Origin of the sequence: Polaribacter marinaquae (assembly GCF_038019025.1) — a bacterium.
Lineage (GTDB): Bacteria > Bacteroidota > Bacteroidia > Flavobacteriales > Flavobacteriaceae > Polaribacter > Polaribacter marinaquae.
Window position 1 is genome coordinate 142843 of record NZ_CP150496.1, and the last position, 115343, is coordinate 258185.

General features: G+C 29.6%; 108 protein-coding genes and 1 riboswitch (1 of these 109 running past the window's edge). Of the genes, 57 read left to right on the top strand and 51 right to left on the bottom strand.

Annotated elements, in window-relative coordinates; all coding sequences use genetic code 11:
* On the bottom strand, nucleotides 1-270 hold the 5' portion of the coding sequence (locus WG950_RS00630; RefSeq protein ID WP_077809591.1) for a DUF4268 domain-containing protein. It extends 162 nt beyond the left edge of the window; the window shows 270 of its 432 coding nt (coding positions 1-270); the start codon lies at nucleotides 268-270; the stop codon falls past the left edge of the window.
* 16 nt (nucleotides 271-286) lie between these two features.
* On the bottom strand, nucleotides 287-868 hold the full coding sequence (locus WG950_RS00635; protein ID WP_077809590.1) for a tRNA-(ms[2]io[6]A)-hydroxylase: 582 nt from the start codon (nucleotides 866-868) through the stop codon (nucleotides 287-289).
* A gap of 600 nt (nucleotides 869-1468) precedes the next feature.
* Between WG950_RS00635 and WG950_RS00640 the strand changes: the two genes are divergently transcribed.
* Entirely contained in the window at nucleotides 1469-3313 is a 1845-nt protein-coding gene (locus WG950_RS00640) for a sodium:proton antiporter (RefSeq protein WP_340933419.1), read from the top strand.
* Here the strand turns inward: WG950_RS00640 and dnaX are convergent.
* A complete protein-coding gene (gene dnaX / locus WG950_RS00645; RefSeq protein ID WP_340933420.1) occupies nucleotides 3289-5004 on the bottom strand; it encodes a DNA polymerase III subunit gamma/tau in 1716 nt (571 codons plus the stop codon). The two genes, WG950_RS00640 and dnaX, sit on opposite strands and share 25 nt — an antisense overlap.
* Nucleotides 5005-5284: 280 nt before the next feature.
* Between dnaX and msrA the strand changes: the two genes are divergently transcribed.
* Nucleotides 5285-5938, top strand: coding sequence for a peptide-methionine (S)-S-oxide reductase MsrA (gene msrA, locus WG950_RS00650; RefSeq protein WP_340933421.1), 654 nt, complete (start codon nucleotides 5285-5287; stop codon nucleotides 5936-5938).
* Between the two features lie 75 nt (nucleotides 5939-6013).
* Here the strand turns inward: msrA and WG950_RS00655 are convergent, their stop codons facing one another.
* The 4 genes from WG950_RS00655 to WG950_RS00670 all read right to left on the bottom strand — a co-directional run bounded on the left by WG950_RS00655 (nucleotide 6014) and on the right by WG950_RS00670 (nucleotide 9559).
* Nucleotides 6014-7063 carry a M28 family metallopeptidase gene (locus tag WG950_RS00655; RefSeq protein WP_299059612.1) on the bottom strand — a complete coding sequence of 350 codons (1050 nt, stop codon included), beginning with the start codon at nucleotides 7061-7063 and terminating at the stop codon, nucleotides 6014-6016.
* Between the two features lie 68 nt (nucleotides 7064-7131).
* Nucleotides 7132-7929 (bottom strand): ABC transporter ATP-binding protein, encoded by a 798-nt coding sequence (locus WG950_RS00660; protein WP_340933422.1) that lies wholly within the window; start codon nucleotides 7927-7929, stop codon nucleotides 7132-7134.
* Nucleotides 7930-8958 (bottom strand): iron ABC transporter permease, encoded by a 1029-nt coding sequence (locus WG950_RS00665; RefSeq protein ID WP_340933424.1) that lies wholly within the window; start codon nucleotides 8956-8958, stop codon nucleotides 7930-7932.
* A 19-nt stretch (nucleotides 8959-8977) separates the two neighbouring features.
* On the bottom strand, nucleotides 8978-9559 hold the full coding sequence (locus tag WG950_RS00670; RefSeq protein ID WP_340933425.1) for a non-canonical purine NTP diphosphatase: 582 nt from the start codon (nucleotides 9557-9559) through the stop codon (nucleotides 8978-8980).
* A 269-nt stretch (nucleotides 9560-9828) separates the two neighbouring features.
* Between WG950_RS00670 and WG950_RS00675 the strand changes: the two genes are divergently transcribed.
* The gene (locus WG950_RS00675; protein WP_340933426.1) at nucleotides 9829-10623 is read left to right on the top strand and encodes a helix-turn-helix transcriptional regulator; all 795 of its coding nucleotides are present in this window, start codon (nucleotides 9829-9831) and stop codon (nucleotides 10621-10623) included.
* On the opposite strand, the gene rlmH is transcribed toward WG950_RS00675, so the two are convergent.
* Nucleotides 10624-11097, bottom strand: coding sequence for a 23S rRNA (pseudouridine(1915)-N(3))-methyltransferase RlmH (gene rlmH, locus WG950_RS00680; RefSeq protein WP_077809581.1), 474 nt, complete (start codon nucleotides 11095-11097; stop codon nucleotides 10624-10626). It abuts the gene before it with no gap.
* 87 nt (nucleotides 11098-11184) lie between these two features.
* Between rlmH and nadC the strand changes: the two genes are divergently transcribed.
* The 5 genes from nadC to folE all read left to right on the top strand — a co-directional run bounded on the left by nadC (nucleotide 11185) and on the right by folE (nucleotide 15835).
* Complete coding sequence (gene nadC / locus WG950_RS00685) at nucleotides 11185-12045, top strand: carboxylating nicotinate-nucleotide diphosphorylase (protein WP_079736828.1); 861 nt, start codon at nucleotides 11185-11187, stop codon at nucleotides 12043-12045.
* 1 nt (nucleotide 12046) lies between these two features.
* Complete coding sequence (locus tag WG950_RS00690) at nucleotides 12047-12619, top strand: pentapeptide repeat-containing protein (protein WP_340933430.1); 573 nt, start codon at nucleotides 12047-12049, stop codon at nucleotides 12617-12619.
* Nucleotides 12620-12645: 26 nt separating this feature from the next.
* Nucleotides 12646-13590: a YihY/virulence factor BrkB family protein gene (locus tag WG950_RS00695; protein ID WP_340933432.1), complete on the top strand. Its 945-nt coding sequence runs from the start codon at nucleotides 12646-12648 to the stop codon at nucleotides 13588-13590.
* A 103-nt stretch (nucleotides 13591-13693) separates the two neighbouring features.
* Nucleotides 13694-15061 carry a histidine--tRNA ligase gene (gene hisS / locus WG950_RS00700; RefSeq protein ID WP_340933435.1) on the top strand — a complete coding sequence of 456 codons (1368 nt, stop codon included), beginning with the start codon at nucleotides 13694-13696 and terminating at the stop codon, nucleotides 15059-15061.
* Nucleotides 15062-15169: 108 nt separating this feature from the next.
* Entirely contained in the window at nucleotides 15170-15835 is a 666-nt protein-coding gene (gene folE / locus WG950_RS00705; protein ID WP_231963621.1) for a GTP cyclohydrolase I FolE, read from the top strand.
* Nucleotides 15836-15914: 79 nt separating this feature from the next.
* Here folE and secA read toward each other — a convergent pair whose 3' ends face one another.
* The 4 genes from secA to WG950_RS00725 all read right to left on the bottom strand — a co-directional run bounded on the left by secA (nucleotide 15915) and on the right by WG950_RS00725 (nucleotide 21193).
* The gene (secA, locus tag WG950_RS00710) at nucleotides 15915-19256 is read right to left on the bottom strand and encodes a preprotein translocase subunit SecA (protein WP_340933437.1); all 3342 of its coding nucleotides are present in this window, start codon (nucleotides 19254-19256) and stop codon (nucleotides 15915-15917) included.
* Between the two features lie 148 nt (nucleotides 19257-19404).
* A complete protein-coding gene (locus WG950_RS00715; RefSeq protein ID WP_077809574.1) occupies nucleotides 19405-19626 on the bottom strand; it encodes a DUF2795 domain-containing protein in 222 nt (73 codons plus the stop codon).
* A 159-nt stretch (nucleotides 19627-19785) separates the two neighbouring features.
* The gene (locus WG950_RS00720; RefSeq protein ID WP_340933438.1) at nucleotides 19786-20358 is read right to left on the bottom strand and encodes a cob(I)yrinic acid a,c-diamide adenosyltransferase; all 573 of its coding nucleotides are present in this window, start codon (nucleotides 20356-20358) and stop codon (nucleotides 19786-19788) included.
* A gap of 58 nt (nucleotides 20359-20416) precedes the next feature.
* The gene (locus tag WG950_RS00725; RefSeq protein WP_340933440.1) at nucleotides 20417-21193 is read right to left on the bottom strand and encodes a class I SAM-dependent methyltransferase; all 777 of its coding nucleotides are present in this window, start codon (nucleotides 21191-21193) and stop codon (nucleotides 20417-20419) included.
* A 90-nt stretch (nucleotides 21194-21283) separates the two neighbouring features.
* On the opposite strand from WG950_RS00725, the gene WG950_RS00730 reads away from it, so the two are divergent.
* The 3 genes from WG950_RS00730 to WG950_RS00740 are packed head-to-tail and all read left to right on the top strand — an operon-like array spanning nucleotide 21284 to nucleotide 25074.
* Nucleotides 21284-22081: a polysaccharide biosynthesis/export family protein gene (locus WG950_RS00730; RefSeq protein WP_340933441.1), complete on the top strand. Its 798-nt coding sequence runs from the start codon at nucleotides 21284-21286 to the stop codon at nucleotides 22079-22081.
* Between the two features lie 6 nt (nucleotides 22082-22087).
* On the top strand, nucleotides 22088-24556 hold the full coding sequence (locus WG950_RS00735) for an exopolysaccharide transport family protein (RefSeq protein WP_340933443.1): 2469 nt from the start codon (nucleotides 22088-22090) through the stop codon (nucleotides 24554-24556).
* 8 nt (nucleotides 24557-24564) lie between these two features.
* The gene (locus WG950_RS00740) at nucleotides 24565-25074 is read left to right on the top strand and encodes a DinB family protein (RefSeq protein WP_340933446.1); all 510 of its coding nucleotides are present in this window, start codon (nucleotides 24565-24567) and stop codon (nucleotides 25072-25074) included.
* Between the two features lie 35 nt (nucleotides 25075-25109).
* Here the strand turns inward: WG950_RS00740 and WG950_RS00745 are convergent, their stop codons facing one another.
* Both WG950_RS00745 and fumC read right to left on the bottom strand, forming a co-directional pair.
* A complete protein-coding gene (locus WG950_RS00745) occupies nucleotides 25110-25583 on the bottom strand; it encodes a nucleoside deaminase (RefSeq protein WP_079736815.1) in 474 nt (157 codons plus the stop codon).
* Nucleotides 25584-25671: 88 nt separating this feature from the next.
* Nucleotides 25672-27072 (bottom strand): class II fumarate hydratase, encoded by a 1401-nt coding sequence (fumC, locus tag WG950_RS00750; RefSeq protein WP_340933447.1) that lies wholly within the window; start codon nucleotides 27070-27072, stop codon nucleotides 25672-25674.
* A gap of 152 nt (nucleotides 27073-27224) precedes the next feature.
* On the opposite strand from fumC, the gene WG950_RS00755 reads away from it, so the two are divergent.
* Nucleotides 27225-27398: a hypothetical protein gene (locus tag WG950_RS00755; protein WP_172830837.1), complete on the top strand. Its 174-nt coding sequence runs from the start codon at nucleotides 27225-27227 to the stop codon at nucleotides 27396-27398.
* 142 nt (nucleotides 27399-27540) lie between these two features.
* Here the strand turns inward: WG950_RS00755 and WG950_RS00760 are convergent, their stop codons facing one another.
* The 3 genes from WG950_RS00760 to prfB all read right to left on the bottom strand — a co-directional run bounded on the left by WG950_RS00760 (nucleotide 27541) and on the right by prfB (nucleotide 31556).
* Nucleotides 27541-30006, bottom strand: a complete 2466-nt coding sequence (locus tag WG950_RS00760; RefSeq protein ID WP_340933451.1) for a TonB-dependent receptor domain-containing protein — start codon at nucleotides 30004-30006, stop codon at nucleotides 27541-27543.
* A gap of 96 nt (nucleotides 30007-30102) precedes the next feature.
* Nucleotides 30103-30444: an arsenate reductase (glutaredoxin) gene (gene arsC / locus WG950_RS00765; protein WP_340933453.1), complete on the bottom strand. Its 342-nt coding sequence runs from the start codon at nucleotides 30442-30444 to the stop codon at nucleotides 30103-30105.
* Between the two features lie 14 nt (nucleotides 30445-30458).
* Complete coding sequence (prfB, locus tag WG950_RS00770) at nucleotides 30459-31556, bottom strand: peptide chain release factor 2 (protein WP_340933455.1); 1098 nt, start codon at nucleotides 31554-31556, stop codon at nucleotides 30459-30461.
* An 87-nt stretch (nucleotides 31557-31643) separates the two neighbouring features.
* On the opposite strand from prfB, the gene WG950_RS00775 reads away from it, so the two are divergent.
* Entirely contained in the window at nucleotides 31644-34058 is a 2415-nt protein-coding gene (locus WG950_RS00775; protein WP_340933456.1) for a zinc-dependent metalloprotease, read from the top strand.
* Nucleotides 34059-34078: 20 nt separating this feature from the next.
* Complete coding sequence (locus tag WG950_RS00780; RefSeq protein WP_340933458.1) at nucleotides 34079-35098, top strand: GntG family PLP-dependent aldolase; 1020 nt, start codon at nucleotides 34079-34081, stop codon at nucleotides 35096-35098.
* Here the strand turns inward: WG950_RS00780 and WG950_RS00785 are convergent.
* Genes WG950_RS00785 through WG950_RS00795 form a run of 3 tightly spaced genes read right to left on the bottom strand, consistent with a single transcriptional unit; the run spans nucleotide 35095 to nucleotide 36698 of the window.
* Nucleotides 35095-35574, bottom strand: a complete 480-nt coding sequence (locus tag WG950_RS00785) for a hypothetical protein (protein ID WP_154066912.1) — start codon at nucleotides 35572-35574, stop codon at nucleotides 35095-35097. The genes WG950_RS00780 and WG950_RS00785 overlap by 4 nt on opposite strands.
* An 11-nt stretch (nucleotides 35575-35585) precedes the next feature.
* On the bottom strand, nucleotides 35586-36200 hold the full coding sequence (locus WG950_RS00790) for a hypothetical protein (protein WP_079736807.1): 615 nt from the start codon (nucleotides 36198-36200) through the stop codon (nucleotides 35586-35588).
* A gap of 3 nt (nucleotides 36201-36203) precedes the next feature.
* Nucleotides 36204-36698, bottom strand: a complete 495-nt coding sequence (locus WG950_RS00795; protein WP_077809560.1) for an RNA polymerase sigma factor — start codon at nucleotides 36696-36698, stop codon at nucleotides 36204-36206.
* Nucleotides 36699-36817: 119 nt separating this feature from the next.
* Here WG950_RS00795 and WG950_RS00800 point away from each other — a divergent pair, with 119 nt between their 5' ends.
* From WG950_RS00800 to WG950_RS00815, 4 genes are all read left to right on the top strand, one after another.
* Entirely contained in the window at nucleotides 36818-37711 is an 894-nt protein-coding gene (locus WG950_RS00800; RefSeq protein ID WP_340933462.1) for a MerR family transcriptional regulator, read from the top strand.
* 61 nt (nucleotides 37712-37772) lie between these two features.
* Nucleotides 37773-39236, top strand: coding sequence for a phytoene desaturase family protein (locus WG950_RS00805; RefSeq protein WP_340933464.1), 1464 nt, complete (start codon nucleotides 37773-37775; stop codon nucleotides 39234-39236).
* Nucleotides 39237-39240: 4 nt separating this feature from the next.
* Nucleotides 39241-40083 (top strand): phytoene/squalene synthase family protein, encoded by an 843-nt coding sequence (locus WG950_RS00810; RefSeq protein WP_340933466.1) that lies wholly within the window; start codon nucleotides 39241-39243, stop codon nucleotides 40081-40083.
* Nucleotides 40083-40529, top strand: coding sequence for a sterol desaturase family protein (locus WG950_RS00815; protein WP_079736803.1), 447 nt, complete (start codon nucleotides 40083-40085; stop codon nucleotides 40527-40529). Before WG950_RS00810 ends, WG950_RS00815 begins: the two co-directional genes overlap by 1 nt.
* Nucleotides 40530-40573: 44 nt before the next feature.
* Here the strand turns inward: WG950_RS00815 and WG950_RS00820 are convergent, their stop codons facing one another.
* Nucleotides 40574-41389, bottom strand: a complete 816-nt coding sequence (locus WG950_RS00820) for a DUF1853 family protein (RefSeq protein ID WP_340933468.1) — start codon at nucleotides 41387-41389, stop codon at nucleotides 40574-40576.
* 57 nt (nucleotides 41390-41446) lie between these two features.
* On the opposite strand from WG950_RS00820, the gene WG950_RS00825 reads away from it, so the two are divergent.
* On the top strand, nucleotides 41447-42121 hold the full coding sequence (locus WG950_RS00825) for a DUF2461 domain-containing protein (RefSeq protein ID WP_340933470.1): 675 nt from the start codon (nucleotides 41447-41449) through the stop codon (nucleotides 42119-42121).
* Here WG950_RS00825 and WG950_RS00830 read toward each other — a convergent pair.
* Complete coding sequence (locus WG950_RS00830) at nucleotides 42113-43450, bottom strand: MATE family efflux transporter (RefSeq protein ID WP_340933472.1); 1338 nt, start codon at nucleotides 43448-43450, stop codon at nucleotides 42113-42115. The genes WG950_RS00825 and WG950_RS00830 overlap by 9 nt on opposite strands.
* Nucleotides 43451-43545: 95 nt before the next feature.
* Between WG950_RS00830 and WG950_RS00835 the strand changes: the two genes are divergently transcribed.
* From WG950_RS00835 to WG950_RS00845, 3 genes are read left to right on the top strand one after another with little or no spacing between them, the layout of a single operon-like run.
* Nucleotides 43546-43941, top strand: coding sequence for a thioesterase family protein (locus WG950_RS00835; protein WP_340933473.1), 396 nt, complete (start codon nucleotides 43546-43548; stop codon nucleotides 43939-43941).
* A gap of 30 nt (nucleotides 43942-43971) precedes the next feature.
* Nucleotides 43972-45093, top strand: coding sequence for a DEAD/DEAH box helicase (locus WG950_RS00840; protein WP_340933474.1), 1122 nt, complete (start codon nucleotides 43972-43974; stop codon nucleotides 45091-45093).
* 1 nt (nucleotide 45094) lies between these two features.
* The gene (locus WG950_RS00845) at nucleotides 45095-45724 is read left to right on the top strand and encodes a trimeric intracellular cation channel family protein (RefSeq protein WP_340933476.1); all 630 of its coding nucleotides are present in this window, start codon (nucleotides 45095-45097) and stop codon (nucleotides 45722-45724) included.
* Between the two features lie 36 nt (nucleotides 45725-45760).
* On the opposite strand, the gene WG950_RS00850 is transcribed toward WG950_RS00845, so the two are convergent.
* On the bottom strand, nucleotides 45761-48994 hold the full coding sequence (locus WG950_RS00850; RefSeq protein WP_340933478.1) for a S41 family peptidase: 3234 nt from the start codon (nucleotides 48992-48994) through the stop codon (nucleotides 45761-45763).
* Nucleotides 48995-49093: 99 nt separating this feature from the next.
* Here WG950_RS00850 and WG950_RS00855 point away from each other — a divergent pair, with 99 nt between their 5' ends.
* A complete protein-coding gene (locus tag WG950_RS00855) occupies nucleotides 49094-49558 on the top strand; it encodes a MaoC family dehydratase (RefSeq protein WP_340933481.1) in 465 nt (154 codons plus the stop codon).
* 12 nt (nucleotides 49559-49570) lie between these two features.
* On the opposite strand, the gene WG950_RS00860 is transcribed toward WG950_RS00855, so the two are convergent.
* Nucleotides 49571-49990: a hypothetical protein gene (locus tag WG950_RS00860; RefSeq protein WP_340933484.1), complete on the bottom strand. Its 420-nt coding sequence runs from the start codon at nucleotides 49988-49990 to the stop codon at nucleotides 49571-49573.
* 170 nt (nucleotides 49991-50160) lie between these two features.
* Here WG950_RS00860 and WG950_RS00865 point away from each other — a divergent pair, with 170 nt between their 5' ends.
* Both WG950_RS00865 and WG950_RS00870 read left to right on the top strand, forming a co-directional pair.
* Nucleotides 50161-50556 carry a hypothetical protein gene (locus WG950_RS00865; RefSeq protein WP_340933486.1) on the top strand — a complete coding sequence of 132 codons (396 nt, stop codon included), beginning with the start codon at nucleotides 50161-50163 and terminating at the stop codon, nucleotides 50554-50556.
* Nucleotide 50557: 1 nt separating this feature from the next.
* The gene (locus tag WG950_RS00870; RefSeq protein WP_340933489.1) at nucleotides 50558-50758 is read left to right on the top strand and encodes a helix-turn-helix transcriptional regulator; all 201 of its coding nucleotides are present in this window, start codon (nucleotides 50558-50560) and stop codon (nucleotides 50756-50758) included.
* On the opposite strand, the gene WG950_RS00875 is transcribed toward WG950_RS00870, so the two are convergent.
* The 5 genes from WG950_RS00875 to WG950_RS00895 form a co-directional block, all read right to left on the bottom strand.
* Entirely contained in the window at nucleotides 50755-52158 is a 1404-nt protein-coding gene (locus WG950_RS00875) for a TolC family protein (RefSeq protein WP_340933492.1), read from the bottom strand. The two genes, WG950_RS00870 and WG950_RS00875, sit on opposite strands and share 4 nt — an antisense overlap.
* A 4-nt stretch (nucleotides 52159-52162) precedes the next feature.
* Nucleotides 52163-53518, bottom strand: coding sequence for an HlyD family secretion protein (locus WG950_RS00880; protein ID WP_340933493.1), 1356 nt, complete (start codon nucleotides 53516-53518; stop codon nucleotides 52163-52165).
* 5 nt (nucleotides 53519-53523) lie between these two features.
* Nucleotides 53524-55191 (bottom strand): peptidase domain-containing ABC transporter, encoded by a 1668-nt coding sequence (locus tag WG950_RS00885; protein WP_340933495.1) that lies wholly within the window; start codon nucleotides 55189-55191, stop codon nucleotides 53524-53526.
* A gap of 1 nt (nucleotide 55192) precedes the next feature.
* Nucleotides 55193-55864, bottom strand: coding sequence for a TetR/AcrR family transcriptional regulator (locus tag WG950_RS00890; protein WP_077809542.1), 672 nt, complete (start codon nucleotides 55862-55864; stop codon nucleotides 55193-55195).
* 173 nt (nucleotides 55865-56037) lie between these two features.
* Entirely contained in the window at nucleotides 56038-57066 is a 1029-nt protein-coding gene (locus tag WG950_RS00895; protein WP_340933498.1) for a hypothetical protein, read from the bottom strand.
* Nucleotides 57067-57334: 268 nt separating this feature from the next.
* On the opposite strand from WG950_RS00895, the gene WG950_RS00900 reads away from it, so the two are divergent.
* Nucleotides 57335-57787: a cold-shock protein gene (locus tag WG950_RS00900; RefSeq protein ID WP_077809540.1), complete on the top strand. Its 453-nt coding sequence runs from the start codon at nucleotides 57335-57337 to the stop codon at nucleotides 57785-57787.
* Nucleotides 57788-57859: 72 nt separating this feature from the next.
* Here the strand turns inward: WG950_RS00900 and aroB are convergent, their stop codons facing one another.
* Nucleotides 57860-58918, bottom strand: a complete 1059-nt coding sequence (gene aroB / locus WG950_RS00905) for a 3-dehydroquinate synthase (RefSeq protein ID WP_340935219.1) — start codon at nucleotides 58916-58918, stop codon at nucleotides 57860-57862.
* Between the two features lie 89 nt (nucleotides 58919-59007).
* Here aroB and WG950_RS00910 point away from each other — a divergent pair, with 89 nt between their 5' ends.
* The 12 genes from WG950_RS00910 (at nucleotide 59008) to WG950_RS00965 (ending at nucleotide 70164) form a co-directional block, all read left to right on the top strand.
* Nucleotides 59008-60168, top strand: coding sequence for a proline dehydrogenase family protein (locus WG950_RS00910; RefSeq protein ID WP_340933501.1), 1161 nt, complete (start codon nucleotides 59008-59010; stop codon nucleotides 60166-60168).
* Nucleotides 60168-60452 (top strand): LETM1 domain-containing protein, encoded by a 285-nt coding sequence (locus WG950_RS00915; RefSeq protein WP_340933502.1) that lies wholly within the window; start codon nucleotides 60168-60170, stop codon nucleotides 60450-60452. Before WG950_RS00910 ends, WG950_RS00915 begins: the two co-directional genes overlap by 1 nt.
* Nucleotides 60453-60497: 45 nt before the next feature.
* A riboswitch (TPP riboswitch) is annotated at nucleotides 60498-60592 on the top strand.
* 44 nt (nucleotides 60593-60636) lie between these two features.
* On the top strand, nucleotides 60637-60840 hold the full coding sequence (gene thiS, locus WG950_RS00920) for a sulfur carrier protein ThiS (protein WP_077809536.1): 204 nt from the start codon (nucleotides 60637-60639) through the stop codon (nucleotides 60838-60840).
* An 18-nt stretch (nucleotides 60841-60858) separates the two neighbouring features.
* A complete protein-coding gene (gene thiC / locus WG950_RS00925; protein ID WP_340933504.1) occupies nucleotides 60859-62715 on the top strand; it encodes a phosphomethylpyrimidine synthase ThiC in 1857 nt (618 codons plus the stop codon).
* Between the two features lie 120 nt (nucleotides 62716-62835).
* Nucleotides 62836-63435, top strand: coding sequence for a thiamine phosphate synthase (locus WG950_RS00930; protein ID WP_340933506.1), 600 nt, complete (start codon nucleotides 62836-62838; stop codon nucleotides 63433-63435).
* A 5-nt stretch (nucleotides 63436-63440) separates the two neighbouring features.
* Complete coding sequence (locus WG950_RS00935) at nucleotides 63441-64208, top strand: hydroxymethylpyrimidine/phosphomethylpyrimidine kinase (RefSeq protein WP_340933507.1); 768 nt, start codon at nucleotides 63441-63443, stop codon at nucleotides 64206-64208.
* Nucleotides 64198-64845 carry a thiamine phosphate synthase gene (thiE, locus tag WG950_RS00940; RefSeq protein ID WP_340933508.1) on the top strand — a complete coding sequence of 216 codons (648 nt, stop codon included), beginning with the start codon at nucleotides 64198-64200 and terminating at the stop codon, nucleotides 64843-64845. The genes WG950_RS00935 and thiE overlap by 11 nt, the downstream gene beginning before the upstream one ends.
* Nucleotides 64846-64850: 5 nt before the next feature.
* Nucleotides 64851-65618 carry a thiazole synthase gene (locus tag WG950_RS00945; protein WP_340933509.1) on the top strand — a complete coding sequence of 256 codons (768 nt, stop codon included), beginning with the start codon at nucleotides 64851-64853 and terminating at the stop codon, nucleotides 65616-65618.
* 3 nt (nucleotides 65619-65621) lie between these two features.
* Nucleotides 65622-66737 carry a 2-iminoacetate synthase ThiH gene (thiH, locus tag WG950_RS00950; protein ID WP_340933510.1) on the top strand — a complete coding sequence of 372 codons (1116 nt, stop codon included), beginning with the start codon at nucleotides 65622-65624 and terminating at the stop codon, nucleotides 66735-66737.
* A 5-nt stretch (nucleotides 66738-66742) separates the two neighbouring features.
* Nucleotides 66743-67804 carry a HesA/MoeB/ThiF family protein gene (locus tag WG950_RS00955; RefSeq protein WP_340933513.1) on the top strand — a complete coding sequence of 354 codons (1062 nt, stop codon included), beginning with the start codon at nucleotides 66743-66745 and terminating at the stop codon, nucleotides 67802-67804.
* 117 nt (nucleotides 67805-67921) lie between these two features.
* Nucleotides 67922-69694: a translational GTPase TypA gene (typA, locus tag WG950_RS00960; protein ID WP_077809528.1), complete on the top strand. Its 1773-nt coding sequence runs from the start codon at nucleotides 67922-67924 to the stop codon at nucleotides 69692-69694.
* A gap of 92 nt (nucleotides 69695-69786) precedes the next feature.
* Nucleotides 69787-70164 carry a hypothetical protein gene (locus tag WG950_RS00965; protein WP_340933516.1) on the top strand — a complete coding sequence of 126 codons (378 nt, stop codon included), beginning with the start codon at nucleotides 69787-69789 and terminating at the stop codon, nucleotides 70162-70164.
* A gap of 8 nt (nucleotides 70165-70172) precedes the next feature.
* On the opposite strand, the gene WG950_RS00970 is transcribed toward WG950_RS00965, so the two are convergent.
* Nucleotides 70173-71351 carry an MFS transporter gene (locus WG950_RS00970; RefSeq protein WP_340933518.1) on the bottom strand — a complete coding sequence of 393 codons (1179 nt, stop codon included), beginning with the start codon at nucleotides 71349-71351 and terminating at the stop codon, nucleotides 70173-70175.
* An 84-nt stretch (nucleotides 71352-71435) separates the two neighbouring features.
* Here WG950_RS00970 and WG950_RS00975 point away from each other — a divergent pair, with 84 nt between their 5' ends.
* The 8 genes from WG950_RS00975 (at nucleotide 71436) to guaB (ending at nucleotide 84210) form a co-directional block, all read left to right on the top strand.
* Complete coding sequence (locus WG950_RS00975) at nucleotides 71436-72293, top strand: hydroxymethylglutaryl-CoA lyase (RefSeq protein ID WP_340933520.1); 858 nt, start codon at nucleotides 71436-71438, stop codon at nucleotides 72291-72293.
* 150 nt (nucleotides 72294-72443) lie between these two features.
* Nucleotides 72444-74750, top strand: a complete 2307-nt coding sequence (locus WG950_RS00980; protein WP_340933522.1) for a CHRD domain-containing protein — start codon at nucleotides 72444-72446, stop codon at nucleotides 74748-74750.
* 91 nt (nucleotides 74751-74841) lie between these two features.
* On the top strand, nucleotides 74842-76344 hold the full coding sequence (locus WG950_RS00985) for a bifunctional metallophosphatase/5'-nucleotidase (protein WP_340933523.1): 1503 nt from the start codon (nucleotides 74842-74844) through the stop codon (nucleotides 76342-76344).
* 98 nt (nucleotides 76345-76442) lie between these two features.
* Nucleotides 76443-77633: a DUF4856 domain-containing protein gene (locus WG950_RS00990; RefSeq protein WP_340933524.1), complete on the top strand. Its 1191-nt coding sequence runs from the start codon at nucleotides 76443-76445 to the stop codon at nucleotides 77631-77633.
* 89 nt (nucleotides 77634-77722) lie between these two features.
* Entirely contained in the window at nucleotides 77723-78823 is a 1101-nt protein-coding gene (locus tag WG950_RS00995; protein ID WP_340933525.1) for an imelysin family protein, read from the top strand.
* A gap of 70 nt (nucleotides 78824-78893) precedes the next feature.
* Nucleotides 78894-80264 carry an HTTM domain-containing protein gene (locus tag WG950_RS01000; RefSeq protein ID WP_340933526.1) on the top strand — a complete coding sequence of 457 codons (1371 nt, stop codon included), beginning with the start codon at nucleotides 78894-78896 and terminating at the stop codon, nucleotides 80262-80264.
* A 3-nt stretch (nucleotides 80265-80267) separates the two neighbouring features.
* The gene (locus tag WG950_RS01005) at nucleotides 80268-82667 is read left to right on the top strand and encodes a TonB-dependent receptor family protein (protein WP_340933528.1); all 2400 of its coding nucleotides are present in this window, start codon (nucleotides 80268-80270) and stop codon (nucleotides 82665-82667) included.
* Between the two features lie 67 nt (nucleotides 82668-82734).
* On the top strand, nucleotides 82735-84210 hold the full coding sequence (gene guaB, locus WG950_RS01010; RefSeq protein WP_340933529.1) for an IMP dehydrogenase: 1476 nt from the start codon (nucleotides 82735-82737) through the stop codon (nucleotides 84208-84210).
* Nucleotides 84211-84270: 60 nt separating this feature from the next.
* Here the strand turns inward: guaB and WG950_RS01015 are convergent, their stop codons facing one another.
* The gene (locus WG950_RS01015) at nucleotides 84271-84783 is read right to left on the bottom strand and encodes a lactoylglutathione lyase family protein (protein WP_340933531.1); all 513 of its coding nucleotides are present in this window, start codon (nucleotides 84781-84783) and stop codon (nucleotides 84271-84273) included.
* A gap of 119 nt (nucleotides 84784-84902) precedes the next feature.
* On the opposite strand from WG950_RS01015, the gene WG950_RS01020 reads away from it, so the two are divergent.
* Nucleotides 84903-85214: a winged helix-turn-helix transcriptional regulator gene (locus WG950_RS01020; RefSeq protein ID WP_340933533.1), complete on the top strand. Its 312-nt coding sequence runs from the start codon at nucleotides 84903-84905 to the stop codon at nucleotides 85212-85214.
* A gap of 52 nt (nucleotides 85215-85266) precedes the next feature.
* Here WG950_RS01020 and WG950_RS01025 read toward each other — a convergent pair whose 3' ends face one another.
* A complete protein-coding gene (locus tag WG950_RS01025; RefSeq protein ID WP_340933535.1) occupies nucleotides 85267-87111 on the bottom strand; it encodes a cystathionine beta-synthase in 1845 nt (614 codons plus the stop codon).
* A gap of 198 nt (nucleotides 87112-87309) precedes the next feature.
* Between WG950_RS01025 and WG950_RS01030 the strand changes: the two genes are divergently transcribed.
* Together WG950_RS01030 and WG950_RS01035 are read left to right on the top strand one after the other, a co-directional pair.
* Complete coding sequence (locus WG950_RS01030; protein WP_340933537.1) at nucleotides 87310-89808, top strand: M14 family metallopeptidase; 2499 nt, start codon at nucleotides 87310-87312, stop codon at nucleotides 89806-89808.
* A 121-nt stretch (nucleotides 89809-89929) separates the two neighbouring features.
* The gene (locus WG950_RS01035) at nucleotides 89930-90088 is read left to right on the top strand and encodes a YqaE/Pmp3 family membrane protein (protein ID WP_077809516.1); all 159 of its coding nucleotides are present in this window, start codon (nucleotides 89930-89932) and stop codon (nucleotides 90086-90088) included.
* A gap of 8 nt (nucleotides 90089-90096) precedes the next feature.
* Here the strand turns inward: WG950_RS01035 and WG950_RS01040 are convergent, their stop codons facing one another.
* The 4 genes from WG950_RS01040 to WG950_RS01055 form a co-directional block, all read right to left on the bottom strand.
* Nucleotides 90097-90438, bottom strand: coding sequence for a tRNA-binding protein (locus tag WG950_RS01040; protein WP_340933540.1), 342 nt, complete (start codon nucleotides 90436-90438; stop codon nucleotides 90097-90099).
* A gap of 4 nt (nucleotides 90439-90442) precedes the next feature.
* Nucleotides 90443-90904 (bottom strand): DUF962 domain-containing protein, encoded by a 462-nt coding sequence (locus tag WG950_RS01045; protein WP_077809514.1) that lies wholly within the window; start codon nucleotides 90902-90904, stop codon nucleotides 90443-90445.
* Nucleotides 90905-90969: 65 nt separating this feature from the next.
* Nucleotides 90970-91506: a YfiT family bacillithiol transferase gene (locus WG950_RS01050; protein WP_340933542.1), complete on the bottom strand. Its 537-nt coding sequence runs from the start codon at nucleotides 91504-91506 to the stop codon at nucleotides 90970-90972.
* A 3-nt stretch (nucleotides 91507-91509) separates the two neighbouring features.
* A complete protein-coding gene (locus WG950_RS01055; RefSeq protein ID WP_340933543.1) occupies nucleotides 91510-92187 on the bottom strand; it encodes a hypothetical protein in 678 nt (225 codons plus the stop codon).
* 396 nt (nucleotides 92188-92583) lie between these two features.
* Here WG950_RS01055 and leuC point away from each other — a divergent pair, with 396 nt between their 5' ends.
* The 4 genes from leuC to leuB all read left to right on the top strand — a co-directional run bounded on the left by leuC (nucleotide 92584) and on the right by leuB (nucleotide 97347).
* Nucleotides 92584-93984, top strand: a complete 1401-nt coding sequence (gene leuC, locus WG950_RS01060) for a 3-isopropylmalate dehydratase large subunit (RefSeq protein WP_340933546.1) — start codon at nucleotides 92584-92586, stop codon at nucleotides 93982-93984.
* Between the two features lie 88 nt (nucleotides 93985-94072).
* Complete coding sequence (gene leuD, locus WG950_RS01065) at nucleotides 94073-94672, top strand: 3-isopropylmalate dehydratase small subunit (protein WP_079736764.1); 600 nt, start codon at nucleotides 94073-94075, stop codon at nucleotides 94670-94672.
* Nucleotides 94673-94699: 27 nt separating this feature from the next.
* Nucleotides 94700-96220: an alpha-isopropylmalate synthase regulatory domain-containing protein gene (locus tag WG950_RS01070; protein WP_340933550.1), complete on the top strand. Its 1521-nt coding sequence runs from the start codon at nucleotides 94700-94702 to the stop codon at nucleotides 96218-96220.
* A gap of 71 nt (nucleotides 96221-96291) precedes the next feature.
* Entirely contained in the window at nucleotides 96292-97347 is a 1056-nt protein-coding gene (gene leuB / locus WG950_RS01075) for a 3-isopropylmalate dehydrogenase (protein WP_340933552.1), read from the top strand.
* A gap of 52 nt (nucleotides 97348-97399) precedes the next feature.
* Here leuB and WG950_RS01080 read toward each other — a convergent pair whose 3' ends face one another.
* The 5 genes from WG950_RS01080 to WG950_RS01100 all read right to left on the bottom strand — a co-directional run bounded on the left by WG950_RS01080 (nucleotide 97400) and on the right by WG950_RS01100 (nucleotide 103183).
* Nucleotides 97400-98134, bottom strand: coding sequence for a flavodoxin family protein (locus tag WG950_RS01080; protein WP_340933554.1), 735 nt, complete (start codon nucleotides 98132-98134; stop codon nucleotides 97400-97402).
* 150 nt (nucleotides 98135-98284) lie between these two features.
* A complete protein-coding gene (locus WG950_RS01085; RefSeq protein ID WP_340933556.1) occupies nucleotides 98285-99217 on the bottom strand; it encodes a peptidylprolyl isomerase in 933 nt (310 codons plus the stop codon).
* Nucleotides 99218-99269: 52 nt separating this feature from the next.
* Nucleotides 99270-100853 carry a hypothetical protein gene (locus WG950_RS01090; RefSeq protein WP_340933558.1) on the bottom strand — a complete coding sequence of 528 codons (1584 nt, stop codon included), beginning with the start codon at nucleotides 100851-100853 and terminating at the stop codon, nucleotides 99270-99272.
* Nucleotides 100854-100856: 3 nt separating this feature from the next.
* On the bottom strand, nucleotides 100857-102449 hold the full coding sequence (locus WG950_RS01095) for a peptide chain release factor 3 (RefSeq protein WP_079736758.1): 1593 nt from the start codon (nucleotides 102447-102449) through the stop codon (nucleotides 100857-100859).
* Nucleotides 102450-102493: 44 nt separating this feature from the next.
* The gene (locus WG950_RS01100; RefSeq protein ID WP_340933560.1) at nucleotides 102494-103183 is read right to left on the bottom strand and encodes a peptidylprolyl isomerase; all 690 of its coding nucleotides are present in this window, start codon (nucleotides 103181-103183) and stop codon (nucleotides 102494-102496) included.
* A 121-nt stretch (nucleotides 103184-103304) separates the two neighbouring features.
* Here WG950_RS01100 and idi point away from each other — a divergent pair, with 121 nt between their 5' ends.
* The 4 genes from idi (at nucleotide 103305) to WG950_RS01120 (ending at nucleotide 105729) form a co-directional block, all read left to right on the top strand.
* Complete coding sequence (gene idi / locus WG950_RS01105; RefSeq protein WP_079736756.1) at nucleotides 103305-103823, top strand: isopentenyl-diphosphate Delta-isomerase; 519 nt, start codon at nucleotides 103305-103307, stop codon at nucleotides 103821-103823.
* Complete coding sequence (locus WG950_RS01110) at nucleotides 103816-104229, top strand: 6-pyruvoyl trahydropterin synthase family protein (RefSeq protein WP_077809499.1); 414 nt, start codon at nucleotides 103816-103818, stop codon at nucleotides 104227-104229. Before idi ends, WG950_RS01110 begins: the two co-directional genes overlap by 8 nt.
* 107 nt (nucleotides 104230-104336) lie before the next feature.
* Nucleotides 104337-105131, top strand: coding sequence for a metallophosphoesterase family protein (locus WG950_RS01115; RefSeq protein WP_340933562.1), 795 nt, complete (start codon nucleotides 104337-104339; stop codon nucleotides 105129-105131).
* Nucleotide 105132: 1 nt separating this feature from the next.
* The gene (locus WG950_RS01120) at nucleotides 105133-105729 is read left to right on the top strand and encodes a hypothetical protein (protein WP_079736754.1); all 597 of its coding nucleotides are present in this window, start codon (nucleotides 105133-105135) and stop codon (nucleotides 105727-105729) included.
* 59 nt (nucleotides 105730-105788) lie between these two features.
* On the opposite strand, the gene argH is transcribed toward WG950_RS01120, so the two are convergent.
* From argH to WG950_RS01165, 9 genes are all read right to left on the bottom strand, one after another.
* Nucleotides 105789-107066, bottom strand: coding sequence for an argininosuccinate lyase (argH, locus tag WG950_RS01125; RefSeq protein ID WP_340933565.1), 1278 nt, complete (start codon nucleotides 107064-107066; stop codon nucleotides 105789-105791).
* A 101-nt stretch (nucleotides 107067-107167) separates the two neighbouring features.
* Nucleotides 107168-108238, bottom strand: a complete 1071-nt coding sequence (locus WG950_RS01130) for a M20 family metallo-hydrolase (protein ID WP_340933567.1) — start codon at nucleotides 108236-108238, stop codon at nucleotides 107168-107170.
* A complete protein-coding gene (argB, locus tag WG950_RS01135) occupies nucleotides 108238-109020 on the bottom strand; it encodes an acetylglutamate kinase (RefSeq protein ID WP_340933569.1) in 783 nt (260 codons plus the stop codon). Before argB ends, WG950_RS01130 begins: the two co-directional genes overlap by 1 nt.
* Entirely contained in the window at nucleotides 109013-109951 is a 939-nt protein-coding gene (locus WG950_RS01140) for an acetylornithine carbamoyltransferase (RefSeq protein ID WP_340933571.1), read from the bottom strand. Before WG950_RS01140 ends, argB begins: the two co-directional genes overlap by 8 nt.
* Complete coding sequence (locus WG950_RS01145; RefSeq protein ID WP_340933574.1) at nucleotides 109945-111075, bottom strand: aspartate aminotransferase family protein; 1131 nt, start codon at nucleotides 111073-111075, stop codon at nucleotides 109945-109947. Before WG950_RS01145 ends, WG950_RS01140 begins: the two co-directional genes overlap by 7 nt.
* On the bottom strand, nucleotides 111072-111872 hold the full coding sequence (gene proC / locus WG950_RS01150; RefSeq protein ID WP_079736749.1) for a pyrroline-5-carboxylate reductase: 801 nt from the start codon (nucleotides 111870-111872) through the stop codon (nucleotides 111072-111074). The genes WG950_RS01145 and proC overlap by 4 nt, the downstream gene beginning before the upstream one ends.
* A gap of 114 nt (nucleotides 111873-111986) precedes the next feature.
* Nucleotides 111987-112964 carry an N-acetyl-gamma-glutamyl-phosphate reductase gene (gene argC / locus WG950_RS01155; RefSeq protein WP_340933578.1) on the bottom strand — a complete coding sequence of 326 codons (978 nt, stop codon included), beginning with the start codon at nucleotides 112962-112964 and terminating at the stop codon, nucleotides 111987-111989.
* Nucleotides 112965-112966: 2 nt separating this feature from the next.
* Nucleotides 112967-114142, bottom strand: coding sequence for an argininosuccinate synthase (locus WG950_RS01160; RefSeq protein ID WP_340933580.1), 1176 nt, complete (start codon nucleotides 114140-114142; stop codon nucleotides 112967-112969).
* A complete protein-coding gene (locus tag WG950_RS01165; protein ID WP_077809488.1) occupies nucleotides 114139-114756 on the bottom strand; it encodes a GNAT family N-acetyltransferase in 618 nt (205 codons plus the stop codon). The genes WG950_RS01160 and WG950_RS01165 overlap by 4 nt, the downstream gene beginning before the upstream one ends.
* Between the last annotated feature and the right edge of the window lie 587 nt (nucleotides 114757-115343).

A 115343-nucleotide genomic window follows, 5' to 3' on the forward strand; every position in this document is an offset into this window, starting at 1 on the left:
TAACAAGAAATCATCATCAAAAATTACTTCTGGTATTTCTGATTCTAATAGAACTTTTAAAGAAAGCATTTGATCGTAGTAGAGTAGGTTTACCAATTCATCCGGATTTTCGATATCTAGACAAACAGCAGCTTTTTTTCTATCTGCAACAAATTTAAAAGACAAGCCTTTTACTTTAGTGTTGTATAGTAACCATTTTTTTGGAAAAGATTTGCCAAAACTAGTCCAAAATTCTTTACGTATTAATTCTGCTTCTGCTTTAGAAAACATGTGCTATAAAGTGTTATTATCCGTGAATCTTTGCACTATTGCCTCGCTCTCTCATCATTTCTGCTTCAAAAGCAAGCAAAGCATTCCATTTTTCATCTACAATTTCTCTATCTTGATATTTTCTAGCAAAAGACAAGAAAGTTGTATAATGGTTTGCTTCAGAAATCATTAAATTTTTATAGAATTTAGAAAGTTCTTCATCTTCCATGTTTTCAGAAAAAACTTTAAAACGCTCACAACTTCTGGCTTCTATTAACGCGGCAATTAGTAGGCGTTGTACCAAGGCATTTGTTCTGTCTTTTGTTTTGTTAAAGAACTTTTGTAGTCTTACTGCGTAATCATTTTTTTGTTCTCTTCCTAAAACCATTCCTCTTTTAACCATCAATAAATGCACCATTTTAAAGTGTTGCATTTCTTCTATGGCAATATTACTCATTTCTTTTACAAGCTCTGTTTCTTCAGAATAATTAATAATAATAGAAACTGCGTTAGAAGCAGCTTTTTGTTCTAGAAAAGCATGATCTGTTAATATTTGTTCTAAATTTACTTTGGCAATTTCTGCCCAAGAAGTAGCTGTTTCAAATTGTAATCCTAACATCTTTTATAACTAGTAGATTTTATTTTTATTAAGGTAATTAAGATATTAAAAATTTCACTTTTAACAAATTAATTAAACGACAAAATTAGTTTATTCTCTTGCAATGATGGTAATTATTTTATAATTTTTTACTCAAATAAATACGCCTGCCAGTTTGTTGATATTTGTTCTTTTTTAAGTTTTCTTTGAATATTAAATAGCTTTTTATTGTGTTTTTAATTTAATTTTAAATATCTGTTTTTCAGTATCTTAATTATATTTATATAAAGTGTTTGTTTTATTTTTATTTAGAATAGATTTTGATAATTCAAAGTAATTAGGTCTGTTTTGGGTATTTATTTGTTTGTAAAAGTTGTTTTTGATTGATTTATTGCTTTTTTAAATTTTTTAAAACGTTTTGAATTTATTTTATTTAATTTAAAATGGGTATCTTATGTTATTTTATCTAAAGTTTTTGTTTATAACTTGTTTTTGAAGAGGTTTTTGTTGGTAATTCTATCTTTGTTTAAGTTTTATGTATTATAAAAAATAAAGTGCATTTATATTTTTAGGCTGATGAAACATTCTTAAATTTACCTATTAATAAATTTACAAAGAAGTATGTTAGAGTTAGCCGGAATTATCATATTAGGAATATTAGCCCAATGGTTTGCTTGGAAATTTAAAATACCTGCAATTTTACCATTAATTTTAATAGGATTATTAGTAGGTCCAATTGCTGCAACATATTTAAGTGAAGACGGGTCTAAGTGGATTGAACCAATATGGAATGGCGAAAAAGGATTGTTTCCTGGAGAAAGTTTGTATTACTTTGTTTCTTTGGCAATAAGTATCATTCTTTTTGAAGGTGGTTTAACACTTAAAAGAAGTGAAATAAAAAACGTTGGTCCTGTAATTACAAAGTTAATTACGTTGGGTTCTGCCATTACTTTTTTTGGAGCAGGAATTGTAGCTAGATATTTTTTTGATTTAGGTTGGGATTTATCTTTTCTATTTGCAGGATTAATTATTGTTACCGGTCCTACAGTAATTACACCAATCTTAAGAAATATTCCACTTAAAAAAGACATCTCTACAGTATTAAAATGGGAAGGTATTTTAATTGACCCAATTGGTGCCTTGGTTGCCGTTTTAGTTTTTGAATTTATTAGTGTTGGTGGTGGAAGTGGATTTACAAAAACTGCATTAATGGAGTTTGGTAAAATATTATTATTTGGTGCTACTTTCGGGTTTACATTTGCGCATGCTTTGGCTTATGCTGTTAACAAAAAATTAATTCCGCATTACTTATTAAATGTTGTTTCTCTATCAACGGTATTATTGGTTTTTGTTTTATCAGATATGTTTGCGCACGAGTCTGGTTTACTGGCTGTAGTTGTAATGGGAATGGTTTTAGGAAACGGAAAATTAAAAAACTTAAAAGAACTATTATATTTTAAAGAATCTTTAAGTGTATTGCTGATTTCAATTCTATTTATTTTACTAGCAGCAAATATTAAAATGGAAGATTTATTATTATTATATACTTGGAAAACTGCTGCTTTATTTGCCTTGGTTGTTTTTATTATAAGACCATTAGCCGTTTTTGCTAGTACTTTTAATTCTAAATTAAAATTAAACGAAAAGATTTTTATAAGTTGGGTAGGACCACGTGGTATCGTTGCTGCTGGTATTGCTTCTTTATTTGGGAGTAAACTTTTAAAACAAGGAGTCGAAGGAGCAGAATATATTACGCCATTGGTTTTTATGATTGTATTAGGTACAGTTTTATTAAACGCTACTACAGCAAGAATGTTTGCAAAAATGATTGGTGTTTTTCTTAAAAAATCTGACGCTATTTTATTTGTAGGTGCTTCTAATCCTTCTAGATTAATAGCAAATTATTTAAAAGACAAAGGTAAAAGAGTCATTTTAATAGATTCTAATAAAAACTTTATAGAACAGGCTTCAAAAGACGGTTTAGAGGCTTTAAATGTTGATATTTATGACGGAGATTTAACAGATAATATAGAGTTAAACGATGTTGGCTATTTAATAGCTTTAACAGGTAGTGATATGGTTAATAAATATGCTTTAAATAGTTTTTCTGATGTATTTGGAGAACACGGAGCTTATAAGTTAGCATCATCTAAAGAAATTAAAGAAGCAACAGCTAACGAGCGTAAAAACTTTTTTACACCAAATGATGATTATATTAATTTAAGTGAGGCTTATAGAGAAAACCCTGCAATAATTGAGGTAGAAATAGATAATGAAACCGAGTATAATGCTATTTTAGATGTTTTGTCTAAAGAAGAAAAATCGATTCCGTTATTTGTAGAAAAAGGGCAAGGTATATTTTTAGTGCCAGAGTTTGATAAAACAGAAGAAACTAAAGAGAATTTAATATTATCTTACTTAGGTAAAAATATTGGTGATGTTTATAAGTCTAGTTCAAAAGTCTGACGTAATTTATCTAATAGCGGATTTTTTTCTTTTAGCTTGATATATTTTTCTTGCGGAGTGTAAGCAAATTTCTTTTCTGTAGTTTCATTTAAAATTACATTAATGTCAATGCCATAATTATTTAAACTTTCTCTTAAGAAATTTAATAATTTTGGTCTTCCTTTTAAAAATTGATCTTTCATCAATTTATTAGGTACAGAAAATGAAATTTTATAACCTTTTTCTAATTTAGGAATATCTGTACCTACAATAGAAGCCATGCTTCGTTCTCCTTTTTTATGTAGATTTTGTGCGTATTCCTTCCAAGTTTCTTGTAGCTTTTGTTCGGTAAAGAAATCTTTAGGATGATTGTCAAAATTTTCTTCAACAACAACTTTTTTAACTTTAGTTTGTTGATTAAAACCTTTTAAAGAATATTTACTAGGTTGTTTATTTAAACGACCAAAGTTTTTTAAGACAGGTTTTGGCTTAGCAACCTCTGTAACTTCTTTTTTATCTGTTGTAGTTTGTTTAGAAGTTAATTCTGATGCAACATTTTTTATAATAGCTGCTGGTTTTTTCTTTTTTGCGGGTGATAAAGATTGAAAAAACGTTGCTGGAATTATGTAATTAGCTGGCTTTTTTTTTTCTCCATCGAAAGTGATAGAGGCAATTTGCATTAAAGTTAATTCAACTAATAATCGTTGATTTTTAGAAGCTCTGTAATTCAAGTCACAGTCATTGGCTTTTTTAATAGATTGCATTAAAAACGGAATGCTAGCTTTTGTTGCTTGAGCTAAATATTTTTTCTTGGCATTGTCTCCAACTTCTAGTAAGTCTAAAGTAACTTTATCTTTAGCAACTAATAAATCTCTAAAATGACTTGCCAAACCATTAATAAAATGATGGCCTTCAAAACCTTTACTTAATACCGTGTTAAATGCATTTAAAACGTCTGGTATTTTATTATCTATTAACAAATCTGTCATTTCAAAATAAGTATCGTAATCTAGTACGTTTAAATTTTCTGTAACAGCTTCTCTTGTTAAATTTTTACCAGAGAAACTTACAACTCTATCAAAAATAGATAATGCATCACGCATTGCACCATCTGCTTTTTGAGCAATTATATGCAATGCATCGTCTTCTGCAGTAATATTTTCTTTTTCGCTAATCGTTTTTAAATAGTTTTTAGCGTCTAAAACACCAATTCTTTTAAAGTCGAAAATTTGACAACGAGAAAGAATCGTTGGTATAATTTTATGTTTTTCTGTAGTTGCTAATATAAAAATAGCATGCGCTGGCGGTTCTTCTAACGTTTTTAAAAAAGCGTTAAAAGCTGCCTGAGATAGCATATGTACCTCATCAATAATATAAACTTTGTATTTACCTGTTTGTGGCGGAATTCTAACTTGATCTGTTAGATTTCTAATATCATCTACAGAGTTGTTAGACGCTGCATCTAATTCGAAAATATTAAAAGCAAAATCTTCGCTCTCTGAAGTCTCTGAATCTTGCTGATTAATTTTTTTAGCTAAAATTCTAGCGCATGATGTTTTACCAACTCCTCTCGGACCTGTAAAAAGTAGTGCTTGTGCTAAATGATTGTTTTTTATAGCATTTTCTAACGTATTTGTAATGGCTTGTTGCCCTACAACATCCTCAAAATTATTAGGACGGTATTTACGCGCTGATACTATAAAATGCTCCATTAATTATATTTTCTATTGATGTAAGCAAAGCTAAAAATAACAATTGCTTATTTTGTTATAAATCTTTAACAAAAATAATCATCTAAGGGGTTTTACACAAACAGCTTTCTTAACAAAATGCTAAAGTTGTAAACAACTGTAAAAAGATGCGTAATTTTGCGACTAAATAAATAATTCAGGATTTATATATTTTGAGTTAGAAGTTCAGAAAATTGTGCCAAATATTCGCTTTTTATATTTGGTGCAATTTTTATTTTATCAATTATTAAAAATAAAGAATATGAAAATAATTAAATCTATTGTTGTAGCTAGTTTTGCGCTATTATTAGTTTCTTGTTTTGGTTTTACAAACAAAGAAGATACCCAAAAAGAAGCAACGTATGTTCCGCAAGAACACACAGAAGTTGCCTATTTTGCAAGTGGATGTTTTTGGTGTGTAGAAGCAATTTTTGAAAGTGTAGTAGGGGTAGAAGAGGCAGTTTCTGGTTATGCTGGTGGTAATACTTTAAATCCTACGTACGAGAAAATAGGAACTGGTAAAACAGGTCACGCAGAAACAGTTGCGGTTTATTATAATCCTAAGGAAGTTAGTTTTGAAACGTTAGTTACAGTTTTCTTTGGTTCTCATAACCCAACAACAAAAAATGGGCAACATCCAGATTACGGTACACAATATAGATCGATTGCTTTTTACAAAACAGAAAATGAAAAAAAGATAATTGAAGATGCTATTAAGCAATTAAATGCCGAAGTTTATAAGCGTAAGATTGCTACAGAAGTTACTAAGTTCACAAAATTTTATAAGGCTGAAGAGTATCATCAAGATTTTGAAAGAAGAAATCCAAACCAAAGTTATGTAAAGGCGGTTTCTGTGCCAAGGTTAAACAAGTTTAAGAAAAAATATCCGCAGTTATTAAAGAAAAGTGCGCATTAAACTTTAAGTTATGAATAAAAAAAAGCAACTAATTATGAGTTGCTTTTTTTATTCAATTTTAATTTTAAAAAACTATTATTTAGTTTCTTTCTTAGCTTCTGCTTTATCAGCAATAATTCTTTTATCCATATTGGCAACTTCCCAAGCAGTATGAAATACCAAGCGAGTTCTATTTTCTAATAACTCGTAGTTAATTTTGTCTGGTGTATCAGATGGTCTGTGGTAATCTGCATGTGTACCATTAAAGTAAAAAATAATTGGCACATTATTTTTTGCAAAATTATAATGGTCTGATCTGTAATAGAATCTATTAGGATCGTTCTCATCATTATATTTGTAATCTAAGTTAATGTTTGTATACTTTTTGTTAACAGTTTCAGATAAGTTATGTAATTCTGTACTTAATTTATCAGAACCAATTAAATAAACGTAATTTGGGTCTTCTTTATGTCTGTCATCAATTCTACCAACCATATCGATATTTAAATCGCAAACAGTATTTGCTAATGGAAATAATGGATCTACATCTGCGTAGTATTTAGAACCTAACAAACCTTTTTCTTCTCCGGTAACGTGTAAAAATAAAATAGAACGTTTTGGACCTTTACCTGCTTTAGCAGCCATTTGAAAAGCTTGTGCAATTTCTAAAATAGCAACAGTTCCAGAACCGTCATCATCCGCTCCATTATAAATTTCTCCGTTTTTTACACCTTCATGATCTAAGTGAGCAGAAATTATTACAATTTCGTCTGGTTTCTCTGTACCTTTAATAAAAGCAACTACGTTTTCAGAATCTTTAAATTTTCCTCTACGTACATTTTTGTTTATCCATTCTGCTGGTACTTCTTGAAAATAATCATCTCCACCTAATGGCGAAACAATTCCTTCAGAAACATAAAAGTTTTTTAAATATTCAACAGCTTTTTTCTGTCCTGGTTCACCAGTATTTCTTCCTTCAAACTCATCAGAAGCATAAGTAAATAGGTGATTACCTAAATCTTTGGCTGTAATTGTTGCTGCATATTTAGCAGCATGATCTACGTTTGCATCTTCATTAGAAGCATTTTTACTAGAACCACAAGCCATAAAAGCTACAGCACTAGCAAGATAAAGTATTTTTTTCATCGATGTAAAAAGTATTTGTTTTTGTAATTAGTATTCAAATGTAACAAAATGTTACACTATCATCAAAATTAGCTTTTGTTTATTACAAATTGTTGTAAGGTTTTGTTAAATATTAACAAATTATTGGGAAATAAATTATCGAAGGCATTGCTTTTAATAAGCTTTTCGGTAGTGCCAAATTGTACTTCATTTTCTTTTAAAAGTATAATTTTATCAGTCATTTTTAAAGCAAGATTTATTTCATGTGAAGAAATAATAATTGTTTTTTTAGTTTCTAATACCAATTTTTTTAAAAGTGCAAAAATGTTTAAAGTTTGATGCATATCTAAATGTGCAGTTGGCTCGTCTAATATAATTACTTCTGTATCTTGTGCCAATGCTCTAGCTATTAAAACCCGTTGTAATTGACCGTCGCTTAATTCGTAAAACCTTTTATCTTTTAAGTGTGAAATCTCTGTTTGAGAAATCGCTAAATTAATCTTTTTGGTATCATTACTTGTAAGTGTATCTAGCCAATTAGTGTGTGGTTGTCTGCCTAAAGCAATTAATTCGTAAACGGTTAATTGACTTTCTGGCAAACGTTCTGTTAAAACCAAACTTAGTTTTTTAGAAAGTTCGTATTCTTTGTAAGTACTTAATCTTTTTCCTTCTAAATTAATATGGCCAGAAATTGGTTTTTGCACTTTAGAAAGTGTTCTTAATAAAGTAGACTTTCCGATTCCGTTTTTACCCAAAACGCAGACCAATTCACCTTTTTCTAAGGATAAATTAATATCAGATAAAACAATTTTATCTAGTTTTTTATGCCGATAACCAATATTTAGGTTTTCAGTAGAAATTACAATATGTTTTTTTTCTTCGTTCATTTAAACAAATAATTTCTTTTTTCGAATAAGTAGCCAAATTACAATTGGAGCTCCAAATAAAGAGGTAATTGCATTTATAGGTAAAGTAAATTCGCTTGTTGGTAATTGGGCAATAGTATCGCAAATAAGCATAACAATTGCACCGATTATTAAAACTGCCGGAATTAAAATTTTATGATTAGAAGTTGTAAATAACATTCTAGCAACATGTGGTACAGCTAAACCAACAAATGCAATTGGCCCCGCAAAAGCAGTAATTACACCGGTTAATAAACTTGTAATTAATAAAATGATATTTCTATTTCTTTTAATATTGATACCTAAACTTTTTGCATAATTTTCTCCTAATAAAAAACTGTTTAAAGGTTTTACTATTGCAATTGTAGCAATAATACCAATAATGTAAATGATAAAAAATATAGAAAGTTCTGGCCATGATAAGTTACCAAGACTACCAAAACTCCAGAATATAAATTGTTGAATTTGGGCTGCTTCACTAAAATAAGATAAAACACTAATAATTGCTGAAGTTAAACTACCAAACATTAAACCAATTATAAGAATAGACATCGTATTTCTAATTTTATTGGCAGCGATTATTACGGCAAATAAAACGAGAAAAGCTCCTAAACTAGAAGCGATTGGTAAAGACCAATTAGAAAACGAATTAGTTAAAAAATAACCGCCAAATAAAGAGCTTCCTAAAATTAATAAAGCAACACCCAAACTTGCTCCTGAAGAAATACCTAAAACAAAAGGACCTGCTAAAGGATTTCTAAACAATGTTTGCATTAGTAAACCAGCAACAGATAAACCAGAGCCAACCAAAATAGCGGTAATTGCTTTGGGCAATCTAAAATTTATAATTATTATTTGCCAACTTTCTTTGCTTGTATTATTTGCAAAAAGAATGTTTAAAATGTCTTTTATTGGTATAGAAACAGAACCTGAACTAATGTTTAAAATAAACAAGAGAAGAAGTACTATAGCTAATAAAATAAAATGTCTTTTATAGTTCTTTTGAAGCATTAATTTGTTTTACAAAATTTTAAGAATGATTTTTATTTAAGAAATTAACCAACTTCTGTATCGCTAAACCTCTATGCGAAATCTTATTTTTTTCTTCGGATGGCATTTCTGCAAAAGATTCAGAAAAACCTGCAGGTTTAAATATAGGATCGTAACCAAAACCTTTTTCACCTTGTTTCTCTTTTAAGATTTCTCCTTCACAAATTCCTTCAAAGATATATTGTTCGTTATTTAAATTTAAGCAAACTGCGGTTCTAAATTGCGCTTTTCTATTTTCTTTGTCTTTTAATTCTAAAAGTAATTTTTGCATGTTGTTTTCAGAATTTGAAGGCTCACCAGCATATCGAGCAGAAAAAACTCCGGGTTTATTATCTAAACTTTCTACTTCTAAACCAGTATCATCTGCAAAACAATTAAAGCCATACTTTTTTGTAATATGATTTGCTTTTAATTTAGCATTGCCTTCTAACGTTAATTCAGTTTCATCAACTTCATCAAAACAGTTTATATCTTTTAAACTTAAAATTTCTATAGAATCAGAAAGTATTTCTTGTACTTCTTTTAGTTTATTTAAGTTATTTGTAGCGAAGACTAATTTCATTTTTAAAACGTAGTTTTTTACAAAAGTAATCAAACAAAAGTGTTGGTAAAAGAATTGTTTATATTAGTCTTTAATTATTTTAAGGTATTAAAACCTTTTAAAAAGTTGTTTTTTTAATCGAACAGAATAAAATACTTAAAATAGATGTTCTCTGTAAACCCTTGTTATCATTGGTTTGTCGTGGAAATGTCGGGTTAAAAAGTAACTAATTAATTTGTAATTTTAAATAACAGCATTAACATTGTATGGAATTTAACAAAAAACATATTATGGAACAACCTGCACTAGGAAAAAAGATTTTAGAATTAAGAAAGCAAAAAGGTTTTACTCAAGAAGAATTGGTAGAACAATGTAATATTAATGTTAGAACAATTCAAAGAATAGAAGCTGGCGATGTTTCTCCTAGAAGTTATACAATTAAAGCTATTTTAGAAGTTTTAGGTTTTGATTATGAAACGGTTTTTAAAGAACCTTACCAAGTTGGTAACTTCGATGGAGTTTTAAGAATAAACAAAAATAGTATCAACAAGCAACTAAACCTGGCAATGATTTTTGGTATTGTTTATTTCTTAACTGTTTTCTTTGAAATAGGAGTTGATATAATAAGTTTAGAAAAAGACAGTGCATTTTTTAAAATGATATACATTATTATAAAAAGTGTTGCTATTATTTCTATGTTTTTATTTTACCGAGGATTTGTGATTACTGGAGTTCTGTTTCGTAATTATTTATTACAAATAAGCGGATTTTTAATTATTGTTTTTACGTTCTTTTTCTCTTTATTAGATATTACATCCTTATACATATGGCAAGACTTTATAGGTGTTTTTGGTATTGCACAATTACTAAGTTATGGTGTTTTAAGCATTCTTTTTGGTATTGCAATTAAAAGATTAATCAATTTTGGAGATTTATCTAAATGGACAGGAATCTTAGAAATAATTACAGGTGTTTGTTTGCTACTAATTATTTTAGCGCCGATTGCAATTTTTACTCAACTTACTGTAGAAATTTTCGAAATAATTTTACTTTACAGAATTTTAATCAATAATAAAACGGAATAGTTACTCGTGATGATAAGGCTCGTTCTTTAGAATTGTAAAACCTCTATAAATTTGTTCAACAATAAAAAGACGAATCATTTGATGAGAAAAAGTCATTTTAGATAAAGAAATTTTGCCTGTTGCCTTTTTATAAACAGCATCAGAAAAACCATAAGGACCACCAATTACCAATACCAACTGTTTTAAACCAGCATTCATTTTTTTCTGTAAATACTTAGAAAATTCAATAGAAGTATAATGTTTTCCTTTATCATCTAGCAATACCAATTGATCGGTATTTTGAAGTTTAGATAAAATTAATTCTCCTTCTTTTTCTTTTTGCTGTATTTCGCTTAAATTCTTAACATTTTTAATATCTGGTATAATTTCTAACTGAAATTTCACATAATGTTTTAATCGGTTTTCATATTCATTAATCAATAATAAAAGGTTTTTATTATCTGTTTTACCGATGGCTAATAATTTAATTTTCATAAAGCAAAATTACAAATTATCAATTAGTAAATTGTTATTCGTAATTCATAATATAAAATACTATTTTTACATCAGAATACAGAAAATATGATATCGAAACAACAATTTGAAAAAGAACTAGAACTTATAATAACCAATGCAATTCGTGAGGATATTGGCGATGGAGATCACACGTCTCTTTCTTGTATTCCTGCGGATGCTACTGGTAAAGCAAAATTATTGGTAAAAGACGATGGTATTATTGCGGGTGTAGAATTTGCAAAACAAGTTTTTTCTTATGTAGATAAAGATTTAGAAGTAGAAACTTTTATAAATGATGGAGAAAAAGTAAAGTACGGCGATGTTGTTTTTCATGTTGCAGGTAAATCGCAATCTATATTAATGGCAGAGCGTTTGGTTTTAAATGCTATGCAAAGAATGAGTGCAATTGCTACTAAAACAGCTTTTTTTGCTGATTTGTTAAAAGGTACAAAAACAAAGGTTTTAGATACCAGAAAAACTACGCCAGGAATTAGAGCTCTAGAAAAATGGGCTGTTAAAATTGGTGGCGGAGAAAACCACAGGTTTGCTTTGTATGATATGGTAATGATTAAAGACAATCATATAGATTTTGCGGGCGGAATTACAGCGGCAATTACAAAAACTAAGAAATATTTAGCAGAAAAAAACTTAGACATTAAGATAATTGTAGAAGCAAGAAGTTTAGAAGAAATAAAAGAGATTTTATCTGTAGAAGGTGTTTATAGAATTTTAATAGACAACTTTAATTATGAAGATACTAGAAAAGCTGTAGCTTTAATTGGTGATACTTGTTTAACAGAATCTTCTGGCGGAATTAACGAAGATACGATTAGAAAATACGCAGAATGTGGCGTAGATTATATTTCTTCTGGTGCATTAACGCATTCTGTTTATAATTTAGATTTAAGTTTAAAAGCAATAGACTAAAATGCTAGACAGTTTTTTTGATAGCGAAACCTACTCGAAAATAGATTTTACTTCGACCAAAATTAAAAAAGGAGAATACGACAATTGTGTTTTTAACAATTGTAATTTCGAAGGAATTCATGCGTCAAATATTCAGTTTGTAGAATGTGAGTTTATAGATTGTAATTTTAGTAATACAGTTATAGGAAATACTGCTTTTAAAGATGTTTGTTTTGTAAATTGTAAGATGATTGGTGTTAAGTTTGATGATGTAGATCCTTTTTTATTAGAACTTTCTTTTAAAGAATGTCAATTAAATTTTACATCATTTTATAAACTGAAAATTCCGAATTCTAAATTTCTGAATTGTAATTTAGAAGCAGCAGATTTTACAGAAGCAGTTGTAAACAACTCTTTGTTTGATAAATCCGATTTAAAAGGAGCTGTTTTCTTTAATACAAATATTGAAAAATCTGATTTTAGAAGTGCTAAAAACTTTAATATCAATCCTAATCAAAATAAATTATCTGGCGCCAAATTTAGTAGAAGTTCTATCGAAGGACTTTTAATTTCTTATAAAATTGTAATAGAATAATATATATTACTAATTAGTATTAGCTAATGACAAAAGAAATAGAAGACAAATTAGAAAAAATACCAATTATAAATATTTTGGTAAAACTCGGTAAGAAAATCAAGATTCCGGGTTTAGAAGGTATGTCTTTATATGATGTTTTAGAAATGTATTTTATTGGTATTGTAGAAGGGGCTTTAACAACAAGAGCAGGCGGAATTGCATATAGTTTCTTTATGTCAATTTTTCCATTTATGCTATTTGTGCTTACTTTAATTCCGTTTTTACCAATAGAAGGTGCTCAAGAAGGTTTATTATCTGTAATTTCTGATGTTTTACCACCAAAAACTTTTGATGCAGTAGATTCTGTGTTAGTCGATATTATCAAAAATCAATATGGTGGCTTGCTATCATTTGGGTTTATTGGTTCAATATTTTTAATGACAAATGGTGTAAATGCTATTTTTGGTGGTTTCGAATATTCGTATCATGTTAAAGAAGTAAGAAACGTTTTTCGTTCTTATTTTGTAGCAATGTTAGTATCTATAATTATCGTTTTATTTTTACTTGTTACGGTATCTTTAATAATATTTTTCGAATTAATTCTAAAAGACATGGTAACATTAGGTTGGTTAGAAGATAACATTATTTGGATTCAGTTAGTAAGAGGTTTTATATTTTTATTGATGATATTTTTAACAGTTTCTATGTTATATCATTATGGCGTTAAAGAGGGTAAACATTCTAGGTTTTTTTCTCCAGGAGCTGTATTTACTACGCTCTTATCAATTTTAACCTTTTATTTATTTAGTTATTATGTAAACGAATTTGCCAAATACAACGAGTTGTATGGTTCTATTGGTACACTTTTAATATTGATGTTGTTCATTTGGCTAAATGCAATTATACTTTTGCTTGGTTTCGAATTAAACGCTTCTATTTACTCTTTAAGAAGGTTAAATAAAACCTTTAGAACACCTAAAAAATTATAACTTTTTCACGATATTTGCACTCGCAATTTTTAATTGAGAATATTTAATTTAAGCAATTGGTTTTGGTAAAACTGCTAAAACTAAAAACTAAAAACTTTTTTTAATGAAACCAAGCATCCCAAAAGGAACAAGAGATTTTTCGCCAACAGAAGTAGCAAACAGAACGTATATCATGAATACGATAAAAACTGCGTTTGAAACTTTTGGATTTCAGCCAATAGAAACACCAAGTTTCGAAAACTCATCAACTTTAATGGGTAAATATGGTGAAGAAGGAGATAGGCTTATTTTTAAGATTTTAAACTCAGGAGATTTTCTTAAAAAAGCTGACGAAAAACTTTTATCAGAAAAAAATAGTTTAAAAGTTACTTCTCAAATATCAGAAAAAGCATTGCGTTATGATTTAACAGTGCCTTTTGCACGTTATGTTGTGCAACATCAAAACGATATTACTTTTCCTTTTAAGCGTTATCAAGTTCAGCCAGTTTGGAGAGCAGATAGACCGCAAAAAGGAAGATTTAGAGAGTTTTTTCAATGTGATGCAGATGTTGTTGGTAGTAAATCTTTATGGCAAGAAGTTGAGTTTGTACAATTATATGATGCTGTTTTTAGCGAACTAGGTTTGGCAAAAACAACTATAAAAATGAATAACAGAAAAATACTTTCTGGTATTGCAGAGGTAATTGGCGCTCAAGATAAATTAATAGATTTTACGGTTGCTTTAGATAAATTAGACAAAATTGGTAAAGATGGTGTTGTAAAAGAAATGTTATCTAAAGGAATTACCGAAGATGCTATCGAAAAAGTACAACCATTATTCGATTTTTCTGGTTCTAATATAGATAAATTAACTTCTTTAGAAGCAATGTTGGCTTCTTCTGTAGAAGGAACAAACGGAGTAGAAGAGTTGCGTTTTGTAATAGATTCTATTGAAGGTTTAGGTTTAGAAACTGCTAACTTAGAAATAGATGTAACTTTAGCTAGAGGTTTAAATTATTACACAGGTGCAATTTTTGAAGTTGCAGCACCAGAAGGCGTAAAAATGGGTTCTATTGGCGGTGGAGGAAGATATGATGATTTAACAGGGATCTTTGGTTTAAAAGATGTTTCTGGAGTTGGTATTTCTTTCGGATTAGATAGAATTTACTTAGTATTAGAAGAATTAGGATTATTTAAATCTGTAGATTTACCAAAACCTAAGGTTGTTTTTCTAAATTTTGAAGCAGAGACGGATTTGTTAAAAATGAAAGCTATTAAAGAATTGAGAAATCACAATATCAAATCAGAATTTTATCCAGATTTAGGTGAAAGTAATAAGGCGCAAAAACGACAATGGAAATACGTAACAAATAGAGCAATAGAATTTGTTGTTTCTAAAGTTGAGAATGATATTTTTACTTTAAAAAATATGATTTCTGGTGAACAGAATGATGTTTCATTAGAAGAATTAATTTCAGAATTAAAAGCTTAATAAATTATAGTTAGATAGTTTATATTTATTAAGAAATTAAGATAATACGTTGCAAAGACGTAAATTTGCACTATAATTAAGAATGAAATGTTTGAATTGAACAGCAAAATGAATGACGAAAGAATTGAAGATTTAGGAGAAAATCACGTGGCAACATCTGCAGAAAACCCTGTAAGACCAGATGCTTTTGATATTTCTAACGAAGAAAAAATAGCAAAGATAGAAGAAAGTGTTAAAGATATTCTATACACTCTTGGTATGGATTTAACAGATGATAGCATGCAAGGAACTCCTAAAAGAGTAGCAAAAGCATTTGTTAATGAAATGTTTATGGGCTTAGATCCTAAAAACAAGCCAAAAGCTTCTACATTCGATAATAACTACAATTATGGTGAAATGCTAGTTGAAAAAAACATTGTTGTTTATTCTACTTGCGAGCACCACTTGTTACCAATTATTGGTAGAGCTCATGTTGCTTATATTTCTGACGGTAAAGTAATTGGTCTTTCTAAAATGAATAGAATTGTTGAGTATTTTGCAAAAAGACCACAAGTGCAAGAACGTTTAACTATGCAAATAGTTCAGGCAATGCAAGAAGCATTAGGTACAGACGATGTTGCTTGTGTAATAGATGCAAAACATTTGTGTGTAAACTCAAGAGGAATTAAAGATATCGAAAGTTCTACTGTAACTGCAGAATTTGGCGGAAAGTTTAACGAAAAAGAAACAAAAAGAGAGTTTTTAGACTACCTTAAAATGGATACTAAATTCTAAATTTAGTAAATATTACCATACATTAAAAAGCCGTTTAGATTTTTCTAAACGGCTTTTTTGTATATAATAAATTGGTATTTTATTTGTTAACTAAAACCCATTCACCTTTTTCAATTAAAGGTATTGCTTGTTTAAATTTCACTACTTTTTCTTCGCCACTCATAACGTTTTTAATAGTAACACGCTCGTTTCTACCAACTTTGGGTTGGTCTCTAACAATTGTTTCTACAGGTTCAGATGGCTGTTGTTTAGAGTTAGAAATAGCTTGCTCTGTAGTATTTTGAACATCGGCTTTACTTGTATTTAAACTCTCTCTTCTAACTTCCTTTGCTTCAGAAATCTGATTAGAATCTTGTGTTGGTAATTCACCTTTAAATAAGAATGATAATACTTCTTTATTGATTTCATCTACAGTTTTCTTAAACAACTCGAACGCTTCAAACTTATAAATTAATAAAGGATCTTTTTGTTCATAAGATGCATTTTGTACAGAATGCTTCAATTCATCCATTTTACGCAAATGCTCTTTCCAGTTTTCATCTATAATAGCTAAAGTTATATTTTTTTCGAAATCTGTTACTAAACTTTTACCTTCACTTTCATATGCTTCTTTTAAGTTTGTAACAACTTGTAAAGATTTTATACCATCTGTAAAAGGAACCACAATTCTCTCATAACGATCACCTTCATTTTCAAAAACATCTTTAATTACAGGAAAAGCTAAAACTGCATTTCTTTCAATTTTGTTTTTGTAATGTTCTGTTATTAGATCATATAATTTATCTGCCAATTCTTTTTCTGAAAGCTTGTTGAATTCTTCTTCTGAAAAAGGAGAAGTCATTGAAGAAAACTTAATTAATTCGAATTCGAAATTCTGATAATCTCTTGCGGCTTTATTGTTATTTATTATTGATTCACAAGTTTCATAAATCATATTTGCAATATCTAATTGCAAACGTTTACCATCTAAAGCATTTCTTCTTCTTTTATAAACAAACTCTCTTTGAGCGTTCATAATATCATCATATTCTAAAAGACGTTTACGAATACCAAAGTTGTTTTCTTCTACTTTTTTCTGAGCTCTTTCAATAGATTTAGAAATCATAGAGTGTTGAATTACTTCACCTTCTTTTAATCCCATTCTATCCATCATTTTTGCAATTCTATCAGAACCGAAAAGACGCATTAAGTTATCATCTAAAGCAACATAAAATTGAGAAGAACCAACATCACCTTGCCTACCAGCACGACCTCTTAATTGTCTGTCTACACGACGAGAATCATGACGTTCTGTACCTATAATAGCCAAACCACCAGCAGCTTTAACTTCATCTGAAAGTTTAATATCTGTACCTCGACCTGCCATGTTTGTTGCAATTGTAACAACACCAGGTTTACCAGCTTCTGCAACTACATCTGCTTCTCTTTTGTGTAATTTTGCATTTAAAATATTATGAGGAATTTTACGCATTTGTAACATTCTACCTAATAATTCTGATATTTCTACAGATGTTGTACCAACAAGTACGGGTCTTTTTTCTGCAACTAATTTAACTATATCTTCTATAACTGCATTGTATTTTTCACGAGCAGTTTTGTAAACTAAATCTTCTTTATCGTCTCTTTGAATTGGTCTGTTTGTAGGGATTTCTACAACATCTAACTTGTAGATTTCCCATAATTCTCCTGCTTCTGTAATTGCAGTACCTGTCATACCAGATAATTTACGGTACATTCTAAAGTAATTTTGAAGTGTAACTGTAGCAAATGTTTGCGTAGCATCTTCAATTTTTACATTTTCTTTAGCTTCGATTGCTTGGTGTAAACCATCAGAATAACGACGACCATCCATAATACGTCCCGTTTGTTCATCAACAATCATAACTTTATTATCCATAACAACATATTCTACATCTTTTTCAAAAACGGTATACGCTTTTAAAAGTTGGTTCATTGTATGAATACGCTCGCTTTTAATACTAAAGTCTTTATAAAGTTCTTCTTTTAAAGAAGCTTTTTCTTCTGGTGAAGCATCAGAACTATCGATACTTCCTATTTTTACACCAATATCTGGTAAAACAAAGAAAGTTTCGTTTTGTGTTTTTTCTGATAAATGTGCGATACCTTTATCTGTTAAATCAATTTGATTATTTTTTTCTTCGATAACAAACCAAAGTGCCTCATCTACTTCTGGCATTAATTTGTTATTGTCTTGCATGTAGTAGTTTTCTGTCTTTTGAAGAATTTGCTTGATTCCTTCTTGTGATAAAAACTTAATTAATGCTTTGTTTTTTGGTAAACCTCTGTAAACTCTTAATAATTGAAAACCACCTTCTTTTGTATCGCCAGCAGCAATAAGTTTTTTAGCTTCTGCTAAAACACCGATTAAATACTTACTTTGTATTCCTACTAATTCGTTAACTAAAGGTTTTAACTCGTTAAACTCGTGTCTGTCTCCTTGTGGTACGGGTCCAGATATTATTAAAGGTGTTCTTGCATCATCAATTAAAACAGAATCAACTTCATCAATAATTGCATAATTTGGCGCTCTTTGCACTAAATCGTCTTTAGAGCTTGCCATATTATCTCTTAAGTAATCGAAACCAAATTCGTTATTTGTTCCGTAAGTAATATCTGCATTATAAGCTTTTCTACGTGCATCTGAATTTGGTTGGTGATAATCGATACAATCTGTTGTAAAGCCATGGAATTCAAAAATTGGTCCCATCCAAGCTTTATCACGTTTTGCTAAATAATCATTTACAGTAACTAAGTGTACACCATTACCTGTTAAGGCATTTAAATAAACAGGAAGTGTAGAAACTAAAGTTTTACCTTCACCTGTCATCATTTCTGCAATTTTACCTTGATGTAAAACAGAACCACCAATTAATTGCACGTCATAATGTACCATATCCCAAGTTACAGGTTTCCCTGCAGCATCCCAAGAATTAGCCCAAATAGCTTTGTCACCATCTAATGTAACGTGATCTCTTTCGCCAGATAACTCTCTATCATAAGGAGATGCAGTAACCACTATTTCTTTATTCTCTACAAAACGTTTTGCTGTTTCTTTAACTACAGCAAAAGCTTCTGGCATAATTTGCATTAATGTTTCTTCAGAAACTTTGTATGCGTCATCTTTTAAAGTATCAATTTCTGCATAAATTTCTTCTTGTCTGTCTATATCTGCTTTAACAGCTTCTTCTTCTAAAGCAGTTATTTGATCGTCAAACTTTTTAGTTGCCGTTTTAATTCTTTCTTTAAACTCGATGGTTTTAGCTCGTAATTCATCGTTAGTAAGTTTAGAAAAAGTTATTTCAAACTTTTTTACATCATCTACAACTGGTTGTAAAATCTTTAAATCTTTCTGTTGTTTATCACCTACAAAAAGTTTTATTACAGAATTTAAAATACTCATTTATTAATATGTTTTTAGTAGCTAAAAAAATAGCTTTATTATTTGGTTGTATATCAGGTTTTTATAAATAATAAATTTTTGTTTTCTTCTGTTAAAAAGAAAACAAAAAAAAAGCCTCTTTAGAGACTTTTATATTTAATTATCATGTTTAGTATTCATCCTCGTTCCAAAGATAATCATCTTCGGTTGGATAATCTGGCCAAATCTCAATAATCGAGTCGTATGCATCACCTTCATCTTCTATGTCTTGTAGATTTTCTACTACTTCTAAAGGAGAACCGGTTCTAATAGCATAATCTATTAACTCATCTTTGGTTGCTGGCCAAGGCGCATCTGCTAAATAAGATGCTAATTCTAATGTCCAATACATTTCTTATCGTTTAATTTTGTGCAAAAATAATTTTTTTGCTGAATTATGCAAGTCTTTTTTAAGAAATTTATTGTGAAGTAATTATTAAATTTTGTGAATCACTTAAAATTAGTGTTTTAAATCTAAAAAAAAACTTCAAATCGATAAAAAAAGAACTTATTAATTTTTCTCAGGAATCCATTTTAATTCCTCTACTTGTAAGTCTTTAGACAATTTTCGTGCCAACACAAAAAGGTAGTCAGAAAGTCTGTTTAAATATTTTAAGATCTCATTATTAATAGTTTCTTGGTCATTTAACTCTACAGATAAACGTTCTGCTCTTCTACAAACACACCTTGCAACGTGACAAAATGACACTGCTTGGTGACCTCCTGGTAAAATAAAGTGAGTCATTTGCGGTAATTCGGCATCCATTTTATCAATTTCTTTTTCTAAAAACGAAATAGAGTTCTCATTAATTTTAGGAATATTCAATCTTTCTTTACCAGATTTTAGCGTTTCTTTTTCTGTTGGAGTTGCTAACATTGCTCCTAAAGTAAATAATTCGTTCTGAATTTTGAAAAGTGAAGTTTTAATTTCTGAATCAATTTCTTGGTCTTTAATTAAGCCAATATATGCATTTAATTCATCTACTGTGCCATAACTATCGATGCGTAAATTGTATTTTTTAACTCTAGTTCCTCCAAATAAAGCAGTTGTTCCGGCATCACCGGTTTTTGTATATATTTTCATTTAATTTTGTCTGAATTTAATATTTTCAAATTTACAAAAGTTATTCCTTAGAGTTTTGTTAAACTCTAATTTTAAAATGTTCTTTAGCTTGTTCCTTTCTAAAAAATACCAATCCGAAATAAAATAAATCTACTGTAACGGTTACATTCTTATCGTTTTTTATTTCTAACCATGCTTCTTGCATTTCTTGGTTCCAATAAATATCATCAAAAATAAATATTGATTCATTATGTATTGTTTGTAAACAATCATTAAAATATTTTAACGTAGCTTCTTTAGTATGATTTCCATCAAAATAAATTAGATCGAATTCTCTTTCTTTTATTGATGTACGTAATGTGTCGTTAAAGTCGCCAACTCTAACTTCAATATTTTCAAAATTATTACTTTCAAACAGGTTTTTTGCTATTTTAATGGTTTCTTGGCATCCTTCTAAAGTTGTAATTTTTGCCGAATGATTTGCAATTTTAAATACGGAAGTGGCTAAACCAAGAGATGTACCAAACTCTAAGATATTTAATGGTTTAAAATAAGTTACAATTTTTAAAAGAATGGAAGCTTTTTTATTCGAAATACCAGCAACTTTGGCTATTTTAGAAACTTGTCTTTTATTATTTTTAAAAACTTTTGAACCCGACCCAAAATCTGTGACTTCAATTATTTTTTTATTGTCTAATAATTGCTGTTTAATATTTTTGAATTCAGACCAAAGTTTTTTACTTTTTTTAGAATACAATCCTTTTGTAATTAATTTATACACAAAAGGGGAATGAACACCATGTTGATTACTAGATTTTAGTAAAAATTGAAGATATTTTTTTTGTTGATACAGCATTATAGATAAATGAAAAAACGAAAATAAAATAAAATTATAGCTTTACACTTATAAAAAGTATATTTGTAATTATTGACATTAAAATCTAAAATGAAAAAATACTTAATATTACTCTTTGGGGTAGTTTTTTTTAGTTCTTGTTTATCGAACAAAGAGTTAACGTATCTACAAGGAAATCCAACTTCTAATTCAGAAATTAAAAGGATTAACAATATACCTTATAAATTACAAGTAGACGATATTTTGAATATTACAATATCTTCTAAGAAACCAGAAATTGTTGCTGTTTTTCAAAAACAAAATTTAAATAGCAATTTAATGAATAGTGGTGGTTCAAATGAAAATAATCAAGGCTATTTTTCAGACTACAGTATTGATAACTATGGTAACATTAGAATACCAACATTAGGTGAAATAAATGTGTTAGGTTATACTGAGTTAGAAGCAAGAAGGAAAATCGAAGATATTTTAAGACAAGATTATATTAATAATGACGAAAGCTTATATGTTTCTGTGAAACTTTCTGGAATTAGATATACTATTTTAGGTGAAATTAATCAAACAGGAACTAATATAATTTATCAAAATAGAGTTTCTATTATTGATGCAATCGCAAATTCAGGTGATATTACAGATGTTGGTAATAGAAAAGCTGTTGAGATTATTAGAAAAACAGGTAATGGAACTAAAAAGTTTGTAGTAGACTTAACTGATATAGATGTATTAAACGATGAAGCTTTTTATATTAAGCCTAATGATATAATTAATATTAAACCATTAAAAGAAAAATCTTGGGGAACTGGTACTACTGGTTTGCAGAGTTTAACTACGATAGTTTCTTTATTAACACTTATTTCTACAACAATAATTTTAGCAAGAAATTTATAAAATACTATGAATAATCAATCTAAAGGTGTTCAAAATAGCGGAGCAAACATAGATGTAAAAGACTATCTATTTAAAGTGCTGGCTTATTGGAAATTATTTTTGGTAACTATAATTATTGGTTTAATTGTAGCCAAATTTATGAATGGTTACCTACAGAAAACATTTAGTTTAGAGACTGTTATTTCTGTAAAAGAAGAAAATAATCCGTTGTTTTCTACAGGAACAAATATTGCATTTAATTGGGGTGGTTCTAGTGATGAACTAGAAACGGTAAAAGTTATTTTACAATCTAGATCTCATAATGAAATAGTAGTAAAACGTTTAAATTTTTATATTCAATATTTTCAAGATGGTAAGTTTAGGTTAGAAGATAAATATGGTTATACACCGTTTATAGTTAATTTAAATACCACTAAACCTCAATTACTTAATAAATTAATCAATATTGAATTTACTAGTGATACAACTTTCAAACTTTCTTTTGATTTTAATGAATCGGGAAATAATGCGATAATTAATTATGATACGAATACAATATCAAGTTTACCTTCATCAGAATTAAATTATTCAAAAGACTATAAAGTAGGTGAACTAATAGAAACTCCATTTTTTAGTTTTACAATTAAACAATTAGCTCCTTTTAATGCAGGAGAACAATTTTTTATAAAGTTTGCTAGTTTTGATGGTACTGTTGGTGCTAATAAAGGTGTTTCTGTAAGTACGATAACAAATGCAGCTTCGATGCTAAGGCTTCGTAAAGATGGTGTTAATAAAAAAAGATTAGAAGATTATTTAAATGCAACGGTAAAAGTTTTAGATTCTGTTAAGCAAGTTCAGAAAATTGAATATGCAGTCAAAACCAGAGCTTATATTGATACATTATTTAAAGATGAAGAACAGAAATTAATAAAACTAGAAAAAGAATTAGGTGAATATAGAGAGAAGAATAATATTTTCGATTTATCTACTCAAGGTACAGAAATTTTTGGTGAAGCTATAAGCATAGAAAAAGAGAAACAACAAATACTTAGTTATAGAGAGTATTTAAATAATTTAAAAAGTTACATAAAATCTAATAATAAATACAACAGAGATAATTTAGTTCCGGCTACACTTCAAATAGAAGATCTTAAAATAGCTGAATTAATTAATAACTTGGTTACAAAATCTAGTTTTAGAGAAAGTTTAAGAAATCTTGTAAAAGACAATCATCCAGATGTTATTCAAATATCTAGAGAGATTGAGATTATTAAAAATAATTTACTAGAAAATATTTCTTCTTTAGAACAGGTAAACAGTAATAGGTTAAGAAAATTAAATGCAAATCTAAATAAGTATCAGTCTCAAAAGAGAAAATTACCTAAGAAAGAGCAGGGGTTAATAACTTATCAAAGAGATTATGAATTGTCTGAGGCAAATTATAATTATTTAAAGCAAAAAAAATATGAAGCAGGTACAGCTATTGCTGCAAATGTTTCTGATGTTAAAATTATTGATACTGCTAAAGATTTAGGTCAAGGGCCAAATTATCCAATACCTAGCTTTAACTATTTAGTAGCTATTATGTTAGGTGGTATTTTACCGTTATTTTACATTATTATTAAAGAAATTTTAGATAATAAGATTCATACTGCAGAAGAAATTCAAAATAATTATTCAATTCCTGTTTTAGGTGTAGTTGGTAATAATGCAGGTAATAACAATTTAGCTGTTTTCGAGAGACCAAAATCTTCGGTAGCAGAATCTTTTAGAGCTCTTCGGTCTAATATTCAGTTCTTATTTAAAGATGCAAGTAATAAGGATTCTAAAACCCTGATTTTAACTTCTTCTGTAAGTGGAGAAGGTAAAACCATGATATCTATAAACATGGCAACTGTTTTTGCATTAAGTGGTAAAAAGACAGTATTATTAGGTTTAGATTTAAGAAAACCTAAAATTTATGACGATTTTAATTTGCCAAATGACATAGGAATTGTTAATTACTTGATTAAGCAAAAAACTTTAGAAGAAGTAATTACACCAACAAAAATACCAAACTTAGATTTAATTTTATCAGGTCCAATACCTCCAAATCCGTCGGAATTATTATTAGGTAATGCTGCCGATGAAATGATAGAACAATTGAAAAAAGATTACGATTATGTAATTATTGATACGCCTCCTGTTGGTTTAGTTTCTGATGCTTTAGAATTATTTAAACATTCTGATGCTGTTATTTATGTGGTTAGACAGAATTACACAGAAAGAGGTATGATGAGAATGATTGATGATAAGTATAAAAACAAAGAAGTTGCTAATATTAGTTATGTTTTAAATGATTTTTCTATCAAAAACAAATACGGATATGGTTACGGTTATGGCTACGGTTATGGTTACGGCTACGGTTATGGTAAGTACGGTTATGGATATCACGAGAATGAGGAAAGCACGAGTTTTATGTCTAGAGTATTTAATATTTTTAAACCTAAAAAATAATTTTATAAATGATTTCTAAATCAGAATACGCACCTTATTTTGAGCAATACATGCAGTTGGTTTCTGTAGAAGAGATGTCTATAGTTGATAATTTAGAAGCATCTCAAAAAAAGTTTCATAATTTATTAGACAATTTACCTGTAGAAAAACATAACTATGCTTATGATGAAGATAAATGGACGTTAAAAGAACTGATACAACATGTAATAGATACAGAGAGAGTATTTTGTTACAGAGCATTATGTTTCGCTAGAAATGATAAAACAGAATTGCCAGGTTTTGATCAAGATATTTTTGTTGATAATGATAATGCAAACGATAGAGATTTTTATGAGTTACTTTCAGAGATGGATGTTTTAAGAAAATCAACCATACAAATGTTTAAAAGTTTTACTTCTGAAGCTCTTTTAAGAAAAGGAATTGCTTCTAAAAACTCAATTTCAGTTAGGGCATTAGGTTATTTATTCTCAGGTCACCAATTACATCATGTAAATATTATAAAAGAAAGATATTTGTAAAAAAAAACCGAAGCATTTAAGCTTCGGTTTTTTATTTAATATTCGGTTTTGTCTTCTTTTTCAGACCATTTTTGAAAAGGTTCTAAAGCAATTTCTCTTCCAATTTGTTCAAAAGGAATACTTCTTTTTTCGTAAGGTAACGGAATTTCTTTATATATAAACTCATCATCAAAACCAATATTTGCAGCATCTTGCTGATTGCTTCCGTAATAAACTTTATCTGGTCTTGCCCAATAGATTGCACCTAAGCACATAGGACAAGGTTCGCAAGAAGTGTAAACAATACAGCCATCTAACTGAAAAGAGTTTAAGTTTTTACAAGCATCTCTTATTGCAGTAACCTCTGCGTGTGCTGTTGGGTCGTTTGTAGAAGTAACCTTGTTGTTTCCTCTACCTACAATTTCACCGTTTTTTACAACAATACAACCAAAAGGTCCTCCTTCATTGTTACTCATTCCTTTTAATGCAGCTTTTACTGCTTCACTCATAAATCCTTCGTGATTTGTCATCTTCATTAACTTTAATTATAATTATTTTTTAAGCCAAAAAAAAGCTGTAAAATTAATTACAGCTTTTTTAATTCTTGTAATTTCATTTTTATTTTAAGCTACCAGTCATTTCTTCTGGTTTAACCCATTCGTCATATTCTGCTTCAGTAACATACCCTAAACGAACAGCTTCTGTTTTTAGTGTTGTTCCGTTAGCATGAGCAGTATTAGCTATTTCTGCAGCTTTATAATATCCTATTTTGGTGTTTAAGGCAGTAACTAACATTAAAGAGTTATTTACCAACTCTGTAATTCTAGACTGGTTTGGCTCTATACCTGTAACACAATTTTCTTCAAAAGAAACACATGCGTCACCAATTAATTGTGCAGATTGTAAAACATTTGCAGCCATCATTGGTTTAAAAACATTAAGTTCATAATGACCTTGCGTACCACCAATTGTTACGGCAACATCATTACCCATAACTTGTGCACAAACCATTGTTATTGCTTCTGCTTGTGTAGGATTTACTTTACCTGGCATTATAGAAGACCCTGGTTCGTTTGCAGGGATAATAATTTCTCCTATTCCAGATCTTGGTCCAGAAGACATTAAACGAATATCGTTTGCTATTTTATTTAAAGAAACGGCAATTTGCTTTAAAGCGCCATGTGTTTCTACCAATGCATCATGAGCAGCTAAAGCTTCGAATTTATTTTCTGCAGTAATAAAAGGTAAATCGGTAAACTCTGCTATATATTTAGCAACCATTACATCATAACCTGCAGGTGTATTTAAACCTGTACCCACAGCTGTACCACCAAGTGCTAACTGACTTAAATGTGCTAAAGTATTTTCTAAAGCTTTTAAGCCAAAATCTAATTGTGCTACATAACCAGAAAATTCTTGCCCTAAAGTTAAAGGTGTAGCATCCATTAAGTGAGTTCTACCAATTTTAACTACATCTTTAAAAGCAACGGCTTTATCATTTAAAGTATTTCTAAGTTTTATTATACCTGGTATTGTTGTCTCTTTAATCTTCTTATAAATTGCAATATGCATTCCTGTTGGAAATGTATCGTTAGAAGATTGAGATTTGTTTACATCATCATTGGGTTGAATTGTTTTCTCGCCTTCACCGATAACTTTTCCAGCTATTTCATGAGCTCTGTTTGCGATAACTTCATTTACATTCATATTAGATTGCGTACCAGAACCTGTTTGCCATATAACTAATGGAAATTGATCATCTAGTTTACCTTCTAAAATTTCATCACAAACTTGTGCAATTAAATCTCTTTTTTCTGTAGCTAAAACTCCTAACTCTGCATTTGTAAAAGCTGCTGCTTTTTTTAAATATGCAAAACCATATACTATTTCTAGAGGCATAGAAGCTGCAGCACCAATTTTAAAATTGTTTCGAGAACGTTGTGTTTGTGCTCCCCAATATTTATCAGCAGGAACTTCTACATTTCCCATTGTGTCTTTTTCTATTCTGTATTTTGACATTTTAACTTTATTTTAGATCGAACAAATTTACAAAAACTAAGCTAAATCTTAATAATACAAACTATTAAATACTATTGAAAAAAAATAATTTTTGATAGTAATTTTTAAAAATTAGTATTATTTTTGCTGTAATAATTTTTCAAAATATATAAATGTTAGATTTTTCACAATTTTCAGGTTTAGTTTTATTTATGTTTATTTTTACAGCTGGTTTTTGGTTGTTAATTTTCTTGTTAACATTTGTAGTACCTTATTGGATTGGTGGAACTATTTGGGAAAATTTAAAACTTAAAAGTGATGCAAAAAAGGCAGCAGAAGGTAAATAGTCTTTTTTCTTAAAATATTAAAAAAACTCGTTCAATTTATTTGAACGAGTTTTTTTGTTTTTAATTCTGAGGGATTTTACATAATTAATTTTCTATCTAAATATAAACGCTCAGAGTTTTATAAAACTCTGAGCGTTTAATATTAAAACTCGTCTCCGCCACCGTCATCATCTCTTTGTTGTTGGTTTCTTTCTTTCTGACTTTTATTCTGATTAAATCTATATGTAAAGTTTAAAGAAACTTGACGAACACGCCATTGAAAGGTTTGGTTCGAAATATTTGTAGGGTTTTCTCTACTTGGTGCAAAAGCGTTTGTTACATATTTTCTAGAGTTAAAAACATCACTAACATTTAAGACCAATGTACCTTTGTCTTTTAAAATATCTTTACTAAAAGCTAAGTTTGCAGAGAAAACTCCGTCTGTGTCACTCTGAGCATCACTTCTTGGTCCTCTGTAAAACAATCTTGTTTGCCATTCGATATCTAAAGGCAAGCTAACTCTTGCATCAAACCTTGTAAACCAAGATGTATTTTTTGCATCAAAATCTTGTGTAACACTTGTAACTGTATTCGTTGTTGGGTTTGTTATATCATAAGTATATTCTCCGTTTGTTTCAAACTGAAAAAAGTTAAAACTACCAGAAAGCTTTATTTTTCTTGATGGATTGTAGTTGGCATTAAACTCGAATCCCATTCTATCTTCCGAAGCCAAATTAATAGGTTCTCTAACTAATACATTTGTTTCTTTGTTATTGATAATTCTCACTTCTTCTCTGTTTACTCGTACAATGTTATTTGTAGAATGCTGATAATAGATAGAAGAGTTTAATGTTAATTTTCCCCAACGGTTTAAGTAACCTAAGTCAAAAGAATTTGTATAAGTTGGGTCTAAGTTAACATTACCTTTAGAAATAACAGTTTCGCTGGCTCTGTTTTCAAACGGATTTAAAAAACGAGATCTTGGTCTTCTTAATCTTCTACCATAACCCAAAGTAAAACTTTGATCATCGTTAACTTCATAGCCTAAATTTACCGTAGGAAAAAAGTCTGTAAATCTTTTCTTATAATTTTCTTGAGTTGTTAAAAGATTTATATCTATTGCTGTAATTTCTGCTCTTAAACCTAATAAATAAGAGAACTTATTTATCTTGTTTCCGAATTGAGTGTAAAATGCATTTACGTTTTGAGTAAATTCTAAGTTATTAGACGGATTAAATCTTGGATCTAAATTAGGAGCAACAACTAGATAATCAGAAGTTAAATCTTGAAAATTACCTCTATAACCAGCTTCAAATTGCGCGCTTTCTCCGATTGGTAAAACATAATCTGCCTGAAATAGGTTGTCAATAGAAATCTCTTTTGTTGAATTAAACTCTAAATTTGTGTCAAAAATATCTGCACTTTCAAATTCATTACTAGCGTTGTACTGATAATCAACAGTAAGTTTATGACCTTTGTCATTAAAGTTATTAGCATAATTTAAAGAGAATTGTAAAGATTCGTCTTTTTCGTCTTCATCTTGAATTCTTACTGAGTTGTATAAATTGTTACCAGAAGGATCAAAAGAACTTATGTTGTTTGTAGAATAAGAATTGTTATTAGAACTTCTTACAAAAACAGTACCTGTAATAGAGCTATCATCATTTAAATAATACTCTAAACCTACATTACCATTAAAACCAGCACGATTTCTGTCGAAGTTTCTTTTTTCTGTTCTTAAACTATCGATTGCACCGTTAGATAAATAAGTAATATCTGCCAAATAATTACCAGGTCCTTTTCTATCATTATAGCCAAAATTAGAAAAAACATTAACTTTTTCTGTACGCATATTTAAATTTACGGCACCTTGATAGTTCTGCGGATCACCTACAGTTACATTTACAGAACCATTAAAACCGACAGCTTTTCCTTTTCTTAAAATAATATTTAAAATTCCTGCAGTACCTTCAGCATCATATCTTGCAGATGGTGATGTAATAACTTCTACACGTTCTATGGCATCAGAAGGTAATTGTCTTAAGGCATCTGCACCATTTAAACCAACTAAAGCAGATGGTTTTCCGTCAATTAAAATTCTTACGTTTTCACTTCCTCTTAAACTTACTGCTCCTTCCGGATCAACATCAACAGAAGGTACATTGTCTAAAACATCAGAAGCAGTACCACCTTTTACCGTCATATCTTTACCAACATTGTAAATCTTTTTATCTAAACGAATATCTACTGTAGATTTTTCTGCTACAATTACAATTTCATTTAAACTATTAGTATCTTCTGCTAGTTTAATTGTACCTAAATTTTTGTTGGATGTAATTTCTTCTGCAGGAAAATTTATCGATTTAAAAGAGATAAATTCTACACTAATTTGATAATTAGCCTTTGGTAGTTGAATCGAAAAGTTTCCGTCTAGATCTGTAATTCCTCCAGAAACTTTTTCTGTTTTGGTGTTTTTTATAATTATAGTAGCGTATTCTAAAGGTTGATTAGTTTTAGCATCTATAACTTTACCAAAAATTTTAATTGTGTTTGCAGCGTCTTTGCTTTGCGAGAATGTTGTTGAAATAGTAAATAAACAACAAATAAAGAATGTAATTTTTTTTATCAAAACTGAGTTGGGTTTTCTTTTAAGACTACAAAAATCATTTATAGTTTAATCCAACTCATTTAAAGAAAAGTTAAAGAAATGCTAATTCATTTTTAACTATAAAATTGTAGCAATATTTTCTGGCGGTCTACCAATTACTGCTTTGTTGTTATTTATAACGATTGGTCTTTCTATTAATTTAGGGTTTTCTATCATAGCACTAACTATTTCATCATCAGAAAGCTCTTTTCCTTTAAAATTTTCTTTCCAGATTTTTTCTGTTTTTCTAACTAATTGAATAGGAGAGATGCCTAGTTTTTCAATAATAGCTTTTAATTCTTTTTCTGATGGAATTTCTTCTAAATATTTAACTATTTCGAACTCTTTTTTAGATTCTTCTAATATTGCTAAACCTTGTCTAGATTTAGAACAACGCGGATTGTGGTATATTTTTATCATAATTAGGATTATTTTTAAGAGGTTTCTTTTTGTCCGTTCATCATTAAATAAGATTTTAAAAACGGATTAATATCACCATTCATTACATTATCTACATTACCGGTTTCATGGGCAGTTCTAACATCTTTTACTAATTTATAAGGATGCATTACATAGTTTCTAATTTGACTTCCCCATTCGTTTTTTAATTTTCCAGATTCTATTTCGTCTCGCGTTGCTTGTTGTTTCTGCAATTCGATTTCATACAGTTGAGATTTTAACATTTTTAAAGCTGTAGCCCTATTATCGTGTTGAGATCTAGAGTTAGAGCAAGAAATTTGAATTCCGGTTGGTTTATGCGTTAGTTGTACTTTTGTTTCAACTTTATTTACATTTTGTCCGCCGGCACCACTAGATCTAGCAGTTACAATTTCAATATCAGCAGGATTAATTTCAATTTCTATAGAATCATCAGCAACCGGAAAAACGTAAACAGAACCAAAAGTTGTATGTCTTTTTGCATTCGAGTCAAACGGAGAAATTCTAACCAATCTATGCACACCATTTTCTCCTTTTAGCCAACCAAAAGCATAATCGCCTTCAATTTCTATAGTTATAGTTTTAATACCAACAACATCGCCAGCTTGATAATTTAAAGTTTTAAGTTTGTAACCTTGTTTTTCTGCCCACATTGTGTACATTCTAGATAACATATCTACCCAATCGCAACTTTCTGTTCCGCCAGCACCTGCATTAATTTGTATCGTTGCAGATAAAGAATCTCCTTCATCAGAAAGCATATTTTTAAATTCTAAATCTTCTAAAAAAGTACTTGTTTTTTCAAACTGGGTAATTACTTCACTTTCATCTACTTCGCCTTCTTTATAAAATTCATATAGCACATTTGTGTCTTCATATAAAGAAATGGTTTTATTGTAGTCTTCTACCCACTTTTTTTTGAACCTTAATTCTTTCATTAATACTTCTGCTTCTTTTGGGTTGTTCCAAAAATCTGGGTTTGCAGTTTTTTCTTCCTCATTGGCAATTTCAATGAGTTTTTTATCAATTTCTAAATAAGATTTTAATTTATCTATTCTTGTAGCTATGTCTTTTAACTGTTCTTGTGTAACCATATATAAAGCAAAAATAAATGAAATTTTAAGATTTCTTGTTTTTTAAGTTGATAGTTATTTTATAGATTTATAAAAAATATACCAAACATGAAAAAACTACTACTTATTCTCTTTTTTATTACAATTTCTTTTGATGGATTTTCGCAATTTTTTACTGATAAAAAAAATGACAAAATGCAAAAAGGAATTACAAAATACGAAGGTTATTTTACGTATTATTATGATGTAAATTCAGATAAAATTTACCTTCAAGTAGAAAAAATAGATTCAGATTTTTTATATGTTCGTTCTCTTTCGGAAGGTGTGGGTTCTAACGATATTGGGTTAGATCGAGGGCAATTGGGTAGCGGCGTAGTTGTGCATTTTAAAAAAGCGGGTAATAAATTATTACTTGTTCTGCCAAATCAAGATTTTAGAGCAATAACTTCTAATAAAGAAGAAAAGCAATCTGTTAAAGAAGCCTTTGCTAAATCTGTTTTACATGGTTTTGTAATTAAAGAAGAAAAAAATGGCAAGTTTTTGGTTGATGCAACCTCTTTTTTTATGAGAGATGCGCATGGTGTTGCAAGAACTTTGGCAAGAAATAATCAAGGCAATTATAGTTTAGATAAAAGCAAGTCTGCGTTTAATTTAGAGCGTACCAAAGCGTTTCCAAAAAATGTAGAATTCGATGTTTTATTAACTTTTAAAGGAAGTGCTAGAGGTTATAATATTAGAAGTGTTACGCCAGATGCAAGTTTGGTTACTGTAAATCAACACCATTCTTTTGTAGAATTACCAGATGATAATTACAAACCAAGAAAATTTGATCCAAGATCTGGTGGTTATCCAATGTCTTATTTAGATTATGCGACTCCTGTAAACGAATCGATTACAAAACGATTTATTTATAGACATCGATTAGAAAAGAAAAATCCGAAAGCCGCAGTTTCTGAAGCTGTAGAACCTATAATTTATTATTTAGATAGAGGTACACCAGAACCTGTACGTTCGGCTTTATTAGAAGGTGGTAGATGGTGGAATCAAGCTTTCGAGGCAATTGGTTACAAAGATGCTTTTCAAATGAAAATGTTGCCAGAAGGTGCAGATCCTTTAGATATTCGTTACAACATGGTACAATGGGTTCATAGATCTACAAGAGGTTGGAGTTACGGTGGAAGTATTTCTGACCCAAGAACAGGTGAAATTTTAAAAGGACATGTTAGTTTGGGGAGTTTAAGAATTCGTCAAGATTTTTTAATAGCACAAGCTTTACAAGCTCCTTATAAGAATAAAAAAGCAGAAGATGATTTTGCTTTGCAAATGGCAATTGCAAGAATTAGACAGTTATCTGCACACGAAATAGGGCATACATTAGGCTTTGCACACAATTTTGCCGCAAGTACAAATGGTAGAGCTTCTGTTATGGATTATCCGCATCCGCAGTTTTCATTAAAAAATGGTAAAATTGATTTTTCTAAGGCTTATGATGATAAAATAGGTGATTGGGATAAGGTTACTGTTGCTTATTTTTATCAAGATTTTGAAAAAGATGAAGAAAACGAACTGAATAAAATTTTAGACAATGCAACTGCAAAAGGTTTAAAATACTTATCAGATTCTGATGCTAGATCACAAGGAAGTGCAAGTATTTCTGCGCATTTGTGGGATAATGGTGGTAATGTTCACGATGAATTATATAATATTTTAGAAATTAGAAAAAATGCAATTCAAGATTTTTCTACGGATAATATAAAATCTAATCAACCATATTCTGTTTTAGAAGATGTATTTGTTCCGTTGTATTTTTTTCATAGATTTCAAACAGAAGCTACTGTGAAAATTATTGGTGGTTTAGAGTATTCTTATGCAGTAAAAGATGGTAAAGAAACAGTTGTAAAAAACGCTTCTGGTACATCAGAAAGAATAGCATTGCAAGCTGTTTTAAAAACTATTGATGTAAATGAAATCGCAATTCCGAAAGATAAGTTGTCTTTATTTCCGCCAAGAGCAATGGGGTTTAGCAGATCTAGAGAATCTTTTAAAAGTAAATTAGGTGTAGAGTTTGATGCTTTTAGTGCAGTAGAAACAGCAAGTGAAATGACGTTGAATTTATTATTGAATCCGCAAAGAGTCTCTAGATTAGTAGCTCATAAAAGCTTAAACAAAAATAATTTAGGCTTTAATGAGTTATTGCAAGAATTGATTACAAAATCAATAAAAAAGAATTACAACGATTCTTATTACCAAGAACTACAAAATGTTATAAATGTTAAGGTTTTAGAACAATTATTTTATTTAGCAGCTAATAAAAATCAGTACAAACAAGTAAATGCAATTGTAGATTATAATTTAAATGAGATTAAAGATTATTTAAAAAACACGAATAAAACAGGAGTTCAGAAAATGTATAATTTATCGTTGATTAAAATGATAGATAATTTTATGAAAAATCCAGCGTCATTTAAAAAAACAAGAGCACCAAAAATTCCAGATGGTTCGCCAATAGGAAGTTTTAATTAAAAGTTTAGAAAGATTAATACATGATTATAGATTTAATTTCGGATACAGTTACAAGACCAACAAAAGAAATGTTGGCTTCGATGATGAGTGCTAAAGTTGGTGATGATGTTTTTAACATGGATCCTACGGTAAATGAATTGCAAGAAAAAGCTGCTAAAATGTTTGGTATGGAAGCTGCTTTATTTTTTCCTTCTGGTACTATGGCAAATCAAACAGCTATAAAATTACATACACAACCAGGTGATCAATTAATCTGCGATAAATATGCACATGTTTATAATTACGAAGGTGGTGGTGTTGCTTTTAATTCTGGTGTAACTTGTAAATTGATTGATGGTAACAGAGGTATGTTTACTGCGGAACAGTTAGAAGAAGTTGCTAGTACAACACCTCAAATATATTTACCTTTTAATAAATTAGTTTGTATAGAAAATACAACAAACAAAGGTGGTGGAGCATGTTGGGATTTTTCTGAATTAGAAAAAATAAAAAAAGTAACTAAAGATAATAATTTAAAATTTCATTTAGACGGAGCACGTTTATTTAGTGCTTTAGTCGCTAAAAATGAAACTCCAAAACAATACGGGCAATTGTTTGATACTATTTCTATCTGTTTGTCAAAAGGTTTAGGTGCCCCAATTGGATCAATCTTATTAGGTTCTAAAAAAGATATAGAAAAAGCCTTAAGGTTAAGAAAATTATTGGGAGGTGGTATGAGACAAGTTGGTTTTTTAGCAGCTGCGGGAATTTATGCATTAGACAATCATGTAAATAGATTAGCAGAAGACCATCAAAAAGCAAAAGAAATAGGAATTGTTTTAAAATCTTGCTCTTACATTACTAAAGTAGAAAGTATAGAAACAAATATTGTTATTTTTTATGTTGATAAAGAAATAGGAGCAGACAATTTTATAGCTAAAATGAAAGACAAAAATATTTTATTAACTCCTATGGGAGAAGGTAAAATAAGAATTGTAACGCATTTAGATTATACCAATGAGATGCATGAAATCTTATTAAGAGAATTAAAAAATTTTTAGAAGTAAAAGCGAACTATAGGAGAAATAGGTGAAGCAAAAACACTTTTATTTTCATCATATAAAACATCATATCTAATTCCGACAGCAAATCTACCTTGGTTGTAAGCCACACCCAAGTGTAGTGCTGGGAAATTTGTATTTACTGATGCAAATTGATCTTTTTGATTCGCAAAGTTGTAATCAAATTCGCCAGATAATTGTACACCAAATTTTGTTTGATATAAAGAGATAATACTTGCGCCATAAACACTTGTAGAAAAATCGTTAATTTCTGAATACAAATAATTTAAACCTGCACCTAAAGCAAAACCGTTATCAAAATTATAAATAGCACTCGGTGAAATACCAATAGTAGTTTGACTTCCGAAACCTAAACTAACACCACCACCAAATTGTACGTTTTCCCAAAAATCTGACTTTTGAGAAAATAAAGACATCGATAAACATAGGCATACAAGTAAAAAAATCTTTTTCATAGCATTTAATTTTATAAGTTGCCGTCTAATTTAGCTAATTCTTTATAGTTTCTATTTAGTTTTCTTAATAAAAATCCATAAAGTAATTGATAAAATAACCACAATATAGCCAAAGCTACTATTGTAACTACCAATGTTAGTAATACAATAAGTAGTATTTGCTTTCTTGATAAATCATCAATATTTAAATTGATATTAGCTACAGAAACAATTATTAGCAATAAAGCCATGTAACCTAAATTAAATAGCATGTAGTTTCTAACAGTTTTTCTAGTTTTAAGAATTTTCTTCATCAACAATTTTGTAGAATCAGATGTTGAAATTTTTTGGTAGTTCTTATAAAACATTATCAAAAAATAGAAAATTATTAAATAGGCAAGTATTTGTGAATAATATACAAAGTTCTCTAAACCTAACTTTTTGTATTCGTCATACGCTTCATCCATATCAACAAAAAAGTACATAGAATTTAAAATTACAAATTCTAAAATACCAATAATAAATATCCATTTTACAATAGATGATGATCTAGATTGTGCAAGTTTGTAAATTTCTACAGTAGAAAATTTACTTTCTTCTTCTGGTTGATTTTTCCAGGCTTTTTTATAATTATCTAATAAATCCATAGTTTATGGGTTTAGAATGTTTTTTAATTTTTCTTTTGCTCTATTCATTTTAACTCTTGCATTTACACTAGATATTCCCAGTGTTTCCGAAATTTCTTTATACGGTTTATCTTCTAAGTATAAAAAAATGAGCGCTTTATCAATATCATTTAACCTATGAATCGCTTTATAAAGTGCTTTTAATTGCACTTCTTCGGTATCATCATAATCTGTAGCTTTAATTTTAAAGGCAACATCACTAAAATCTTGAGTTTTTACTCTTCGTGTAGATTTTCTATATAATGAAATTGCTGTATTTAAAGCTACTCTATACATCCAAGTACTAAATTTAGAATCTCCCCTAAATTTTGGGTAGTTTTTCCAAACTTGTATGGTTATTTCTTGAAACAAATCGTTATGAGCATCTTTATTTGTAGTATAAATTCTACAAATTTTATGCGCAATATTTTGATTTGTTTCAAAGTCTACTAAAAATTTAGCTTCTAAATCTTTTTGCACTTTTGTAATTAGGTTAGTTATTTATAAGTAGCGTAAATGTAGAAAATGTTACAATTATTATAAAAAATATTTTTTTGAATTAAATTTCTTTACATTTGTTGAATAATAAACGAGAAACATTGAACAATATTAAGCAAGATTTTACGATTAAGGACCTAGAAAATATATCTGGTATAAAAGCACATACTATACGTATTTGGGAAAAAAGGTATAATTTGCTAGAACCACAAAGAACAAACACCAATATAAGATATTATTCTCACAAGAATTTACAAAAGCTATTAAATGTTGTTTTACTATCTAAAAACAACTTTAAAATATCTAAAATAGCAAAAATGACTGATGAAGAAATTTTTGAAAATTCTAGAGAAGTAGCTTTTAAAGAAGGTTTAAACGACGAAGCAATTAATGCATTTAAGTTATCCATGCTTCAATTTGATAAAGTTTTATTTAATGAAACTTACAATAGATTATTAGAGGTTAAATCTTTTAAAGACATTTTTAAAGATGTTTTTATTCCGTTTTTAAATTATATAGGTTTATTATGGCAAACAGATACTGTGTTGCCAGCGCATGAACATTTTATATCGAATTTAATTTCTCAAAAAATTCACATAAAAACAGAAAATTTAGAACAGCAAAATACAGCTTCAGATAAAGTTTTTGTATTATTTCTTCCAGAAAACGAAATTCATGAATTAGGTTTATTATATTTAAATTATGAATTAGTTCTTAAGGGATATAATACTATTTATTTGGGGCAAAATTTACCTCTAAACAATCTTAATTATTTCTTTAAACACAATACTAAACTTTGTTTTGTAACTTCATTAACAGTGCAGCCTTATGAAGATAAAGTGGAAGACTATTTTAATGAAATTGAAGAAATTTTACAGAACACACATCACGATTTTATTGCAATAGGAAGAAAAACAAATTTAATAAAACATAATACCTATAACTTTAATGTATCATTTTTTGATACTGTTACAGATGTGTTAAAACAAATATAAAATTTACATTAAATAAATAAAATGTTTAATAATTATATATATTTGTTAAACAAAATTAAATATGAGCAAAAATATATATATTATTGGTTCTGGTTTTTCTGCTTTATCAGCTTCTTGTTATTTAGCTAAAGAAGGATATAAGGTTACAGTATTAGAAAAAAATGATACTTTAGGTGGTAGAGCAAGACAATTTAAAAAAGACGGTTTTACTTTTGATTTAGGTCCGTCTTGGTACTGGATGCCAGATGTTTTTGAAAGGTTTTTTGCAGATTTTGGTAAAAAAGCATCAGACTATTATGTTTTGGATAAATTAAATCCTGGCTATGAAGTATATTTCGGAGAAAACTCATCGTTAAAAATTTCTGAAAATTTAGAAGAGATTTATCAAATGTTTGAGAACGAAGAGGCTGGTAGTGCAAAGCATTTAAAAAGCTTTATAAGTTCTGCAAAATCAAATTATGATACAGCAATAAAAGATTTAGTTTATAAACCTGGTGTTTCTCCTTTAGAATTGGTTACAACAAAAACTGTTACAAGAGTTTCTCAATTTTTTTCTACTATATCTAAACAAGTCAGAAAAAATATAAAAAGTAAAAAACTCATAAAAATATTAGAATTTCCTGTGTTGTTTTTAGGTGCAAAACCAAGTGATACGCCTGCTTTTTATAATTTTATGAATTATGCAGATTTTGGATTAGGTACTTGGCATCCAAGAGGAGGAATGTATAAAGTAGTAGAAGGAATGGTCGCTTTAGCAACTAGTTTAGGCGTAGAGTTTAAAGTAAATGCTAATGTAGATAAAATTGTTACAAATAGTAATAATGAAGTTGCTGGTTTAGTTGTAAATGGCGAAAAAATTGATACAGATTTAGTATTGAGTGGTGCAGATTATCATCATACAGAAACTTTATTAAATGAAGACGAAAAGCAGTATTCAGAAAAATACTGGAGTAAGAAAACTTTTGCGCCTTCATCTTTGCTTTTTTATGTAGGTTTCGATAAGAAAGTAGAAAATGTAAGTCATCATACATTATTTTTTGATACTGATTTTGAATTACATGCAAAAGAAATTTATGATAATCCTAAATGGCCTTCAGATCCATTGTTTTATGCAAATTTCACATCTATAACAGATAAAACTTCTGCACCAGAAGGTAAAGAAGCAGGTTTTTTTCTAATTCCTTTAGCACCCGGAATAGAAGATACTGAAGCTTTAAGAGAAGAATATTTTCATAAAATTTTAGATAGATTTGAGATTTTAACAAACCAAGAAGTTAAAAAACACGTATTGTTTAAAAGGTCTTTTTGTGTTAAAGATTTTAAGCAAGAATACAACTCTTATAAAGGTAATGCATACGGAATGGCGAATACGTTATTGCAAACTGCATTTTTAAGACCAAAAATTAAGAGTAGTAAAGTTAAAAATTTGTATTTTACTGGACAATTAACAGTTCCGGGACCAGGTGTGCCACCAGCTTTAATTTCTGGAAAGATTGCAACAGAACTAATAATTAAAAACCAATAATAAAATGAAAGAATTATTTGATAGTGTTTCTAATGATTGTAGCAAATTAGTTACTAAAAAATATAGTACATCATTTTCTCTTGCGGTTAATATGTTATCGCCAAAAATTAGAGAAGATATTTATAATATTTACGGCTTTGTGCGTTTTGCAGATGAAATTGTAGATTCTTTTCATGATTATGATAAAGAACATTTAATGGAACATTTTGAAAGAGATTATTATCTTTCTAAAGAGCATGGTATTAGTTTAAATCCTATTTTAAATTCTTTTCAGCGTACCATAAAGAAATATAAAATTCCAGATGAAATGGTGCAAGCCTTTCTAAAGAGCATGAAAGCAGATTTACACAAAACTACTTACAATACAAAGCAAGAATATGATGAATATATTTATGGTTCTGCAGATGTAGTTGGTTTAATGTGTTTAAAAGTTTTTGTTGATGGAGATGACAAAAAATACGAAGAATTAAAAGATGCTGCAATGCGTTTGGGTTCTGCGTTTCAAAAAGTGAATTTTTTACGAGATTTGAAAGATGATTTTGAGACTTTAAACCGTTCTTATTTTCCAAATATTGACTTAGGAAAATTAGATGCATCTTCTAAACAAATAATTATTGATGAAATTGAAGCTGATTTTGAATATGCATATAGCAACGGAATTTTAAAATTACCGGTTGAAGCAAAATTCGGAGTTTATACAGCTTACAGATATTACAGAAGGTTACTAAAAAAGTTAAAAATGGTGCCATCAGAACAGATTATGGATTCTAGAATTAGAATTTCTAATCCTATGAAAATTAATTTGTTAGCAAGAAGTTACGTAAAATATAAATTAAATATTATTTAATGATTTATGCCCTTATAACATTAGCGGTTTTTTTAATAATGGAATGTGTAACTTGGTGTACACACAAATATGTAATGCATGGTTTTGGTTGGTTTTTACATGAAGATCATCATCAACCAAAATATAGCGGATTCGAGAAAAATGACGCTTTTTTTGTAGTATTTGCTATACCTAGTATTGCGTTATTTTATTTTGGAACTTATACAGAACATACTTATTTGTTTTTTATTGGTTTAGGTATTTTATTTTATGGTTTAGCGTATTTTTTAGTGCACGATGTTTTAATTCATCAAAGATTTAAATGGTTTAAAAATACCAATAACAACTATTTAAGAGGATTAAGAAAAGCTCATAAAATACATCATAAAAACATGGGGAAAGAAGATAGCCAATGTTTTGGGATGCTCTTTGTACCTTTAAAATATTTTAAAAAGCCGAAAGTTTAATTATTTATAAATTAAAACTGAATAATTAATTTTATTCAGTTTTTTTATGTCCACCAAACAAGAAAAAATTTCTCAATTTCTCCGTTTTCTTTTTTCAACCAACATAAAGGAGAAAATTGTCTTTTTAAAATAGATGTAACTTCATTTTGAAAGTCTGAGAATTGTAACCAATTCACATTTTTATGCGGAATAATTAACCAATCTTTTTTTATTGGTATATAAAATTTACAGGTAAGAAACTGACTTAAATCTTTTAAATTACAATAAAAACCAACTATACAATTGTTATTTAATACACTTAAATTAATGTTCTTTTTATTTATCGGCACAAATAATTGTGCTTTAAAATAAATTTGTTGCGAGATATCTTTTAAAGAAATTCCTAAGTTATCAAGTAGATTTTCACATTCTTTTGCGAACAAAATTGGCAGTTGTTTACCTTTAAGTTTTGTTAGTTTTTCTATTAGAGCATCTTTTCTGTTTGGCCCAATAAAATGCTCAATTTCAGTATTACCAATTTTATCATCAAAAAGATAAAATTTATAAATAATTTCTAAATGTATAGGAGAGTTGTTCTTTAATAACAGACAATCTAACTCGCCAAGTGTAATTTTATTTCTTTGAATTTGTATGTTTTCTGCTAAAATTTCTATGGATTTGTTTTGAGATAATTCAAAAGAAACAAAACGCTCTATGTATTTCCCTAATCTTAATTTTTCATCAATTTCAATATCAATTTTTGATGATTTATAAGGTGTTTCAAACTGATTTAAATTAAAAACAGCGTTATTTTTCCACAGATTATGAGTCTGTAAAAATCCGTCGAATCTTTTCTGAATATCTTTTGTTTTTTGATGCATATCAAATTCGAAGTTACAAATCTATTTTGTAAATTTATACTTTAAAAGATCTATAAAATGCAAATCGAAAAATCTACTTTAAAATTTTTAAAAGACTTACAAAAAAACAATAATAGAGATTGGTTTGCAGAACATAAAGAAACTTATGTTTTAGAGCAAAAAAAGGCAAAAGCTTTTTTTGAAGAAGTACATTTAAACCTACAAAAGCATGATGATATTGAGAAATCAAAAATGATGCGTATTTATAGAGATGTTCGTTTTTCTAAAGATAAAACACCGTATAAAGCCCATTTTGCAAATTCTTTTTCTAGATTAGGTAAAGAATTAAGAGGTGGTTATTTTTTGAGAATAAGACCAGGAGAATCTTTTTTAGCTGGCGGGTTTTGGGAGCCAAATAAAGAAGATTTATTTAGAATTCGTAAAGAAATAGAGTTAGATGCATCAGAAATAAAAGATATTTTAAAGGATAAAAATTATCAAAAATATTTTGGAAAAGAATTTGGTAGTTTTTCTGAATTAAAAACGGCTCCAAGAGGTTTTGATAAAGAGCATCCAGATGTAAATCTTTTAAGGAAGAAAGGTTTTATTGCCACAAGAAATTTTACAGATACAGAAGTATTAGCGCCAAATTTTATAGAAGAAGTAGATAAAAGTTTTAAAGCTTTACGACCGTTTTTCAACTTGTTTAGCGATATTTTAACTACTAATTTAAACGGAGAATCGTTATTGTAGATTTTTATCTATTTCTCTTTTTAAAACTATAACAGTTATTATCGTTGATAATAAATCGGCAATCGGAAAAGACCACCAAACCCCAAGAACACCATAATATTTTGGTAAGATATACGCTAACGGAATTAAGAAAATTCCTTGTTTTAATAGCGTAAGAAATAATGCTGGCATTGCTTTACCAGCTGCCTGAAAGTAGGCAGAACCTATCAATTGCATTGCCACAACTGGTGTTACTAAAAATACAATTAGCATTGCATTAGGTGTTTTGTTTAAAAGTGTAGCATCATTAGTAAATATCCAAATTATTTGCTCTTTAAAAGTTGCAACTGCTATAAATATGATGGTTCCAATAATAGATCCAAAATAAATAGATTTTTTAATAGTTTCTTTAACTCTTTCGTTTTTTTCTGCTCCAATATTAAATCCAGCTACAGGTAAAAAACCTTGTGAAACGCCTAAAATAGGAGAGAAGGCAAACATCATCACCCTATTAATAATCCCAAAAACAGCAATCGAAATTTCATCACCATAGGTAAAAAGAGAGTAGTTTAAAACAATCATTAAAATACTTACTGCACCTTGTCTTACAATAGAAATACTACCTAATTGAGCAATTTCTTTTACAATATCGAAATTAAGTTTAAAGTTTTTTGGTATAATTTTTAATTCACTTTTAGATGATAAAAAGAAATACAAAATATACAAACCACAACTAGCATAAGAAAGCGATGTTGCTAAACCAGCACCCCACATTCCCCAATTAAAATATTTTATAAATAAAATATCTAAAACAACATTTAAAACTGCAGGCACCATCATTGCATACATTGCAAATTTTGGTTTTCCTTCAGCACGAATGGTTGGATTTCCCATCATTGCAAATGCTAGAAAAGGAACACCGTAAATAATAACACTAAAATATTCTGATGCAATTGGTAAAATTTCACCTTTAGCACCGAATAAATCCAAAATAGGAATGCTAAAAACATTTCCTAAAACTACAAATAGTATCGCTAAAATTACTGTTAAACAAATTTGATTTCCGAAGGTTAAAAAAGCCTTTTCGGTATTATTAGCGCCTAAAGCTCTCGAAATGATTGAACTTCCTCCAATACCGATTCCCATTCCGATAGAAGAAATTAAAAAAGCAATTGGTAAAACTACAGTTATTGCTGCAATAGCTAAAACACCAATCCATTGTCCTACAAAAATAGTATCAACAATCATGTTTAAAGACATTACTAAAATACCAATAGTTGCAGGAACTGCTTGTTTTAAAAGCAATTTGCTAATTTTTTCTGTACCTAATTCGTTTGCAAGTTTATTCATAGAAGAAGTTGCAAATTACGGTATTTAAATAGAAAATGAAACCACTTTTATTGTTATAGAATTATTAATGTTTTAGTTTTGTAGAAAATTAATAAATGAAAGATATTTTTGAATTAAATATTACAGTAACTTCTAATGATATTGATGATTTAAACCATGTAAATAATGTGGTTTATGTAAAATGGATGGATAAAGTTGCTTTTGAACATTGGGCATATTTAACTAGAAACAATCCTTTACCAGAATATGTTTGGGTTGTAATTAAGCACGAAATTGAATATTTAAAACAAGCTGTAATTGGCGATGTAATTACTGTAAAAACTTGGGTTGGTGAAACAAAAGGTTTTAAATCTGAACGTTTAATGGAGTTTTATAAAAATAAAATTTTACTTGTAAAAGCTAAAACTGTTTGGGGAATGTTAGATGCTAAAAGCTATAAACCTTCTAGAATTAGAGAAAATGTTCTAAAAGTATTACAACCTGTTAAATAAAAGTATCTTTGCACAAAATTTAGAGACAAAATGGCATCATTTTCAGAATTAGGTATCAAACCTTCATATATAAAATCGATTAAAGAATTAGGTATTTCTAAACCAACAGAAATTCAAGAAAAAGCAATTCCTGTATTAATAAAATCGAAAACAGATTTTATTGGTTTAGCGCAAACAGGTACGGGTAAAACTGCAGCTTTTGGATTGCCTATTTTACACCATATTGATGCTAAATCTGATTATATTCAAACGTTAATTTTGTCACCAACTAGAGAATTGGTTCAGCAAATTAAAAAGCAACTTTTTAAGTTTACGAAATTTAATGAAGATAAAATTTTTGTTGAAGCTGTTTTTGGTGGAGAAAAAATTGACAGACAAATCAATAATCTAAAAAGAACTACTCATATTGTAGTTGCTACACCTGGTAGATTAATCGATTTAATAGAAAGAGGAGATATTGATATTAGACATGTAAAAACAGTTGTTTTAGATGAGGCTGATGAAATGTTGAGTATGGGTTTTAAACAAGATTTAAATAGAATTTTAAAATTCTCTTCTCAAAGTAATCGTAATACTTGGTTGTTTTCTGCAACAATGCCAGAAGAAATTAAGCGTATTATTAAAACTTACATGGATGCTAATGCGCCAAGAATCGAAGTCAATAAAAATGCTTTGGTAAATGCAAATATTAGACATCAATTTGTAAAAACTACTTTAAAAACGAAAGCAGATGATATTGTTACGTTTTTAGAAAAAAGAGGTACGCAAAGAGGTATTATATTTTGTAGAACTAAAGCAGGTGCGCAAAATCTTGCAAATTTTTTAATAGAAGAAGGTTTTTCTGCAGGCGCTTTAGAAGGTGATATGCAACAAAAAGAGCGTGATAAAGTTATGCGTGCTTTCAAAAAAGAAAATTTACAATATTTAGTTTCTACAGATGTTTCTGCTCGTGGTATCGATGTTAGTGGTTTAGAATTTGTAATTCATCATCAATTACCAGAACAGTTAGAATATTATACACACAGAAGTGGTAGAACCGCAAGAGCAGGAAATACCGGTACTTCTTTGGCTTTTATTCTTTCTAATGAATTAGATAAAGTACATCAAATTCAAAAAGAATTAAACATCAAATTTACAGAAGTTAGCGTTTAAAATGGATGTTGTTTATGTACTAGATATTTTAGGAACTTTTGCTTTTGCGGTAAGTGGTGCCTTAGTAGCTTCTGATAAAAAGTTCGATTTATTTGGTGTAATTATAATTGCTTTTGTAACCGCGGTAGGTGGCGGAATGTTAAGAGATGTTTTAATAAATGCACATCCTATAAATTGGATTGCAGATCTAAATTATTTGTATGTAATTTTTACTGCTGTTGTATTTACATTTTTGTTTAAAAGTAAAATAGCATTTTTAAGTAGAACCATGTTTTTATTTGATACTATTGGTATTAGTGTTTTTACTTTGTTAGGTTTACAAAAAGGACTTTCATTTAATTTACACCCAATAATTGCTTTAATTATGGGAATGATATCTGCTGTGTTTGGAGGTGTTTTAAGAGATGTTTTAACAAATAAAGTACCTTTAATTTTTGAAAAAGAAATTTACGCTTCTGCTTGTTTAGCTGGAGGAATAATTTATTTATTACTTTTTAAATTCTCAATTTTACCAGAGAAATTTATTTTTATAATTGCGGCTTTGGTGGTTATAACTATACGGGCAATTTCTGTAAAATATCATTTAAAATTACCTAGAATTAAAGACGATCTTTTTGGTAAACTTAAATAAAAAATGCGAAGATTTCTCTTCGCATTTTTTTTACTTTTAGTTTACATCTTTTAATAATTCTCGAATAGATATAATTAATTGCTCATCGATGCCATTATCTATTTTACCTGGCATATTTTTTACTTTTATTGTAGGTTCTGTTTGGTTGTTTTCCATCCATTCTCCAGCTTTATTTTTAGCTGAAACAGGTACAATTCCCCAATAACTGCCATTAGGTAACGTTTCCCATCCTGCAAAACTACAAGTTCCTGGAACTGGCATACCCACAGTTTTACCAATTTTTAAATCTGTATAACCAGAAGCATAACAATGTCCGTCTGAATACATACTTTCATTAAATATAGATAAAGTTGGTTTTGTCCATCTCGAAGTTGGTTCTCCGCCAACAACTTTAGCCTCTGTTTCATAAGTTAAAAATGGTACACCCGTAAAAAACATTGCTAAATCTGCAACTAAATCTCCACCACCGTTAAATCGAGTATCGATTATTACACCTTTTTTATCTATATATTTACCCATCATGTCTTGGTAAATACTTCTATAAGGTCCGTCACTCATACCAGGAATATGAACATAGCCTAATTGGCCATTACTTTCTTTTTCTACTTGTTTCTCATTTATTTTTACCCATCTTTTGTATAATAATCTGTTTTCTTGTCCTAATGTGATAGGTTTAACTGTAATTGTTTGTGACTTTTTTGTTGATGGATTTTCTATTTCTAATAGCATAAACTTATTTGCTGTACGATTTAAATATTTGGCAACATCTGTATTTTTATCAATTAAATCGCCATTAATTTTTTTAATAATCATGCCAGCTTTAATATTAAATTTAGCTTTGTCTAAAGGACCGCCTTTAATAACTTCATCAATTAAAATACCGTCTTCTTTAAAATTATGGTTCATAAAAATACCTAAAGAAGCTGTAGCATCTGCATTTTTAACATTTCCTCCTCTAAAACCAGCACCAGAATGTGATACATTTAATTCTCCTAATAACTCTGATAACATTTCAGAAAACTCAAATTCATTACCAATATATGGGATGTATTTCTGATATTCTTTTTTTAATTTTTTCCAGTCTTTTCCATGAAAATTCGAATGATAAAAAACGGCGTTTGTCCTTAGCCAAACATGATCAAACATTGCTTGCTTTTCTGCAATTTTATCAAACTCTATTTCCGCTTTAATGCTAACTGGTTTTTGTTTATTTGTACTTGGATTTAATTTTGTGATTCTACCGCTGCTAAGTAAATACAGATTTTTCATTTCTTTATCCCAAGTTAAACTACCGTAACCAACATTTAACTTCATTAGCATTTTTGTTGCTCTGGTTCTTAAATTTGTAGTCCATAAATTAGAACGACCTTCAAAACTTGATAAATAATAAAGTTTATCGCCATCTTTAGAAAGTACAGCATCACCTAAACGAGAAGAATGAATTGTTAATCTCTTTGTTCTATCTTGTAAATTATCCCAATCGAACTGTAAAGGTTTAACATCTTTTTTGTCTTTTTTATCGGCATCTTTTTTCTTAGTATCTTTTTCTTTCTTCTTGCTAGAGTTTTTCTTTTCTTCCTCTTTGATAGCTTTCATTAGTTTATAATCCTCATCACTTAGATTAAATTCATCCCAAGCATCTTGTGTAAAAAACATGCTATAAACATCGCTTTGAGAACTACCACTTGTTGCGTAAGATTTTAATCCGTTTCTATTGCTAAACCAAATCATTTGTTTACCATTATTTACCCATTTAGGATTCGAATCGTAATAACCACTTTCGTTTAAATTTACACGCTTAGAACCGTCTGCGGCCATTAATAAAATTTCACCATTATTTAAGGTTTTAGACCAATCTACAAGTAGCCATTTACTATCTGGACTCCAAGTAAAATTCTTGTCGCCATCTCTCATGTGAAATAAATCTTTAGGAGTTAAAAGAGTTACTTCTTTCTTAGATTTTACGTCTAAAATTTTTAAAGTTCTTCTTCCTTCAATAAAAGCAATTTTTTTTCCGTCTGGTGAGTATTGTGCTAAATAATTGTCTTTTTTATTATTTATTAAAGCACTTTCTTTAACAAGTGTAGCTGCGTAAAAGAAAGGTTCTTCCTTGCGTTGTTTTTCAGTTTTAAAAACGCTCCATTTTCCATTTCTTTCACTAGAATATATTACAGATTTTCCATCAGAACTCCAATTTACAAAACGTTCGTTTTCTGGTGTGTTGGTTAATCTTTTTGTAAAAGTTTTATCTACAGAAGTTACAAAGACTTCACCGCGAGCAATAAAAGCAATTTCTTTACCATTTGGTGAAACAGCCATTTCGTTAATTCCGCCATTTACAGAAACATATTTATCTGTATTTTCTTTATCTTGAGTAGTAATTGTTATGGCAACTTTTTTAGGTTTTTCACCTTCTTTTAATGTATAAATTTCACCATCATAACCAAATGAAAGCATATCATTAGCAATACTTAAAAAACGTACAGGATGAGTTTTAAAGTTTGTTATTTGTTCTGCGGAAGCTCCGCTTTCTAAATTCGATTTAAAGACATTAAAGGTTCCGTTTCTTTCACTTAAAAAATACATGCTTTTTTCATCCGAAGAAAAAACAGGTTGTCTGTCTTCCGCAGTATTTGTAGTAATCATTTTATGCTTTTGAGTTTTGGTGTTATATATCCAAATATCTCTGGTAATAGAAGATGTGTGATGTTTTCTCCATTCGTTTTCGCCTCCTTTTTTATCTTGATAAAGCATTGTTTTACCATCTTTAGAAAATTGTGTGTATTCTGCAGGAATGGTTAACAATTGCTGTACTTTACCAGCTTTTACAGGTACAGTGTAAAGTTCTGTTTGAGAACCGTGCGGATATTGTCTGTGACGAACATCATCTTGTCTTAAAGCACTAAAAACTACATTTTTATTGTCTGATGTAAAGCTATACGGAGTTTCGTTATTAGAGTGAAAAGTTAATCTTTTTGCGGTTCCTCCGTTTGCGTTCATTACAAAAACATCAAAATTACCATACCTATTAGATGCGAAAGCAATTTTAGATCCATCTTTGTTCCAAGTTGCCATAAAATCATGCGCACTATGAAAAGTAAGTTGTTTTGCGGTTCCGCCAGAACTTGCTACAGTATATAAATCACCTTTATAAGTAAAAGCAATCTTAGATCCGTCTGGTGAGATACTAGAATGTCTTAGCCATTTTGGGTTTGTTTGTGCACTTAAAATACACGTAAATAAAATGAGGAAATAGGTTAGTTGTTTCATGGGTTTAAAATTTTTTCTAAATTAATAATTTGATATAGTTTAGAACTTGTTTATTTTGTTAAATTAGAAGTTGATTTTTTAACATTTAAATTAGATATAATGAAGCCATTAATATTAAATACGTTAAGTGAGTTTATAAGTTTAGAAGGTAAAGAATTGCCAGTTGGCGAATGGTATACAGTAACTCAAGAAATGATTGATGATTTTGCTAATGCCACTTTAGATAAACAATGGATTCATGTAGATGAAGAAAGAGCTTTAAAAGAAAGCCCTTACAAATGCACAATTGCCCATGGTTTTATGTCTGTTTCTATGATTTCTAAATTGTTAGAAAACATTTTTACTATTAAAAGTTTAAAAATGGGTTTAAACTACGGGTTGAATAAAGTTCGCTTTCCGAACCCTGTTCTTGTAAACAGCAAGTTAAGAATGATTTCAAAATTAAAGAAAACAGAAAGTTTAGGTGAAAATGGTATAAAAGCTACTTTTTCTTGCACAATAGAAATTAAAGGACAAGAAAAACCAGCTTGTGTGGCAGAATTTATAGCTGCTTTTTTTGAATAGGATTTACACTAATTATTTTAGAATTCCGTCTGCAATACATTTTTTAGAATACCAAATTAAAAATAGGCAAACTAAAATTACCAATATTGGCATAATGTACATGCTTAAATCGATATCTATTAAAATATAAACCTGTTGTATTGTTGCACAAATTCCTGATAAAAGAAACAAATAATAAGATAATTTCTTTTTAGCAAGAAAAAAAATACAACCTATAACTCCGCCAAACACAGCTAATGCAAATAATGCAGTTAACCATGCCGGATGTTCTATCATCATTTCTGCTTGCTGTTCTGGTGGCATATTTGCAATCATTTCATCTGTAGCTAATGTTTGAAACATATAAGCGCTTGCACCCATTAAATTCCATAACAAAGCAAGTATACCAATTATCCAAAAAGCTTTACTAGGTTTATTCGAATTTGTAGTCATTTAAAAAAAAGTTTAGTTGATTGATTTTTAAATATACTTAAAAATATTTGTAAAATTATAAAATGTAAAGTATATTTGACATTATATAAAGTTTATTTGTCTAATTGTAAAATAGTTTTGTTATGTCGAAAATGTCTGTTTGTGAACGAGAAAGAAGTTATATTGAAAAAATGAATAAATTTCAATTGTCAAATAAATTTAAAAAGATTGGTTATTATGCTACCTTTTTTATTTTTGGATTGATGATTGCCAAAAAGTTTTTTGACGAACCAATTTGGGTAAAACCGTTGTTATCTGGTTTACTTTTGGTTGGTATGTTGCTAATTTCTATATCAAAAGATAGGGAAGAAGATGAGTTTATAGAAACTTTAAGAGCACAATCATACAGAATAGCTTTTGTTTTAGCAATTTTATACTCTTTGCTGCAACCAATTATTAATTATGGTGTGGGTAAACTTTTTAATGCTGATGAAAAATTAGTAGGTTTTACTTATTTTGAAGTGTTATTTTATATGTTAGTTGTGCAACTAATGATTTTTTGGCAGTTAAAAAGACTAAATAGATAACATGAAAAACACTTTAAAAGTACAAAGAGCTATTTTAAATTTAACTCAAGACGATTTAGCAAAAGCAATTGGTGTTTCTAGGCAAACTATAAACTCTATAGAAAAAAATAGGTATGTGCCTTCTACAGTTTTGTCTTTAAAGTTGTCTAAAGTGTTTAAGATACCTGTAAATGAATTTTTTACGTTAGAAGAATCAGATTAGTTATCGTTAATAGTAAAAACTGCTTCTTTAAATAGTTTTGCTTTCGTTTTAAAGAATTTGTTTTCTAATTTGATAGCTTTTAACTGCGCATCAATAAATTTTTCTTCTCTATAATTCACTAAGAATAAAGAGCTTTCTCCTAAGAAAAACTTTCTTTCTTCTGCTTTTAATAAAACATTATAATCTCTTACTATGGCATCTGTAAAGTTATTTTGATTATCAAAAGAATCTAATTCTAATAACAAACTATTCAATTTGTTTTTTATGGTGACTTTAGCAGTTTTAGCTTCTAACTGTTGATCTTGTAATTTTATTTTAGCTAATTTTAAATCACCTCTTTCTTTTCTGATAAATATTGGAAAACTAAAATTTAAACCAGCTTTGTAATTCGATGAATTAAAAGAATTAATTTGATTTCCATCCGCAGAAATAAAATTATACTGAATATCTATTTTTGGAAGTAAATTATTCTTTTTTAAACGCTTTTCTACTATTAAACTTTTTACCTTAAAGTCTAACGCTTTTATTTTAGGATGATTTTCGATATCGAAATCTTCTTGATTAAATAAAGCTATATTAAATGTTTTATCAACAGAGTTTTTTGCTTCTAAATCCGGAATTATATTTTCTTTTAACTCGATAGGTGTGTTGTTATTTAGCCACAAAAAATTAGACAATTCTAAAGATGCTTTGGTATAGTATATTGCAGATTTTTCTAAATTTAATTTTCTTGAGTTTAATGTTATACCTGCTTCTAAAGTATCTATAGCTGGTTTTTCACCTTCTTGAAAAGCTCTTTTAGTTCCTTCAAATCTAATTCTTGCATTTTCTAAGAAAGAAGTAAAAACTAATTTTTCTTTATATGCTTTTAACCAATTAAAGTAACTTAATGAAGCATCAAAAAGAATTTTATTTACCAATATTTGTTGTTCTTCTTTTGCTTGATTTACATAATATTTTGCTTGTTTTAAAGCAGCCATTCTTTTATTAGTAAGTAAACCCTTAGCTAAAGATACAGAAACACCTGCACTGTACAAACCATCTAGTGGTACATTGTTTTCTGGATTCAAAAATAAACCATCATTTTTTTCGAAATTAGCTTTAAATTCTACTCCGTACCAAGTTGGTATTTTAAAAGAACTATTTAATTTGTTGTAATATTCTTTTTCTTTGAATAGTTTTTTGTCAAAATCTACTTCTATCTTGGGGTCAAATGCACCTCTAGCTTTTAACAATTTAGCTTCACTAGAATTTAAAACTAAATTAGCTTGTCTTACTATTGGATGGTAATTTTTAACGTAACTTAAAAACTCTGATAAAGTTAGTTGATTGCTAATTTCTTCTTGTGCATAATTGGTAGAAAAAAATAACATTGTTAGTATTAGTAAAAACTTCTTCATTGTTTTACTTTTTAGTTTCTTTTTTGCTTTTGTTTGTATTTGGTTGATAGTAATTAGGCGGAAAGCTGTTTAACTGTCTCCATAACTCGAACCAAATTGGTACATCTTCTAATAATGCGATTGTTTTTGCTCCAGAGCCAACCCTAATTGCTTCTGGCCATTTATATTCTCTTTCGTCTGGTGCCAGTAAAACACGGTATTTACCGTTGTCACTTATAAAGTTTTCTATTGCAACTACGGTACCACCATATGTACCATAAGATACATTTGGCCATCCAGAAAAAACTATTGCAGGCCAACCGTCAAACTGAACTCTTACTTTTTCACCTATGTGTAAAAGCGGTAAATCTATTGGTTTTACATAAGTTTCTACAGCTAAATCATACTTTTCTGGCATAATACCAACTAAAGATTCACCTTCTTTAAAAGTGCCTCCAATTCCTCCTTTAATAGCTTTGTTGATGTATCCATTTTGTGGAGAAGTTACGTATAACAGACTATTTCTAACTTTATAGTTGCTATTGCTATTTTCTAATTTAGAGACTTGTGCTTCAGCATCAAAACCATTAGATCTAGCAGTAAACATATCACTTTGTGCTTTCGAAATTTTATCTGTAAAAGTTGCTTTAATTCTAGATAATTCTAATTTCGCATTAATCACATCATTTTTACTTGCTAGTAATTTATTTTGCTGAGCTATTAATTTAGCTTGAGTTTCTTGCAGTTTCAAACGTTTTTGTTCTACATCTACAACAGCTTTTAAACCTTCTTTTTGCAACGTTTCTGTTCTTAAAAACTGCTTTTCTGCAATAGATAAATTTGTTTTTGCAGCTTGTAAGGCAATACTATCACTTTGTACTTTAAGTTTAGATTGCAAAAGTTTGTTTTGTGATTGAGCAGTTTTTAAAACTTGCTCGTCTTTTAATGCATTTATTTGTCTTTGTAAAGCATTAGATTTTTGTTGATATGCATTTACAGAAGAATTTTTTGCATTTATTTGATTGTTTGTTCTTTCGATTAATCGGTTGTCAAAATAATCACTTTTAATTTCAGAGATTCTTAAAATAGTATCTCCTTTTTTTACATAATCTCCTTCTTTTACAAACCATTCTTCAACCCTTCCAGGTATTTGAGATTGTATACTTTGTGGTCTTTGTTCTGGAGTTAATGTGGTAACTAAACCTTGACTAGTAATGTTTTGCGTCCAAGGTAAAAATAAAAGGATAAAACCAATAATAGCAAAAGCTAACAAAAATTTATTTAAAGATTTGTAGTAGTTTTTAGTAAAAATATCTTTACCAGATTTAAATCGTTTTAAATCTACTTTATCATTTAATTGATTGTTAGAAATATTTAACATGATTATTAATTTATAGATTTAATTTCTCCTTTTTCTAGAGTTATTATTTGACTGCATTGTGTTTTCCAACTCTTTTTACTACTTACAACAATTAACGCCCAAGGTCTTCTAGCATCTGTTAAATAGCTAATTATTTTAACAGTTTCTTCTAGATTAAATTGATCTAATGGATCTTCTAAGATCATTACTTTTGGCGCTTTTATTATAGATCTTGCTAAAATTATTTTCTTAGCAATTGTATAAGACATTTGTTTACCTTCTGGATATAAAACAGTCTCTAATCCGTTAGGTTGTTCTTTTAAAAATTGATTTAAACCAACAATATCTAAAGCTTCAAAAATTGTGTCATCTGTAATTTCTTGATTACCAAAAACTAAATTATTTCTAATAGAGCCTTCAAAAGGTGTTTCATCTGAAAGAGATAAACCTAATTGAGATCTGTAATGATTAAGGTGTAAGCTATTTAAAGATAAATTATTGATATAAATATTACCTTCTGTGGGTTCTATTACACCAGCAATTAATCTTAAAAGGCTAGATTTACCAGCGCCACTTTCTCCGTGTACAAGAATTCTAGATTCTGGTTTTATAGTTAAAGAAATATCTTTAATAATTGGTTTTTTTCTATCTTCTACAGCATAAGAAACGTTGTCTAATTCTATAGATAAACCTTTCTTAAAAATTGGTTTTTCACCTTCTTGCGATTCCAATTCTTTATCAACAACTTGTCCTATTTTTTCTATGGATGTAAGTACATCATAAAAAGACTCTAAGCCAACAATTAATTTTTCTACAGACTGTATTACCAATAAAATGATAATTTCTGCAGCAACAAACTGTCCTATATTCATTTCTTGATTAAGAACTAATGCACCACCAATTAATAATAAACTAGCAGTAACAATAACTTTAAAGCCTATCATTTGGCTAAATTGTAAAATTAAAATTCTAAAGTGATTTTCTCTAGCTTCTAAATATTTACTTACCAAATCGTCATTTTTCTTTAATGCTAAATTTGTATTACCAGATAGTTTAAAACTTACAACGGTTCTTGCAACTTCTTGAATCCAATGGGCAACTTTATATTTAATTTTAGATTCTTTTAAACTAGTTTCTAAACCTCTTTGTGCAGTAAATTTAAAAACGATATAAATTAGAAGTAATAAAAGAATGCCAAAAATTATAAAGAAAGGATGATAAAAAGAAAGCAATATTAAAGCAAATACTATTTGTAATAAAGCGGTAGGTACATCAATTAATATTTTAGACAATCCTTTTTGTATTGTTAATGTATCAAAGAATCTATTTGCTAATTCTGGCGGATAATTATTACGTAGCTCATTCATTTTAATTTTAGGAAACCTATAGCTTAACTCAAAAGAAGCTCTAGTAAAAATTCTTTGTTGAATTGTTTCTATAATTCTTAATTGCATTAATTGCAAAGCGCCAGAAAATATAACGCCAATTGTAACAACAATAACTAAAATTACCCAAGAAGTAGATATTTGAGCTCCTTGAATTAAATTAATAATTGCCTGTATTCCTAAAGGTAATGATAGTGCTACAACACCACCAAATATGGCATAATAGAAAATTTGAAAAATATCTTTTTTTTCTAGTTTTAAAAGTCCCACAAAACGTCTCCATGGTGTTATTTTATCTGTAGTATTCATTTTATTTTAGTGTGTTTTTAACAAGTTGCGTAAAGAAACGAGTAGGTGTGGCACCTTTTTTACTATTTGTAATAGACGGAAAATGTTCTTTTAAAAAATGTTGATGCAAACCACCTTCTAAAATTGTGCTCGATAGGCTAAGTGCAAATTCATAATCTGGTTTTAAAGCTAATATCATTTCTTTTATTCTTGTTATTAATCTTTTGTAGACTTCAAAATAACCTTCTTTATTATCTGTATCTACTTCTTTTGTTAAGAAAGATTTAGAACTTTCATTTACAATTATTTTATATAAAATAGCTTCATTTATATGAGAATAATTACTGTCTAACGATACCGTTCTAGTAATTACCTCTATTGCTTTTTCTAGTTTTAATTCATTGTCTGATATGCTAAATGTTTCTATAACTAATTGATATTCTAACCAAGCCCAATACCAAGACGATAAATACAATAGTAATTTATGTTTGCTTTCAAAATATCTATAAATAGAACTTTCATTAGACTGTATCTTTGTTCCTAGTTTTTTAAAGGTAAAGTTTTCGAAGCCAATTTCGTCTATTAGAAGAATACTATTTTCAATTATTTTTTTACCTAAGTTCGAGGTTTCTGGATCTTTAATAAAAATCTTATCGGGTACTGTAATTTTTAATATTGATAATAAGTTTTTCATGCTGAAACTATTTTAGATTGCAAATATAATAGTATTACTATTAAAAAAGAAAGTGTTACTGAAATTTGGTGTTTTTTTAACAATAAATTAATACACAAAAAAAAGCCTTCCGAATTAACGGAAGGCCCAACATTAACATAAAACATTCAACCAAAAATGTTTTTGTATAATTTTTATTCCTTATGTAAATACACAGCAGAAGCAGAAGCTAACGTGGCATTGTAAGAAGGTGTTAAATTACCTCCATTATTTATGTTATTAAAAGCTAATATTCTTCCTCCGCCGTTTCCAGCTTCAGCAATAAATACAGTTTTTGTATCGCTATCATAAGCAACATCAACAGGATTACCTAATAAAGTACTTGCACCAGAAACTCTTGTTTGTTGCGAAACTGCTAAAGTAGCATTGTTAGCTGTTGCGTTAAATTTTGATGTAAAATCTTCAATGATATGAAAACCACCATCGTCTTGTCCGTTAGAAGCTTCACCAATATCTGTTAATATCATAACATCGGTTGTAGCATCATAAGTTAAACCATGCGTTCTAACAATTCCTTCAATGGCAATTGTTTTAGTAGCCTCTACAGTTGCTGTACTTGTATTACTTAAAAAGTTAGAAAATACTGCTAATTCATTTGTAGTATCAACAATCGCAAATAAATCATTTCCTTTAAATACAATTCCCCATAATTTAAAGTTTGTTGTAATTGTATTTCTTAAAGTAAAAGAATTTCCATTTTTAGAGTAGATAAATAATCTACCATCTTTAGTAGTATCATCTCCGTCTACATCTGCATTATCTGCAACCACATAAAAGTTACCACTTACAGCCAATTCTCTCGGACTTGTCATATCTAAAGAACCTGTAACACCAACATTAGCTGTTAATGAAGTACCAGAAACATCGATACCTGTATAACCTTCTAAACCAAATGTGCTTCTAGAGGCTTGTACAACAAGGTCTTCTGAACCGTCATAATAAATTCCGTCTGCTTTTGTAGTTGCAGTTGTTATTGTAGATGTTGAGATATTATTCATATCAGATACATTGTACATATTTACATTTCCATCAGAATTATTTGAGGTAAATAAAACTTTGGTTTCTGTTTGTAGGTCTAAGTCTAAATCTCTATCATTATTAGAACAAGAAGTTAAACCAAGCGTAGTAGCACATACTAGTGCCATAATTTTAATAGATTTCATTCTGTTTATTTTTAGTTTTCAGGTATACATACGAAGTAATTTGATGTATGGTTTTTTTAAAATGATTTTTTTCTGAAAAAAGTTAATTTTTACCATATTGTTGGTAATCAGTAATTAAAAAGTATGCATTATTCCTTTAAATTTTGTACCTTTGTCGCTGTAAGACAGAATACAATTCCTTCATTATACTAGTTAGCCTTAATTAGATTTTCTTGTAACGTATTTTATCTTTCTAGAAATATTAATAAAAAAAACCTTTTGTATTTTAATGGCAAAATCGCAGCAAACATTTAGTAAAAGTGAAAAAGAAAAGAAACGTTTAAAAAAACGTCAGGATAAGATTAAAAAAATGGAAGCTAGAAAAGCTGCCAAAGAAGAAAATGGGTCTACAGGAATTCAATTTGCTTATGTAGATCACAATGGTAATTTAACAGATACTCCGCCAGATCCAGAATTAAAAGTAGAGTATGAATTAGAAGATATTCAAATTTCTGTAACTAAAAAGGAAGATTTACCAGAAGAAGATCCTGTAAGAAAAGGTAAAGTTTCTTTCTTTGATACTTCTAAAGGTTTCGGATTTATTATTGATACAGAAAATAACGAAAAGTATTTTACACACGTAAGTGGTTTGATAGATCAAATTGCAGAAAACGATAAAGTTTCTTTCGAATTAGAAAGAGGTATGCGTGGTATGAATGCAGTAAAAGTTAAGAAAGTATAATTTCATTTTTACAACATATAAAAAAAGCCTTTTCAAATTGAAAAGGCTTTTTTTTATGAGTAAAAGTTTATATTAATTATTGTAAAACTCCATACTTTCTATAATTAAATCTACGGGCACTTTGCAATCAATTTTGTAATCTTCAAAATCATTTAAAAGCACAAAATTAACTTGTCCGTTTACGTTTTTCTTATCGTGCTTTAATAATTCTAAAATTGCAGAAAAATCTTCTTTTAATAAATCAATTTTGTCGTAAATAGATAGTACAACATCTTTAACCTCTAAAACTTTTTCAGTAGGAAAACCTAAAAGTTTTTCAGATATATAACTTTCACAAACCATACCAATTGCAATAGCTTCGCCATGAGTTAAGTTTTCTTTGTCTTCAGATTCTAAATAAAAAGATTCTATAGCGTGCCCTAATGTATGACCAAAATTTAAAATTTTGCGTAAGTTTTGTTCTTTAGGATCTTGTAAAACAACTTCGTTTTTAATTTCTATAGATCTAAAAATTAAGTCTTTAATATCTAAGCCTTTGTTGTTTTTAATTTCATAAAACAGTTTACTATCATAAGTAATACCGTATTTAATAATTTCTGCAGTACCAGATTTTATTTCTCTTTCTGTAACTGTTTCCAAATAATTGGTATCAACAATAACCATTTCTGGGTTTGCAAACAAACCAATTTGATTTTTTAAAACACCTAAATCTACACCAGTTTTACCACCAACAGAAGCATCAACCATAGAAAGTAAAGTTGTAGGGATATTAACAAAATCGATACCTCTTTTGTAACAAGAAGCAACAAAACCACCTAAATCTGTAATAACGCCACCGCCTAGAGTAATTACCAAACTTTTTCTATCTCCGCCCAATTCTGTAATCGCGTTCCAAACGCCAGCACAGGTTTCTAAGTTTTTATTTATTTCACCAGATTCTATTTCTATAACTTCTATACGAATATCTGTTTTTAAATTTGGAATAAATTTAGGGTAACAACATTCAAAAGTATTTTCATCAGCTAAAATAAATAGCGTAGAGTAGTTTTTGTTAGAAATTAAGTTTGATAATTCTTCGTATCCTTTTTCTTGAAAATGAACAGGATAACTTACGGCTTTTATAGATTTCATCATTTTAATATTGAATGTGCAAATTAAATAGAAATTATTGAATTATTTACAGTCTTAGACTATCTTTGTTCTAAATTAAAATCTAACGAATGAAATTTTTTGATAATACTGAAATTGCATTTTCATTAAAAACAGACTCAGAATTAGAAAGAGCATACTTTCTTTTTAAGATGATACAGAACCAACCAATGGTTAGAATAGGTACAGCTGTAACAAATTTCGCTTTAAAAGCACATTTACCTGTAGAGGGTTTAATTCGTTCTACAGTATTCGATCATTTTTGTGGTGGTGTAACAGAAGAAGACTGTTTACCAAACATAGAAAAATTGTATACTAAAGGAGTATCTTCTGTGTTAGATTATTCGGTAGAAGGTAAAGAAGGAGAAGAGGTTTTCGATTTAACTTTAAAGACTATTTTAAAGATTATTAATTTTGGTGAAGAAAAGAAATCGATTCCGTTTGCGGTTTTTAAACCTTCTGGTTTTGGTAGGTTTGCTCTTTTTCAAAAAATTACAGAAAAACAAACCTTAACAGTAGAAGAAAAATCTGAATGGATTCGTGTAAAAGAACGTTTTCATACTGTGTGTAAAGCAGCAGTAAAACAAGATGTACCTTTATTGATAGATGCCGAAGAAAGCTGGATGCAAGATGCAGCAGATGATTTAGTTGAAGAATTGATGGAAAACTACAATAAAGAAAAAGCAATTGTATTTAATACATTACAAATGTATAGACACGATCGTTTAGAGTATTTAAAAGGTTTATACGAAAGAGCTTATCAAAAAGATTTTCATATTGGTATGAAAGTAGTTCGTGGTGCTTACATGGAAAAGGAAAGAAGTAGAGCAGAAGAAAAAGGATATGAATCTCCTATTTGTGCAGATAAACAAGCAACAGATAAAAATTATGATGCTGCTATTTTGTATATGATGGAGCATAAAAAAATGGCTTTATTTGCAGGCACTCATAATGAAGAAAGTTCTTATTTACTTTTAAAATTAGCAGAACAATATAAAATAGCTAAAGATGATAAGCGTTTGTGGTTTGGTCAATTATATGGTATGAGCGATCATATTAGTTTTAACCTAGCAGATTTAGGTTATAATGTTGCCAAATATGTTCCTTTTGGTCCTGTTAGAGATGTAATGCCTTACTTAATTAGAAGAGCAGAAGAAAATACATCTGTAGCTGGACAAACAAGTAGAGAATTAAATTTGATTAAAGCAGAGCGTAAACGCAGAAAAATATAATGCAGACGATTGATGAAATAAAAATGTTGTTGCATCGAAACAAACTTAGATTGCACCAAGAACTGTTGCAAAGTAAAGAGGCAATGCATTTAATAAGAAAATCTACACATTCGTCGTTAACAGAAGAAGAGAAGTTAAAAATAAAAGTACAGTTATTAGATATTTGCAAAGCAATACCTGCTTTTACTGTTTTTATGCTTCCGGGTGGTGCATTACTATTACCCTTACTAATAAAATTAATACCAGATATTTTACCATCAGCGTTTAGAGATGATGTAAAATAATTTTAAAAAAATATAATTTTAAAAAAATAAAAGATATATTTGTCTTGTAAACTTTAGGAGTAGCTATTAAATTAGTTTGAGAAACATCCTTAGAACCTGATTTGGTTAATACCAACGTAGGAAAAAGTTACCTAGATTTAGTTATATAACTACCTCTCTTTGGTTTACAGTAATATTTATACTTATGATTACTATAAATGTAAACCAAGAAAATCAACAATTTTCTGAAGAAATATCAATAGAAGAATTAATTTGTTTTTTAAAAATAAAAACAAACGGAATTGCTATTGCCGTTAATTCTAATGTTATAAAAAAAGAAAATTGGTCTTCTAATTTACTTCATAATAATGATAAAGTTTTAATCATAAAATCTACTCAAGGCGGATAAAACTTACAACTATAAAAAATGAAGAAAAAAGACACAGCACCAAGTAAAGGAATCACTAGAAATCCTTTTCCTAATTCAAAAAAAGTATATGTAAAAGGTAAACTGTATCCAAAAATTAAAGTAGCAATGCGCGAAATAGAATTAAGTGATACGGTAGATTCTATGACTAAGAAAAGAACAGCAAACGAGCCCGTTACTGTGTATGATACTTCGGGTCCGTATACAGATCCTACCAAAGAAATTAATATTCATAATGGTTTAGAAAGAATTAGAGAAGAGTGGGTCTTAGAAAGAAATGATGTTGAGCAGTTAGATTCTTTTTCTTCTAAATATTGTAACGAACGTTTAAATGATAAAACTTTAGATCATTTACGTTTTAATCATTTACAAAAACCACTAAGAGCAAAAAAAGGGCAGAATGTTACACAATTACATTATGCTAAAAAAGGAATAATAACTCCAGAAATGGAATACATTGCAATTCGAGAAAACCAAAAAATAGATGAGATTACACGTTTGTCTAAACAACATCCAGGTCAAGATTTCGGTGCAAGTATTCCTGCAAAAATATCGCCAGAATTTGTTAGAGAAGAAGTGGCAAGAGGTAGAGCAGTAATTCCATCAAACATTAATCATCCAGAAGCAGAACCTATGATTTTAGGTCGTAATTTCTTGGTTAAAATTAATGCTAATATTGGTAATTCTGCTACTACTTCTTCTATAGAAGAAGAGGTAGAAAAGGCGGTTTGGGCTTGTCGTTGGGGTGCAGACAATATTATGGATTTATCTACCGGAAAAAATATTCATGAAACTAGAGAATGGATTATTAGAAATTCACCGGTTCCTGTTGGTACTGTGCCTATTTATCAAGCTTTAGAAAAAGTAAACGGAGTAGCAGAAGATTTGACTTGGGAGATTTTTAGAGATACATTAATAGAACAAGCAGAACAAGGTGTAGATTATTTTACAATTCATGCCGGTGTTCGTTTACGTTATGTGCCAATGACAGCAAAAAGAATTACGGGTATTGTATCTCGTGGAGGTTCTATAATGGCAAAATGGTGTTTGGCACATCATAAAGAAAGTTTTTTATATACACATTTCGAAGATATTTGCGAAATCATGAAAGCTTATGATGTAGCCTTTTCTTTAGGAGACGGTTTAAGACCAGGTTCTATTGCAGATGCAAATGACGAAGCTCAGTTTGCAGAATTAGAAACTTTAGGCGAATTAACTAAAATAGCAAGAAAACACGAAGTACAATGTTTTATAGAAGGTCCAGGTCATGTGCCAATGCATATGATAAAAGCAAACATGGACAAACAGCTAGAAGCTTGTGACGAAGCTCCTTTTTACACATTAGGTCCGTTAACAACAGATATTGCTCCAGGTTATGATCATATTACATCTGGTATTGGCGCAGCTATGATTGGTTGGTTTGGTTGTGCAATGTTGTGTTATGTAACTCCAAAAGAGCATTTAGGTTTACCAAATAAAGAAGATGTTAGAACCGGTGTGGTTACTTATAAATTAGCTGCACACGCTGCGGATTTAGCAAAAGGACATCCAGGTGCACAACACAGAGACGACGCTTTAAGTAAAGCACGTTTTGAGTTTAGATGGGAAGATCAGTTTAATTTAGGTTTAGATCCAGAATTAGCAAGAGAATATCATGATGAAACTTTACCAGCAGAAGGAGCTAAAATTGCACACTTTTGTTCTATGTGTGGTCCTAAATTTTGTTCAATGAAAATTTCTCAAGAAGTTCGAGATTTTGCAGCAGAAAATAAGGTTGCAGGTGATGAGGTTTTTGCAAAAGGAATGGAAGAAAAATCTAAGGAATTTAAAGATAAAGGTTCAGAAGTATATTTATAATATACTTTTGCCATAAAAGCGATTCTACGTCTTGGGGGAGACGTAGTTGAGCTTTTCTTTAATATACATTGATTATTATTGAAATATTAAAAGGTGTTTTTAAAATAATTTTTACTACTTATGATAATACTTATTGCGCCAGAAAATGATATTTCTAATGAAATAGAAATTTTAGATACTTTGTTTAAAGAAGGGTTAGAGTATTATCATTTAAGAAAACCCAATAAATCGAAAGAAGAATATTTACAATACTTAAGCCAAATAGATACAGCTTTTCATTCTAAGATAGTTTTACATTATTATCATGAATTGATTCACGAATTTAATTTGAAAGGAATTCATTTTCAAGAGCAAAAGCGTAAAGATGTTTTAGAAATTGGAGCAGATTATTTATCTAATTTTAATTTGAAGGGTAAAACGATAAGCAGTTCTTTTCATGAACCAAAAGAATTAGAAAGTTGTAAAATAAAATTTGATTACAATTTATTAAGTCCGGTTTTTTCTTCAATTTCAAAACAGGGTTATCAAGGTAGAGGTTTTGATGTAAATCATATTGATAAACCAATCATTGGTATGGGAGGCGTAAATAAAGAAACAATACCAAAAGTTTTAGACTTAGGATATAACGGTATCGGAGTTTTAGGTGGAGTTTGGAATGCGAAAAATCCTATTGAAAGTTTTAAAGGTATCAGAGATCAGTATAAAGTAGCTAAAGGTTAATTTTTATGTTAGATGATAATAATTTTATTTTAACTATTGCAGGCCTAGATCCATCTAGTGGTGCTGGTTTAACGGCAGATATAAAAACTTTTGAAGCACATGGTTTATATGGTTTGTCTGTTTGTACAGCTGTAACCGTTCAGAATGATATTGATTTTAAACATTGTCTTTGGATTGCAGAAGAGGTTATTATTAGTCAAATAGAAACTTTATTCGAAAGGTTTTCTATTGATGTAGTTAAAATAGGTGTTATTGAATCTTGGGAACGTTTATTTAACATTATAAATAAATTAAAAGCGTTAAAAGCATCAATAAAAATAATTTTAGATCCTGTTTTAAAAACTACTAGTGGTTTTAATTTTCATACAAATCAAAATCTAAAAATTTTAGAAAAAATACTCACATCTTGTTTTTTTGTTACTCCAAATTATGATGAGATTAAGGCTTTGTTTCCTAAAAAAGATATTGAAGTAACGATAGACTTTATGGCGAATAAAACAAACCTGTATTTAAAAGGTGGACACAGAAAAGAGCAGAAAGGTTTAGATGAGGTTTTTTACAATAGTTTGGTTAAGCTAAATTTACCACCAATTGCTGAAAAAGTTTACGAGAAACATGGCAGCGGTTGTGTTTTATCATCTGCATTAGCTGCAAATATAGCTTTGGGTTTTGGTATAGATGATGCTTGTAGAAAAACAAAGTTATATACAGAACAATTTTTAAATTCTAATACAAGTTTATTAGGAAATCACAAAAATAGAAATGATAAGTAAATTACATTATATATCTCAAGGTAAATCACCAGAAGAGCATTTGCAAAATATTAAAAATGCATGCAGCTCTGGTGCAGAGACAGTTCAACTACGTTTAAAAAATGTAGAGGAAGATATCGTTTTAGAAACAGCAAAAAAGGTTAAAGAAATTACAGATAATTTTCAGACTAGATTAATTATAAACGACTATTACAAAGTTGCAATTGCTATAAAAGCAGATGGCGTTCATTTAGGTAAAACAGATGCTTGTCCTAATTTGGTTCGTAAAGAATTAGCGTCTTGGCAAATTATTGGTGGTACTGCAAACACTTTAAAAGATTGTGAAGCTTTAATAGAAAAAAAAGTAGATTATATTGGTTTAGGTCCGTTTAGATTTACAAATACAAAAGAAAATTTAAGTCCGGTTTTAGGAGTAGCAGGTTACAAAGTTATTTTAGAAGAATTAAAAACTACAGTGCCAATAATTGCAGTTGGTGGTATCACTTTAAACGATGCAGAGTCAATTATTGAAACAGGTGTTTACGGATTGGCTGTTTCATCAGAAATAACTAATAATTACAATGTAATTTCAAACTTTCATAAAATATTGCTTAAAGATAGAGCTCAAGAGCAAATATTTAAGTTTGATAAAAATTAAATAGCATGGAAAAATTAATAATTGCCGATAAAACATTCAATTCTCGTCTATTTACCGGAACAGGTAAATTTAGTTCGTCTAATTTAATGCAAGATGCACTATTAGAGAGTAAAAGCGAATTGGTTACAGTTGCATTAAAAAGGGTTGATGTGACGAATGAGGAGGATGATATTTTAACACACCTAAATCATGAAAGAATTAATTTATTACCAAATACTTCTGGCGTAAGAAATGCTAAAGAAGCCGTTTTTGCTGCAGAATTATCTAGAGAAGCTTTACAGACAAATTGGGTAAAATTAGAAATTCATCCAGATCCTAGATATTTGTTGCCAGACCCCATAGAAACTCTAAAAGCTGCAGAAGAATTGGTTAAAAAAGGTTTTGTAGTAATGCCATATATTCATGCAGATCCTGTTTTATGTAAACGATTAGAAGAGGTAGGTGTACAATGTGTAATGCCTCTTGGTGCTCCGATTGGAAGTAATAAAGGTTTAAAAACAGTAGATTTTTTAGAAATTATTATCGAGCAATCGAATGTGCCAGTTATTGTTGATGCAGGTATTGGTGCGCCTTCTCATGCAGCATTTGCAATGGAAATAGGTGCAGATGCAGTTCTTGTAAATACAGCAATTGCAGTTTCTAAAAACCCTGTGGCAATGGCTAACGCCTTTAGAATGGCAGTTGAAGCTGGTAGAATGGCTTTTGAAGCGAAGTTGGCTCCTGTAAATAAAAAAGCAGTTGCAAGTAGTCCGTTAACATCATTCTTAAATTAAAAGATGCGCAACTTTAAAACACTTTTTGATACTTATAACTGGAGTGAAACTTTAAATAGTATTTACAATAAAAGCAATAAAGATGTTGAGTTAGCGCTTTTAAAAGATAATTTAGATTTAGAAGATTTTAAGGCATTGTTGTCTCCGGCAGCAAAACCATATTTAGAGCAAATGGCTCAAAAAAGTCATGCACTTACTAAAAAGAGATTTGGGAATACAATACAAATGTATGCGCCCATGTATCTAAGTAACGAGTGTCAGAATATCTGTACGTATTGTGGTTTTAGTATGACTAATAAAATACCACGAAGAACGCTAACAGATGCAGAAATTTTAAAAGAAGTTGCCTTCCTAAAAAAGAAAGGATATGATCATATTTTGTTAGTTACTGGTGAAGCAAATAGAACCGTTGGTGTAGATTATGTAAAAAATGCGATTCAATTAATACGTAGTAAATTTTCTAACATAACTATAGAAATTCAGCCTTTAAATACAGAAGATTACATTCTTTTAAAAGAAAATGGATTATATGCCGTACTTGTTTATCAAGAAACCTATCATAGAGAAGAATATAAAAAACATCACCCAAAAGGGAAGAAATCTAATTTTGATTATCGTCTAGATACACCAGATCGATTAGGTAAAGCAGGTGTGCATAAAATTGGTTTAGGCGCTTTATTTGGTTTAGAAGATTGGAGAGCAGATAGTTTTTTTACAGCTTTACACCTAAAATATTTACAAAAGACGTATTGGAAAACTAAATATTCGATTTCTTTTCCTCGATTAAGACCACATTCTGGTGGTTTAGAACCAAAAGTAGAAATGACGGATAAAGATTTAGTACAAACTATATGTGCATTTCGCTTGTTTGATGAAGATGTAGAATTGTCTATGTCTACCCGAGAAAGTGAAATTTTTAGAAATCATATTGTTAAATTAGGAATTACTTCTATTAGTGCAGAGTCTAAAACAAATCCTGGTGGATATTCTGTTGAACCACAATCTTTAGAACAATTCGAAATTTCTGATGAAAGAAGTACAGAAGATGTTGTAAAAATGTTAAAAAATAATGGTTTAGAGGTTGTTTGGAAAGATTGGGAACATTTTGAAAAGGTATAATTTATATGAATTTATCTACCGAAGAATATAAACAATACAATCGTCATCTTATTTTAGATAAAATAGGAGAACAAGGACAATTAAAATTAAAAAAGGCAAAGGTTTTAGTAATTGGAGCTGGCGGATTAGGTTGCCCAGTTTTACAATATTTAAGCGCTGCAGGTGTTGGTAATATTGGTATTATTGATGATGATGTTGTAGATCAAAGTAATTTACAACGTCAAATTTTATATACTATTGATGATATTGGCTTGTCGAAAGCTAAAGTTGCCGCAAAAAGATTATCATCATTAAATCCGTTTATTAAGTTTGATGTATATCAAGAGAAATTAACAAGAGAAAATGCTATTCGATTATTTAAAAAATATGATATTGTTGTTGACGGATCCGATAATTTTTCAACAAGATATTTAGCAAATGACGCAGCAGTTATCGCAAACAAACCATTAGTTTACGGAGCAATTTTTAAATTTGAAGGGCAAGTAAGTGTTTTTAATTACAATAAAAGTGCAACGTACAGATGTTTGTATCCAACGCCACCACAGCCAGATGAATCACCAAATTGTTCAGAAATTGGTGTATTAGGTGTTTTGCCGGGTATTATAGGTAGTTTTCAAGCAAATGAAACGATAAAAATTATTTGTGAGATAGGAATTGTGTTGTCAAATAAATTGTTATTATATAATACATTAACAATGCAGCAAGTAACTTTAAATTATCAGAAAAACACTAAAATTGATATTCAGAAATTAGAAGAGAATTACGATGTTTTCTGCGGAATAGAGTTAGACATTGAAGAAATTACTCTTACTTCTTTAAAAAGCAATATTTCTGATTACAATTTGTTAGATGTTCGAGAAGATGACGAGAGAATAAATTACCATATTGGAGGTCAGCATATTCCGTTAAGTGACCTGAAATCAAGACTAGAAGAGGTAAATGTTGTTAAAAGTTTAGTTGTTTATTGTAAATCAGGAATAAGGAGTAGAAAGGCTATCAGAATTTTAAAAGAGTATTTTCCTTCTTTAAAATTAATAAATTTAAAAGGAGGTTGTTTCGTAAAATAAAACACTATAATCTTCTCTTAGATATATTAATAGTTATTAGATAGTTAAACTTTTTTGGTTTGAAACCAATCTTTAAACTAAAAACACTACTTTTGCACGAAATTTAAGAACGCAAGAATGCAACCAATTAGAAACATCGCTATTATAGCCCACGTAGATCACGGTAAAACAACGTTAGTTGATAAAATTATAGATCAAGCAAAAATCTTAGACGAACGTAAAGAACGTACAGATTTATTGCTAGACAACAACGATTTAGAACGTGAAAGAGGAATTACGATTCTTTCTAAAAACGTATCTGTAAATTATAAGAACACAAAAATTAACGTAATTGATACTCCTGGTCACGCCGATTTTGGTGGAGAGGTAGAGCGTGTATTAAAAATGGCTGATGGTGTTTTATTATTAGTGGATGCATTTGAAGGGCCAATGCCACAAACTCGTTTTGTATTAGGTAAAGCCTTAGAATTAGGATTAACACCAATTGTAGTTGTAAATAAAGTAGATAAAGAAAACTGTACTCCAGATTTAGTTCATGAGAAAGTTTTTGATTTGATGTTTGCTTTAGAAGCAACAGAAGAGCAATTAGACTTTACTACAATTTACGGTTCTGCAAAGAACAATTGGATGTCTACAGACTGGAAAAATGAAACTGACAATATCGTACCTTTATTAGATGCTGTATTAGAATCTATTCCAGAAACTAAATACAACGAAGGTACTGCACAAATGCAAATTACTTCTTTAGACTTTTCTGCTTTTACAGGTAGAATTGCAATCGGACGTGTATTTAGAGGGGATTTAGAAGCTGGTAAAGATTACATGTTATGTAAAGCTGATGGTTCTACTAAAAAAGTTAGAATTAAAGAATTACATGTTTTTGAAGGAATGGGTAAAGTACAAGTAGATAAAGTACCTTGTGGTGATATTTGTGCTATTACTGGTGTAGAAGATTTTGAAATTGGTGATACAATTGCAGATTTAGAAAACCCAGAGGCATTACCAAGAACAGAAATTGATAAACCAACAATGAGTATGTTGTTTACTATTAACAACTCTCCGTTTTTTGGTAAAGAAGGTAAATTTGTAACATCTCGTCATTTACGTGACAGATTGTTTAAAGAAATGGAAAAAAACCTTGCATTAAGAGTAGATACTACAGATTCTGAAGATAAATTTAACGTTTTCGGACGTGGAGTTTTACACTTATCTGTATTAATTGAAACAATGCGTAGAGAAGGATACGAGTTGCAAGTAGGTAGACCACAAGTTATTTTAAAAGAAATTGACGGAGTGAAATGTGAGCCTTACGAGACTTTATCTATCGATGTTCCAGAAGATGTTGCTTCTAAAGCAATTAATTTAGTATCTCTTAGAAAAGGAGATTTATTAATCATGGAGCCTAAAGGAGATTTACAGCATTTAGAATTTACAATTCCTTCAAGAGGATTAATTGGTTTACGTAATAAAATTTTAACTGCAACAGCAGGTCAAGCTATTATTAACCACCGTTTTTCTGAATATGGACCTTATAAAGGTGATTTCTCTGAGGATATTAAAGGTGCAATTGTATCATCTGCAGCAGGTAAAGCAACAGCTTATGCTATTGATAGATTACAAGATAGAGGTCGTTTCTTTATTGATCCTAATCAAGATATTTATATTGGGCAGGTTGTAGGAGAAAACTCGAAAGCCGATGATATGGGTGTAAACTTAATTAAAGGTAAAAAATTAACCAACGTTCGTTCTTCTGGTACAGATGATAGTGTTAAAATTGCACCGAAAATTGATTTTTCTTTGGAAGAATGTATGGAGTATATTAAAGCTGATGAGTATTTAGAAGTTACTCCAGAAAGCTTACGTATGCGTAAAATTAATTTTAGACCATAACAATATTTAAAATACCTTTTTGATTATAATAATCTAAGATTATTAATATCTTAAAAACGCCACTTTTTAGTGGCGTTTTTTATATTTGTACTATGAGTGAATTTATCCATTTTTTTGAAGTTTTAAAGGAAAGTATAACAAACGATGAGTTTGTAAAATTAACAGTTAGTAAACCGATTAGAAAAAGTGAAGGTTTATTAAATGTATATGCACGTTTGTTTAAAATTGATAATAAAGATGTTTTCGAATTAAAGTATCGTTATGCGGATGATAATCAATTTAAGCAATTTACTTTAGAAGAATTAAAATCAGAATTAGAAAGTTTACTAGTAAATAAATTTAGAACAGCTTGCTTATTTACTTTAAATGAAGATTTAATTGTACTTGTATCTAAAAAGAAACTTGTTTCTTACAGAGATAATGCGCCAAGTTTTAAAAATAAATTACCAGAAATACCTTTACAATCTTAAAAATAATATTAGTTTTTAGAAAGTTTACTACTAGTTTTTAAAGCGATTAAACCTAGAATAGGACCAATAGCTAATATTAAGTATATAAATGTTGTGTTGGTTGTATGATATATATAACTAATTATTTGAATGCTTAAAATTGTAATGGCATAACCTATACAGTTTACTATTGTAAGAGCTGTTCCTTTATCTTTTTGAGGTGCACTTTGGGCAATGAGTGTAGAAAATAGTGGCGAATCTGCTATAACAACCATTCCCCAAAATAATAGAAAACTTATAAAAATTATTGCATTATCAACCATAAAAATAAAAGGAGAAATCAAACAACAAAAACAAGATAAAAGTAAAGACCAATAAGCTGTTTTTTTTGTACCAATAGCCGCCGCAACATTGCTACCAACAATACATCCAATACTTCCTATAGAAATAATAAAAAAAGATAATAATGGAATTTTAAAGTTAACTTCATGTAAGTTAGAGTATGTAATTAAAAGTATCGGTACAAACGCCCAAAACGTATAAAGTTCCCACATATGACCAAAATATCCAAAAGCAGCTTTTCTAAATTGGTCGTTTTTAAAAACTTTATAACAAATAGAAATGTCTAAAGCGGTTCCTTTTTTTCGATAAGGCCCATTAGGAACTAAAATAAATAATAGTAATCCACCAAAAATGGCTAATATCGAAATGAATAAAACAATATTTTGCCAAGAATAGTCTTGTAAACTATCTTTAAGTAAATGTGGTAAAGCAGTTCCTAACACTAAGGCACCTACTAAATAACCTAAAGATTTTCCCAATCCTTTTTCAAAATAATCCGTAGCAATTTTCATCCCAACAGGATAAATTCCTGCTAAGAAAAATCCTGTTAAGAATCTTAATATAAGTAAGCTAAATAAAGTGTTTTCATTAAAAGTTAAACAACCATTAAAAACTGCGCCTAAAGCGGCACAAAAGAAAAATACTTTAGAAGGCGAGAATCTATCTGCTATAGAAAGGAGTGCAAATAACAATGTTCCTAAAATAAAACCAAATTGAACTGCAGAAGTTAAATTTTCTAAGGCATTAGTTTTTAAATTGAAGTTATCAATTAAATCTGTTAATACAGCATTGCTTGCAAACCATAAAGACGTACAACAGAATTGAGAAATAACAATTATAAGTAGAACAAATTTGTGATGTTTCATTTAGAAAGCAAATTTATTGAAAAGAATGTAATATTCAATTTAAAATTAACATTGAAATCAGTTTGTTTTTTTATCTTTGATTTGATGAAAAAAGTCAAAATTATAGAATGTCCTAGAGATGCAATGCAAGGTATAAAATCTCATTTTATTGCAACCGAGCAAAAAGCATTATATATAAATTCTCTTTTAAAAGTTGGTTTTGATACTATTGATTTTGGTAGTTTTGTATCTCCAAAAGCTATTCCGCAAATGCGAGATACGGCAGCTGTTTTATCAAAATTAGACTTATCGAAAACAGATAGTAAATTATTAGCGATTATCGCAAATATTAGAGGTGCAAATGATGCTTCTGTTTTTGAAGAAATAGATTATTTAGGATATCCATTTTCTATTTCAGAAAACTTTCAAATGCGTAATACGCATAAAACAATAGCAGAATCTTTAGAAACCTTAGATGCTATTTTAAACATTGCAGATAAGTCTAATAAAGAAGTTGTGGCTTATTTATCAATGGGATTTGGTAATCCGTACGGAGATCCTTGGAATGTTGAAATAGTAGGTGAGTGGACAGAAAAATTGTCTAAAATGGGCGTTAAAATTTTATCGCTTTCAGATACTATTGGTAGTTCTACACCAGATGTTATAGAATATCTATTTTCAAATTTAATTCCAGAATACTCAAATATAGAATTTGGGGCACATTTACATACAACACCAGATAAATGGCACGAAAAAGTAAACGCAGCATTTAAAGCTGGTTGTAATAGGTTTGATGGCGCTATTAAAGGTTACGGAGGTTGCCCAATGGCAAAAGACGACTTAACAGGTAACATGCCAACCGAAAAATTATTATCGTATTTTACTACAGAAAAAGCTTTTACAAATATAAAGCCGATGAGTTTTGAAAGTGCTTACAATAAGGCCTTAGAAACTTTTCTATAAATTTAAAACTTCTTAAAGTTTCTCAATTACTGTTAATTTTCTTAAAGTTACGTTAATTTTTTATTTGAGTTACTATTTAATCTTAATAAGTCAATCTTTCAATAATGTTTTGTTTAACTTTGGTTTAAAATAATTAAACAAAACAATATTATGAAAAAACTAAACTTAATTTTATTATTCTTATCATTTGCATTTTACAATTGTAATAATGAAGATGATTTCGATTACAAATTTTACACACCAACGGGAAACTCTATTACGTACAACCTTGGTACTAAGGATGTATCAGGAATCTCAGGTAAAGTTTCTTTTGTAGAGAACCAAGATGCTTCTATTAACATTAATATTTCTCTAGATGGAACGCCAGAAGGAGGACAGCATCCAGCTCATATTCACTTCAATACTGCAGCTGAAGGCGGTGATATTGCTTTATCTCTTGGAAGTGTAAGTGGTAGCAGTGGTAAGAGCACCATAAACGTTACTACTTTAGATAATGGTACACCTATAACTTTCTCTGAACTTTTGGAATTTGATGGTTATATAAATGTTCATTTAAGTAAAGATGAATTAGGAACCATTGTTGCACAAGGTGATATAGGACAAAATGCCCTAAAACCAAATGCTATTGTTTATGATTTAGGTGAAAAAGATGTAGCAGGTATTTCTGGAACAGCAACTTTTTCTGAAAGAAAAAATGGAAGCATATTAGCAGAGTTAGATATTCAGAATACTCCAGAAGGCGGAGAGCACCCAGCTCATATACATGCAAATACAGCACTAGAAGGAGGAGGTATACTATTGTCTTTTACACCAGTGAATGGAGATACTGGGAAAAGCTTTACAAATTTTACAGCATTAGATGATGGAACAGCATTAAGTTTTTCTGATATACAAAACTTAGATGCTTACATTAACGTTCATTTAAGTGCAACACAACTTTCTACAATTGTATCTCAAGGTGATATTGGTGTGAATGATTTAACAGGAAACACTAAGGAATATGATTTAGGAGAAAAAGATGTTACTGGTATTTCTGGAACAGCAACTTTTTCTGAAAGAATTAATGGTGAAGCTTTAGCTACTTTGAAATTAATGAATACTCCTGCTGGTGGATCACATCCATCGCACATTCATGCTAATACAGCTTTAGAAGGAGGTTCAATATTATTTTCTTTTAATCCAGTTAATGGAGATACAGGAATGAGTATGACAAATGTATCTACTTTTGACGATGGATCTTCTTTTATGTATGCTGACATAGCAGAATTAGATGGTTATATTAATGTTCATTTAAGTTCAACTCAATTATCTACAATTGTAGCCCAAGGAGATATAGGTCAGAATGACTTAACAGGAAACACCAAAGAGTATGACTTAGGAGAAAAAGATGTAACAGGTATTTCTGGAACAGCAACTTTTTCTGAAAGAATTAATGGTGAAGCTTTAGCTACTTTAGATATTATGAATACACCTGCGGGAGGGATGCATCCATCGCACATTCATGCCAATACAGCTGTAGAAGGTGGTTCAATATTATTTTCTTTTAATCCGGTAAATGGAGATACAGGAATGAGTATGACAAATGTATCTACTTTTGACGATGGATCTTCTTTTATGTATGCTGACATAGCAGAATTAGATGGTTATATTAATGTTCATTTAAGTTCAACTCAATTATCTACAATTGTAGCTCAAGGAGATATAGGTCAGAATGACTTAACAGGAAATACAACAATGTACGACTTAGGTGAGAAAGATGTAGCGGGAATTTCTGGAACAGCAACTTTTTCTGAAAGAGTTAACGGAGAAGCTTTAGCAACATTAGATATTATGAATACACCTGCGGGAGGAATGCATCCAGCACATATTCATGCGAATACAGCCGTAGAAGGTGGTGCAATATTATTTTCTTTTAACCCAGTAAATGGAGATACAGGAATGAGTATGACCAATGTATCTACTTTTGATGATGGGTCTTCTTTTGTTTATGCTGATATTGCAAATTTAGATGCTTACATCAATGTTCATTTAAGTGCAACTCAACTTTCTACAATTGTAGCTCAAGGAGACATTGGTAAAAACGATTTAACATCAGAAAGTAAAGTGTATACCTTGGCAGAAAAAGATGTAGCAGGAATTTCTGGTACTGCAACTTTTTATAAAAGAATTGACGGTTCTGCATTGGCAGTATTAAATATTATGAATACACCAGCAGGTGGAATGCATCCAGCACATATTCATGAAAATGATGCAGCTACTGGTGGACCAATCGCTTTTAGCTTTTCTCCTGTAAACGGAGATACAGGAATGAGTATGTCTCAAGTAGAAACATTAGATGACGGTACTGCAATTACTTATGATGAAATTTTAACTTTTGATGGTTATATTAACGTACATTTAAGTGCATCTCAGTTGGGAACTATTGTTGCTCAAGGTAATATAGGTTCTAATGAATAATTAGATGTCTAACATAATAATTCTAAAACCCATCATTTTTTGATGGGTTTTCTTATTTTATGTTGTTACTTTTGAAACAAAAATTATCATCATGAAATTTTATATAAAACTGCTTCTTTTATTGTTATTAATTTCTTTTACTGATTGCAAAAAAGACGATTCTAAAATAGATTTTACATTTTTACAATTGAATGATGTTTATGAAATTGCGCCAATTCAGGGCGGTGAATATGGCGGAATGGCAAGAGTAGAAACTATTCATCAAGAGCTTTTACAAGAAAATAAAAACACCATGCTTTTTATGGCAGGTGACTTTTTGAATCCGTCTTTATTAGGAACAATAAAAGTAGACGGTAAAAGAGTAAAAGGAAAGCAAATGGTAGAAGTAATGAATGCCATGAATTTCGACTTGGTAGCCTTCGGTAATCATGAATTCGATCTTTCTAAAGATGAATTGCAGCAAAGATTAAATGAAAGTACTTTTCCTTGGATTTCTGCAAACGTAAAACTGAAAACTAAAGAAGCTGCAGTTTTATATTACAAAGAAAAGGATGGTGAAAAAGAAAATGTTAACGAAACTTTTATAAAAGAGTTTACAGACAAAGATGGCACAAAAATTAAAATTGGTTTTATAAGTGTTTGTATTCCTTCTAATCCTAAAGAATATGTAGAGTATGGTAACATGTTTATAAAGGCAAGAGCTTCTTATGCAGCTTTAAAAGACAAAGTTGATATAGTTTTTGGTTTAACACATGTAAAACTGGCAAACGATAAAAAAATTGCAAAATTAATTCCAGACTTGCCTTTAATAATGGGTGGTCACGAACATACTAATAGCAACAACTTTGTAGGAAATGTTCAAATATCTAAAGCAGATGCAAATGCTAAAACTGTTTACATCCATAGAATTTCTTATGACAAAAAAACAAAGAAAACCACAATTCAATCAGAATTAAAAGAAATAAATAGTTCTATTAAAGAAAATAAAAAGGTTAAAGAAATTGTTGCGAACTGGCAATCTATTTTAGATGAAAAAATTAAGCTGGTTATTAAAAAACCTAATGAAATTATTTACAATACAAAAATTCCTTTAGATGGTAGAGATACACCAATAAGAAGTAGACAAACTAATTTAGGAGAATTGATTACTAGTGCAATGTCTTTTGCATATAATGACAAAATTGATGCAGCAATTGTAAACGGTGGTTCTATTCGAATTGATGATGTTTTAGTTGGAGATATTTCTCCGATAGATATTTTTAGAGTTTTACCTTATGGCGGACCAGTTTTAAAAGTTAAAATTAAAGGAAGCTTACTAAAAAGAGTTTTAGATTATGGTGAACTTGCCGCGGGAACAGGAGCTTATTTGCACAGACATAATATTAAATTAATAGAAACTAGTTGGTTTATAAACAAAAAACCAATCGAGTTAAATAAAATCTATACAGTTGCCTTTTCTGATTACTTATTAAAAGGTTTCGACATTCCTTTTTTATCAGAAAAGAATATAGATGTTCTTGAAATTTATCATCCTAAAGAAAATGAAATAGCTATAGATGTTAGAAAAGCGTTGGTTGCTTATTTAAAACAATAAATTTTATTTTAATTTATTCTAAATAAGCTTTTTTAAATTAGATTTGGGTAGTATATTTGCAAAAAAATAAAATACTATTTTAAACTAATCTAAATAAAATGAAAAAAGTTTTTTTGACTATAGCCGTTGCTGCATCAATAATATCTTGTAATAATAATGATAGTGATAACGGAATTGAAACAGTTGCTCCAGCGACTTATAACTTTGAAAGAAACGGAGAAAGTACTGTAAGTTATAGCGGGCAAACTACTAGAATTAGAATGGCAGATGAGTTTGCATCGGCTCTTTTGTCTACTTCAGAAACTATTGCAAGTCTTAAAGATAAATTTGCGCATGCAGAAGGTGATAATGATTTTACAGAGACAGAATTAAATACATCTTCAAAAAATATTAGAAGTAAAACTGCTGCATCAACAGATTTTTATGCTAGTAATACTACAGATGCATTAGCAATTAAAGCTGAATTTGATAGTTGGATAGAAGCACAAGTAAATGAAGTTTTTCCTAATTGGAATACAGATGCTTCTGCTGGTGTAGCTGGTCAAATTCAAGAAGCAGGTGGTGGATCTATTCGATATGTAAATGCGAAAGGATTAGAATATAACCAGTTAATTACAAAAAGTTTAATTGGTGGTTTAATGACAGATCAAATACTAAATAATTATTTAAGTGTTGCTGTTTTAGATGAAGCTACAAATGTAGAAGATAATGATGCTAATGTTTTATTAAGCGGCAAAAATTATACAAACATGGAGCATAAATGGGATGAGGCTTTTGGTTATTTATACGGTAACGAAACTAATGCTAGTTCACCTGAATTAAATCAAGACGGATACTTAAATAAATATTTAAGTAGAGTAGAAGGTGATACAGATTTTACGGGTATTGCTCAAGCTATTTACAATGCGTTTAAACTAGGTAGAGCTGCAATAGTATCGGGTGATTATGAAACTAGAAATGAACAAGCAGAGATCTTAAAAGAAAAAATATCTGAAGTTATTGCCATAAGAGCAGTCTATTATTTACAACAAGGTAAAACTAAATTAGAAACTGATAAAGCTAGTGCTTTTCATGATTTATCAGAAGGTTTAGGGTTTGTTTATAGTTTACAATTTACAAGAAAACCAAATAGTAGTGTATCTTACTTTACAAAAGAAGAAGTAGATAACTTTATGTCAACTTTATTATCAGGTAATGGTTTTTGGGATGTTTCAATTACAACTTTAGATGAAATTTCTGCAACAATTGCTGCAAAATTTAACTTTACAGTTGCACAGGCAGGTTCTTAAAAATACATCACAAATTGCAGTATAAAAAGTAAACATATTACCTACTTTTTCGTATTTTTGTATCTTTATTTAGAATAAATAGAAATAAAATGATTAAAAAATTTTCTTTACTTATTATAGTAATACTTACAATGAGTGCTTGTTCTTCATCAGAAGGTGGTGAACAAGTAATTACAGATAGTTTTGATAGAGGAGCGATGTTGGTAAATATTGCTGATAATATGATTATTCCTGCTTATGAAGATTTTAACGATAAAATGAATTCTCTTAAGTCTGCAGGTGATAGTTTTGTTGCAAACCCTAATCAAACAAATTTAGATAGTTTTAGATCTGCTTGGTTAACAGCTTATAAATCTTGGCAGTATGTAGAAATGTTTAATATTGGCAAAGCAGAAGAATTGCAGTATTCTTTTTACATGAATATTTACCCTTTAACAGTTAGTGATGTAGAAGAAAATATAGCGAATGGTAGTTACGATCTAAATAGTGTAAATAATCATGATGCTCAAGGTTTTCCGGCTTTAGATTATTTATTATATGGTGTAGATGATACTGATGCTAAAATATTAGAAAAATATACTACAGCTGCTAATAACGATAATTACAAGAAGTATATTACAGATGTTTTAAATCAAATGTCAACTCTAACAAACACAATTGTTTCAGATTTTAAAACGCAGAGAGATACATTTGTTGTAAGTACGCAAAATACTGCAACTAGTGTAGTTAATAAGTTAATAAATGATTATATTTTTTATTACGAAAAAGGTTTAAGAGCTAATAAATTCGGAATTCCTGCAGGTGTTTTTTCTAACACAACTTTGCCAAACAAAGTAGAAGGTTTTTATAAAAATGATGTTTCTAAAGAACTTTCTTTGGAGGCTTTAACGGCTGTTAAAAATTTATTTGAAGGTACATCTTACAATGGTAATTCAAATGGCTTAAGTTTTAAAAATTACTTAATTCAACTAGAAAGAGAAGATATTGCAAGCGCTATAACAACTCAATTGGCGGCAGCTACATCAGAAATTAATAAATTGGATAATAGCTTTACTGTTCAAGTAAATTCTGATAATACTGCAATGACAAAATCTTACGATGAGTTACAAAAAGTAGTCGTTTATTTTAAAGTTGATATGCTACAGGCTTTCAATATAAATGTAGATTATGTTGATGCAGATGGTGATTAATAAAATAATAATTAATTAAAAATGGATTCCTAATTTTCAGTTGAAACTCAATTGAAAATTAGGTTTTTTTATGTCAAAAAATAAAATTACATATAAATTTACCCAACAAACAAGTGCAGCTCCTTTAGCTGTATTTCGTTTGTTTTTTGGTGTAATGATGTTTGCGAGTATTATTAGATTCTGGGCAAACGGTTGGATTGAAAAACTTTATTTACAACCTAAATTTCATTTTTCTTACTTCGGATTAGACTTTATAAAACCGATTGGTAATTACACATATATATTATTTATTATTTGTGCAATTTCTGCATTAATGGTTGCTGTAGGTTACAAGTATAGATTCGCTATTGTAACCTTTTTCTTATCATTTTTGTACATAGAATTAATGGACAAAACTACTTATTTAAATCATTATTATTTTATAACAATACTTAGTTTTTTATTAATTTTCTTACCAGCAAACGCCTATTTCTCTTTAGACAGTTTTCAAAAGAAAAAACAGTATTTAAAGGTGTCTACCTGGACAATAGATAGCATAAAAATTCTTTTATCAATAGTATATTTTTATGCAGGTTTGGCAAAAATAAATTCAGATTGGTTGTTTAGAGCAATGCCTTTAAAAATATGGTTGCCTTCTAAATACGATTTACCATTTATAGGAGGTAATTTGATGCAACAAAATTGGTTTCATTTTGCAATGAGTTGGTCTGGATTAATCTATGATTTGGCAATTCCTTTTTTACTGTTATACAAAAGAACAAGATATATTGCATTTCTATTTGTAATCATTTTTCATGTTTTTACAAGAGTTCTTTTTCCTATTGGTATGTTTCCTTTTATAATGATTGTGTCTGCTTTAATATTTTTTGATGCACCTTTTCATCAAAAAATCATCAATTTTATAAATAATTATTTGCCAAAAAAAAATATTCAATCCTTTGATAAATATAGCTTTAGTAAAGTAAAATTAGCATTTACAAAGCCAGTTTTAATTGTGTTTTTTGTTTTGCAAATTTTAATTCCGTGGAGATACTTATTGTACCCAGGAGAATTATTTTGGACCGAAGAAGGCTACAGATATTCGTGGCGAGTTATGTTAATGGAAAAAGCTGGTAATACTACATTTAGAATAAAAGATTTAAACACAGGAAATTACTTTCGTGTAGAAAACTCAGATTTTTTAACTTCATTTCAAGAAAAACAAATGAGTTATCAACCAGATTTTATTTTAGAATATGCTCATTTTCTTGGAAATCATTTTACAGAGCAAGGTTATAAAAATATTGGAGTTTTTGCAAATAGTTATGTTGCATTAAATGGCAGATTAAGCACTAAGTTTGTAGATGAATCCGTAAATTTGTACCGCAAAGATTTAGCAACATTTAAACCTATCGATTGGATACTTCCTTTTCAATCAAATATAAAAATTAAAGGTATTTAAGTAATGAACAATAAAATACTTATTATAAGTTTACTGTTTTTTCAAACAATCATATTTGGTCAGAATAAAGTAAATGGTTCTGTAAATACAGCAACAAATAAACCTCTTAAAAATGTGCAAGTCTATAACGAAATGGGCGGTTTGTTAGCAGAAACAAATGCTTTAGGTGAGTTTAAATTTATTACAGAAAAAACAAAACTGCCATTAATTTTTTATGCAGAAGGATATAAAATTAAAAATGTTTTTGTAGAATTAAATAAATTTCAAAATTTAAAAATCGTTTTAAATATTTTTTCAGAAGATTTATCAGAAATTCAAATTAAAGCAAGAAAAGAAAGAGTTTTCGAATTAAAACGATTAAAAGATGTAGAAGGAACTTCTATTTTTGCCGGTAAAAAGACAGAAGTTATTCTTGTAAACCAATCTACTGCAAATGTGGCAACAAATAATGCTCGTCAAATTTTTAATCAAATTGCAGGTTTAAATATTTATCAAAATGACGACGCAGGTTTGCAATTAAATATTGGCGGTAGAGGATTAGATCCTAACAGAACTGCAAATTTTAATACTAGACAAAACGGCTATGATATTAGTGCAGATGTTTTAGGCTACCCAGAAAGCTATTATACACCTGCAGCAGAGAGTTTAGCAGAAATACAAGTTATTAGGGGTGCTGCTTCTTTACAATACGGAACCCAATTTGGTGGTTTGGTTAATTTTGTCACTAAAAAGCCAACTATAAACCAAGAAATTATTTTTAGAAATACTATAGGTAGTAATGGTTTGTTTACAAATTTTACAAGTTTAAGTGATACGCAAGGTAAATGGAGTTATTACACATTTATAAATTACAAAAAAGGAGACGGATTTAGACCAAATTCTAATTTCGAATCTAAAAATGCGTTTTTACATTTAGGATATCAATTTAATTTAAAAAGTAAACTTTCTTTAGAAATAACTGTTTTAGATTATTTGGCGCAACAAGCAGGTGGTTTAACAGATGCTATGTTTAACGAAGATCCTTATCAAAGTAATAGAGCCCGTAATTGGTTTCAGGTACAATGGTTACTTTATAATTTAAAATGGGAACATTTATTTTCTGACAACACTAATTTTTCTTTTAATTTCTTCGGATTAGATGCCTCTCGAGACGCCATTGGTTTTAGAACAAATCGAGTAAACCAAGTAGATCCTGGTTCTGAAAGAGATTTAATTAAGGGAACTTTTAAGAACTTTGGTTTTGAAACTAGATTATTAAGTAAATACTCTTTGTTTGATAAAAAGGCAACTTTTTTAATTGGCTCAAAATTTTACAAAGCCAATAATACGAATATGCAAGGTCCTGGTTCTAATAATTCGGATGCAGATTTTGAATATTATAATAACGAATATCCAAATTATCCGCGTCAATCTGATAGTAAATTTCCGAATTTAAACGTTTCATTATTCGGAGAAAATATTGTGTATTTAAATGATAAATGGTCTGTTACACCAGGTGTTAGATTCGAATACATCAATACAAAAAGAGACGAAATCATAAAAGACATTGTAACCGATGCCGCTGGTAATGTAATTAACGACAATCTTAGAGAAGAAAAAGAAACAAATGAAAGGACTTTTCTTTTGTTAGGTGTTGGTACGAGTTATAAAAAATCGAAAGCATTAGAATTTTATGGAAATATTTCTCAAAACTATAGATCTGTAACTTTTTCTGATATTAGTACAGCAAATCCTGCTTTTGAAATATCTCCAGATATTACAGATGAAAAAGGTTTTACTATTGATGCAGGTTTTAGAGGTAATTTTAAAAATTATTTTTCTTACGATGCCAATATTTTCGGACTTTTTTACAATGATAGAATAAATATTTATACAAGAGATGATGGTAAAGCTGAACGAGATAATATTGGTGATGCTAGAATTTTAGGAATCGAAAGTTTGGTAGATTTTAATTTAAAAAAGTTGTTTCAAATGAATTCTAACTTTGTTTTTAATTACTTTATAAATTCATCATTTATTACATCAGAATATACAAAATCAGAAAAAAATGGTGTAGTTGGTAATGAAGTCGAATTTATACCAAATGTTAATATTAAAACAGGATTTAAATTTGGATATAATAATTTTATAGCAAGTTTGCAATATTCATATTTATCTAGACAATTTTCTGATGCAACAAATGCGTCTGGCGGAAGTATAAATGGTGTAACCGGAGAAATACCAGCATATAGTATTTTAGATTTTTCTACTTCTTATAAATACAAGTTTGCAAAATTAGAAGCTGGGGTAAATAATTTATTAGATAATGCCTACTTTACAAGAAGAGCAACAGGTTATCCTGGGCCTGGTATTATAACATCAGCGCCAAGAAATTATTACGTAGGTTTAGAATTAAAATTCTAAGCTTTAATATAGGTTTAAAGTCAATAAATAATTGTAAATTTGCTCGCAATTATATCTTAATTGCAACATGACAGCACACAACAACAAAATTTTAGGAGAAGGTTTAACGTATGATGACGTTTTATTAGTTCCAGCTTTTTCAGAAGTCCTTCCAAGAGAAGTAAGTATTCAAACAAAATTCACTAAAAATATTACTATAAATGTACCAATAGCTTCTGCAGCTATGGATACTGTAACAGAATCTGCCTTAGCAATTGCTATTGCCAGAGAAGGTGGTATTGGTGTTTTACATAAAAACATGACTATCGAGCAGCAAGCGCAAGAAGTTAGAAGAGTAAAAAGAGCAGAATCTGGTATGATTTTAGATCCTGTAACTTTACCTTTAACAGCTACTGTTTTAGATGCAAAAGCTCATATGAAAGAGCATAGCATTGGTGGTATTCCTATTGTAGATGATAACGGAATTTTAAAAGGTATTGTTACCAACAGAGATTTACGTTTCGAGCACAATGCAACAAGACCAATTATTGAAGTAATGACAAGAGAAAACTTGGTTACTGCAGATGTTGGTACTTCTTTAAACGATGCAGAAAAAATATTACAAAATTATAAAATTGAAAAACTTTTAATTGTTGATGAAAATTACAAATTAAAAGGATTAATTACTTTTAGGGATATTACTAAGGTTACGCAAAAACCAATTGCAAATAAAGACTCTTATGGTAGATTAAGAGTTGCTGCAGCTTTAGGTGTTACAGGTGATGCTGTAGATAGAGCAGAAGCATTAGTTAATGCTGGCGTAGATGCAGTTATTATTGATACTGCCCATGGACATACAAAAGGTGTTGTAACTGTTTTAAAACAGGTTAAAGATAAGTTTCCAGAATTAGATGTAGTTGTAGGTAATATTGCAACGGGTGCGGCTGCTAAATACTTAGTTGAAGCAGGTGCAGATGCTGTAAAAGTTGGTATTGGTCCAGGTTCTATTTGTACAACGAGAGTTGTTGCTGGTGTTGGTTTCCCTCAGTTTTCTGCAGTTTTAGAAGTTGCCGCAGCTATAAAAGGAAGCGGTGTACCAGTGATTGCAGATGGAGGAATTCGTTATACAGGAGACATTCCTAAGGCGATTGCTGCCGGAGCAGATTGTGTAATGTTAGGATCTTTATTAGCAGGTACAAAAGAATCTCCAGGAGAAACTATTATTTATGAAGGTAGAAAGTTTAAATCTTATAGAGGTATGGGATCTGTAGAAGCGATGAAACAAGGTTCTAAAGATAGATATTTTCAAGATGTAGAAGCAGATATTAAAAAGCTTGTGCCAGAAGGAATTGTAGGTAGAGTTCCTTATAAAGGAGATTTAGATGAAAGTATTCATCAATTTGTTGGTGGTTTAAGAGCTGGTATGGGTTATTGTGGTGCAAAAGATATCGAAACTCTTAAAGAAACTGGTCAGTTTGTAAGAATTACGGCAAGCGGAATTAACGAAAGTCATCCTCATGATGTTGCAATTACAAAAGAATCTCCTAACTATAGTAGAAGATAATTTTTAAAAAGTATATATTAAAAGCTCAAGACTTTACATCTTGAGCTTTTTTCTTTTAGATTACTCTGCATATGCTCCAGAAGAATAAGTTAATTCGTAACTATGTGTGTAAATTTCAAACACAATTCCGAAAGGATCTTCTACATAACACATTTTAAAAGGTTTGTCTTTTGGATAGTATTCTCTAATTGGCATTCGTTGTTTTCCTCCGTAAGAAATAATTTTTTCTATCAATTCTTCGATATTAGGATCTTGAACACAAAAATGAAATAATCCTGTATTAAATGGATTAAATTCTGGTGCTTCTTTAATACCGTCAGGAAAAGAAAATAATTCAACTCCAATTCCGTCTGAGGTTGCTAAATGTGCAATCTCAAAAGAGGTCCAATCGTTACCAAAAACATCGATACACATTTGCCCAATAGCTGTTTCTGTTTCTTTTTTTATTTCTGATGGCTGCATTATAACGTACCAACCCATAACTTCAGAATAAAATTCTACAGCTTTATTTATATCTGGTACAGTAATACCAATATGAGAAAATGACTTCGGATAATTTTTTGTTTCTTTCATGTTGTTAATTTAAGATGCAAAATTCGTTTATATTTGTCATATAGACAATAACTTACCTAAAAGTAGTATAGTTTCTAAAAAGAGTAAAATATTGATTTTTAGATTTTTAATTTTAAATTATGATTGAAAATAAATTGAAATGCCCGCTAAATTATACAATGAGTTTAATAGGTACTAAATGGAAACCTTTGGTGTTATTCCATTTATTAGATGGAGGATTAAGGTCTGGTGTTTTGCAAAAGCATATAGAAGGTATTTCTAATAAAATGTTTACGCAAACAGTAAGAGAATTAGAAAAAGACGAATTGATTACTCGAAAAATATATCCCGTTGTTCCTCCAAAGGTTGAATATGCTTTAACCGAAAAAGGAAAAACTTTAGAATATATTTTAAGAAGCTTAGACCGTTGGGGAACAGAAAATTATAAATAAAAAAAAGCCTAAGAATCAGTTCTTAGGCTTTGTTTTTTTCGATTAGCTTTTTTTAAATACTATCTACAAATTTTTGAAAAACTTGTTTATGTAATTCTAAATTTAGGTTTGCAGATAAGGCAACACGTGCAATATAATCTTTGTCACCTTCTTTTGTGGTTCCTTGTGTAGAAGTTGCAGGAATCGTCCAATAACAACCTTTTAATTGTCCGTAACTAACACAATATTTGCTTTCATCCGGAATTTCCGTAATCATTAAATTTATCAACTTTAAATTCAATGCTCTCTTGTAAGCTTCTCTTTCTTCATCAGAATTACCTTTTGTTGGTAAATCTAAAGAAAACACAGACGGTGTAAAACCTTCTTTAGCCAATGCTTCTGAAACAAAATTAATTTTAGCTTCAGGTAAAACTTTTTGAATAAAGTTTACAAATTCTCTAGTGTTTGTGTATGCATCAGCAATTCTTTGATTCATTGATGGCAATTGCTTAGCCAAAATTTCATATTGATGTGCTGTAGCTTCATTATCACATAATTCTAAATGAGTATGAATTTTATCAATAAGGTTTTCAGTTTTATCATTTCCAACACAATAACCTGCTGTACATTTTCCTCCGCTAGGAAATTTAGAACCACTTGCGTAAGAAATTGTTCTTACAGTAGATAAGATTTTTCCTTCACCTAAAAACAATACATTTGGGCAAAAAGTTTGGTCTAATATAAATACAGGATCAACGGCAATAGAACCATTTTCTGTTTTTCTTTCTTTGCTTAAAACTTCTTTTAAAGCTAATAATTCTGGTACTTCAACTCTAGGATTTGTAGGTATTTCTGCAATAATATAAGGTACAGCATCTTGTTTAGCAATCTTATTTAAAACAGTATGAATACTTTTAACCATATCATTATCACCATCTACCGGTAAATCTACAACTTCTACAAAATCTAAACATGCAGCTACACGTCTTGCTTGGTCATTTGTTCCACCATAACAATTTGGTGGTACTATAAATTTAATAGCTTTTCCTTTATGATTTTCTAGAGCATTGTCTACTAATCCCATCATTATGGCATATTGAATAGACAAACCGCTAGAACCAACAACAGGTTTTAAATTTGTACCTGTTATACTTTTAATTTCTTCTAAAACGGATGCTTTATCATTAAGATTTACTTTACTTTTTTCAGATATATTAACATTATCAGTTAAAATTTGTAAAGCATTTAAGGTGTTTGCAGGTGTCATTGCAACAGTTTCTCTTCTTCTTACATGCTGAATTTCGGAAATGTATTCTTCATTTTCTGTTCCGTTAACAACTAAAATACTTCCTAACTCTTGGTAAAGATTCAAATAAAAATCTATGTTTTTATGCATTGTTAATTCGCCAATTTCAGGATTCGAAGCAACCAAAATAGTGCTACCATCAAAAGGAGAAATAGAATTTAAATCTTCAATTTTTTGAGTTTCGAATGTATAACCGTAAACTGTTTTTATCATTTCTGATGAAAAAGATTTAGGCAAACTATCTGTATATAAAATTCTTGTATTTTTGTTTTCGATTAAGTTTTTTCTTAAAACGGCAAGAATGGGTGTAGTTTTAGATGAAAAACTGATAACATTCGAGGCGTCTAAGTTATTTAACTTTGCAATAGACCATTCTAAAACACAAGATAAAGGATGTCCTAATCTAATATAATCGTATGCCGTTGGCAAAAGATCTAAAGCAGATTGTTCTAAATTATTAGCTTCGTATAGTTTTTCGAAATGCTCTAAAAACTGAATTTTAGCTAATTCTTCATTATAAATATCTAATCGATGCGTTGTTAAATTTAGCCAATTACTAGGCATATTATTTACTACGCTTTTAATATAATTTATGGTTTTATTGTCTTGCATAATCTTCACTTAAAAATAGGATTGCAATTTACGTTAAATTGCGTTATTTTTTAAAAATATTAAGACGATTTACGTCAATTAAACTTACCAATTATTTGCAGTTTTAATCATTTTATTAAAAAGAAGTTAATAAGTTGTTAAAGAATATCATTAAAATTAACGAATCCTTATATTTGTTAGATAACCAACTTTTAATTTATGAAAAAAATTATATTATTTTTCCTGTTTATTTCAATAACAGTTTCTGCTCAAAAAGTAGATTTATCTTATTATTTACCTAAAGATGTTTCTTATAATTCAGCAATACCTACGCCAGCATCAGTAATTGGTCATGAAGTAGGAGAGTGGCACATTACTCATGATAAATTATCAGAATACATGAAAGTTTTAGCGGCTTCTTCAGATAGAATTTCAATAGAGAAAAGAGGTAAAACTTACGAAGACAGACAATTGTATTTATTAACAATTACGTCTCCTAAAAACCATCAAAATTTAGAAGAAATTAGAAAAAATCATATCGATGCTACAAACAATAGTAACGTAGATGTTAGCAATAATAAAATTGTGGTGTATCAAGGTTTTTCTATACATGGTAACGAAGCAAGTGGTTCTAATGCTGCATTAGCAGTTGCGTATTATTTGGCTGCGGCACAAGGAAGTGAAATAGACGATTTACTAGAAAATACGGTAATTTTATTTGACCCTTCTTTAAATCCTGACGGATTGCAACGTTTTGCATATTGGGCAAATACCAACAGAAGTAAAAATATAAATCCAGATCCAAACGACAGAGAATATTCAGAAATTTGGCCAAGAGGAAGAACAAATCATTATCAGTTTGATATGAATAGAGATTGGTTGCCTGTGCAATTGCCAGAAAGTAAAGCAAGAATAGCTACTTTTCATAAATGGTTGCCAAATGTTTTAACAGATCATCATGAAATGGGAAGTAATTCTAGTTTCTTTTTTCAACCAGGAGTTCCTTCTAGAACAAACCCGTTAACACCAAAATTAAATCAAGAATTAACGAAAGAAATAGGTTCTTATCATGCAAAAGCTTTAGATAAAATAGGTTCTTTATATTATTCTGAAGAAAGTTACGACGATTTTTATTATGGTAAAGGTTCTACTTTTCCAGACATTAATGGTAGTATTGGTATTTTATTTGAACAAGGTAGTTCTAGAGGTCATGCTCAAGAAACAATAAACGGAGTGTTAACGTTTCCGTTTACTATTAGAAACCAATTTACTGCAGCATTATCTACTTTAGAAGCAAGTAGAAAAATGAGAGTTAAAATTTTAAAATATCAGCAAGATTTTTACAAAGAATCTAGAAATTCTGGTAGTAATAAAGCGATTGTTTTTGGTGATGAAAAAGATGCAGCAAAAAGTTTTCATTTAGCAGAAGTTTTAAAGAATCAGAAAATAAAAATTCACGAAGTAAAATCTGATTTTACACAAAACGGAAAGAAGTTTAAAAAAGGTTACAGTTACGTTGTGCCAATGAATCAAAAAAATCAAAGATTGGTAAAAGCAATGTTTGATGTTAGAACTTCTTTTGCAGATAGTTTGTTTTATGATGTTTCTGCTTGGACATTTAATCATGCATTTGGTGTAGATTATGCAGAAAATATTTCTTTATCAAAAGCAGGAAAAGAAATAACAAATTTAAAGATGAAGCAAGGTGTTGTTTCTTCTAAAAGTGAATATGGATATTTAATGCCATGGAACGAATATTATGCACCAAAAGCGTTAAATGAAATTTTACAAAAAGGAATTCGTGCAAAAGTTTCTATGAAAAACTTTACAAACGGAAATACTTCTTATGATTACGGAACGGTATTTATTCCGGTTCAAAATCAAAGTTTAAATGCATCAGAATTATATGTGTTCTTGCAAAATGTTGCTAAGAATAGTAATATTTCTATGGATGGTGTTGTAACAGGTTTAAACGAAGGAATAGATTTAGGAAGTAACAATTTTAGAAACATTAAAAAGCAAAAAGTTGCTATGTTGGTTGGCGACGGAATAACAGGAAATGATTCTGGAGAAATTTGGCATTTATTAGATCAAAGATTCGATATTGCTTTAACGCGATTAGATATGAGAGGATTTAATAGAGTAGATATTTCTAAATACACTTCTATTATTATACCAAGTAGTTATAATTTAGGTAAAAGTGCAGAAGAAAAATTAAAAGTTTGGGTTAGAAACGGTGGTGTTTTAATTGGTTACAAAAACACGGCAAGATGGTTGGCTAGAAGTAAATTTATCAACTTAGAATTTGTAAATGCTGAAGTTGCACCTGCAGAAAATGTTACGTTTGAAAACCGTAGTTTAAAATCTGGTGCACAAGTAATTGGTGGTGCAATTTTTGAAGCGGATATAGATAGATCACATCCGGTTAACTTTGGTTATAAAAATGATAAAGTAGCTTTATTCAGAAATTCGACGATGTTTATTATAGCCGATAAAAATAGCTATAACAACCCAATTCAATATACAAAAAACCCGTTATTAAGTGGTTATATTTCGAAAGAGAATGCCAAAGTAATTGGTAAAACAATACCTTTTAAAACCCAAAGAATGGGTAGAGGAAAAGTAATTGTATTTACAGATAATACCAACTTTAGAGCATTTTGGTACGGTACAAATAAGTTATTGATGAATGCTATTTACTTTGGAGATAAAATGTAAATTTCATTTATAATAAAATAAAAAGTGATAGAAAGTTTAATTATTATACTTTCTATCACTTTTTTTATGTAACAATTTTAATTGGTAATCGTCTTAATTATAGAACCAACAAAATTGTATTATGAGTTTTTTTAGAGTATTATTTGCTATTATTTTTCCGCCATTATCTGTAATTGATAAAGGTTGTGGATCTTTCTTTATCATTTTTTTATTAACGCTTTGTGGCTGGATTCCTGGAGTTATAGGAGCATTAGTAATTTTAAATAACCCAAACAAATAAATACTTAATTAAGAAATTTGCTCTCCGTTTTTAATTTCTTTAGAAGGTTTAAGAAGTACAACATTTCTTTCTACATTATATACACCAATAACTAAAACTTCGCTCATAAAATTAGCAATCTGTCTTGGTTTAAAATTTACAATTGCAGAAATTTGTTTATTTAAAAGTTCTTCCTTAGTATACAAATCAGTTATTTGAGCGCTAGATTTTTTTATACCCAAAGCACCAAAATCTATTTTAAGTTGATATGCAGGTTTTTTAGCTTTCGGAAAATCGTTAACTTCTATAATTCTACCTATTCTTATATCAACTTTTAAAAAATCTTCAAAAGTTATTTCTTTGTTCTCCATTTTTTTATTTTTTACCTATTTTTTGAATTACCCATAACGGTCCAATTAATAAAAATTGTAAATCTTTGGCAAAAGAAGGTTTTTTACCTTCAACTTTATGTCCCCAAAACTGTCCAATCCAAGCTAATACAAATATGGTTATTGATGCATATAATAGATTAAAATTATTTCCTAACCAATAATTTCCAATAACCGATAATAAAATTACAAATAGCATTTCTACAAAATACCAAAAACCTAATTGTAAATAAAAAAGAGAAATAACCAAACCAATTACAACTGCCCAATTTTCGATTAAAGGATTATAAAGGCCAATTGTATTTTCTAAAAAAGTTGTTGGTATACTCATTAATAAACCAATAACACTAAAAAATATTAAAGGCACACAAATATAATGTACCATTTGATTTGTTTCATTTTGATGACTTACAGCGTATTCATCAAACCATTGTTGTGCATTTTTCATTGTTTTTCTATAAAATTAGAACTCGTAATATAGTTATTTTTATAGAAATGAAATATTACATTTTTTTATTGCCAACCTTCTCTTAACATTAATTGTTCTATATGCGCATAATGATGCAAACAATGCCACGCGTAAATACCTATATTTTCTTGTAGCGTTATTACGTCTTTACTAGCTGGATGCGTAAATTTTCTTAATAATTCTTTTTTAGATAAACCTTTTAATAAATAAACCCATTTTGCATGTAAAGCTTTTAGGGCGTCCAAAGAGAGAGAAACTGGAGCAGATTTAGTATCGTGTAATTCTGCCCAACGTTCTTCAAAATAAGCTTTAATTTCTGGATTTTCTTCTGTTAAAGCCCATTTAAAACGTATGTAAGAATTATGATGACTATCATAACAATGATGTATTACTTGTCTAACTGTCCAGCCATCTTTTCTGTATGGAGTATCAAGTTGATTTTCGGATAAATCTTTGGTTAAAAATTCTAATTCATGCGGAAATCTTTCTAGAACAGAAATCCATTCTTCTAAATCTTTATCAGTAATAGAAGTTGGTAGTTTTGTTTTACCTATCGGATATTTTAATTTTTCTAAATCCATTTACTATTTCGTAATTTTTTTTAAGCTTCTTAAAGCACCTTTATTTTCAGAATTAATTGATAGCGCTTTTTTATAGTTTACAATTGCGTTTGTTGTATCTTTATTATATAAATATGCTTCTGCCAAACTATCAAAAGTATTAGAACTATTGCTGTGTAAAACGGTATTAATTTTAAAAATCTCTATCGCTTTTTCAAATTCCTTTTCTCTAAGGTAGCTATAGCCAATGCCGTTTATTTCATACTCTCTAATAACAGGATTTAAAGAATCTTGTTTTTTAATTTTTAAGTAACCTTCTAGTGCTTTTTTGTATTCTTTGTTCGCAAAGTATTCATGCGGAGTTTTTTCATTTGCAGCCATTTTTTTAAAATGATACTTTACACCTTTATGTTCAGTTTTTTCTGCTAATTTAATTTGAATAGTAGGTTCTGTTATAAAAATCATTTTTTCATTCATCTCTTTCATATAGAAAGATTTTTCACTAACCTTTAAAGGTTTAATATCATCTCTACCTCTCCATTTTACATAAAGTTCTTGTTCTTTAAAGTAAACTTCTAAAACTTCGTTGGCATTAAAAAGATAACGACCTTCTGCTTTATTTACAAATTCTTCAGAGTTTTTAGAAGAAGAGCAGCTGATACATAAACTAAGTAAGAATAAAATTAATATAGATTTTTTCATGGTTAAATTGGTTAATTTTAGAGATAAGACGATTCAAAGAAGGATATTGTTACAACAATAATCAGTTTTCTTAAAATTCACATATCCAATATAGTAAAATAGCTTTAAAAGATAATTTTAAGGTAAATGTAGTTAATTTATTGATTTTTAAAGGTGTAAAAAATGATTCCGTTTGTTTGTATTTCACTTCGGATTTATTTTACATAAATTTTAATTGACAGAAACTTTCAAATATTAGACATCGTATTTTAATTTGATTTAAATATCTGAATTTTAAATAGTTAAAAAAGACTTTAACATTTGGGTATAATGCTTTTGTTTTATTTTAAAGTTTTTAATTTAAGGAATACTATATTTTTGAGAGTAGATTATAGTTTGAATATAACAAAGAAAAAAATGGCAAAAACATTATTTGACAAAGTATGGGATTCACATGTGGTACGTAGCGTAAAAGACGGACCAGATGTTTTTTTTATAGATCGTCATTTTATCCATGAAGTTACAAGTCCTGTAGCTTTCTTAGGATTAGAAAGTAGAGGAAACAGTGTTGTTTATCCAGAGAGAACTTTTGCAACTGCAGATCATAACACACCAACAATAAATCAACATTTACCAGTTGCAGATCCTTTATCTGCAAATCAATTAAATGCTTTAGAAAAAAATGCTGCAAAGTATGGTATTTCTCACTGGGGTTTAGGTAACGTAAATAACGGAATTGTGCATGTTGTTGGTCCAGAAAACGGAATTACTTTGCCTGGAGCAACTATTGTTTGTGGAGATTCGCATACATCTACGCATGGTGCTTTTGGTGCAATTGCTTTTGGTATTGGTACTTCAGAAGTAGAAATGGTATTATCTACACAATGTATTATGCAACCAAAACCTAAAAAAATGCGTATTAACGTAAATGGTAAGTTAGGTTTGGGTGTTACGCCAAAAGATGTTGCCTTATATATTATATCAAAACAAACTACTTCTGGTGCTACCGGTTATTTTGTAGAATATGCTGGTGATGTTTTTGAAGACATGACAATGGAAGGTCGAATGACTGTGTGTAACTTATCTATTGAAATGGGTGCACGTGGTGGTATGATTGCTCCAGACCAAAAGACGTTCGATTATATCAAAGGACGTTCTCAAACTCCAAAAGGAGCAGATTGGGACAAAGCAATGAAATATTGGGAAACTTTATATACAGAAGAAGGCGCAGAGTTTGATGTAGAATTTAATTATGAAGCTTCAGATATTGAACCAATGATTACATATGGAACAAACCCAGGTATGGGAATGGGAGTAACAAAATCGATACCAAACGCAGAAAATGTAGAAGGTGGCGTAGAAACATATAAAAAATCTTTAGGTTACATGTCTTTTAACGAAGGCGATGCAATGATAGGTAAAGAAATAGATTTTGTTTTCTTAGGATCTTGTACAAACGGTCGTATAGAAGATTTTAGAGCATTCTGTTCTATTGTAGAAGGAAGAAAAAAAGCAGAGAATGTGACTGCTTGGTTAGTACCAGGTTCACATAAAGTTGTAGATCAAATTAAAGAAGAAGGTTTAGATAAAATTATAGATGATGCCGGTTTTGTTTTAAGAGAACCTGGATGTTCTGCTTGTTTGGCGATGAATGATGATAAAATTCCTTCAGGAAAATTATCAGTTTCAACATCAAACAGAAACTTTGAAGGTAGACAAGGACCTGGATCTAGAACTTTATTAGCATCACCATTAGTTGCTGCAGCATCTGCAGTAGAAGGTGTTGTAACAGATCCAAGAACATTATTAACAGCATAATAGCTATAGCTTTTGGCGGTTAGCCATTAGCTTAAAATTATTAATTATTGCCAACAGCTAACTGCTAAAGGCTAAAAGTATAAAAACAATGGCTTACGATAAATTTAATGTACTAACAAGTACAGCTTATCCATTACCAACAGAAAATGTAGATACAGATCAAATAATTCCTGCTCGTTTTTTAAAAGCTACAGAGCGTAAAGATTTTGATATCAATTTTTTTCGTGATTGGAGATTTAATCAAGACGGAACACCAAAAGCAGATTTTCCTTTAAATAAAGAAATTTACGCAGGTTCTAAAATTCTTGTTGGAGGTAGAAATTTTGGTTCGGGTTCTTCTAGAGAACATGCAGCTTGGTCTGTGTATGATTTTGGTTTACGTTGTGTAATTTCATCAGCATTTGCAGATATTTTTAAAAATAACTGTTTAAACGTTGGGGTTTTACCTGTACAGGTTTCACCAGAATTTGCAGATACTTTATTTACTGCGATTATGGCAGATCCTAAAACTGAAATAAAAGTAGATTTACCAAGTCAAACTGTTACTTTGGTAGCAACTGGTGAATCTGAATCTTTTGAAATTAATGCTTACAAAAAAGATAACATGTTAAACGGTTTCGATGATATAGATTATTTAAAAAACATCGAAAACGAAATTTCTACATTTGCAGAAACTAGACCATTTTAAGAATAACTTTTAAAGGTTAAAAATACTATGGTTAGTAGAAAGATAGAAATAATGGATACGACACTTCGTGATGGAGAACAAACATCAGGAGTGTCGTTTTCGGTTTCAGAAAAATTAACAATTGCTAAATTATTACTTGAAGAATTAAAGGTAGATCGTTTAGAAATTGCATCTGCAAGAGTTTCTGAAGGTGAATTACAAGCAGTAAAAAAAATTACTTCTTGGGCAAAAGAACATCATTTTTTAGAAAACATCGAAGTGTTAACTTTTGTTGATGGAGGAAAATCTATCAATTGGATGTTAGAATCTGGTGCTAAAGTTCAGAATTTATTAACCAAAGGCTCTTTAAATCATCTTACACATCAATTAAAAAAAACACCAGAACAACATTTTAAAGATATTGAATCTACAATAGAATTAGCAACTAAAAAAGACATTAAAACCAATGTTTATCTAGAAGATTGGTCAAACGGAATGCGTAATTCTAAAGAATATGTTTTAGCTTATTTAGATTTTTTAACAAATCAAAAGATAGAACGTGTTTTATTGCCAGATACTTTAGGAGTTTTAACTCCCGATGAAACTTATAAATATGTTACAGCTTTAAGGGAAAGGTATACGAAGTTGCACTTTGATTTTCATGGACATAATGATTACGATTTAGGAGTTGCTAATGTCATGGAGGCTGTTAAAGCTGGTGTAAATGGTTTACATTTAACAATTAACGGAATGGGTGAGCGTGCAGGAAATGCACCTATGGCAAGCGTTATTGCAGTTATTAATGATTTTTTAGATAATTGTGAAGTTAATGTGAATGAAAAAGCGTTAAATAAAGTTAGTAAACTAGTAGAAACTTTTTCAGGATTTAGAATTCCTGTAAATAAGCCTGTAGTTGGTGCCAATGTTTTTACGCAAACTGCAGGTATTCATGCAGACGGTGATAATAAAAACAATCTTTATTTTAATGATTTAATGCCAGAGCGTTTTGGTAGAAAACGTAAATATGCTTTAGGTAAAACATCTGGTAAGGCAAATATTCAGAAGAATTTACAAGATTTAGGACTTAGTTTAAATGATGAAGAGTTAAAAAAAGTAACGCAAAGAATTATAGAATTAGGAGATAAAAAAGAAATTGTTTCTCAAGAAGATTTACCATATATAATTTCTGATGTTTTAGATAGCGACACCATAGAAAAACGTGTAGTTGTAGAAAACTATGTCTTAGGTCATGCAAAAGGAATGAAACCTTCTACAACATTGCAATTAAAAGTTGAAGGGATTTTATATGAAGCACATGCGCAAGGAGACGGACAGTTTGATGCTTTTATGAATGCATTAAAAAAATTATATAAAATACATAGTAAAAGAGAATTACCAAAGTTAATAGATTACGCTGTTAGAATTCCTCCCGGAAGTCATTCTGATGCATTGTGTGAAACTATTATAACTTGGCAAAGAGAAGAAAAAGAGTTTATAACACATGGTTTAGATTCAGATCAAACAGTATCTGCAATTAAAGCCACAGAAAAAATGTTAAATATTATATAATAGCTTTTTGCTTTTAGCAATTAGCATATAGCTAAGAGCCAAAAGCTAAGAGCCAAAATAGAAAATAGAAAATGAAATTAAATATAGCCTTATTAGCAGGAGACGGAATTGGACCAGAAGTAATTGATCAAGCAGTAAAAGTATCTGATGCAGTTGCTAAAAAATTTAATCATGAGATAAATTGGAGACCAGCTTTAACTGGTGCTGCAGCCATAGATGCTGTCGGAGAACCTTATCCAGATGAAACGCATGAAATTTGTGCTTCTTCAGATGCTGTATTATTCGGCGCTATTGGTCATCCAAGATTTGATAACGATCCATCAGCAAAAGTTCGACCAGAACAAGGTTTATTAAAAATGCGTAAAAAATTAGGTCTGTTTGCTAATGTTAGACCAACATTTACATTTCCTTCTTTATTAGATAAATCTCCTTTAAAAAGAGAAAGAATTGAAGGTACAGATTTGGTCTTTTTACGTGAACTAACAGGTGGTATTTATTTTGGCGAAAAGGGTAGAAGAGATGAAGGTGAAACAGCTTTTGATAATTGTGTTTATACTAGAGCAGAAGTACAACGATTGGCAAAAAAAGGTTTTGAATTAGCAATGACTCGTGGTAAAAAACTTTGCTGCGTAGATAAAGCAAATGTTTTAGAAACTTCTAGATTGTGGAGAGAAACTGTACAAGCCATGGAGAAAGAATATCCAGAAGTTGAAGTTTCTTATGAATTTGTAGATGCCGTTGCAATGCGTTTGGTACAATGGCCAAATAGTTATGATGTTTTAATTACAGAAAATTTATTTGGTGATATTTTAACAGATGAAGCTTCTGTTATATCTGGTTCTATGGGGTTAATGCCAAGTGCATCTTTAGGTTCTAATATTGGTTTATTTGAGCCAATTCACGGTTCGTATCCACAAGCAACAGGTTTAAATATTGCAAACCCAATGGCGACAGTTTTATCTGCAGCAATGATGTTCGAAAACTTTGGTTTACAAAAAGAAGGTAAAGCAATTAGAGATGCCGTAAATAGTGCTTTAAATAAAGGTATAGTTACCGAAGATTTAGCAGATGGAGGTAAAGCTTTCGGAACAAGTGAAGTAGGAGATTGGTTGTCTAAAAATATATAAAAAAAATAGAGTTTTAAAAAAGGCGTATTCAAAAGAATACGCTTTTTTAACTTTATCTATATTCTGGGTTTTCAAAACTCCAACGTTCTCCATCATCCCAATCTTTTCTAGAATTACCATAACTTGGATATCCCTTATTACTTTTTAATAATGATGCTAGATGTAATAAATTATAAGTCATAAAGGTGGTATTTCTATTTGTGAAATCACTTGTATAACCAACAGGGTTTTCTAATTTTTTATTTTTCCATTCTGTATCGCCATAACTTTGTCCAGGACCAACTTCACCTATCCAGCCAGCATCTGCTTGCGGTGGAATAGAATAGCCTACATGTTGTAAAGAATATAAAATACCCATAGCACAATGTTTAACTCCATCTTCATTTCCTGTTATTATACAACCACCAACTTTTCCATAAAACAAATACTGTCCTTTATCATTTGTTTTACCACTCATAGCATACAATCTTTCTATTAATTTTTGAGCTTCAGAAGATTTTTCTCCTAGCCAAATTGGCGTGCCTACAATTAAAATATCAGCTTCAATTATTTTATTAAATAATATAGGCCAATCATCTTTACTCCATCCATACTCAGTCATATCAGGATAAACACCGCTAGCTACTTCATAATCGATAAATCTAATTTCTTCAAAATCTACTTTTTCTTTTTTTAAAATGTCTTTAGAAACTTGCATTAATAAAGAGGTGTGGCTTTTGGCAGGAGATTTCTTTAAAGTACAATTAACATATATAACTTTTAAATTACTAAAGTCAGGTTTTTTCACAATAGAAGTATTTATTAGATTAATTAAATGAATTATTTCTAATATAAAGAAAATTAAATAGTTATGATTTTAAATTAACTTTTTTAACAAAAACAAAAAAGCCTCAATACAAAATATGTATTGAGGCTTTTTATTATTTTAAGTATGTAATTATTTAACGTCCATTAATTCTACATCAAAGATAAGTGTAGCGTTTGGAGGAATTACTCCACCAGCACCTGCAGCACCGTAAGCTAAATTAGATGGAATTACAAAACGAGCTTTGTCGCCAACTTGTAATAACTGAATTCCTTCATCCCAACCAGCAATAACTTGACCAACACCAACATTAAAATCGATTGGTTGTTTTCTCTTATAAGAAGAATCAAAAACAGTTCCGTCTAATAATTGTCCTTTATAATGTACAGAAACTCCAGCTCCTTTTGTAGCCTTTTTTCCTTCACCTTTTTGTAAAATTTGGTAACGTAAACCACTTTTAGTTTCATCATAACCAGCAGCAACACTGTCTAAAAGCTCTTTTTCTTTTGCTTTTTCTTCTGCTTCTCTTTTTTCTCTTGCACCTTCAAAAGTTCTAAAAGCTTCTACAGCATTAAAAGCTTCAGCTTCTGCACCAACTCTAACAATTTCTAAAGAAGTTAATTCATCTCCTTGGGCAACAGCATCTACAATATCTTGCCCTTCTATTACAGAACCAAATACAGTGTGTTTACCATCTAACCAAGGTGTTGGTACATGAGTGATGTAAAATTGAGAACCATTGGTTGCAGGTCCAGAATTTGCCATAGCTAATTTTCCTGGTGCATCATGTTTTAAATCTGGGTGAAATTCATCATCAAATTTATAACCAGGGTTACCTGTTCCTGTTCCTAAAGGACAACCACCTTGAATCATAAAATCAGGAATAACTCTATGAAATTTTAAACCATTATAATAAGGTGTACCTTGCTCTTTTACTTCATTCTCTAAATTTCCTTCTGCCAAAGCAACAAAATTACCTACAGTACCAGGAGTTTTTTCGTGTTCTAATTGTACTAAAATTTCACCTTTTGATGTAGTGAATTTTGCATAGATTCCGTTATTCATTTCTTATTATTTAATTATTTTACTTTATTATTATTTACAGTTTAAACTGTATTTATTTTTTTGAATTTAAGATTGATAATCCGTAGGAAATACCAACATTTATGTTTGTAGAATTCACATTACCAAATGGAGACCACATTTGACCGCCAGATACCTGAAATGAAAAGTCTTTTGAAGCATGATAATTAAGACCGATAGTTGGTCTAATTAAAACACCTTCACCAGAATCTACACCACCTCCTCCTGCAACACCACCAGCTGCTTCTAAGAATAGTGAAAAATTATTATTTAAAAATTTATTAGATTTTATACCAAGGCCAAAAATTCCGTGAGCATAACCACCAGCACCTCCTAAATAAGCAAATGAAGCTTCACCAGCCACATAAAAACGTTTGTTGATATCATAATTAATTTTTACAGCTAGTAACTGTAAATCATTATCTTGTCTATCAAGAATTGCAACATTATAATAGGTCTGATTTTGAAATCCTATTTGAATACCTTGAGTTTTTATAGATTTAATTTTTTGTGAAGAATAAGGATCTTTAATACCACCACTTAATCCGTAATATTTTAAACTAAAACCAGCTGTATAAGCTTCAAAAGTTCCGCCAACAGATCTATGATAACCACCGTGAAGACTTACGCCAATCTTTTTAGAGATTTTAAAATCTGCACCCACACTTGGATACATTGTTAAACCACCTTCTGGAAAAACTCTACCACCTGCGGCTCCAATACCAACTTTGGCAAATAAGTTTACATATTTTGTTTGCACAAAATTTTTACCTAATCCTATAAAAACATCCATAAAACCAGCTCTTAAACCACCATACATAGCATCTAGATGCGCATATACAAAAGAACTTTCTGTTAAATAACGTTGATATTCGAAACCTATTAGACTTAATGTTTGTGTAATAGGAGTAGTGTTGTTAAAGTTTCCGAAACCATCATTTCTAGTTGATCCAACAGGAAATAAGTAATCAAATGTAATTTGTTGTACACTTTTTACAGCTGGTTTTTGCCAAAAAGAATCACTAAAAGTATTTTCTACTTCAAATCTTTCTTGCGCATCTTTGTAAGAAGCAGCTCTAACTGTTGTAGGAATTTCTACAAAAAAAGAAATATTATCTCCTTTTTGAATACCTGTAAAGAAGTTTACATGACCATACTGTAAACCAAAAGCAAACTTATCTGTTTTGTATTGCAAGCCAATATTTGGGTAAATAATTCCGCCACCGTTTACTAAACTTCTAAATCCGCCACCACCACCAAAGTGAATATTTGCATCAAAATATAAATTTTTATAAATTTTCTTATTAACCCCAAGATTTACACCCAAAGTAAATAATCCGCCTTGATCGCCATAAACGGCACCATGAAAACCTGCACCAGTGTATAGCCAATCGTTTAGAGGAATATTATAGTTTAAGCCGAATAAACCCATTGTTGGGTCTAATTTATATGTAGTACCGTCACCATAATTATATGTAATATCTGGTTGGTCTATTAATATATAATTTAAACGAATACTGTTTTTTAACTCTTTCCCTTTTAAATCATTGATACTATAATTTTGCGAATAGGTTTTAAAAGCGAATAATAAGATTATCAGTAATACAATTTTCTTCATAAACTAATTTTTGAATTCACTTGTAAAATGTAATTTAACTGTTGGGTATTTACTCTGTGTCATTTGAATTGTGAATTCAGAATCTGCTAAAAATACCAATTGACCTTGCTTGTCTTTTGCTAAATAACGCTGTTTAACTCTTTTGAATTCTTTAAATTCATCATTCTTAGGGTTTTCTGGTTCAACCCAACATGCTTTATGAACTTGTAAATTCTCATAGGTACATTTTGCACCATATTCGTGTTCTAATCTGTATTGAATAACTTCGTATTGTAATGCACCTACAGTACCAATTACCCTACGACCATTCATGTCTAATGTAAATAACTGCGCAACACCTTCATCCATTAACTGATCTAAACCTTTGTATAATTGTTTAGATTTCATTGGGTCTGCGTTATTAACATAACGGAAATGTTCTGGAGAAAAACTAGGTATTCCTTTAAAGTTTAATTGTTCTCCTTCTGTTAATGTGTCTCCAATTTTAAAATTACCAGTATCGTGAATACCAACAATATCACCAGGAAAAGATTCTTCTACAATTTCTTTTCTTTCTGCAAAGAATGCATTCGGGCTAGAAAATTTTACTTTTTTACCATTTCTAACATGTAAATAAGGAGAGTTTCTTTTAAAAGTTCCTGATACAATTTTAATAAACGCAAGTCTATCTCTATGCTTAGGATCCATGTTTGCATGAATTTTAAAGACAAACCCAGTAAGTTTTGTTTCTTTAGAATCTACCAAACGTTCTTCTGCTTTTTTAGGTTGTGGTGCCGGTGCAATTTCTATAAAAGCATCTAATAATTCTTTTACACCAAAATTGTTTAAAGCAGATCCAAAAAATACAGGTTGTAAAGCACCATTTAGGTATTCATCTCTATCAAATTCTGGATACACCTCGCTTATCAATTCTATTTCTTCACGCAAGGTTTCTGCTGCAGTTTCACCAACTATGTTATCTAGTTCTGGGTTTGATAAATCATCAAACTCAACACCTTCGGATATAGAAGTTTTATTGTCTCCAGAAAAAAGATTAATTTTTTTCTCCCAAATATTGTAAATCCCTTTAAAGTCATATCCCATTCCTATAGGAAAACTCATAGGAGTTACTGTTAAACCTAATTTTTGTTCTACTTCATCTAATAAATCAAAAGCATCTTTTCCTTCTCTATCCAATTTATTGATAAAAACCAACATTGGTATGCTTCTCATTCTACAAACTTCAACTAATTTTTCGGTTTGTGGTTCTACACCTTTTGCAACATCAATTACAACAATAACGCTATCTACTGCAGTTAAAGTTCTAAAAGTATCTTCGGCAAAATCTTTGTGACCAGGCGTATCTAGTATGTTTATCTTTTTATCTTTATAAATAAAGGCAAGTACAGATGTGGCTACAGAAATACCACGCTGGCGTTCAATCTCCATAAAATCTGAAGTTGCACCTTTTTTTATTTTATTGTTTTTAACAGCACCTGCTTCTTGTATTGCACCACCAAAAAGTAAAAGCTTTTCCGTTAATGTTGTTTTACCAGCATCTGGATGCGATATTATACCAAATGTTCTTCTACGTGCTATTTCTTCTAAAAAACTCATCTACAAAATTTGAGGTGCAAAGATAGGTTTTACAAAGAGAAATATCAATCTAAAATTTCTATTGTCATTTTAATATCTTCAACTGGCCATTCATCTATACCAACTTTTACTCTAGAAATTTTATCTAATGTGTCGAAACCGGAAAATACTTCACCAAAAACGGTATGTTCGTTGTTTAAATGATGTGCACCATTTCTATTATGTACCATGTAAAATTCAAAAGGACTCGATAATTTATTCGGATTTTTTTCCCACTGTCTTGCAGCTGCTAAAGCACCATATTTATGCTTTCGGTTACTTTTAAATTCGGGTTTAATTAAATAATTGCCGTATAATCTTCTTTGATTGTGCGTATAAGTTTCATCTGAATTACCGCCTTGAATTACAAAGTTTCTAGCTACTCGATAAATTACTGTTGTATTAAAATATTTAAGTTTTGTTAAAAAGATAAAATTAGCTCTATGTATAGGCACATCATCGTACAAACGAAGTTTAATATTACCAAATTTGGTTTTTATAATGACTTTATTCTCTTTGTTTTGCTTGCCATATTCTGTAAAAAAAGCTTCAACATTTGTTTTGTTTAAACTATCCCAACGCTTTTCTACTTTCTTTTCTACAACTTGTTTAATGTTTGTTTTAGTTTTTTTCTTATCATTTTTAATTTCAGAATTACTGCAATTATATAGAGAAGATAAAGCGATAAAAAATAATAACTTAAAGTAAAATTTCATAGAGTAAAAGTTCATTTTAAATGTCAAATATAAATCATCAATATAAAAGAATAGAAAAATCTTATAGTTTTTAATCAATTTTTATGATTTATTGATACTTGTATTCCTTATTTTTGCAATAATGAAAGAACAAGTAATTTTAGTAGACCAAAACGATAAGCAAATAGGCTTAATGGAAAAAATAGAAGCACATGAAAAGGCATTGTTACACAGAGCTTTTTCGGTTTTTGTTTTTAATGATAACGGAGAGTTAATGCTACAACAAAGAGCAGCATCTAAATATCACTCGCCATTGTTATGGACAAATACTTGTTGTTCACATCAAAGAGAAGGAGAAAGTAACCTAGAAGCTGGTAAAAGAAGATTGCAAGAAGAAATGGGTTTTGTAACAGATATAAAAGAAGTTTTTTCTTTTATTTATAAAGCACCTTTTGATAACGGCTTAACAGAACATGAATTAGACCATGTTATGGTTGGTAAATATAATGATGCACCCAACATTAATAAAGAAGAAGTAGAAGCTTACAAATGGATGTTATTAGATGATGTTAAAAAAGACATCGAAGAAAATCCTACGAATTATACAGAGTGGTTTAAAATTATTTTTGATAAATCTTACGAAAAACTAACAAATGCCTAAAGTTACAGTTCATAGAAAAGCACATTTTAACGCTGCACATAGATTGTACAGAAAAGATTGGAGTGACGATAAAAACTTCGAAGTTTTTAGTAAATGCAGCAATCCTAATTTTCATGGTCATAATTACGAGTTAATTGTTTCTTTAACTGGTGAAATTGATAAAGAAACTGGTTATGTTTATGATTTAGGAATTTTAAGAAATCATATAAAATCTGAAATTGAAGACTGTTTCGATCATAAAAATTTAAATTTAGAAGTACCAGAATTTAAAGAATTAAACCCCACAGCAGAAAATATTTGTGTTGTTACCTACAATAAGTTAAGAAAGTTATTACCAACTAATTTAGATTTAAAAATTACGTTGTACGAAACCCCAAGAAACTTTGTAAGTTATTCCGGAGAATAACAGCTTACATAACTTTACTTTTAATTCTGTAAGTTTTTTTAATAGCAGCGTCTATTAGAATTGTTAGTGAATTAAACATTTATAAAATCATATATTAATTTAATAAAATGAAAAATTTTAAACTAGTAATGCTATTAAGCATTATTACAATATTTATTGCTTGCGAAAATCTTTTTGAATACAGTGTGTATGAAGCAGGAGTAAATAGTTCAGAAAAAAATACAACAGCAAAAAACTTAAAACTTTTAGCAGAATTAGAGCAAAATAATCAAGATTTTAAATTTGCTTTTATTACAGATGTTCATTATTTCTATAATAACTTAAGATCTGTAGTAGAAGATATCAATAATAGAGAAGATATTGCTTTTGTTGTTTTTGGTGGTGATATTGCAGATCAAGCACTTTTAAAAGAGTTTGAAATTTTTTATGATATCATGAAAAATTTAAATAAACCTTATTTTACTGTAATTGGTAATCATGATTATAACTCTAAAGGAGCATTGATTTACAAAGAAATGTTTGGAGATTACAATTACTCTTTCGAATTTAATAATAACAAGTTTGTAATGTTTGACGACATTATTTGGGAAAGCAATAAAGATCCTGATTTTGAATGGTTGTCTAACGAGTTAAGTGACAATGCAAATTACAACCAAGTATTTTCTTTTTCTCATATTCCTATTGTTGTTAGTAATGATTTACCAGACGAAATGAAAAACCAGTACAATACTATTTTAAAAGAAAATAATGTTGCACTTTCTGTGCATGGCCATACACACGGATATTTTTATGAAGAAGGTGATGTAAACTATTTAGTAATTCCGGCACTTAAAAAACCAGAATACGGAATTATTAGCGTACAACAAGACAGTTTTGATATTGAACTTATAGAATTAAAGTAACATGAAAATTAAACAATTATTTACGGCAGTAATGCTGATAATGTTTGTTGGTAAAACAATAGCACAAGAAGAAAAAACGGTTAAAAATAAATCTTGGTATGTACCAGATTATGTTAAAGCGCAATTTGCAGGTAATATTGGTATGATTTCTTTAGGTGCAGGTTATCAGTTATTTGATAAAGTTTTGTATTCAGAATTATTATATGGTTATGTGCCAGAATCCGTTTCTAAAGCAGACAGAATTCATTTATTAACAATTAAAAACACGTTTCCTATTTATAGAAAAAAAATAAGCGAAAACTTAACAATTACACCAATTGCAGGTTTTGCTTTATCATATGAAATTGGTACAAATTCGTTTACCTCTCTGCCTAGTATTTATCCAGAAGATTATTACGTGCCAAACGCATTTCATTTTACACTTTTTGGTGGCGGATTAGTACATCAAGAATTTAAGAATAAGAGAATATTTAGCGGAGCAGATTTTTATGCAGAAGTTGGTACTGTAGAAACCTATTTATGGTACGCCATAACTTCTAAAGAAGTTTCTTTTGGTGATGCTTTTAGTGCAAGTATTGGTGTAAATTTCTATTTATAAAATACATTTAAAATTAAAAAAACCTTGTTTACATTTAGTGAACAAGGTTTTTTTTTGATTTATTTTTTAGGATATTTTTCTCTAATTTTTTCTAAGGATAAATTATGGATACTTCCAACATGCGAATGTTGTTTTCCTAAATCTGGTTTGTAAGTTCCTTCTTGAACTTGACCGCCAATTTTTTGATAAGCTTCTCTAAAAGACATGCCTTCTACTACCAAATTATTAATAGAATCTACGGTAAATAAATATTGATACTTTTCGTCATTTAAATCGATATCTTTTACAATTACTTGTTGTATCGCATAATTAAAAATGTCTAAAATATCTTTTACATCTTCAAAAGCAGCAATAATATTTTCTTTTAATAATTGAAAATCTCTATGATAACCTGTTGGTAAATTATTTGTAATCAATAACATTTCTGAATGTAAAGCCTGAATTTTATTACATTTTCCACGGATCAATTCAAAAACATCAGGATTTTTTTTGTGAGGCATAATGCTGCTTCCTGTAGTTAATTCATCAGGAAAAGTGATAAAACCAAAATTCTGACTCATGTACAAACAAACATCCATCGCAAAACGAGCCATTGTATTACACAATCCGCCCAAAGCAGCAGCAATAGAACGTTCACTTTTACCACGACTTAATTGCGCAGCTACAACATTGTATTTTAATGTTGCAAAATCTAATTCTTTAGTAGTTAACTCTCTATCTATTGGAAAAGAAGAACCATAACCAGCAGCAGAGCCTAAAGGATTTTGATCTACAACTTTAGAAACTGCATTTAAAACGTAAACATCATCAATTAATAACTCTGCATAAGCAGAAAACCACAACCCAAAAGATGATGGCATTGCAACTTGTAAATGCGTATAACCAGGTAATAATGACTCTTTATGCGTATCAGCTAAATTTAATAACGTATCAAAAAGAGCTTTTACTTTATCATTTACAATGGCTAAATTTTCTTTATAGTATAGATGTAAGGCCACTAAAACTTGATCGTTTCTAGAACGAGCTGTATGAATTTTTTTACCGACTTCACCTAACTTGTTGGTTAATTCCCATTCGATTTTAGAATGTACATCTTCAAAAGAAGGTTCAATCACAAATGTTCCGTTTTCTATATCTTTTGCCAGTTCTTCTAAACCTTTTTTAAGGTCTTTTAATTCATCCGTAGAAATAATTCCTATAGATTCTAACATTATTGCGTGGGCCAAAGAAGCTTGTACATCATATTTTGCAATATGAATATCAATTTCTCTATCATTACCAACTGTAAAATTTTCTATTTGTTTGTCTATTGAAAACCCTTTATCCCAAAGTTTCATAATTTTTATTTTTTGATGTCATTGCGAATGTATTGAAGTAATCTTATCATTAATGAAGAGATAACTTCGTCATATTTCTTCGTAATGACGATTATATAATTTTAAACAATTACATTATTTAGTAATTCGATATAAATCTGTATTCCTTCTTCAATTTCTGCAACATATATAAATTCATTTGCAGAGTGAGAACGCGTGCTATCGCCAGGACCTAATTTTAAAGATTGGCAACTTAACACAGATTGATCTGATAGGGTAGGAGAACCATAAGTTTCTCTTCCCATTGCTATACCTGCTTTTACTAAATCGTGATTTAAAGATATTGAAGATGAATTTAATCGTAAACTTCTAGGTTTTATCTCTGTACAAGGAGATTGGTTTTGTAAAATATCTGCAATTTCTTGATTTGAATACGCATCATTTACACGAACATCTACAACTAAATCTACATGAGCAGGAACAACATTGTGTTGTTTACCTGCATTTATTTGAGTTACTGTCATTTTTACATCGCCTAAAGCATTCGAAGATTTCTCGAATTTATAATCTTTAAACCACTGTAAAACTTCTATGGTATTGTAAATTGAATTGTTATTATTTGGATGAGCTGCATGACTAGGTGTGCCTTTTACTACTGCATCAAAAACTACCAATCCTTTTTCTGCCACTGCTAAATTCATTAATGTTGGCTCACCAACAATAGCAACATCTATATGCGGTATTATTGGTAACATACTATTTAATCCGTTTGGTCCAGAGCTTTCTTCTTCTGCAGACGCAACAATAACTAAATTATATTTTAAATTTTCTAAAGCGTAAAATTTTGTAAAAGTTGCTATTAAAGAAACCAAACAACCGCCAGCATCGTTAGCACCTAAACCAAATAATTTACCATCTTTTACAAAAGCTTTAAAAGGGTCGTTTGTGTATGCCGAGTTTGGTTTTACAGTATCGTGATGCGAGTTTAATAGTAAGGTAGGTTTGCTATCATCAAAATATTTATTGGTTGCCCAAACATTATTTTTTGTTCTTTTAAAAGGAATTTCAAACTCTTTAAACCAATTTTCTATTAGAGTTGCTGTTTGGTCTTCTTCGGATGAAAATGATTGTGTTTCAATCAGATTTTTTAAAAGTGATATTGCTTTTTCTGTTAATTTTTCAATAGAAATCATTATAAAGTTATAGTTGTGAAGTTGTTGTTTTCTTTAGTGAACATGGCTGTATTGCCAATATGAACTTTTTGGACACCATTTTGTAAAGCATCAAAACAATTGTCTAATTTCGGAATCATTCCGTCTGAGATCATTCCGTTTTTTAGTAAATTTTGATATGTTTCAGTATCGATATTTTTTATTACTGATTCTTTATCAGAAAAATCTTGTAAAACACCATTTAATTCAAAACAATAGTAAATAGATGTGTCATAAATTTTGCTCATACCAACACCAATTGTACTTGCAATTGTATCTGCATTTGTGTTTAATAATTGTCCATTTCCATCGTGCGTAATTGCACAAAATACAGGTGTAAAATCGGCTTTAATTAATTTATCTATTGAATGAGAGGTTATTTCTTTAACATCACCAACATAACCAAAATCTATTTCTTTGATAGGTCTTTTATCAGATTTAATACTATTAATATCTGCACCAGTTAAACCAATTGCATCTACTTGTAAAGCTTGTAGTTTAGCAACAATGTTTTTGTTAACTAAACCACCATAAACCATAGTAATAACTTCTAAAGTTTCGGCATCAGTAATTCGTCTACCATCAATCATTTTAGAAGTTATTCCTAATTTAGACGCAACACTTGTAGCACGTTTACCACCACCATGAACTAAAATTTTATTCCCTTCTAAATTGGAAAAAAGTTTTAAGAAAGCAGCCAAAGATGTTTCATCTTCGATAATATTTCCTCCAATTTTTATGATTGATAGTTTTTCTTTAAGCATTTTCTAGAATTTTTTTCAAAACTAATTGCGCTGCATATGTTCTGTTGTTAGCTTGTTCTATTACCAAAGAAGCATCAGAATCTAATACAGTATCTTCTACAACAACATTTCTTCTAACAGGTAGACAATGCATAAATTTTGCATCAGCTATTTTATCTTTAGTAATGGTCCAATTATTTTCTACATCTAAAACCTCGCCATAAGATTCATAAGAACTCCAGTTTTTTGTGTATATAAAATCGGCGTCTTTAAATGCTTCTTCTTGGTTGTGGTAAACAGGAGTGTTTTTAGTAATTTTTTTGTTTAAATTGTATCCTTTAGGGTTTGCAATTACAAAATCAACATCCATTTTATGCATTGCTTGCGTAAAACTATTTGCAACTGCATGTGGTAAAGCCTTAATATGTGGTGCCCAACTTAAAACTACTTTGGGTTTCTTATTAGTTGAAAATTCTGCAATAGTAATTGCATCTGTTAAGCCTTGTAGCGGATGACCCGTTGCACTTTCCATACTAACAATTGGTACAGAAGCGAATTCTACAAAAGACTTTAAGATTTGTTCAGATTCGTCTTTTTCTTTATCTATTAAACTCGGAAAAGCTCTTACCGCAATAATATCGCAATATTGAGAAACAACAGCTGCTGCTTCTTTAATGTGTTCTGCAGTATTACCATTCATAATTGTACCGTCTCCAAATTCAATTCCCCAAGCATCGCCAGAAACGTTCATTACAATCGGATCCATTCCTAAATTTAAAGCTGCTTTTTGTGTGCTTAAACGTGTACGTAAACTAGAATTAAAAAATAATAAACCTAAAGTTTTATTTTTACCTAAATCTTTATTTTTTAAAGGATTTGCCTTTATTTCTTGGGCTTCTTTAATCCAAGAGTTTATATTTTCAATATCATCGATAGAAGTATAATTTAGCATGATAATTCTATTTTTAAAGCATTAAAAAATGCGTTAACGTGTTCTTTTTTAATTGTTAAAGGTGGCAAGATTCTTAATAAATTAGGATTTTTTGCGCTACCTGTAAATATCTGTTGATTAAAAATTAATTTCTTACGCAGTTCTGCAATCGGAAAATCAAACTCTAAACCAAGCATTAAACCACGACCTTTAATATTTTTAATTTCAGAGATTTCTTTTGCTTTTTCTAAAAAATAAGCAGAGATTTCTTTGACGTTTTGCATTAAGTTTTCTTCTTCTATAACTTCTAAAACAGTTGAAGAGGCGACCGATGCTAAATGGTTTCCGCCAAAAGTTGTACCCAATAAACCATAAGAAGCTTTAATATTTTTATGAATTAAAATACCACCTATAGGAAAGCCGTTTCCCATACCTTTTGCAATTGAAATTATATCTGGTGTAACATTGTATTTTTGAAAAGCAAAAAAGTCTCCTGTTCTTCCAAAGCCAGATTGTACTTCATCAGCAATAAAACAAGTATTGTATTTTTTACATAAAAGATCTACGCCTTCATAAAAAGCGGTATTACTTTCATCTAAACCACCAACACCTTGTATACATTCTATAATTACTGCACAAACATCGTTTTTAGCTAATGCTTTTTCTAAGGCAACTAAATCGCCTAATTCCAAAATTTCTACCTCTTGTTGTGCGTTAATTGGTGCAATAATTTTTGCGTTGTCAGTTGCCGCAACTGCTGCAGAAGTTCTACCGTGAAATCCGTTTTTAAATGCAATAACTTTTTTCTTTTGGTTATGAAAAGAGGCTAGTTTTAAAGCATTTTCATTAGCCTCTGCACCAGAATTACATAAAAATAATTCATAATCTGTGCAACCAGAAAACGAAACTAATTTTTCTGCCAATGCCTTTTGTAACGGGTTCTGAATCGAGTTGCTATAAAAACCCAATTTAGAAACTTGTTCTGATATTGCCGCTACATATTTTGGGTGCGAATGCCCAATAGATATTACTGCATGACCACCGTATAAATCTAAATATTTTGTATTGTTATCATCAAAAACATATACATCTTTAGCTTTTACAGGAGTGATATCGAATAATGGATATACATTAAATAAACTCATATTTGTTCTTTTTTAATGTTATTAATTTTGTTAAAAGAAGCAACCATACCTTGTATTAAAGAAGAGCTCAAACCCTTATGTTCCATTTCATTTAAACCTTCTATAGTACAACCTTTTGGTGTTGTAACTCTGTCAATTTCTTCTTCTGGATGATTGCCGTTAGTTATTAATAAATTTGCAGCGCCTTCACTAGTAAACATTGCCAATTCTTGCGCTTCTTTTGCATCAAAACCTAACTGAATAGCAGCTTGAGTTGTTGCTCTAATTAGACGCATCCAAAAAGCGATTCCGCTAGCACAAACCACGGTTGCGGCTTGCATTTGGCTTTCTGGAATACTTAAAGAATGTCCTAACCGATTAAAAATAGCTTCTGCAATTTTAATACGTTTTTCACCTTGTGGGTTGCTACACATACACGTCATAGATTTACCAACTGCAATAGCAGTATTGGGCATTGCACGAATTATAAATTTATCAGCACCAATTTCTTCTTCTATTTGCGGAATTAAAAAACCAGTTATTGTAGAAATAACTACATGTTTTTCTGTTAAATAAGGTTTTATATCTCTTAAAATTCTTTCAAAATGTGCAGGTTGAACTGCAAAAATTAAAATATCAGAATTTTTTACAGCGGTAATATTGTCTGTAGTTAAAAAAACGTTTGTGTATCCTTCAAACTCTGCAATACCATCAATATTTCTTTTTGTAAGGTATAAAGAAGTAATTGCATTGTTGGTAATTAAACCTTTTGCAATAGATTTTCCTAAATTTCCTGTACCTATAATTGCTATTTTCATTTTTATTTTTTTTGGGCGTTACCTAAAGGTCGCGCTTTCCGTTATATCTTTTTTTGCCATATGTGGCAACAAAAAAAGGATGCCACTTCAATCGCTAACGCGGGCTTTGGCTTCTTAAAAATAATTTGCTTTTAAATTTAAACCCAACGTTTCTTCAAAGCCATACATTAAGTTTAGGTTCTGTATGGCTGCACCAGATGCACCTTTTAATAAATTATCAATTATACTTGTAATTAATAATTTGTTGCCATGTTTTTCTAGTTGTACCAAGCATTTATTTGTGTTAACAACTTGTTTCATAAAAATACTTTCATCAGAAACAATTGTAAAAGCAGCGTCTTTATAATATTCTTTATAAATTGCTTTCGCCTCTTCTAAAGTGCCATCAAATTTTGTGTATGTTGTTGCAAAAATTCCTCTAGAAAAATCGCCTCTATTTGGCATAAAGTTAATTTCACTATTAAAATCTGCTTGCAATTGTTTAACTGTCTGATTTATTTCACCTAAATGTTGGTGATTAAAAGCTTTATAATGCGAAAAATTATTATCTCGCCATGTAAAATGAGTAGTTGCAGATAAAGAAGTACCTGCACCAGTTGCACCTGTTACAGCATTAATATGAACATCATTTTTTAGCAATCCGTTTGCAGCTAAAGGTAAAATTGCTAGTTGTAAGGCTGTTGCAAAACAACCTGGATTTGCAATGTATTTAGCAGATTTTATTGCTTCTTTTTGCAATTCTGGTAATCCGTATACAAACTCTTTACCTTCAAAGTTTTTATCAGCAGTTAGTCTAAAATCATTACTTAAATCAATAATTTTTGTAGTATCAGAAAAACTATTTTTTTGTAAAAAAGTAGTTGAATTTCCATGTCCCAAACATAAAAATAAAACATCAACATTAGTATTAACTTCACTAGAAAAACTAATATCTGTAGAACCCACCAAATCTTGATGAACTTTATATAATTTGTTACCAGCATTAGAAGTACTGTATACAAAGTTTATGTTTGTCTTTGGATGATTTAATAATAATCGAATCAATTCTCCTGCAGTATAACCTGCGCCACCAATAATTCCTACTTCTAACATAATTAAGAATTTACTTGTTTGTATATTTTATTCTGATTCCCAATAATTTTTATAAAACCTTTCGCGTCATCGGCTGTCCAAGCTTTATTTTCTTCACCATAAGTACTAAAAGCACTAGACATTAAATCGTGGTTAGATACTATTCCGTCTAAAGTAAAATGATATGGTTTTAAAGAAACCACCACATTACCAGAAACCATTTTTTGCGAACTTTGTAAAAAAGCTTCCGTATCTCTCATTACAGGATCTAAATATTGCCCTTCGTGTAAATGCATTCCGTAAAAACTAGATAAATACTCTTTGTGTTGTAACTGCCATTTTGTAAGCGTGTGTTTTTCTAACAAGTGATGCGCTTTCACAGTAATTAATGCAGCGGCAGCTTCAAAACCAACTCTACCTTTAGTACCTACAATTGTATCACCAACATGAATATCTCTACCAATTGCATATTTAGAAGCAATTTCGTTTAGATTTTCAATATTTATCTCAGGCTTATTTTCTTGTCCGTTTAAAGCAACAAATTCACCATTTTTAAAAGTTAGCGTTACTTTTTCTTCTCCTTCTTTTTCTAATTGAGAAGGATATGCTTCGCTTGGTAAAGGTTTTTCAGATTTTAAAGTTTCTACACCACCAACACTTGTTCCCCAAAGGCCTTTATTTACAGAATACTTAGATTTCTCCCAATTCATGTCAATTCCTTCAGATTTTAGATAATCTATTTCTTCTTGTCTAGATAATTTTTGATCTCTAATAGGTGTAATAATTTTAATGTTTGGCGCTAAAGTTTGAAAAATCATGTCAAATCTAACTTGATCATTACCCGCACCAGTGCTACCGTGTGCAATATATTCTGCATCTATGCTTTTTGCATATTCTATAATTTCTATTGCCTGAATAATTCTTTCTGCACTAACAGAAAGTGGATATGTGGCATTTTTTAGAACATTACCAAAAATTAAATACTTAACTACTTTATTGTAAAAAGTAGCTACAGCATCTATATTTTTATAGGTTGTAACACCCATTTTATAAGCGTTACTTTCTATATTTTTAATTTCTTCGGATGTAAAACCACCTGTGTTTACACTTACAGCATGTACATCATAATCTTTAGATAAATTTACAGCGCAATAAGAAGTATCTAAACCACCACTATATGCAATTACTAATTTTTTCATTTTTTATCTTTTTTTAAAAACAAGTTTTGTTTTATATGTTTTAATCTTTTAAAAACGTTTTCTTTAACCTCTTTTGTGGCTTCTTTATTATTGTTTTTTGGATCAAATAACATTCCTGTACACAAGCACATTTTTCTATCAGTTCTTGTTAAAACATCAAAATTTCTGCATGTTTGGCAACCATCCCAAAAGCTTTGGTCGTCTGTTAATTCAGAAAAAGTTACTGGTTTATAACCTAAATCGCTATTTAATTTCATTACAGCTAAACCAGTTGTAATACTAAATACTTTAGCATCTGGAAATTTGGTTCTAGAATGTTTAAAAATTACAAGTTTAATTTTTTTAGCTAAACCAATATTTCTATAATCTGGGTGCACTATAAGACCAGAGTTGGCAACAAATTTACCATGACCCCATTGTTCTATATAACAAAAACCGGCAAACATACCACCATCTAAAGCAATAACAGCGTTGCCGTTTTCCATTTTTTTGGCAACGTATTCTGGCTTTCTTTTGGCAATACCAGTTCCTCTTACTTGAGCAGCATCTTCTATTGTCTTACAAATAATATCTGCGTAAATTATATGTGATTTATTAGCAATTACAATTTCCATTGTATTGATATTTAAAATTTAAATGTATTTGATATTTGTTTTTGAATGCAGAATTGGACTCACCTAATTCCATAACTTACTAAACACCCAAAGGGCGAGGTGAGAAAAAGCGGCGTACAGAAATACAATTACTATAAATTGTAATTATTTGGTTTTGTAGGCTTTGTAAGTTTTGTGTGTGAAACATGATTATAAAAAAATAAAAATTATGGTACTCTCTTCTTGTTGCTAAAAAAGATATTAGCGATTAGTATTGCGTCGTCGCAATCTGGGAACCATTGTATTTATTTTATTTTCTGTTATAAACATGTGGTAAAAGTATAGTATTTTTTAAATACAGAAATAAAAAAAGAAAAGAATTTTTAATTTTTATCAATTTATTAAAATATACCTATATCAATTCATAATTATTAATTTTTCTATACATAAAGTCATCTCTAATTACATATTATAACTAATTAAAACTAAGTTATCATTCAGATTATTAATTAAAAGAGGTAGAAATTTTAATTTTTTTACAATTCATCATACAAATTTTACAGTTCGGTATTGTTTAGTTTTAAAAACTGTACTTGTGTTGCATCTTT

Coding starts and splice junctions, on each gene's coding strand:
- WG950_RS00635 (WP_077809590.1), bottom strand. CDS start 868: ATGTTAGGATTACAATTTGAAACAGCTACTTCTTGGGCAGAAATTGCC.
- WG950_RS00640 (WP_340933419.1), top strand. CDS start 1,469: ATGTTAGAGTTAGCCGGAATTATCATATTAGGAATATTAGCCCAATGG.
- dnaX (WP_340933420.1), bottom strand. CDS start 5,004: ATGGAGCATTTTATAGTATCAGCGCGTAAATACCGTCCTAATAATTTT.
- msrA (WP_340933421.1), top strand. CDS start 5,285: ATGAAAATAATTAAATCTATTGTTGTAGCTAGTTTTGCGCTATTATTA.
- WG950_RS00655 (WP_299059612.1), bottom strand. CDS start 7,063: ATGAAAAAAATACTTTATCTTGCTAGTGCTGTAGCTTTTATGGCTTGT.
- WG950_RS00660 (WP_340933422.1), bottom strand. CDS start 7,929: ATGAACGAAGAAAAAAAACATATTGTAATTTCTACTGAAAACCTAAAT.
- WG950_RS00665 (WP_340933424.1), bottom strand. CDS start 8,958: ATGCTTCAAAAGAACTATAAAAGACATTTTATTTTATTAGCTATAGTA.
- WG950_RS00670 (WP_340933425.1), bottom strand. CDS start 9,559: ATGAAATTAGTCTTCGCTACAAATAACTTAAATAAACTAAAAGAAGTA.
- WG950_RS00675 (WP_340933426.1), top strand. CDS start 9,829: ATGGAACAACCTGCACTAGGAAAAAAGATTTTAGAATTAAGAAAGCAA.
- rlmH (WP_077809581.1), bottom strand. CDS start 11,097: ATGAAAATTAAATTATTAGCCATCGGTAAAACAGATAATAAAAACCTT.
- nadC (WP_079736828.1), top strand. CDS start 11,185: ATGATATCGAAACAACAATTTGAAAAAGAACTAGAACTTATAATAACC.
- WG950_RS00690 (WP_340933430.1), top strand. CDS start 12,047: ATGCTAGACAGTTTTTTTGATAGCGAAACCTACTCGAAAATAGATTTT.
- WG950_RS00695 (WP_340933432.1), top strand. CDS start 12,646: ATGACAAAAGAAATAGAAGACAAATTAGAAAAAATACCAATTATAAAT.
- hisS (WP_340933435.1), top strand. CDS start 13,694: ATGAAACCAAGCATCCCAAAAGGAACAAGAGATTTTTCGCCAACAGAA.
- folE (WP_231963621.1), top strand. CDS start 15,170: ATGAATGACGAAAGAATTGAAGATTTAGGAGAAAATCACGTGGCAACA.
- secA (WP_340933437.1), bottom strand. CDS start 19,256: ATGAGTATTTTAAATTCTGTAATAAAACTTTTTGTAGGTGATAAACAA.
- WG950_RS00715 (WP_077809574.1), bottom strand. CDS start 19,626: ATGTATTGGACATTAGAATTAGCATCTTATTTAGCAGATGCGCCTTGG.
- WG950_RS00720 (WP_340933438.1), bottom strand. CDS start 20,358: ATGAAAATATATACAAAAACCGGTGATGCCGGAACAACTGCTTTATTT.
- WG950_RS00725 (WP_340933440.1), bottom strand. CDS start 21,193: ATGCTGTATCAACAAAAAAAATATCTTCAATTTTTACTAAAATCTAGT.
- WG950_RS00730 (WP_340933441.1), top strand. CDS start 21,284: ATGAAAAAATACTTAATATTACTCTTTGGGGTAGTTTTTTTTAGTTCT.
- WG950_RS00735 (WP_340933443.1), top strand. CDS start 22,088: ATGAATAATCAATCTAAAGGTGTTCAAAATAGCGGAGCAAACATAGAT.
- WG950_RS00740 (WP_340933446.1), top strand. CDS start 24,565: ATGATTTCTAAATCAGAATACGCACCTTATTTTGAGCAATACATGCAG.
- WG950_RS00745 (WP_079736815.1), bottom strand. CDS start 25,583: ATGACAAATCACGAAGGATTTATGAGTGAAGCAGTAAAAGCTGCATTA.
- fumC (WP_340933447.1), bottom strand. CDS start 27,072: ATGTCAAAATACAGAATAGAAAAAGACACAATGGGAAATGTAGAAGTT.
- WG950_RS00755 (WP_172830837.1), top strand. CDS start 27,225: ATGTTAGATTTTTCACAATTTTCAGGTTTAGTTTTATTTATGTTTATT.
- arsC (WP_340933453.1), bottom strand. CDS start 30,444: ATGATAAAAATATACCACAATCCGCGTTGTTCTAAATCTAGACAAGGT.
- prfB (WP_340933455.1), bottom strand. CDS start 31,556: ATGGTTACACAAGAACAGTTAAAAGACATAGCTACAAGAATAGATAAA.
- WG950_RS00775 (WP_340933456.1), top strand. CDS start 31,644: ATGAAAAAACTACTACTTATTCTCTTTTTTATTACAATTTCTTTTGAT.
- WG950_RS00780 (WP_340933458.1), top strand. CDS start 34,079: ATGATTATAGATTTAATTTCGGATACAGTTACAAGACCAACAAAAGAA.
- WG950_RS00785 (WP_154066912.1), bottom strand. CDS start 35,574: ATGAAAAAGATTTTTTTACTTGTATGCCTATGTTTATCGATGTCTTTA.
- WG950_RS00790 (WP_079736807.1), bottom strand. CDS start 36,200: ATGGATTTATTAGATAATTATAAAAAAGCCTGGAAAAATCAACCAGAA.
- WG950_RS00805 (WP_340933464.1), top strand. CDS start 37,773: ATGAGCAAAAATATATATATTATTGGTTCTGGTTTTTCTGCTTTATCA.
- WG950_RS00810 (WP_340933466.1), top strand. CDS start 39,241: ATGAAAGAATTATTTGATAGTGTTTCTAATGATTGTAGCAAATTAGTT.
- WG950_RS00815 (WP_079736803.1), top strand. CDS start 40,083: ATGATTTATGCCCTTATAACATTAGCGGTTTTTTTAATAATGGAATGT.
- WG950_RS00820 (WP_340933468.1), bottom strand. CDS start 41,389: ATGCATCAAAAAACAAAAGATATTCAGAAAAGATTCGACGGATTTTTA.
- WG950_RS00825 (WP_340933470.1), top strand. CDS start 41,447: ATGCAAATCGAAAAATCTACTTTAAAATTTTTAAAAGACTTACAAAAA.
- WG950_RS00830 (WP_340933472.1), bottom strand. CDS start 43,450: ATGAATAAACTTGCAAACGAATTAGGTACAGAAAAAATTAGCAAATTG.
- WG950_RS00835 (WP_340933473.1), top strand. CDS start 43,546: ATGAAAGATATTTTTGAATTAAATATTACAGTAACTTCTAATGATATT.
- WG950_RS00840 (WP_340933474.1), top strand. CDS start 43,972: ATGGCATCATTTTCAGAATTAGGTATCAAACCTTCATATATAAAATCG.
- WG950_RS00845 (WP_340933476.1), top strand. CDS start 45,095: ATGGATGTTGTTTATGTACTAGATATTTTAGGAACTTTTGCTTTTGCG.
- WG950_RS00850 (WP_340933478.1), bottom strand. CDS start 48,994: ATGAAACAACTAACCTATTTCCTCATTTTATTTACGTGTATTTTAAGT.
- WG950_RS00855 (WP_340933481.1), top strand. CDS start 49,094: ATGAAGCCATTAATATTAAATACGTTAAGTGAGTTTATAAGTTTAGAA.
- WG950_RS00860 (WP_340933484.1), bottom strand. CDS start 49,990: ATGACTACAAATTCGAATAAACCTAGTAAAGCTTTTTGGATAATTGGT.
- WG950_RS00865 (WP_340933486.1), top strand. CDS start 50,161: ATGAATAAATTTCAATTGTCAAATAAATTTAAAAAGATTGGTTATTAT.
- WG950_RS00870 (WP_340933489.1), top strand. CDS start 50,558: ATGAAAAACACTTTAAAAGTACAAAGAGCTATTTTAAATTTAACTCAA.
- WG950_RS00875 (WP_340933492.1), bottom strand. CDS start 52,158: ATGAAGAAGTTTTTACTAATACTAACAATGTTATTTTTTTCTACCAAT.
- WG950_RS00880 (WP_340933493.1), bottom strand. CDS start 53,518: ATGTTAAATATTTCTAACAATCAATTAAATGATAAAGTAGATTTAAAA.
- WG950_RS00885 (WP_340933495.1), bottom strand. CDS start 55,191: ATGAATACTACAGATAAAATAACACCATGGAGACGTTTTGTGGGACTT.
- WG950_RS00890 (WP_077809542.1), bottom strand. CDS start 55,864: ATGAAAAACTTATTATCAATATTAAAAATTACAGTACCCGATAAGATT.
- WG950_RS00895 (WP_340933498.1), bottom strand. CDS start 57,066: ATGAAATCTATTAAAATTATGGCACTAGTATGTGCTACTACGCTTGGT.
- WG950_RS00900 (WP_077809540.1), top strand. CDS start 57,335: ATGGCAAAATCGCAGCAAACATTTAGTAAAAGTGAAAAAGAAAAGAAA.
- aroB (WP_340935219.1), bottom strand. CDS start 58,918: ATGAAATCTATAAAAGCCGTAAGTTATCCTGTTCATTTTCAAGAAAAA.
- WG950_RS00910 (WP_340933501.1), top strand. CDS start 59,008: ATGAAATTTTTTGATAATACTGAAATTGCATTTTCATTAAAAACAGAC.
- WG950_RS00915 (WP_340933502.1), top strand. CDS start 60,168: ATGCAGACGATTGATGAAATAAAAATGTTGTTGCATCGAAACAAACTT.
- thiS (WP_077809536.1), top strand. CDS start 60,637: ATGATTACTATAAATGTAAACCAAGAAAATCAACAATTTTCTGAAGAA.
- thiC (WP_340933504.1), top strand. CDS start 60,859: ATGAAGAAAAAAGACACAGCACCAAGTAAAGGAATCACTAGAAATCCT.
- WG950_RS00930 (WP_340933506.1), top strand. CDS start 62,836: ATGATAATACTTATTGCGCCAGAAAATGATATTTCTAATGAAATAGAA.
- WG950_RS00935 (WP_340933507.1), top strand. CDS start 63,441: ATGTTAGATGATAATAATTTTATTTTAACTATTGCAGGCCTAGATCCA.
- thiE (WP_340933508.1), top strand. CDS start 64,198: ATGATAAGTAAATTACATTATATATCTCAAGGTAAATCACCAGAAGAG.
- WG950_RS00945 (WP_340933509.1), top strand. CDS start 64,851: ATGGAAAAATTAATAATTGCCGATAAAACATTCAATTCTCGTCTATTT.
- thiH (WP_340933510.1), top strand. CDS start 65,622: ATGCGCAACTTTAAAACACTTTTTGATACTTATAACTGGAGTGAAACT.
- WG950_RS00955 (WP_340933513.1), top strand. CDS start 66,743: ATGAATTTATCTACCGAAGAATATAAACAATACAATCGTCATCTTATT.
- typA (WP_077809528.1), top strand. CDS start 67,922: ATGCAACCAATTAGAAACATCGCTATTATAGCCCACGTAGATCACGGT.
- WG950_RS00965 (WP_340933516.1), top strand. CDS start 69,787: ATGAGTGAATTTATCCATTTTTTTGAAGTTTTAAAGGAAAGTATAACA.
- WG950_RS00970 (WP_340933518.1), bottom strand. CDS start 71,351: ATGAAACATCACAAATTTGTTCTACTTATAATTGTTATTTCTCAATTC.
- WG950_RS00975 (WP_340933520.1), top strand. CDS start 71,436: ATGAAAAAAGTCAAAATTATAGAATGTCCTAGAGATGCAATGCAAGGT.
- WG950_RS00980 (WP_340933522.1), top strand. CDS start 72,444: ATGAAAAAACTAAACTTAATTTTATTATTCTTATCATTTGCATTTTAC.
- WG950_RS00985 (WP_340933523.1), top strand. CDS start 74,842: ATGAAATTTTATATAAAACTGCTTCTTTTATTGTTATTAATTTCTTTT.
- WG950_RS00990 (WP_340933524.1), top strand. CDS start 76,443: ATGAAAAAAGTTTTTTTGACTATAGCCGTTGCTGCATCAATAATATCT.
- WG950_RS00995 (WP_340933525.1), top strand. CDS start 77,723: ATGATTAAAAAATTTTCTTTACTTATTATAGTAATACTTACAATGAGT.
- WG950_RS01000 (WP_340933526.1), top strand. CDS start 78,894: ATGTCAAAAAATAAAATTACATATAAATTTACCCAACAAACAAGTGCA.
- WG950_RS01005 (WP_340933528.1), top strand. CDS start 80,268: ATGAACAATAAAATACTTATTATAAGTTTACTGTTTTTTCAAACAATC.
- guaB (WP_340933529.1), top strand. CDS start 82,735: ATGACAGCACACAACAACAAAATTTTAGGAGAAGGTTTAACGTATGAT.
- WG950_RS01015 (WP_340933531.1), bottom strand. CDS start 84,783: ATGAAAGAAACAAAAAATTATCCGAAGTCATTTTCTCATATTGGTATT.
- WG950_RS01020 (WP_340933533.1), top strand. CDS start 84,903: ATGATTGAAAATAAATTGAAATGCCCGCTAAATTATACAATGAGTTTA.
- WG950_RS01025 (WP_340933535.1), bottom strand. CDS start 87,111: ATGCAAGACAATAAAACCATAAATTATATTAAAAGCGTAGTAAATAAT.
- WG950_RS01030 (WP_340933537.1), top strand. CDS start 87,310: ATGAAAAAAATTATATTATTTTTCCTGTTTATTTCAATAACAGTTTCT.
- WG950_RS01035 (WP_077809516.1), top strand. CDS start 89,930: ATGAGTTTTTTTAGAGTATTATTTGCTATTATTTTTCCGCCATTATCT.
- WG950_RS01040 (WP_340933540.1), bottom strand. CDS start 90,438: ATGGAGAACAAAGAAATAACTTTTGAAGATTTTTTAAAAGTTGATATA.
- WG950_RS01045 (WP_077809514.1), bottom strand. CDS start 90,904: ATGAAAAATGCACAACAATGGTTTGATGAATACGCTGTAAGTCATCAA.
- WG950_RS01050 (WP_340933542.1), bottom strand. CDS start 91,506: ATGGATTTAGAAAAATTAAAATATCCGATAGGTAAAACAAAACTACCA.
- WG950_RS01055 (WP_340933543.1), bottom strand. CDS start 92,187: ATGAAAAAATCTATATTAATTTTATTCTTACTTAGTTTATGTATCAGC.
- leuC (WP_340933546.1), top strand. CDS start 92,584: ATGGCAAAAACATTATTTGACAAAGTATGGGATTCACATGTGGTACGT.
- leuD (WP_079736764.1), top strand. CDS start 94,073: ATGGCTTACGATAAATTTAATGTACTAACAAGTACAGCTTATCCATTA.
- WG950_RS01070 (WP_340933550.1), top strand. CDS start 94,700: ATGGTTAGTAGAAAGATAGAAATAATGGATACGACACTTCGTGATGGA.
- leuB (WP_340933552.1), top strand. CDS start 96,292: ATGAAATTAAATATAGCCTTATTAGCAGGAGACGGAATTGGACCAGAA.
- WG950_RS01085 (WP_340933556.1), bottom strand. CDS start 99,217: ATGAATAACGGAATCTATGCAAAATTCACTACATCAAAAGGTGAAATT.
- WG950_RS01090 (WP_340933558.1), bottom strand. CDS start 100,853: ATGAAGAAAATTGTATTACTGATAATCTTATTATTCGCTTTTAAAACC.
- WG950_RS01095 (WP_079736758.1), bottom strand. CDS start 102,449: ATGAGTTTTTTAGAAGAAATAGCACGTAGAAGAACATTTGGTATAATA.
- WG950_RS01100 (WP_340933560.1), bottom strand. CDS start 103,183: ATGAAATTTTACTTTAAGTTATTATTTTTTATCGCTTTATCTTCTCTA.
- idi (WP_079736756.1), top strand. CDS start 103,305: ATGAAAGAACAAGTAATTTTAGTAGACCAAAACGATAAGCAAATAGGC.
- WG950_RS01110 (WP_077809499.1), top strand. CDS start 103,816: ATGCCTAAAGTTACAGTTCATAGAAAAGCACATTTTAACGCTGCACAT.
- WG950_RS01115 (WP_340933562.1), top strand. CDS start 104,337: ATGAAAAATTTTAAACTAGTAATGCTATTAAGCATTATTACAATATTT.
- WG950_RS01120 (WP_079736754.1), top strand. CDS start 105,133: ATGAAAATTAAACAATTATTTACGGCAGTAATGCTGATAATGTTTGTT.
- argH (WP_340933565.1), bottom strand. CDS start 107,066: ATGAAACTTTGGGATAAAGGGTTTTCAATAGACAAACAAATAGAAAAT.
- WG950_RS01130 (WP_340933567.1), bottom strand. CDS start 108,238: ATGATTTCTATTGAAAAATTAACAGAAAAAGCAATATCACTTTTAAAA.
- argB (WP_340933569.1), bottom strand. CDS start 109,020: ATGCTTAAAGAAAAACTATCAATCATAAAAATTGGAGGAAATATTATC.
- WG950_RS01140 (WP_340933571.1), bottom strand. CDS start 109,951: ATGCTAAATTATACTTCTATCGATGATATTGAAAATATAAACTCTTGG.
- WG950_RS01145 (WP_340933574.1), bottom strand. CDS start 111,075: ATGAGTTTATTTAATGTATATCCATTATTCGATATCACTCCTGTAAAA.
- proC (WP_079736749.1), bottom strand. CDS start 111,872: ATGAAAATAGCAATTATAGGTACAGGAAATTTAGGAAAATCTATTGCA.
- argC (WP_340933578.1), bottom strand. CDS start 112,964: ATGTTAGAAGTAGGAATTATTGGTGGCGCAGGTTATACTGCAGGAGAA.
- WG950_RS01160 (WP_340933580.1), bottom strand. CDS start 114,142: ATGAAAAAATTAGTAATTGCATATAGTGGTGGTTTAGATACTTCTTAT.
- WG950_RS01165 (WP_077809488.1), bottom strand. CDS start 114,756: ATGGAAATTGTAATTGCTAATAAATCACATATAATTTACGCAGATATT.